Annotated in this window: 108 protein-coding genes and 1 tRNA gene (2 of these 109 cut by a window edge); 71 read left to right on the top strand and 38 right to left on the bottom strand. The window is 68.6% G+C overall.

Annotated elements, in window-relative coordinates; all coding sequences use genetic code 11:
- A protein-coding gene (locus ABZ382_RS17665) for an AraC family transcriptional regulator (protein ID WP_357089834.1) crosses the window boundary here: on the top strand, positions 1 to 685 show its 3' portion. Its footprint begins 230 nt before the window's first position; only the last 685 of its 915 coding nucleotides appear in the window; the start codon falls outside the window, past its left edge; it ends in the stop codon at positions 683 to 685.
- A 71-nt stretch (positions 686 to 756) separates the two neighbouring features.
- Entirely contained in the window at positions 757 to 1491 is a 735-nt protein-coding gene (locus ABZ382_RS17660) for a Sir2 family NAD-dependent protein deacetylase (protein ID WP_357089831.1), read from the top strand.
- Positions 1492 to 1496: 5 nt separating this feature from the next.
- Here ABZ382_RS17660 and ABZ382_RS17655 read toward each other — a convergent pair whose 3' ends face one another.
- Complete coding sequence (locus ABZ382_RS17655; RefSeq protein WP_357089829.1) at positions 1497 to 2249, bottom strand: DUF427 domain-containing protein; 753 nt, start codon at positions 2247 to 2249, stop codon at positions 1497 to 1499.
- 164 nt (positions 2250 to 2413) lie between these two features.
- On the opposite strand from ABZ382_RS17655, the gene ABZ382_RS17650 reads away from it, so the two are divergent.
- Positions 2414 to 3865 (top strand): amino acid permease, encoded by a 1452-nt coding sequence (locus tag ABZ382_RS17650; protein WP_357089826.1) that lies wholly within the window; start codon positions 2414 to 2416, stop codon positions 3863 to 3865.
- An 8-nt stretch (positions 3866 to 3873) separates the two neighbouring features.
- Here ABZ382_RS17650 and ABZ382_RS17645 read toward each other — a convergent pair whose 3' ends face one another.
- The 6 genes from ABZ382_RS17645 to ABZ382_RS17620 all read right to left on the bottom strand — a co-directional run bounded on the left by ABZ382_RS17645 (position 3874) and on the right by ABZ382_RS17620 (position 10165).
- Complete coding sequence (locus tag ABZ382_RS17645; RefSeq protein ID WP_357089971.1) at positions 3874 to 4200, bottom strand: heavy metal-binding domain-containing protein; 327 nt, start codon at positions 4198 to 4200, stop codon at positions 3874 to 3876.
- A 267-nt stretch (positions 4201 to 4467) separates the two neighbouring features.
- Positions 4468 to 5511, bottom strand: coding sequence for an acyl-CoA dehydrogenase family protein (locus ABZ382_RS17640; RefSeq protein WP_357089824.1), 1044 nt, complete (start codon positions 5509 to 5511; stop codon positions 4468 to 4470).
- A gap of 28 nt (positions 5512 to 5539) precedes the next feature.
- Entirely contained in the window at positions 5540 to 6583 is a 1044-nt protein-coding gene (locus tag ABZ382_RS17635; protein ID WP_357089821.1) for an acyl-CoA dehydrogenase family protein, read from the bottom strand.
- Positions 6584 to 6602: 19 nt separating this feature from the next.
- Positions 6603 to 7733 (bottom strand): acyl-CoA dehydrogenase family protein, encoded by a 1131-nt coding sequence (locus ABZ382_RS17630; RefSeq protein ID WP_357089818.1) that lies wholly within the window; start codon positions 7731 to 7733, stop codon positions 6603 to 6605.
- A complete protein-coding gene (locus ABZ382_RS17625) occupies positions 7734 to 8618 on the bottom strand; it encodes an enoyl-CoA hydratase (RefSeq protein ID WP_357089815.1) in 885 nt (294 codons plus the stop codon). It lies immediately after the preceding gene.
- Positions 8615 to 10165, bottom strand: a complete 1551-nt coding sequence (locus ABZ382_RS17620) for a FadD3 family acyl-CoA ligase (protein WP_357089812.1) — start codon at positions 10163 to 10165, stop codon at positions 8615 to 8617. The genes ABZ382_RS17625 and ABZ382_RS17620 overlap by 4 nt, the downstream gene beginning before the upstream one ends.
- Before the next feature lie 71 nt (positions 10166 to 10236).
- Here ABZ382_RS17620 and ABZ382_RS17615 point away from each other — a divergent pair, with 71 nt between their 5' ends.
- The 8 genes from ABZ382_RS17615 (at position 10237) to ABZ382_RS17580 (ending at position 19064) form a co-directional block, all read left to right on the top strand.
- Positions 10237 to 11457, top strand: a complete 1221-nt coding sequence (locus ABZ382_RS17615) for an acyl-CoA dehydrogenase family protein (RefSeq protein WP_357089968.1) — start codon at positions 10237 to 10239, stop codon at positions 11455 to 11457.
- On the top strand, positions 11454 to 12248 hold the full coding sequence (locus ABZ382_RS17610; protein WP_357089810.1) for an SDR family oxidoreductase: 795 nt from the start codon (positions 11454 to 11456) through the stop codon (positions 12246 to 12248). The genes ABZ382_RS17615 and ABZ382_RS17610 overlap by 4 nt, the downstream gene beginning before the upstream one ends.
- A 251-nt stretch (positions 12249 to 12499) precedes the next feature.
- Positions 12500 to 13204 carry a hypothetical protein gene (locus tag ABZ382_RS17605; RefSeq protein WP_357089807.1) on the top strand — a complete coding sequence of 235 codons (705 nt, stop codon included), beginning with the start codon at positions 12500 to 12502 and terminating at the stop codon, positions 13202 to 13204.
- 48 nt (positions 13205 to 13252) lie between these two features.
- A complete protein-coding gene (locus ABZ382_RS17600) occupies positions 13253 to 13861 on the top strand; it encodes a TetR/AcrR family transcriptional regulator (protein WP_357089804.1) in 609 nt (202 codons plus the stop codon).
- 49 nt (positions 13862 to 13910) lie between these two features.
- Complete coding sequence (locus tag ABZ382_RS17595; RefSeq protein ID WP_357089965.1) at positions 13911 to 15062, top strand: acetyl-CoA C-acetyltransferase; 1152 nt, start codon at positions 13911 to 13913, stop codon at positions 15060 to 15062.
- 130 nt (positions 15063 to 15192) lie between these two features.
- Entirely contained in the window at positions 15193 to 17028 is a 1836-nt protein-coding gene (locus ABZ382_RS17590; RefSeq protein WP_357089801.1) for a multicopper oxidase domain-containing protein, read from the top strand.
- A 64-nt stretch (positions 17029 to 17092) separates the two neighbouring features.
- Positions 17093 to 17509, top strand: a complete 417-nt coding sequence (locus ABZ382_RS17585; protein WP_357089799.1) for a hypothetical protein — start codon at positions 17093 to 17095, stop codon at positions 17507 to 17509.
- A gap of 175 nt (positions 17510 to 17684) precedes the next feature.
- A complete protein-coding gene (locus tag ABZ382_RS17580; RefSeq protein ID WP_357089797.1) occupies positions 17685 to 19064 on the top strand; it encodes a solute carrier family 23 protein in 1380 nt (459 codons plus the stop codon).
- Here ABZ382_RS17580 and ABZ382_RS17575 read toward each other — a convergent pair.
- On the bottom strand, positions 19053 to 19916 hold the full coding sequence (locus tag ABZ382_RS17575) for a metallophosphoesterase (RefSeq protein ID WP_357089794.1): 864 nt from the start codon (positions 19914 to 19916) through the stop codon (positions 19053 to 19055). The genes ABZ382_RS17580 and ABZ382_RS17575 overlap by 12 nt on opposite strands.
- Before the next feature lie 36 nt (positions 19917 to 19952).
- Between ABZ382_RS17575 and ABZ382_RS17570 the strand changes: the two genes are divergently transcribed.
- Complete coding sequence (locus tag ABZ382_RS17570; protein ID WP_357089792.1) at positions 19953 to 20789, top strand: SDR family NAD(P)-dependent oxidoreductase; 837 nt, start codon at positions 19953 to 19955, stop codon at positions 20787 to 20789.
- A 69-nt stretch (positions 20790 to 20858) separates the two neighbouring features.
- On the opposite strand, the gene ABZ382_RS17565 is transcribed toward ABZ382_RS17570, so the two are convergent.
- Together ABZ382_RS17565 and ABZ382_RS17560 are read right to left on the bottom strand one after the other, a co-directional pair.
- Positions 20859 to 21773 carry an SDR family oxidoreductase gene (locus tag ABZ382_RS17565; RefSeq protein WP_357089789.1) on the bottom strand — a complete coding sequence of 305 codons (915 nt, stop codon included), beginning with the start codon at positions 21771 to 21773 and terminating at the stop codon, positions 20859 to 20861.
- Between the two features lie 44 nt (positions 21774 to 21817).
- Positions 21818 to 22606, bottom strand: a complete 789-nt coding sequence (locus tag ABZ382_RS17560; protein ID WP_357089962.1) for an SDR family oxidoreductase — start codon at positions 22604 to 22606, stop codon at positions 21818 to 21820.
- 56 nt (positions 22607 to 22662) lie between these two features.
- On the opposite strand from ABZ382_RS17560, the gene ABZ382_RS17555 reads away from it, so the two are divergent.
- From ABZ382_RS17555 to ABZ382_RS17525, 7 genes are all read left to right on the top strand, one after another.
- Entirely contained in the window at positions 22663 to 23427 is a 765-nt protein-coding gene (locus ABZ382_RS17555) for an enoyl-CoA hydratase family protein (protein WP_357089788.1), read from the top strand.
- A 4-nt stretch (positions 23428 to 23431) separates the two neighbouring features.
- Positions 23432 to 24307 carry a CoA-transferase gene (locus ABZ382_RS17550; protein WP_357089785.1) on the top strand — a complete coding sequence of 292 codons (876 nt, stop codon included), beginning with the start codon at positions 23432 to 23434 and terminating at the stop codon, positions 24305 to 24307.
- Positions 24307 to 25065 carry a CoA-transferase gene (locus tag ABZ382_RS17545; protein WP_357089782.1) on the top strand — a complete coding sequence of 253 codons (759 nt, stop codon included), beginning with the start codon at positions 24307 to 24309 and terminating at the stop codon, positions 25063 to 25065. The genes ABZ382_RS17550 and ABZ382_RS17545 overlap by 1 nt, the downstream gene beginning before the upstream one ends.
- Positions 25062 to 26141 (top strand): nitronate monooxygenase, encoded by a 1080-nt coding sequence (locus ABZ382_RS17540; RefSeq protein WP_213558286.1) that lies wholly within the window; start codon positions 25062 to 25064, stop codon positions 26139 to 26141. The genes ABZ382_RS17545 and ABZ382_RS17540 overlap by 4 nt, the downstream gene beginning before the upstream one ends.
- A 559-nt stretch (positions 26142 to 26700) precedes the next feature.
- Positions 26701 to 27927 (top strand): hypothetical protein, encoded by a 1227-nt coding sequence (locus ABZ382_RS17535; RefSeq protein WP_357089779.1) that lies wholly within the window; start codon positions 26701 to 26703, stop codon positions 27925 to 27927.
- A gap of 10 nt (positions 27928 to 27937) precedes the next feature.
- Positions 27938 to 28450 carry an ImmA/IrrE family metallo-endopeptidase gene (locus ABZ382_RS17530; protein WP_357089776.1) on the top strand — a complete coding sequence of 171 codons (513 nt, stop codon included), beginning with the start codon at positions 27938 to 27940 and terminating at the stop codon, positions 28448 to 28450.
- Entirely contained in the window at positions 28447 to 29472 is a 1026-nt protein-coding gene (locus ABZ382_RS17525) for a hypothetical protein (protein ID WP_357089773.1), read from the top strand. The genes ABZ382_RS17530 and ABZ382_RS17525 overlap by 4 nt, the downstream gene beginning before the upstream one ends.
- Positions 29473 to 30059: 587 nt before the next feature.
- On the opposite strand, the gene ABZ382_RS17520 is transcribed toward ABZ382_RS17525, so the two are convergent.
- Together ABZ382_RS17520 and ABZ382_RS17515 are read right to left on the bottom strand one after the other, a co-directional pair.
- Entirely contained in the window at positions 30060 to 30476 is a 417-nt protein-coding gene (locus ABZ382_RS17520) for a helix-turn-helix domain-containing protein (RefSeq protein ID WP_011207048.1), read from the bottom strand.
- A 358-nt stretch (positions 30477 to 30834) separates the two neighbouring features.
- A complete protein-coding gene (locus tag ABZ382_RS17515) occupies positions 30835 to 32001 on the bottom strand; it encodes a steroid 3-ketoacyl-CoA thiolase (protein WP_357089770.1) in 1167 nt (388 codons plus the stop codon).
- A gap of 144 nt (positions 32002 to 32145) precedes the next feature.
- Between ABZ382_RS17515 and ABZ382_RS17510 the strand changes: the two genes are divergently transcribed.
- A complete protein-coding gene (locus ABZ382_RS17510; protein ID WP_357089959.1) occupies positions 32146 to 33408 on the top strand; it encodes a cytochrome P450 in 1263 nt (420 codons plus the stop codon).
- A gap of 157 nt (positions 33409 to 33565) precedes the next feature.
- Here ABZ382_RS17510 and ABZ382_RS17505 read toward each other — a convergent pair whose 3' ends face one another.
- Genes ABZ382_RS17505 through ABZ382_RS17490 form a run of 4 tightly spaced genes read right to left on the bottom strand, consistent with a single transcriptional unit; the run spans position 33566 to position 37120 of the window.
- Positions 33566 to 33982, bottom strand: a complete 417-nt coding sequence (locus ABZ382_RS17505; protein ID WP_357089768.1) for a nuclear transport factor 2 family protein — start codon at positions 33980 to 33982, stop codon at positions 33566 to 33568.
- Complete coding sequence (locus ABZ382_RS17500) at positions 33979 to 35145, bottom strand: thiolase domain-containing protein (RefSeq protein WP_357089766.1); 1167 nt, start codon at positions 35143 to 35145, stop codon at positions 33979 to 33981. The genes ABZ382_RS17505 and ABZ382_RS17500 overlap by 4 nt, the downstream gene beginning before the upstream one ends.
- Positions 35142 to 36179 carry a thiolase domain-containing protein gene (locus ABZ382_RS17495; protein ID WP_357089764.1) on the bottom strand — a complete coding sequence of 346 codons (1038 nt, stop codon included), beginning with the start codon at positions 36177 to 36179 and terminating at the stop codon, positions 35142 to 35144. Before ABZ382_RS17495 ends, ABZ382_RS17500 begins: the two co-directional genes overlap by 4 nt.
- A 17-nt stretch (positions 36180 to 36196) precedes the next feature.
- The gene (locus ABZ382_RS17490) at positions 36197 to 37120 is read right to left on the bottom strand and encodes an OB-fold domain-containing protein (protein ID WP_357089956.1); all 924 of its coding nucleotides are present in this window, start codon (positions 37118 to 37120) and stop codon (positions 36197 to 36199) included.
- Positions 37121 to 37255: 135 nt separating this feature from the next.
- On the opposite strand from ABZ382_RS17490, the gene ABZ382_RS17485 reads away from it, so the two are divergent.
- From ABZ382_RS17485 to ABZ382_RS17475, 3 genes are all read left to right on the top strand, one after another.
- A complete protein-coding gene (locus ABZ382_RS17485) occupies positions 37256 to 38293 on the top strand; it encodes an LLM class F420-dependent oxidoreductase (protein ID WP_357089761.1) in 1038 nt (345 codons plus the stop codon).
- Positions 38294 to 38465: 172 nt separating this feature from the next.
- The gene (locus ABZ382_RS17480) at positions 38466 to 40115 is read left to right on the top strand and encodes an acyl-CoA synthetase (RefSeq protein ID WP_357089758.1); all 1650 of its coding nucleotides are present in this window, start codon (positions 38466 to 38468) and stop codon (positions 40113 to 40115) included.
- Between the two features lie 112 nt (positions 40116 to 40227).
- Positions 40228 to 41223, top strand: a complete 996-nt coding sequence (locus ABZ382_RS17475) for a sigma-70 family RNA polymerase sigma factor (RefSeq protein ID WP_357089756.1) — start codon at positions 40228 to 40230, stop codon at positions 41221 to 41223.
- A gap of 275 nt (positions 41224 to 41498) precedes the next feature.
- On the opposite strand, the gene ABZ382_RS17470 is transcribed toward ABZ382_RS17475, so the two are convergent.
- The 3 genes from ABZ382_RS17470 to ABZ382_RS17460 form a co-directional block, all read right to left on the bottom strand.
- Entirely contained in the window at positions 41499 to 42440 is a 942-nt protein-coding gene (locus tag ABZ382_RS17470) for an AMP-binding protein (protein WP_357089753.1), read from the bottom strand.
- 215 nt (positions 42441 to 42655) lie between these two features.
- Positions 42656 to 43474, bottom strand: coding sequence for a helix-turn-helix domain-containing protein (locus ABZ382_RS17465; RefSeq protein ID WP_357089751.1), 819 nt, complete (start codon positions 43472 to 43474; stop codon positions 42656 to 42658).
- Between the two features lie 3 nt (positions 43475 to 43477).
- Positions 43478 to 43891 (bottom strand): VOC family protein, encoded by a 414-nt coding sequence (locus tag ABZ382_RS17460; protein WP_357089749.1) that lies wholly within the window; start codon positions 43889 to 43891, stop codon positions 43478 to 43480.
- A gap of 94 nt (positions 43892 to 43985) precedes the next feature.
- On the opposite strand from ABZ382_RS17460, the gene ABZ382_RS17455 reads away from it, so the two are divergent.
- Positions 43986 to 45182 carry a nucleotide disphospho-sugar-binding domain-containing protein gene (locus ABZ382_RS17455; RefSeq protein WP_357089747.1) on the top strand — a complete coding sequence of 399 codons (1197 nt, stop codon included), beginning with the start codon at positions 43986 to 43988 and terminating at the stop codon, positions 45180 to 45182.
- A 94-nt stretch (positions 45183 to 45276) separates the two neighbouring features.
- Complete coding sequence (locus tag ABZ382_RS17450) at positions 45277 to 45972, top strand: maleylpyruvate isomerase family mycothiol-dependent enzyme (protein ID WP_357089953.1); 696 nt, start codon at positions 45277 to 45279, stop codon at positions 45970 to 45972.
- Between the two features lie 154 nt (positions 45973 to 46126).
- Here ABZ382_RS17450 and ABZ382_RS17445 read toward each other — a convergent pair whose 3' ends face one another.
- Both ABZ382_RS17445 and ABZ382_RS17440 read right to left on the bottom strand, forming a co-directional pair.
- Complete coding sequence (locus ABZ382_RS17445) at positions 46127 to 47251, bottom strand: acyl-CoA dehydrogenase family protein (RefSeq protein WP_357089744.1); 1125 nt, start codon at positions 47249 to 47251, stop codon at positions 46127 to 46129.
- 20 nt (positions 47252 to 47271) lie between these two features.
- Complete coding sequence (locus tag ABZ382_RS17440; RefSeq protein ID WP_357089741.1) at positions 47272 to 48465, bottom strand: acyl-CoA dehydrogenase family protein; 1194 nt, start codon at positions 48463 to 48465, stop codon at positions 47272 to 47274.
- A 153-nt stretch (positions 48466 to 48618) separates the two neighbouring features.
- Here ABZ382_RS17440 and ABZ382_RS17435 point away from each other — a divergent pair, with 153 nt between their 5' ends.
- From ABZ382_RS17435 to ABZ382_RS17375, 13 genes are all read left to right on the top strand, one after another.
- Positions 48619 to 48807 carry a ferredoxin gene (locus ABZ382_RS17435; RefSeq protein WP_213558270.1) on the top strand — a complete coding sequence of 63 codons (189 nt, stop codon included), beginning with the start codon at positions 48619 to 48621 and terminating at the stop codon, positions 48805 to 48807.
- A gap of 65 nt (positions 48808 to 48872) precedes the next feature.
- On the top strand, positions 48873 to 49775 hold the full coding sequence (locus ABZ382_RS17430; protein WP_357089737.1) for a 3-oxoacyl-ACP reductase: 903 nt from the start codon (positions 48873 to 48875) through the stop codon (positions 49773 to 49775).
- Positions 49776 to 50097: 322 nt separating this feature from the next.
- On the top strand, positions 50098 to 50862 hold the full coding sequence (locus ABZ382_RS17425) for an ABC transporter permease (protein WP_357089734.1): 765 nt from the start codon (positions 50098 to 50100) through the stop codon (positions 50860 to 50862).
- 4 nt (positions 50863 to 50866) lie between these two features.
- Positions 50867 to 51718 (top strand): ABC transporter permease, encoded by an 852-nt coding sequence (locus tag ABZ382_RS17420; protein WP_357089732.1) that lies wholly within the window; start codon positions 50867 to 50869, stop codon positions 51716 to 51718.
- 34 nt (positions 51719 to 51752) lie between these two features.
- The gene (locus tag ABZ382_RS17415; protein WP_357089729.1) at positions 51753 to 52973 is read left to right on the top strand and encodes an MCE family protein; all 1221 of its coding nucleotides are present in this window, start codon (positions 51753 to 51755) and stop codon (positions 52971 to 52973) included.
- The gene (locus ABZ382_RS17410; RefSeq protein ID WP_357089726.1) at positions 52970 to 53995 is read left to right on the top strand and encodes an MCE family protein; all 1026 of its coding nucleotides are present in this window, start codon (positions 52970 to 52972) and stop codon (positions 53993 to 53995) included. Before ABZ382_RS17415 ends, ABZ382_RS17410 begins: the two co-directional genes overlap by 4 nt.
- A 3-nt stretch (positions 53996 to 53998) precedes the next feature.
- A complete protein-coding gene (locus tag ABZ382_RS17405) occupies positions 53999 to 55051 on the top strand; it encodes an MCE family protein (protein ID WP_357089724.1) in 1053 nt (350 codons plus the stop codon).
- Positions 55048 to 56307 (top strand): MCE family protein, encoded by a 1260-nt coding sequence (locus tag ABZ382_RS17400; RefSeq protein ID WP_357089723.1) that lies wholly within the window; start codon positions 55048 to 55050, stop codon positions 56305 to 56307. Before ABZ382_RS17405 ends, ABZ382_RS17400 begins: the two co-directional genes overlap by 4 nt.
- Complete coding sequence (locus ABZ382_RS17395; RefSeq protein ID WP_357089720.1) at positions 56307 to 57536, top strand: MCE family protein; 1230 nt, start codon at positions 56307 to 56309, stop codon at positions 57534 to 57536. The genes ABZ382_RS17400 and ABZ382_RS17395 overlap by 1 nt, the downstream gene beginning before the upstream one ends.
- On the top strand, positions 57533 to 58978 hold the full coding sequence (locus ABZ382_RS17390) for an MlaD family protein (protein ID WP_357089717.1): 1446 nt from the start codon (positions 57533 to 57535) through the stop codon (positions 58976 to 58978). The genes ABZ382_RS17395 and ABZ382_RS17390 overlap by 4 nt, the downstream gene beginning before the upstream one ends.
- Positions 58975 to 59829, top strand: a complete 855-nt coding sequence (locus ABZ382_RS17385; RefSeq protein WP_357089714.1) for a hypothetical protein — start codon at positions 58975 to 58977, stop codon at positions 59827 to 59829. Before ABZ382_RS17390 ends, ABZ382_RS17385 begins: the two co-directional genes overlap by 4 nt.
- The gene (locus tag ABZ382_RS17380; RefSeq protein ID WP_357089712.1) at positions 59826 to 60308 is read left to right on the top strand and encodes a h domain protein; all 483 of its coding nucleotides are present in this window, start codon (positions 59826 to 59828) and stop codon (positions 60306 to 60308) included. Before ABZ382_RS17385 ends, ABZ382_RS17380 begins: the two co-directional genes overlap by 4 nt.
- A gap of 218 nt (positions 60309 to 60526) precedes the next feature.
- The gene (locus tag ABZ382_RS17375) at positions 60527 to 61465 is read left to right on the top strand and encodes an oxidoreductase (protein ID WP_357089710.1); all 939 of its coding nucleotides are present in this window, start codon (positions 60527 to 60529) and stop codon (positions 61463 to 61465) included.
- Positions 61466 to 61513: 48 nt separating this feature from the next.
- Here ABZ382_RS17375 and ABZ382_RS17370 read toward each other — a convergent pair whose 3' ends face one another.
- Positions 61514 to 62995: a trehalose-6-phosphate synthase gene (locus ABZ382_RS17370; RefSeq protein WP_357089708.1), complete on the bottom strand. Its 1482-nt coding sequence runs from the start codon at positions 62993 to 62995 to the stop codon at positions 61514 to 61516.
- A gap of 3 nt (positions 62996 to 62998) precedes the next feature.
- A complete protein-coding gene (locus ABZ382_RS17365) occupies positions 62999 to 63166 on the bottom strand; it encodes a hypothetical protein (protein WP_167659823.1) in 168 nt (55 codons plus the stop codon).
- A gap of 191 nt (positions 63167 to 63357) precedes the next feature.
- On the opposite strand from ABZ382_RS17365, the gene ABZ382_RS17360 reads away from it, so the two are divergent.
- The 5 genes from ABZ382_RS17360 to ABZ382_RS17340 all read left to right on the top strand — a co-directional run bounded on the left by ABZ382_RS17360 (position 63358) and on the right by ABZ382_RS17340 (position 67130).
- The gene (locus ABZ382_RS17360; protein ID WP_357089706.1) at positions 63358 to 64191 is read left to right on the top strand and encodes an alpha/beta hydrolase; all 834 of its coding nucleotides are present in this window, start codon (positions 63358 to 63360) and stop codon (positions 64189 to 64191) included.
- A gap of 138 nt (positions 64192 to 64329) precedes the next feature.
- Complete coding sequence (locus ABZ382_RS17355) at positions 64330 to 64572, top strand: MbtH family protein (RefSeq protein ID WP_019931522.1); 243 nt, start codon at positions 64330 to 64332, stop codon at positions 64570 to 64572.
- Positions 64573 to 64737: 165 nt separating this feature from the next.
- Positions 64738 to 64809: transfer RNA gene (locus tag ABZ382_RS17350), tRNA-Thr, on the top strand.
- Between the two features lie 123 nt (positions 64810 to 64932).
- Complete coding sequence (locus tag ABZ382_RS17345) at positions 64933 to 65670, top strand: response regulator transcription factor (protein WP_357089703.1); 738 nt, start codon at positions 64933 to 64935, stop codon at positions 65668 to 65670.
- Positions 65667 to 67130 (top strand): HAMP domain-containing sensor histidine kinase, encoded by a 1464-nt coding sequence (locus ABZ382_RS17340; RefSeq protein ID WP_357089700.1) that lies wholly within the window; start codon positions 65667 to 65669, stop codon positions 67128 to 67130. Before ABZ382_RS17345 ends, ABZ382_RS17340 begins: the two co-directional genes overlap by 4 nt.
- A 45-nt stretch (positions 67131 to 67175) precedes the next feature.
- On the opposite strand, the gene ABZ382_RS17335 is transcribed toward ABZ382_RS17340, so the two are convergent.
- Positions 67176 to 67601: an HIT family protein gene (locus tag ABZ382_RS17335; RefSeq protein ID WP_357089697.1), complete on the bottom strand. Its 426-nt coding sequence runs from the start codon at positions 67599 to 67601 to the stop codon at positions 67176 to 67178.
- A 94-nt stretch (positions 67602 to 67695) separates the two neighbouring features.
- Between ABZ382_RS17335 and purD the strand changes: the two genes are divergently transcribed.
- Positions 67696 to 68979: a phosphoribosylamine--glycine ligase gene (gene purD / locus ABZ382_RS17330; RefSeq protein ID WP_357089695.1), complete on the top strand. Its 1284-nt coding sequence runs from the start codon at positions 67696 to 67698 to the stop codon at positions 68977 to 68979.
- Between the two features lie 123 nt (positions 68980 to 69102).
- Here purD and ABZ382_RS17325 read toward each other — a convergent pair whose 3' ends face one another.
- Positions 69103 to 69861 (bottom strand): M23 family metallopeptidase, encoded by a 759-nt coding sequence (locus ABZ382_RS17325; protein WP_357089950.1) that lies wholly within the window; start codon positions 69859 to 69861, stop codon positions 69103 to 69105.
- Positions 69862 to 70421: 560 nt separating this feature from the next.
- Here ABZ382_RS17325 and ABZ382_RS17320 point away from each other — a divergent pair.
- The 5 genes from ABZ382_RS17320 to ABZ382_RS17300 all read left to right on the top strand — a co-directional run bounded on the left by ABZ382_RS17320 (position 70422) and on the right by ABZ382_RS17300 (position 75368).
- Positions 70422 to 71579, top strand: a complete 1158-nt coding sequence (locus tag ABZ382_RS17320; RefSeq protein WP_357089692.1) for a pyridoxal phosphate-dependent aminotransferase — start codon at positions 70422 to 70424, stop codon at positions 71577 to 71579.
- 69 nt (positions 71580 to 71648) lie between these two features.
- Positions 71649 to 72254: a TetR family transcriptional regulator gene (locus ABZ382_RS17315; RefSeq protein ID WP_357089689.1), complete on the top strand. Its 606-nt coding sequence runs from the start codon at positions 71649 to 71651 to the stop codon at positions 72252 to 72254.
- Positions 72255 to 72286: 32 nt separating this feature from the next.
- On the top strand, positions 72287 to 73708 hold the full coding sequence (gene purB, locus ABZ382_RS17310; protein WP_357089686.1) for an adenylosuccinate lyase: 1422 nt from the start codon (positions 72287 to 72289) through the stop codon (positions 73706 to 73708).
- Positions 73709 to 73841: 133 nt separating this feature from the next.
- Positions 73842 to 74279 carry an HIT domain-containing protein gene (locus ABZ382_RS17305; RefSeq protein ID WP_357089684.1) on the top strand — a complete coding sequence of 146 codons (438 nt, stop codon included), beginning with the start codon at positions 73842 to 73844 and terminating at the stop codon, positions 74277 to 74279.
- A 129-nt stretch (positions 74280 to 74408) separates the two neighbouring features.
- Entirely contained in the window at positions 74409 to 75368 is a 960-nt protein-coding gene (locus ABZ382_RS17300) for an alpha/beta hydrolase family protein (protein WP_357089681.1), read from the top strand.
- Between the two features lie 65 nt (positions 75369 to 75433).
- Here ABZ382_RS17300 and ABZ382_RS17295 read toward each other — a convergent pair whose 3' ends face one another.
- Complete coding sequence (locus ABZ382_RS17295) at positions 75434 to 75649, bottom strand: DUF397 domain-containing protein (protein ID WP_357089680.1); 216 nt, start codon at positions 75647 to 75649, stop codon at positions 75434 to 75436.
- Between the two features lie 124 nt (positions 75650 to 75773).
- Between ABZ382_RS17295 and ABZ382_RS17290 the strand changes: the two genes are divergently transcribed.
- Together ABZ382_RS17290 and ABZ382_RS17285 are read left to right on the top strand one after the other, a co-directional pair.
- Entirely contained in the window at positions 75774 to 75983 is a 210-nt protein-coding gene (locus ABZ382_RS17290; RefSeq protein WP_357089678.1) for a hypothetical protein, read from the top strand.
- 34 nt (positions 75984 to 76017) lie between these two features.
- Positions 76018 to 78174 (top strand): S9 family peptidase, encoded by a 2157-nt coding sequence (locus ABZ382_RS17285; RefSeq protein ID WP_357089675.1) that lies wholly within the window; start codon positions 76018 to 76020, stop codon positions 78172 to 78174.
- A 1-nt stretch (position 78175) separates the two neighbouring features.
- Here ABZ382_RS17285 and ABZ382_RS17280 read toward each other — a convergent pair whose 3' ends face one another.
- Positions 78176 to 79603, bottom strand: a complete 1428-nt coding sequence (locus tag ABZ382_RS17280; protein WP_357089674.1) for a glutamate decarboxylase — start codon at positions 79601 to 79603, stop codon at positions 78176 to 78178.
- Between the two features lie 177 nt (positions 79604 to 79780).
- Between ABZ382_RS17280 and ABZ382_RS17275 the strand changes: the two genes are divergently transcribed.
- The 4 genes from ABZ382_RS17275 (at position 79781) to ABZ382_RS17260 (ending at position 83962) form a co-directional block, all read left to right on the top strand.
- A complete protein-coding gene (locus tag ABZ382_RS17275) occupies positions 79781 to 81205 on the top strand; it encodes an APC family permease (protein ID WP_357089671.1) in 1425 nt (474 codons plus the stop codon).
- Positions 81202 to 81672, top strand: coding sequence for a hypothetical protein (locus ABZ382_RS17270; protein ID WP_357089668.1), 471 nt, complete (start codon positions 81202 to 81204; stop codon positions 81670 to 81672). The genes ABZ382_RS17275 and ABZ382_RS17270 overlap by 4 nt, the downstream gene beginning before the upstream one ends.
- A gap of 16 nt (positions 81673 to 81688) precedes the next feature.
- A complete protein-coding gene (locus ABZ382_RS17265; protein WP_357089665.1) occupies positions 81689 to 83071 on the top strand; it encodes a dipeptidase in 1383 nt (460 codons plus the stop codon).
- 114 nt (positions 83072 to 83185) lie between these two features.
- Positions 83186 to 83962 (top strand): hypothetical protein, encoded by a 777-nt coding sequence (locus tag ABZ382_RS17260; protein ID WP_357089662.1) that lies wholly within the window; start codon positions 83186 to 83188, stop codon positions 83960 to 83962.
- Positions 83963 to 84016: 54 nt separating this feature from the next.
- Here ABZ382_RS17260 and ABZ382_RS17255 read toward each other — a convergent pair whose 3' ends face one another.
- Positions 84017 to 84661, bottom strand: a complete 645-nt coding sequence (locus tag ABZ382_RS17255) for an MBL fold metallo-hydrolase (RefSeq protein WP_357089660.1) — start codon at positions 84659 to 84661, stop codon at positions 84017 to 84019.
- Positions 84662 to 84862: 201 nt separating this feature from the next.
- On the opposite strand from ABZ382_RS17255, the gene purS reads away from it, so the two are divergent.
- Together purS and purQ are read left to right on the top strand one after the other, a co-directional pair.
- Positions 84863 to 85096 (top strand): phosphoribosylformylglycinamidine synthase subunit PurS, encoded by a 234-nt coding sequence (gene purS, locus ABZ382_RS17250; protein ID WP_357089657.1) that lies wholly within the window; start codon positions 84863 to 84865, stop codon positions 85094 to 85096.
- Complete coding sequence (purQ, locus tag ABZ382_RS17245) at positions 85093 to 85770, top strand: phosphoribosylformylglycinamidine synthase subunit PurQ (RefSeq protein ID WP_357089655.1); 678 nt, start codon at positions 85093 to 85095, stop codon at positions 85768 to 85770. Before purS ends, purQ begins: the two co-directional genes overlap by 4 nt.
- A gap of 20 nt (positions 85771 to 85790) precedes the next feature.
- Here the strand turns inward: purQ and ABZ382_RS17240 are convergent, their stop codons facing one another.
- Positions 85791 to 86864, bottom strand: coding sequence for a substrate-binding domain-containing protein (locus tag ABZ382_RS17240; RefSeq protein ID WP_357089653.1), 1074 nt, complete (start codon positions 86862 to 86864; stop codon positions 85791 to 85793).
- A 77-nt stretch (positions 86865 to 86941) separates the two neighbouring features.
- On the opposite strand from ABZ382_RS17240, the gene ABZ382_RS17235 reads away from it, so the two are divergent.
- Both ABZ382_RS17235 and ABZ382_RS17230 read left to right on the top strand, forming a co-directional pair.
- Positions 86942 to 87349: a MarR family transcriptional regulator gene (locus tag ABZ382_RS17235; protein ID WP_357089650.1), complete on the top strand. Its 408-nt coding sequence runs from the start codon at positions 86942 to 86944 to the stop codon at positions 87347 to 87349.
- A gap of 53 nt (positions 87350 to 87402) precedes the next feature.
- Complete coding sequence (locus tag ABZ382_RS17230; protein ID WP_357089648.1) at positions 87403 to 88710, top strand: M18 family aminopeptidase; 1308 nt, start codon at positions 87403 to 87405, stop codon at positions 88708 to 88710.
- Positions 88711 to 88774: 64 nt separating this feature from the next.
- On the opposite strand, the gene ABZ382_RS17225 is transcribed toward ABZ382_RS17230, so the two are convergent.
- Positions 88775 to 90034 carry a glycosyltransferase 87 family protein gene (locus tag ABZ382_RS17225; RefSeq protein WP_357089645.1) on the bottom strand — a complete coding sequence of 420 codons (1260 nt, stop codon included), beginning with the start codon at positions 90032 to 90034 and terminating at the stop codon, positions 88775 to 88777.
- Between the two features lie 350 nt (positions 90035 to 90384).
- Between ABZ382_RS17225 and purL the strand changes: the two genes are divergently transcribed.
- The gene (gene purL, locus ABZ382_RS17220) at positions 90385 to 92679 is read left to right on the top strand and encodes a phosphoribosylformylglycinamidine synthase subunit PurL (protein ID WP_357089642.1); all 2295 of its coding nucleotides are present in this window, start codon (positions 90385 to 90387) and stop codon (positions 92677 to 92679) included.
- Positions 92680 to 92907: 228 nt separating this feature from the next.
- A complete protein-coding gene (locus ABZ382_RS17215; RefSeq protein WP_357089639.1) occupies positions 92908 to 93558 on the top strand; it encodes a zinc ribbon domain-containing protein in 651 nt (216 codons plus the stop codon).
- A gap of 99 nt (positions 93559 to 93657) precedes the next feature.
- On the opposite strand, the gene ABZ382_RS17210 is transcribed toward ABZ382_RS17215, so the two are convergent.
- On the bottom strand, positions 93658 to 94203 hold the full coding sequence (locus ABZ382_RS17210; protein WP_357089638.1) for a hypothetical protein: 546 nt from the start codon (positions 94201 to 94203) through the stop codon (positions 93658 to 93660).
- A gap of 70 nt (positions 94204 to 94273) precedes the next feature.
- Positions 94274 to 94561 (bottom strand): YiaA/YiaB family inner membrane protein, encoded by a 288-nt coding sequence (locus ABZ382_RS17205; protein WP_357089635.1) that lies wholly within the window; start codon positions 94559 to 94561, stop codon positions 94274 to 94276.
- Between the two features lie 150 nt (positions 94562 to 94711).
- On the opposite strand from ABZ382_RS17205, the gene ABZ382_RS17200 reads away from it, so the two are divergent.
- Genes ABZ382_RS17200 through ABZ382_RS17190 form a run of 3 tightly spaced genes read left to right on the top strand, consistent with a single transcriptional unit; the run spans position 94712 to position 97484 of the window.
- The gene (locus ABZ382_RS17200) at positions 94712 to 96445 is read left to right on the top strand and encodes an alpha/beta hydrolase (RefSeq protein WP_357089632.1); all 1734 of its coding nucleotides are present in this window, start codon (positions 94712 to 94714) and stop codon (positions 96443 to 96445) included.
- Position 96446: 1 nt separating this feature from the next.
- A complete protein-coding gene (locus tag ABZ382_RS17195; protein WP_357089629.1) occupies positions 96447 to 97088 on the top strand; it encodes a CPBP family intramembrane glutamic endopeptidase in 642 nt (213 codons plus the stop codon).
- 9 nt (positions 97089 to 97097) lie between these two features.
- Positions 97098 to 97484, top strand: coding sequence for a sterol carrier family protein (locus ABZ382_RS17190; protein ID WP_357089627.1), 387 nt, complete (start codon positions 97098 to 97100; stop codon positions 97482 to 97484).
- Between the two features lies 1 nt (position 97485).
- Here ABZ382_RS17190 and ABZ382_RS17185 read toward each other — a convergent pair whose 3' ends face one another.
- On the bottom strand, positions 97486 to 98832 hold the full coding sequence (locus tag ABZ382_RS17185; protein ID WP_357089625.1) for a DUF3533 domain-containing protein: 1347 nt from the start codon (positions 98830 to 98832) through the stop codon (positions 97486 to 97488).
- Positions 98833 to 98945: 113 nt separating this feature from the next.
- On the opposite strand from ABZ382_RS17185, the gene purF reads away from it, so the two are divergent.
- Positions 98946 to 100511: an amidophosphoribosyltransferase gene (gene purF / locus ABZ382_RS17180; RefSeq protein WP_357089623.1), complete on the top strand. Its 1566-nt coding sequence runs from the start codon at positions 98946 to 98948 to the stop codon at positions 100509 to 100511.
- A gap of 206 nt (positions 100512 to 100717) precedes the next feature.
- Positions 100718 to 101797 (top strand): phosphoribosylformylglycinamidine cyclo-ligase, encoded by a 1080-nt coding sequence (gene purM, locus ABZ382_RS17175; protein WP_357089620.1) that lies wholly within the window; start codon positions 100718 to 100720, stop codon positions 101795 to 101797.
- Positions 101798 to 101985: 188 nt separating this feature from the next.
- Here the strand turns inward: purM and ABZ382_RS17170 are convergent, their stop codons facing one another.
- The 4 genes from ABZ382_RS17170 to ABZ382_RS17155 form a co-directional block, all read right to left on the bottom strand.
- Complete coding sequence (locus ABZ382_RS17170; protein WP_213558229.1) at positions 101986 to 102198, bottom strand: DUF3073 domain-containing protein; 213 nt, start codon at positions 102196 to 102198, stop codon at positions 101986 to 101988.
- A gap of 187 nt (positions 102199 to 102385) precedes the next feature.
- Positions 102386 to 103348, bottom strand: a complete 963-nt coding sequence (locus tag ABZ382_RS17165; RefSeq protein ID WP_357089618.1) for an asparaginase — start codon at positions 103346 to 103348, stop codon at positions 102386 to 102388.
- Between the two features lie 16 nt (positions 103349 to 103364).
- On the bottom strand, positions 103365 to 104030 hold the full coding sequence (locus ABZ382_RS17160) for an MOSC domain-containing protein (RefSeq protein WP_357089616.1): 666 nt from the start codon (positions 104028 to 104030) through the stop codon (positions 103365 to 103367).
- A complete protein-coding gene (locus ABZ382_RS17155) occupies positions 104027 to 105139 on the bottom strand; it encodes a folate-binding protein (RefSeq protein ID WP_357089614.1) in 1113 nt (370 codons plus the stop codon). The genes ABZ382_RS17160 and ABZ382_RS17155 overlap by 4 nt, the downstream gene beginning before the upstream one ends.
- Before the next feature lie 211 nt (positions 105140 to 105350).
- Between ABZ382_RS17155 and ABZ382_RS17150 the strand changes: the two genes are divergently transcribed.
- From ABZ382_RS17150 to ABZ382_RS17130, 5 genes are all read left to right on the top strand, one after another.
- The gene (locus tag ABZ382_RS17150) at positions 105351 to 106277 is read left to right on the top strand and encodes an aminodeoxychorismate lyase (RefSeq protein WP_357089611.1); all 927 of its coding nucleotides are present in this window, start codon (positions 105351 to 105353) and stop codon (positions 106275 to 106277) included.
- Between the two features lie 116 nt (positions 106278 to 106393).
- On the top strand, positions 106394 to 107866 hold the full coding sequence (locus ABZ382_RS17145) for a cytochrome ubiquinol oxidase subunit I (protein WP_357089609.1): 1473 nt from the start codon (positions 106394 to 106396) through the stop codon (positions 107864 to 107866).
- Between the two features lie 9 nt (positions 107867 to 107875).
- Complete coding sequence (gene cydB / locus ABZ382_RS17140; RefSeq protein WP_357089607.1) at positions 107876 to 108925, top strand: cytochrome d ubiquinol oxidase subunit II; 1050 nt, start codon at positions 107876 to 107878, stop codon at positions 108923 to 108925.
- 66 nt (positions 108926 to 108991) lie between these two features.
- On the top strand, positions 108992 to 110743 hold the full coding sequence (gene cydD / locus ABZ382_RS17135) for a thiol reductant ABC exporter subunit CydD (RefSeq protein ID WP_357089604.1): 1752 nt from the start codon (positions 108992 to 108994) through the stop codon (positions 110741 to 110743).
- Positions 110740 to 112467, top strand: a complete 1728-nt coding sequence (locus ABZ382_RS17130) for an ATP-binding cassette domain-containing protein (RefSeq protein WP_357089601.1) — start codon at positions 110740 to 110742, stop codon at positions 112465 to 112467. Before cydD ends, ABZ382_RS17130 begins: the two co-directional genes overlap by 4 nt.
- 418 nt (positions 112468 to 112885) lie before the next feature.
- Here ABZ382_RS17130 and ABZ382_RS17125 read toward each other — a convergent pair whose 3' ends face one another.
- Positions 112886 to 113445 carry the 3' portion of an FABP family protein gene (locus ABZ382_RS17125; RefSeq protein ID WP_357089948.1) on the bottom strand. It continues 100 nt past the right edge of the window, so only the last 560 of its 660 coding nucleotides appear in the window; its start codon lies off the right edge, out of view; its stop codon occupies positions 112886 to 112888.

The following is a 113445-nucleotide window of genomic DNA, read 5'->3' as shown; positions in this document are numbered from 1 at the left end:
CCGTCTCGACAGCGCCGTCACCGAGCAGGCGCGGCCGGGCGAGCCGCGGGAGATCGCCGGGCCGGGTGCGCGCTGCGTGCTGGTCTGCGGGGCCTACGAACTCGGGCGGCAGCGCAGCCACCCGCTGCTGGACGAGCTGCCCGAATTCATCCATCTCCCCGCCCGTCCCGGCCGCCACCCCGCCCTGCGCGGAGCGGTGGACCTGCTCGCCGCCGAGATCTCCGAACCGCGGGCGGGCACCGACGCCGCCATCCCGGCCCTGCTGGAGACCCTGCTGCTGTTCGCCCTGCGCGCCTGGTTCGACGATCGGGCCGACGCGCCGACGGGCTGGGCCGCGGCCTTCACCGATCCGGCCGTCGCGACCGCCCTGCGTGCCATGCACGAAGCGCCCGAGCGGGGCTGGGCGGTACCCGAACTCGCTGCCGTGGCGGGTGTTTCGCGGGCCACCCTGGCCCGGCGGTTCACGGCCACGGTCGGCGAGCCGCCGCTGTCCTACCTCACCCGGTGGCGCATGCTCACCGCGGCGCGGCTGCTCCGGGAGTCCGACACCCCGTTGTCGACCGTCGCCCGAAAGGTCGGCTACCAGAGCGAATTCGCGTTCGCCAAGGCGTTCAAACGCGAATACGGGCTGGCGCCGGGACAGTACCGGCGCGCGGAGGGTCAGCCCGCGGTCATCGCGGTGTGAGGTGGGCGGGCTGCTGAACGGCCGGTGAATCCGGAGGCGGAAGGGCGGCGCGGCGGCCTAGGCTGGCAGGCGTGACGGACTGGCGTGCACGCAAGGGACCGATCGGGGTACTGACGGGCGCGGGCATCTCCACCGATTCCGGGATTCCGGATTTCCGTGGGCCGCGCGGGGCCTGGACCAAGGATCCGATCGCGGAACTGCTCTCCACCTATCAGAACTATGTGGCCGATCCGGAATTGCGGGCGCGGGCCTGGCTGGCCCGCCGCGACAATCCGGCCTGGACGGCCACCCCGAACGACGCCCATCGCGCGCTGGCCAGGCTGGCGGCGGAGCGGCAGGTCGGGATCATCACGCAGAACATCGACCGGCTGCATCAACGGGCGGGCTCGGACACGGTCGTGGAGATCCACGGCAATATGTTCGAAGTCGTCTGCGTCGACTGCGAATTCACCGACTCCATGGCGGCCACCCTGGAGAAGGTCGCCGCCGGGGACCCGGATCCCGCCTGCCCGGAGTGCGGCGGAATCCTCAAGGCGGCCACCATCATGTTCGGGCAGCACCTGGATTCGGATGCGATCCGGGCGGCCGTGCAGATCGCCGAGACCGCGGAAATCTTTCTGGCCGTGGGCAGTACGCTCCAGGTCGAGCCCGCGGCCTCGATGTGCGCGGTGGCCGTGGACGCGGGCGCGGACCTGGTCGTGGTGAACGCCGAGCCGACCCCGTACGACGAGTACGCCGCCGAGATCGTGCGCGAACCGATCGGGGTCGCGCTACCCCGGTTGGTGTCGGAGATCCTGGGGGACTGAGAGGTTCAGCTGAACGGGGTCTTCGGGCGGGCCTGGAGTTCGCCGTCGATCCATAGGTCGATCTTCTCGTTGTAGAAACAGGCGAGCCCGGCGATCTTCTGGCTCTCCGGCAGCGGCGTGCGGTAGATCCAGACCAGGTCCGGGAACACCTCGTCGCCGAGCCGGACCGACCAGTATTCGGCGGTGCCCTTGTATGGACAGTGCGTCTCGGTGTCCGACGGTGTCAGCAGGTCCATCCGGACATCGGTGAGCGGCACGTAGTAGCGCGCCGGCAGGCCGGTCTCGAACAGGATGCGCGGGCCGTGCGAATCGGCCAGCACCTGGCCGTTCAGTTCCACCCGCACGTGCCGGGAACTGCCGAGGATGTCCACCCGGGTGTAGGGGTCGCGCGGGTGCACGTAGATCGGTTCGTCCTCCTCGAACCATTCCGTCATGGCGTGGAAATCCAGTTTCACCAGGTCACGCAGTTCCGGGAGTGGGGAATCGAGGTGCCGGACGGCCGCCCCGGCCGCCACCACGCCGTCGGTCACCACATCGAACTCGGTGCCGGTGCCGCGGCTGGGGGACGGGCGGGTCTTGCCATTGGGTTCCAGCTTGGCCCGCAGGTCGGCGACCGGCAGGTAGTAGGTGGGGTAGTGCGGGGACTCCCACACCAGCGTCGGAGTGACGGTGTCCGCGGCCAGGTGACCGCCGAGGTAGGCGCGTACCCGCTTGGCGCTCGGTTCGACGCGTACTCGGCCGCGCTGAGTCTCGGTCATACCTTCCGACGGTACGCCCGCCATGGAAGCGGCTGGCGGCGAAGCGGATTCGGGAAGCGGGCCGACGCGTGTCCAGTTCGGTGCGGGAGGCGATTTTCCCCGGCTGACCAGGCTCGATAGGGTGGGCTCGCAATTTATGGGCAACACAAGAAGGTGGCGGTCAGATGTCGGAACCGGTCGAGACGCTCGTGACGGGGCCGGACGGCACGCTGACGGCGGGCGCCGACGCCGCCCCACCCGAGCCTCAGGGGCTGCGCACCGGGCTCCGACGCCGCCACATGACCATGATCGGCATCGGCGGGGCGATCGGGGCGGGCCTGTTCGTGGGCAGCGGATCGGTCATCCAGACCGCCGGGCCCGCCGCCGTGCTGTCCTACGCGGCCGCCGGGCTGGTGGTGCTGGCCGTGCTGCGCGCCCTCGGTGAGATGGTGGTCGCCCGCCCGGTCGCCGGCTCGATGGGGGAGTACGCGCGCCTGGCCATGGGCCCGTTCGCCGGATTCACCGTCGGCTGGCTGTACTGGTACCTCTACGTCATCCTGGTCGGGGCCGAGGCGGTGGCCGGGGCGGCCATCCTCGGCACCTGGGTCGACCTGGACCAGTGGGTGCTCTCGGCCGGACTGCTGATCATCATGACCGCCGTCAACCTGCTGTCGGTGAAGTCGTTCGGCGAGTTCGAGTTCTGGTTCGCCTCCATCAAGGTGGTGGCCATCGTCGGCTTCCTGGCGGTCGGGCTGGCCTGGATCTTCGGGCTCTGGCCCGGGTCGCAGTCCGGATTCGGGAATCTCACCGGCCATGGCGGTTTCGCGCCCAACGGGGTCACCGGCATCTTCTCGGCAATCGTGGTGGTGATGTTCGCCTTCGGCGGCACCGAGATCGTCACCGTCGCGGCCGCCGAGACCAAGGAACCGGCCAAGGCCGTCACCCGGGCCACCAACAGTGTGCTGTGGCGGGTGGGCTTGTTCTACGTGGCCTCGATCTTCCTGGTGGTCACGATCCTGCCCTGGAACGACGCCAAGGTGCTGAAGAGCCCGTTCGTCAGCGCCCTCGAACACATCGGCATCCCCGCCGCGGGCACCATCATGCAGGTCGTCATCCTGACCGCGGTGCTGTCGGTGCTGAACTCGGCCATCTACGTCTCCTCCCGCATGCTCTACGTCCTCACCCGCGACGGTGACGCCCCCGCCGCCCTGGTGAAGCTCAACAAGCGCGGCGTCCCCGCCCGGGCCGTCCTGCTCGGCACCATCGCCGCCTGGGGCGCGGTCATCGCCTCCTATGTCTCCCCGGACAAGGTCTTCACCTTCCTGGTGAACTCCATCGGCGTGGTGCTGGCCTTCGTCTACGTGGCGATCATGTTCTCCCAGCTCCGCCTGCGCGCCCGTCTCCGCCGCGAGGACCCCTCCGCCCTCACCTACCGCATGTGGGGCTATCCCTACGTCAGCTGGGCCGTGATCATCGCCCTGTTCGCCGTCTTCGTCGCGATGGCCCGCAACCCCGACCAGCGCAACCAGCTCATCGCCTCCACCGTCAGCCTCCTGGCGGTCATGGCGATCTACCCCCTGCGCGCCAGATTCGGTCGCAAGAAGCCGGTCCGCGAGGTCGAGGTGCTCCACCACTGACCGCCCGATTACTCCCCGGCGGGTTTGACCACGACCGCGGTGCCGTAGGCGGCTACCTCGCTCATGGTGTTGGCAATCTCGTTGCAGTCGAAGCGCATTGCGATCACCGCATTCGCGCCGTAGGCCATCGCATGTTGGCACATTCGCATGATCGCCTCGTGCCGCGACTGGTACAGCAGCTGCGTGTACTCGTGAATCTCGCCGCCGCCCAAGGCCCGGAACCCGGCCGCGAAGTTCGCGCCGAGACCACGACTGCGCACGGTCAGCCCCGCGACCTCACCGATCACCCGGACGATCTCCTGCCCCGGCACATCGTTCATGGTGGACACCAGGATCGGGAACTGCGGAGCCGGCGGCTGCTGCGGCTGCGGCTGGCCCTGCTGCGGGTAGGGGGCCTGGCCCTGCGGGGGATAGGGCTGCTGGCCGGGACCCTGCTGCGGGTACTGCTGCTGATAGGGCTGCTGCGGCGGCATGGGTTGGTTCATGAGCGGGATGGTACGGGGCGGAATCGACCGCGGGCGGCATCCAGGTGAACGGGCCGGGGACGGCGAACGGCCCGTGCGCGGTGAATCGCGCACGGGCCGTTCGGGAAAGCGTCGCCGCTAGGCCGGGCGGGCCAGGGGGCGGGCGGGAGTGCCGAACAGCTGGGCGTCGGCGTGGGCGCGCTTGAAGAACAGGTGCGCGTCGTGTTCCCAGGTGATGGCGATGCCGCCGTGCATCTGGACGGTCTCCGAGACCACCGAGTTGAAGGTGTCGATGGCGTGCAGGCGAGCGGCCTGGATGTCGATCGGGTCGATCGCGCCCTCGGCGAGACCGGCGATCGCCAGGTAGCCCAGCGAGCGGGCCGACTCCACCAGCACGTACATGTCGGCCATGCGGTGCTTGAGGGCCTGGAAGCTGCCGATCGGGCGACCGAACTGCACACGCGACTTCGAGTACTCGACGGTCATGTCGAGGCACTGCTCGGCCGCGCCGATCTGCTCGGCAACCATGGCGGCCCAGGCGATCTCACGCAGGCGGGTGACGTCGAGCTGCCCCAGCGGGGTCGCCGCCACGGAGTCGAAGTCGACGCGCGCCAGCTTGCGGGTCGGGTCCTGGGTGACCACGGCGGTGCGGGTGACACCCGCCGCGTCGCCCGCGACCTCGAACAGGCCGTCGGCGGTGAGCACCAGCAGGGTGTCGGCGAACACGCCGTCGAGCACGTAATGCGCGGAGCCCGAGAGGGTTCCACCGGCCGACTGGACACCGAAGGCGTCCCAGCCGCTCGCCGCCGCCCAGCACAGGGCCAGCGTCCGCGCGCCCTCGGCGACCTCCGGCAGCAGCCGCTCGCCGGCCTCGGTGTTCCCGGCCAGCAGCAGCGCCTGCACGCCCAGCACGGTCGAACCGAGCATCGGGGGCGCGGACAGCGTGCGGCCGAGTTCCTCGACCACCAGCAGGGATTCGACCAGGCCGACCCCGATGCCGCCGAACTCCTCCGGAATGGCCAGGGCCGCCACGCCGACCTGCTCGCACAGCAGCTTCCACAGCTGTTCGTCGTAGCCGCGCTCGGTCTCCAGCCCGCGCCGCATGGCCGCGCTGTCACCGTGCTTGGTCAGCACCGCGCGCACGGTGGTGACGAGTTCCTGCTGTTCGGCAGTGAGGCTCATGCGTTCGCTCCCAACGGATTAAAGGTGCTCATGCCACATTGCCGGCGCGCAGGGCGGCGGCGATGCGGGCGCGGTGCTCGGCCGGGGTGCCCCAGGCCGAACGCAGGGCGGTGACCTTGGTCAGCCACAGCGACAGATCGCATTCGGCGGTGTAGCCGATCGCGCCGTGCACCTGCAGCGCGATGCGCGCGGTCTGGTACGCCGCCTCACCGCAGGCCAGCTTGGCCGCGGAGATGTCGCGACCGCGGGTCTCGGCGTCCGCGCCCGACTCCAGGGTCAGGGCGGCGCGGTAGAGCAGCGGCAGCGCCATCTCCAGGCCGATGTGGGCATTGGCCAGGTGGTGCTTGATGGCCTGGTTGCGGCCGATCGGGGTACCGAACTGCTGGCGCTGCTTCACGTACTCGACGCTGGTGTCCAACATGGCCCGGCCCGCGCCGAGCAGCTGCGCGGCGGCGGCCAGAGCGGCGGTGTCGAAGGCCAGATCGATGGCGGCGCTGACGCCTTCGCCCTCGGCCAGGGTCTCGCCCGCGGTCACGGTGAACAGGCGGCGCGCGGCGTCCACCGACGTCACCAGGTCACCGGCGGTGCCCACCGCGATGCGGTCGCCCTCGGCGATCAGCACCAGGTCGGCGATATCGGCGTCCAGCGCGGTGGCGGCGCCGGCGGAGCGGCCCGCGTTCGCGCCGGCCGACGCGGTCACCGCGAGGGTGCCCAGCTTCGCGCCCTCGGCCAGCTCCGGCAGCTTCTCGGCGGCGAGCGCCGAGTCCGGAAGCGCCTGCAGCAGTGCGGGAATCGCGGCGGCGGTCTCCACCAGCGGACCCGGCACGGCGGCCCGGCCGATCTCGGTGAAGGCCACGATCATCTCGACCGGACCGGCGCCGAAGCCGCCGTTGTCCTCGGAGACGGTCAGCCCCAGCGCGCCCGCCTCGGCCAGCTGGCCGATCAGCGCGCGCCCGGCGGCGGCCTCGCCCTCGCCCCACGCCCGGACCACGCCCGGCGTCTTGGCGGCCTCGCCCATCTTGCGCAGGCTGGCGGCGAAATCGTTCTGTTCTGCGGTCAATGCGAATCGCATGTCGTCGTCCTCCCTGTGGCTATCGCGGCAGGCCGAGCAGGCGTTCGGCGATGATGTTGCGCTGGATCTCGTTGGTGCCGGCGTAGATCGGGCCCGCCAGCGAGAACAGGTAGCCGTCGGTCCACGCCGACTCCTGCTCCGCGGCCGCGCCGTGCAGATCGAGCGCGGTCTCGTGCATGGCGATGTCCAGATCCGACCAGAACACCTTGTTCACCGAGGACTCCGCGCCCAGCTGGCCGCCGTCGGCCAGGCGGGTCACGGTGGCCCAGGTGTTGAGGCGGTACGCCTCCGCGCCCACCCACGCGTCGACCACGCGGTCGGCCGCGGCGGTGTCGGACTCGGCGGCAGAGTCCGTCCACAGCTCGATCAGCTTGCGGGCGGTGGCGTTGAACCGGCCCGGCGCGCGCAGCGACAGACCGCGCTCGTTGCTCGAGGTCGCCATGGCGACCTTCCAGCCGTTGTTCGCCTCGCCGATCACGTCCTGATCCGGCACGAACACGTTGTCCAGGAAGATCTCCGCGAAGCCCGGCTCGCCGTCCAGCTGCGGAATCGGCCGCACCGTGATGCCTTCCGCGGTGAGCGGGAACATCAGGTAGGTGAGGCCGCGGTGGCGCTCGGCCTCCGGGTCACTGCGGAACAGGCCGAAACCCCAGTCCGCGAACGAGGCCCGCGAGCTCCAGGTCTTCTGGCCGTTGAGCAGCCAGCCGCCCTCGGTGCGCTTGGCGGTGGAGCGGATACCGGCCAGGTCGGAACCGGCCTCCGGCTCGGACCAGGCCTGCGCCCAGATGTCGTCGGCGCGAGCCATTCTCGGCAGGATGCGGGCCAGCTGCTCGGGCGAACCGTGCTCGAACAGGGTGGGCGCCAGCAGGAAGATGCCGTTCTGCGAGACGCGACCCGGCGCGCCCGCGGCGTAGTACTCCTCCTCGAAGATGACCCATTCGGTCAGCGAGGCGTCGCGGCCGCCGTACTCGGCGGGCCAGGCCACACACGACAGGCGGGCGTCGGCCAGCTTGGCCTCCCACTCGCGGTGCAGTTCGAAACCGGCCTTGGTGTCCATGGACGGCAGGGGAGCGGCGGGCTTGTTGGCCGCCAGGAAGTCGCGCACCTCGGCGCGGAATTCCTCGGTCTTGCTGTCGAATTCGAGATCCACTTACTTTGCCCTGTCGTTGGTGGTAGCGGCAGCCTTCATGGACTTGGCGTCCATGCCGCCCAATGAGCCGGTGCCGACCTCGGCGTTGTGCGCGTGCGCGAAGTGATGCAGGCCGAACACGGAATCCATGCCCGCGCGCATCCCCATCAGGTCCTCGCACTGGTTGACGGCCTTCTTGGTGAGCGCCAGCCCGAACTGCGGCATCTCCGCGATCTTCTCGGCGAGCGCGAAGGTCTGCGCCTCCAGCTCCTCGCGCGGGACAACGCGATTCAGCATTCCCCACTCGTAAGCCTGTGCCGCGGTGAAGCGCTCACCGGTGAACAGCACCTCCTTGGCGCGCCGCGGACCCAGCACCCACGGGTGCGCGAAGTACTCGACGCCCGGAATGCCCATGCGCACCACCGGATCGGAGAAGAACGCGTCCTCGGAGGCCACGATCATGTCGCAGGCCCACGCCAGCATGAGCGCGCCCGCGATGCACGCGCCCTGCACCATGGCGATGGTCGGCTTGGGGATCTCCCGCCAGCGCCGGCACATGCCCAGGTACACCTCGGACTCGCGCGCGAACCGCTGATCGCCGCCCGGCCGGTCCACGTGGTCCCACCACATGACGGCCTGGTTCTCGTAGGAGATGTGGTGGTCGCGGCCCTGCGTGCCGATATCGTGCCCGGCGCTGAAATGCTTTCCGGCCCCGGCCAGGACGATCACCTTGACCTCGGCGTCCTCGACGGCCTTGGTGAAGGCGGCGTCGAGCGCGTAGGTCATGACCGAGTTCTGCGCGTTGCGGAAGTCCGGCCGGTTCAGCGTGACGACCGCGATCGGGCCGCGCTTCTCGTAGAGGACGACTTCGCCCTCATCGGGGATGGGCCCCAATTCCTGGCTCACGCCTTCTCCTCATCACGTAGGTTGCGCTTCAGGACCTTGCCCGCCGCGTTGTAGGGCAGCGCGTCACGGAATTCCACGAACCGCGGCACCTTGAAGTTGGCCAGCATGGTCTTGGCCTGCGCGATCACGTCCTCGGCGGTCAGTTCCGAGCCCGCCCGGCGCACCACGTACACCTTGCCGACCTCGCCCATGCGCTCGTCGGGCACGCCGATGACCGCGGTCTCGGCGACGCCGTCGATGCGGGCCATGGCCTGCTCCACCTCGGCGGGATACACATTGAAGCCGCCGGAGATGTACATGTCCTTGAGCCGGTCGGTGACCTTCATGTACCCGCGCTCGTCGATCACCGCCACATCGCCGGTGTGCAGCCAGCCGTCCGGATCGATGGTGGCGGCGGTGGCCTGCGGGTCTTCGAGGTAGCCACGCATCACCTGGTCGCTGCGCAGCAGCAGCTCGCCGTTGTCGGCCAGCTTCATCTCGAAGCCGTCGATGGGGCGGCCGCAGGTGTTGGCGATGGTCTCGCTGGAGTCCTCGGGGCGGCACATGGTGCCGAAGCCGCCCGACTCGGTCTGGCCGTAGGCGGTCAGCACCACGTCGAAAGTCAGCTCCGAGCGCAGTCTTTCGATGAGCACCACCGGCACGGTGGCCGCACCGGTCACCGCGACGCGCAGGCTGGACAGATCCGCGGCATCCCGCTGGGGGTGATCGAGGATGGTCTGGTGAATGGTCGGCGGGCCGGTGAGCACGGTGATGCGCTCGGCGGCGATCAAGCGCATGGTCTCGGGCACGTCGAACACGGCCTGCGGCACGATGGTCGCGCCGGTGGCCAGGCAGGTGATGATGCCCGCCTTGTAGCCGAAGCTGTGGAAGAACGGCGGCACCACCAGGTAGCGGTCGTCGCTGTTCAGGGTGGCGCAGTCGGCCCAGGCCCGGGCGCTGGTCAGCAGCTGGCGGTGCGCGATGAGCGCGCCCTTGCTGCGTCCGGTGGTGCCCGAGGTGAACAGGATGTCGGAAAGATCGTCCGGCGACACCGATTCCGCGCGCGCCACGACCTCGTCGAGGCTGACGGTCTCGGCCACCTTGCCCAGATCGGACCAGGCGATGGCGTTCTCGACGGGAGCCTCGCCCTCGACCGGAATCACGACGATCGTCTCGATGCCCAGTTCGGGTGCGTGCGCCCGCAATTCGGCCAGCCGGTCACGGCCGAGGAACTCACCGGCGATGAACAGCGCCTTGGCGTGCACCCGCGACAGCGTGTCCGCCGCCTCGTCGGCGACGTACCGCGTGTTCAGCGGCACGATGGTCGCGCCCACGTAGTGGGTGGCCAGCACCGCGGTCACCCAGTGATGGGTGTTGGGCGCCCAGATGCCGATGCGATCGCCGCGTTCGATGCCGCGGGCCATGAGCGCACGGGCGGTCTCACGGACCGAGTCCAGCAGTTGCGACCAGCTCAGTCGCACGGCACCGTCGGCGACGGCGGCCGCGTCACCGTAGGCGTCCGCCGCCGCGTGCAGAGCGAGCGGTGTGGTCTGCGGAGGAGATGTCACTGGGCTTCCTCGCTGTCCGGGAATGGGTCTAACAAAGCAAGTGCTTGGTAGGTTACTCTACCGACGTGAGCATGATCCAGACCCCCGAACCGGCCAGCGGGACTGAGCCCCGCGAGGATGCCGAATTCCGCACCGAGGTGCGGGAATGGCTGGCCGAGAACCTGAACGGCCAGTTCCGCGAGCTGCGCGGTCTGGGTGGTCCCGGGCGCGAGCACGAGGCTTTCGAGGAGCGGCTCGAATGGGACCGCGCCCTCGCCGCCGCCGGGCTGACCTGCCTGGGCTGGCCCAAGGAGTGGGGCGGTCGCGACGCCACCCTGCGCCAGCAGGTCATCTTCCACGAGGAATACGCCAAGGCCGACGCCCCGGCCCGGGTCTCGCACCTGGGTGAGGAACTGCTCGGCCCGACCGTTCTGGCCTTCGGCACCGAGGAGCAGAAGCAGCGCTTCCTGCCCGGCATCCGCAATGTCACCGAACTGTGGTGCCAGGGCTACTCGGAGCCGGGCGCGGGTTCGGACCTGGCCGCCGTCACCACCTCCGCCCAGCTCGAGGGCGACGAGTGGGTCATCAACGGTCAGAAGGTCTGGACCTCGCTGGCGCATCTGTCGGACTGGTGCTTCGTGGTCGCCCGCACCGAGAAGGGCTCGACCCGCCATCACGGCCTGTCCTATCTGCTCGTGCCCATGAAGCAGCCGGGCGTCGAGGTGCGGCCGATCATCCAGCTCACCGGGACCGCGGAATTCAACGAGGTCTTCTTCGAGAACGCCCGCACCGCCGCAGATCTGGTGGTCGGGCAGCCCGGCGACGGCTGGAAGGTCGCCATGGGCACGCTCACCTTCGAGCGCGGCATCTCCACGGTAGGCCAGCAGATCCGCTACGCGCGGGAGCTTGCCGATCTGGAGGCCGTGGCCAAGGAGAACGGCGCGATCGACAACCCGGTCATCGCCGATCGCCTGGACAAGGCGTGGGTCGGCCTGCGGGTGCTGCGCGCCCACGTGCTGCGCACCCTCGAGTCCGGCCACGACGGCGCGTCGGTGGACGCTCGCACCGCCGCGGGTCAGGCGTCGGTCACCAAGCTGCTGTGGGCCAACTGGCACCGCGACCTCGGTGAGCTGGCCATGGACGTGCTCGGCGCGCCCGGCCTGATCGCCGACGGCGAGGGCGATGACCTGAACGCCTGGCAGCGCATGTTCCTCTTCACTCGCGCGGACACCATCTACGGCGGTTCGAACGAAGTGCAGCGCAATATCATCTCCGAGCGCGTGCTCGGACTTCCCCGAGAGGCTCGACCGTGACGGATCTGTCCACCGCCCCCGAAATCACCCCCGGCCACAACCTGCTGGCGGGCAAGATCGCCGTGGTCACCGCCGCCGCGGGCACCGGCATCGGGTCGGCCACCGCGCGTCGCCTGCTCTCCGAGGGCGCGGACGTGGTGATCTCCGACTGGCACGAGCGTCGCCTGAAGGAGACCGAGGAGGCCCTGCAGGCCGAGTTCCCGGACCGCCGGGTCGCTTCGGTGCCGTGCGACGTCAGCTCCACCGAGCAGGTCGACGCCCTGATCGCCGGCGCCGTCGCCGCGTTCGGCCGCATCGACGTCATGGTCAACAACGCCGGTCTGGGCGGCGAGGTCCCGGTCGTCGACATGACCGACGAGCAGTGGGACAAGGTCCTCGACATCACCCTCAACGGCACCTTCCGCGCCACCCGCGCGGTGCTGAAGTACTTCCGCGAGGCGGGCCACGGCGGCGTCGTCGTGAACAACGCCTCGGTGCTCGGCTGGCGCGCCCAGCACGGCCAGGCCCACTACGCCGCCGCCAAGGCCGGCGTGATGGCGCTGACCCGTTGCTCGGCCGTCGAGGCCGCCGAGTACGGCGTGCGGATCAACGCAGTGGCCCCGTCCATCGCCCGCCACGCCTTCCTGGACAAGGTCACCTCGGGCGACCTGCTCGACCGCCTGGCCGCCGGTGAGGCCTTCGGCCGCGCCGCCGAGCCATGGGAGGTGGCCGCCACCATCGCCATGCTCGCCAGCGACTACACCACCTACCTGACCGGTGAGGTCGTCTCCATTTCGAGCCAGCGCGCGTAATTCGTTTCGGGCTCGGCCGAATTAGTGCGTTCGGCCGATACGAAATGCTGTGCCGTGCGGTCGCAGCTTTTCTCACTGCCGCGTTCCCTCCGGGGACGCGGCAGTGCCCGTTTTACCGAAGAAATAAATGGCTGGCGCGCCGACCCTCTGGTTGTGCAATCCTTGTTTAGGCCGGTACCGCTAGTCGAAGGGCACGACCCATGGGTCCGGATCGCCGACAACAAGCACGTCCAGAACACGCCCACGAGGAAATGGAACTCGAGCTCGTGCGCGAGGTCGTACTGGCGCGTCGCAGGCTCGACAATGGCGTTCTGGCCGCACTGACTTTGGGTGCGGAATTACTCGACCACGACTCCGAGTGCGCCACCGCCATGCGCGCGGCGCAGATCCTCGAACAACACGCGGTGGACGAATCCGATGTGACACGTGACCCGCGGGCCGCGTTGCGGCAGGACATGATTCGCGACCGCGATCGCGCCCGCCGACTCGGTCTGTCCCGGGCCGCCGGGCATCCGGACACCGAAGCCGAACAACGCCGCCGAAAACGAACGGCCCTGCTGTGCGAGGTGCGGTCCGACCTGCTCGAGGTGGTCCGGACCTGCCGCCGCCTGCGCTACGACCATGTGGCCTTCGCCGACGGGATCGCGCAGGGATTGTGCGCCGCCACCGACAAATTGGTGGTCGGCGCGGATATGGAGACCTATCGCGCGTGGCAGCGCGGCATGGTGTTGAAACTCATCGAGGAACCCGCGCGGGGCGACGCGCCACCTCGGGTCATGGCCACCGTGGACGCCGGGCCGGGCCGGGATCCGCTGACCGTCGAATGGGACAGTCCCGAGCGCAGATTGGCACTGGTGGCCCGGATGGCCCGCGCGGGCATCTCGCCGATCGTCATCTGCGACCGCCTGCTGGCCGACCTATCGGTGTCCTCTCCCTTGCGCTTCTCGATGCGATGAGTGGGAACACACCTGGACCAAGCAAATGCTTGGTTGTATATTGACGGAGTGACCCAACCAGACCCCTCCAAATCGGCACGTCGCACCGAGCTGCTCGGCCTCGCCGCGAACCTATTCGCGGAGCGTGGCCTGCGTGCCACCACGGTGCGCGACATTGCCGACGCGGCGGGGATTCTATCCGGGAGTCTGTACCACCACTTCGATTCCAAAGAAGCCATGGTGGACGAGATCCTGCGCGGGTTCCTCGACGACCTCTTCGGACGCTACCGCGAGATCGTGTCGGCGGGCGTGCCCGCGCGCGACACCCTCGAGGCCCTGGTCACCGCGTCCTACGAATCCTTCGACCGGTTCCACGCCGCCGTCGCCATCTACCAGGCCGAGGCCAAACGCCTCAGTGGCACTCCACGATTCGACTACATCGCCGAATACAACAAGGAGTTCCGCGAGCTCTGGCACCAGGTGCTGGCCAAGGGCGTCGCCGACGGCAGCTTCCGTCCGGAGATGGACATCGAGCTGGCCTACCGGTTCCTGCGCGACACCGTCTGGGTGTCGGTGCGCTGGTACCAGCCCGGCGGCCGGATCACCGTGGACAACCTCGCCAAGCAGTACCTGACCATCGTTCTCGACGGGCTCACCAGCCCCGACCAGCGCGCCTAGAGCAGTAGGAGTTTTCATGTCAGCACCGTCCCGCCGCCAGTACTCGCCGATGCGTGAGGCGTACGTGATCGACGCCGTGCGCACCCCGGTCGGCAAGCGGGGCGGCTCGCTGTCCGCCGTGCACCCGGCCGACCTGGGCGCGGCCGCCATCAAGGGCCTGCTCGAGCGCCACAACCTGGACCCGGCCGCCGTGGACGACGTGGTGTTCGGCTGCTGCGACACCATCGGCCCGCAGGCCGGCAATATCGCCCGCTCCTCGTGGCTGGCCGCCGGCTACCCGGAGTCCGTGCCGGGCGTGACCGTGGACCGCCAGTGCGGTTCCTCGCAGCAGGCCATCACCTTCGGCGCGCAGGCCATCATGTCCGGCACCGCCGAGGTGATCGTGGCGGGCGGCGTGCAGAACATGAGCGCCATCCCGATCTCCGCGGCCATGCTGGCCGGCCAGCAGTACGGCTTCGACTCGCCGTTCGTCGGCGCGCAGGGCTGGGACCACCGCTACGGCACCGGTGAAGTGTCGCAGTTCAATTCGGCCACCATGATCGCCGAGAAGTGGGACATCTCCCGCCAGGAGATGGAGGAGTGGGCGCTGCGCAGCCACGACCGCGCCCGCAAGGCCATCGTGGACGGCAAGTTCGACCGCGAGATCATCCCGGTCGGCGAGTTCTCGATCGACGAGTGCCCGCGCGAGACCACCCTGGAGAAGATGGCCGGCCTGCAGCCGCTCGCCGAGGGCAGCCGCATCACCGCCGCGCTGGCCAGCCAGATCTCCGACGGCTCCAGCGCCACCCTGCTCGCCTCGGAGTGGGCGGTGCAGGAGTACGGCCTGACCCCGCGCGCCCGCATCCACCACGTGAGCGCCCGCGGCGCGGACCCGATCTTCATGCTCACCGCGCCGATCCCGGCCACCCAGTGGGCGCTGGAGAAGACCGGCCTCACCATCCACGACATGGACGTCATCGAGATCAACGAGGCCTTCGCCTCGGTCGTCCTGGCCTGGATCAAGGAGACCGGCGCCGACCCGGACAAGGTGAACGTCAACGGTGGCGCCATCGCGCTCGGCCACCCGCTGGGCGCCACCGGCGCCAAGCTGTTCTCCACCCTGCTCAACGAGCTGGAGCGGGTGAACGGCCGCTACGGTCTGCTCACCATCTGTGAGGGTGGCGGCACCGCCAACGTCACCATCATCGAGCGCCTGGGCTAGTCCCGCCCGACCGTTTCGAAAGCCGCGCACCGGATTACGGTGTGCGGCTTTCGGCTTCGTGTGCCGGCCCGTCGGTTATCGTCGAAGGCGGACCCGTTGACAGTCGGGCATTGTCCAGGGGTTGAGCTGGATGAACGAGAACCTGCCGCGACGGGGGTTCCTCCTGGGGGCCTTCGGAATCGCGGGCATGGGCTACCTGGCCGCGGCCGCGGCCGAACCGTCGCCCCTGCCGCCACCGCCGGTGCCGCTGCCGGCCATTCCGGCGCTCCCGGTGACGCCGTTCAACTACCACTCGCCGCCGTTGCGGCCTTTCGTCGACGAGCTGCCCATTCCCGAAACACGCGTGGCGGCAGGCGAATTGGACGCGATATCGGGGACGCACCGCTACCACCGGGACCTCCCGGAAACCCGCAGCTGGGGCTTCGGGCGGCCGGTTCTCGGCCCGAACCTGGAGGCGGTGCGGGATCGCATGGCGCGCATCAGGTTTCGCAATCGGCTGGGCGAACACGTGCTGGCCGCGCATGTGGACACCACCATGCACGGGGTCACCGAGGCGGATCGCACCGATCCACGCTTCACCGTGCATCTGCACGGCGGCGCGAATTCCCCCGACGCCGACGGGCATCCGATGATCGGCTGGCGCAATGGCGGCGGCCCGACCTTCACCTACGGCAATCGGCAGGAGGCCGCCACCCTCTGGTACCACGACCACGCCATGGGGATCACCAGATTGAACATCCAGGCCGGGCTGGCCGGAATGTATTACCTGCGCGACGAATTCGACACCGGCCGCGACGGCAATCCGCTCGGCCTGCCCAGCGGTGAATTCGAGATCCCGCTCATCGTGCAGGACCGCACATTCAATGCCGACGGCAGCCTGCAACCCATGGTGGCCACCTATATTCCGCAGGGCTACAACCAATCCGGGCAGCTCGGCGACGTGTGCTGCGTGAACGGAGCGGTGTGGCCGCGGCTGGAGGTGCGGCGCACCGTCTACCGGTTCCGGCTGCTCAACGGATCCAATTCGCGGCCCTACGTCTTGGAGTTCTCCAATGCCCAGCCGTTCTTCGTCATCGGCGGTGATCTCGGGCTGCTCGACGCGCCGGTGATCGCGCCGTGGGTGCGGGTGAGTCCGGGGGAGCGGGTCGACCTGCTCGTCGACTTCCGCGGGATGCGCGACGGGGAGCAGGTGGACCTGATCAACACCGCCCTCAACGATTTCGGCAATACCGTGTTCATGGCCCCCGAGCTGCGGTCGATCATGCGGTTCACCGGCGCGGGCGACGGGCCCGCCGCCGACATCCCGCCCGTCCTGCGCGGCGGTCCGGGACTGCCCGATCCGCTGGAACCGATCCACCGGCCGGACTCGGTGCGCACCGTGACCCTGATGGGCCTCAACGACGATTCCCGGCCGGTGGTCTTCTCGACCATGATGGCGCTGAACAATCTGGCCTTCCTGAGCTCGGACATCGACCTGGCGCGGGCCGGGACCACCGAGCGGTGGGACATCGTCAACACCACGCCCTTCGATCACCCCGTCCACCTGCACCTGGCCCGGCTGCGGGTGATCGGCCGTCAGCCCATCCTGACCTCCGCCTACATCGCCGCCAACGCTCCGCCCCGATTCGGCACCCGCTGGGCGCCGTCCGCCGACGCTTTCGCCCTCGGGCCCGAACAAGGCCCGCCGCCTTGGGAAGTCGGCTGGAAGGACACCGTCGAGTGTCCGACCGACACCATCACCCGGGTGCTGGTGCGGTGGCCGTCGGTCGCGGAACTCGGATTCGATCCGGATGCCGTCATCGCGGCGCCGCCGGGCGCGGAGGTGGTGGCGCCGCACCCGGACACGGACATGACCATGCCCGACGGGATGGGCGAGGCCGCGGAGGTGCGCGGCTATGTCTGGCACTGCCACAATCTCGACCACGCCGATCACGACATGATGCAGCGAATTCGTGTGCTGCCCTGACCGGCGGGTGCGCGAAGTTCTCGATGCCGCACGGCATCTCGTCGATCCTTCCTAGGCTTTCCACATGCCGAATTCGGTGGATGCTCGGTTCGAGGAGGTGGCGCGCCTGGCCCGGCAGGTCCAGGACGCGGTCGAGCGGGTCCGCGCCCGCGCGGCGGTGGACGGCGTGCGCGTCGAGGTGGCGTTCGACGGCCGGATCGTCACCCTGGTGCTACCGGATTCCGGTATGGCACAGTCGGTTACGCGAGCCCACGAGTGCGCGTACGCGCGGGCGCGGGAGCGGGTCGCCGCCCTGCGCCGCGAGTTCACCGCCGATCCGACGGTGGCGGCTGCCCTGCGTCGATGGCTACCCACGGCCGTCGAGCCGTCGAATATCTGTGTCTCGCAGAATAGTTCCGGATCCGCCCCGGCGGAGACTCCGAATCCGTATGCGCTGCCGTTCGCCATCGGGCGGCGCTACGGCGTGGACCGGCGACGGTGAAGGTTGCGGGGCATTGTCTCCGTGGCGGGCCCGGACCGTGAATCCGGGCATTGGTGATCTTGAAGCCCCCGTGCCCGGCGTCGGGCCCGGCCGCGTGGGGTCGTGAGCTGTGAGTTTGCTCGGATTATGATGGCCGCGGACGCATTTCGGACCTTCGGGAGAAAGCGGGCAGTTCATGGATTTGGGTGTCCGCTGGACGGTGCACGGCGACGGTCGCACGCCCGCACCGGGAGCCGTGGTGCGGCCCGACGAGCGGCTGTCCTGGCCGCGCACCTTCGGCCTCGGCGCGCAACATGTGGTGGCGATGTTCGGCGCGAGCTTCGTCGCGCCCGTCCTGATGGGGCTGGATCCCAACCTCGCCATCATGATGTCCGGCGTCGCGACCGCCCTGTTCCTGCTGGCCACCCGCGGCCGGGTGCCCAGCTATCTGGGCTGCTCACTGTCGTTCGTCGGCGTGGCCGCGGCGATCCGGGCGCAGGGCGGCAGTAGCGCCACGGTTACCGGGGCCTGCCTGGTGGTCGGGGCCGCGCTGTTCCTGATCGGCCTGGCCGTGCAGCGCTTCGGCGCGCGCGTCATCCACGCCGCCATGCCGCCGGTGGTGACCGGCGCGGTGGTCATGCTGATCGGCTTCAACCTGGCCCCGGTCACCGCCACCACCTACTGGCCGCAGGACCAGTGGACCGCGCTGCTGGTCATGCTGTTCACCGGGCTGGCGGTGGTGGCGCTGCGCGGCTTCTTCGCGCGCATCGCCATCTTCCTGGGCCTGGTGTTCGGGTACGGGCTGTCCTGGCTGCTGGACCGGGTGTTCGGGCGGATCCACTCCGCCGACGGCAGCGGCAAGGTCACCGACCACTGGCGGCTCGACCTTTCCGGTGTGGCCCAGGCGGATTGGATCGGACTGCCCAGTTTCCATGCCCCGGCCTTCCAGTGGTCGGCCGTCCTGGTGGCCCTGCCCGTGGTGATCGCGCTGGTCGCCGAGAACGCCGGGCACGTGAAGGCGGTCGGCGAGATGACCGGCGGCGACCTCGACGACAAGCTCGGCACCGCCATCGCCGCGGACGGCGCGGCCTCCATGCTGTCCACCGCGGTCGGCGGCCCGCCCAACACCACCTACTCCGAGAACATCGGGGTCATGGCCGCCACCCGGGTGTACTCCACGGCCGCCTACTGGGCCGCCGCGTTCTTCGCCCTGTTGTTCGGCCTGTGTCCCAAGTTCGGGGCCATCGTCGCGGCCATCCCCGGCGGCGTGCTGGGCGGGATCACCGTCATCCTCTACGGCATGATCGGCCTGCTCGGTGCGCAGATCTGGACCAATGCCCGGGTCGATCTGCGCAATCCGCTGAACCTGGTCCCGGCCGCGGCGGGCCTGATCATCGGCATCGGCAATGTGAGCATGAAGTTCACCGACACCTTCACCCTGAGCGGCATCGCGCTGGGCACCCTGGTCGTCATCACCGGCTACCACGTGCTGCGCGTGCTCGCGCCCGCGCACTTCAAGGGGGAGGAGCCCCTGCTGGACGAGGGCACCTCCTCCTACGACGAATCAGGCGGGTAGCGAACGGGGTTCGGCCGTATCCGCCCCGGCATAGGGGAGTTGCAGGACATACCAGGTGTGGTCGGTCGAATACTCCAGGTACTGCGAGGCGTCCGGATCGCAGGCCAGGCCCTCGACCCGGGTCCAGTCGCCGTCACCGGCGGCGATGGTGTCGGTGTAGCGGACGTGCAGGTGGCCGTGGAAGAGCAGGTCCGGCCGCAGCGTGCGCACCACGGTCTGGATGCGGTCCTGGTTGGGATAGCACTCGGGCTTGTCCTTGCGATTCCACTTCGGTTGCGAGGCGCGGGGTTTGTCGTGGGTGAGCAGCACGTCCACCGGCGAGCTGTCGGCCGCGAGCAGCTCGGCCAGCTCGTCGTCGGTCATCTCCTCCTCCGGAAACCAGAGGGTGCCGGCGGTATCCGGGCGTTTCGAGGAACCGTAGCGGCGGCGCTTGTCGACCTGCGCGGCCTTGCGCGCCTCCCAGGCCAGGCGGCGGCCCTTGTCGGTGGAGCGGGCCCCGCCGAACGCGGCGAAGGTGGTGCCCTCCCAGGTCCAGCGGTGTCCGCGGGGCGCGTACCGCAGGTGCTTGCGGCAGATCAGGAAGCCCTCGTCGTCGCGCTGCTCGTCGTAGAGCTCGTGCAGCAACGAGGTCTTGTCGTGGTTGCCGTCGAGGAAGTACACGGTGATCCCGGCCTTCTTGGCCGCCTTGTTCACCACGTCGAAGTACCGCCGCCCGGCCGGCGTGTGCTCCCAGGCCCCGAAGTCGCCGACCGCGAACAGCCTCGCGCAGTCACGGTGTGCCGCGACCCGCACCAGCTTCAGCGCGTGCTCGGTGTTCCCGTGCAGGTCTCCGACAATCAGGACATTCCCCATCGCCACATGGTGGCATGACGGAATTAGGCTGACCACATGAATTCTGTGTTGGTCACCGGAGCGGCCCGCGGTATCGGAAAAGCCATCTGCCTGCGGATGGCGCAGCGCGGCTGGCAGGTCTACGCGGGCGTCCGCAAACTCTCCGACGGCGAGGCCCTGACCGCCGCGAATCCCGCCATCACCCCGGTCGTCCTGGACGTCACCGACCCCGACCAGATCGCGGCTCTCGACGCGGTGCTGCCCGCCGACCTCACCGCCGTGGTCAACAACGCGGGCGTCGTCGTCGACGGCCCCGTGGAGCTGCTCACCCAGGAGGAACTCCGAAACCAGTTCGAGGTCAATGTCTTCGGGGCGGTCGCCGTCACCCAGGCCGTCCTCCCGCGCCTGCGTGCCACCCAGGGCCGGGTGGTCTTCATCTCCTCGCTGTCCGGCCGCATCTCGACCCCCGGCACCGGCGCGTACAACGCGTCCAAGTTCGCGCTCGAGGGCCTGGTGGACGCCCTGCGAGTGGAGCTGCGCCCCTGGGGAATCCGCACCTCGTTGATCGAGCCCGGCCCGATCGCCACCGACCTCTGGTTCGGCGCGACCGACATGGTCGACTCCACCACCGCCCACCTCACCGATGACCAGCGCACCCTCTACGCCGCCCACCTCGCGGGCCTGCGCCGGATGTCCCAGCAGGTTCCCAAGATCGCCGCCCCGGTCGAGTCCGTGGTCAAGGAGGTCGACAAGGCGCTCACCGCAAAGCGACCGAGCGCTCGCTACATCCCCGGCCTCGCCGGAAAGGTCCAGGTGGTCGCCACCGCCCTGACCCCGACTCCGGTGCTGGACACCGTCTTCGCCCTGGTCACGGGCATCAGCAAGAAGAAATAGTCCGAAACGCGAACCGCCGGTACCCATCGAGACGGGTACCGGCGGTCGAAGCGCTTCGGGCGGTGCGGATTACGCGCCGTAGACCGGCTCGGGGGTGGTGGCCTTGGCCAGCAGATCGTTGACGGCCGGGCCCAGGTCGGCCGGGTTCCAGCGGGCGCCGCGATCGACGGAGGCGCCGTGGCGGTGGCCGTCCATGACGGTGACCTTGCCGGCCTCGACCTCGAACATGCGGCCGCTGACGGCGGCGGACTCGGTGCTACCCAGCCAAACCACCAGGGGGGAGACGTTTTCCGGGGCCATGGCGTCGAAGCTGCCGTCCTCGGGGGCCGCCATCGTCTCGGCGAAAACGGTTTCGGTCATGCGGGTGCGCGCGGCCGGGGCGATGGCGTTCACGGTGATGCCGTAGCGGCCCATTTCGGCAGCGGCGGTGATGGTCAGGCCCGCGATACCGGCCTTGGCGGCGGAGTAGTTGCCCTGGCCGACCGAACCGAGCAGACCCGCGCCCGAGCTGGTGTTGATGATGCGCGCCTGCGGCTGACGGCCCGCCTTGGACTCGTTGCGCCAGTATTCGGCGGCGTGGCGCATCGGGGCGAAGTGGCCCTTGAGGTGCACCTTGATGACCGCGTCCCACTCGTCCTCGCCGAGGTTGACCAGCATGCGGTCGCGGACGATACCGGCATTGTTCACCAGCACGTCCAGACCGCCGAAGGTCTCGATGGCGGTGGCGATCAGACGACGCGCGCCCTCCCAATCGGAGACGTCATCACCGTTCACCACGGCTTCGCCACCGGCGGCACGAATCTCCTCGACCACCTTCGCCGCACCGGAGTCCGGCTTGGGGGTGCCGTCGAGCTCGGCACCCAGGTCGTTCACCACGACCTTGGCGCCGGCGGCGGCGAAAGCCAGCGCGTGCGCGCGGCCGATGCCCTGACCCGCACCGGTGACGATGACGACGCGGCCGTCGCAGATCTTGTTGTCCGTCATATCGATTACCTCTGCTTGTGAATGTTTCAGCGTGTTCGATCGGTCTAGTGGCCCGTGACGGCCGGAACGTCTGCCGTGGATGCCTCGAGGAAGGCGGGCTTCTCGCCGCCGCCGTGTACCAGCAGCGCGCTGCCGGTCACGTAGGACGCGAGCGGCGAGGCCAGGAAGGCGGCGGTGCGGCCGATGTCCTCGGGGGTGGCCATGCGGCCCATGGGCACCGTGGCGCTGACCGAGGCGATGCCGTCCTCGTCGCCGTAGTGCAGGTGCGAGGACTCGGTGTTGACCAGGCCGCAGATGACGGAGTTCATCCGGACCTTGGGCGCCCATTCCACCGCGAGCGACGAAACCAGGCTGTCCACACCGGCTTTGGCGGCGCCGTAGGCCGCGGTGCCGGGGGAGGGCCGGTGTCCGGAGACGCTGGAGATCATCACGATCGAGCCGCCGGTGTCCTGCTTCTGCATGACCTCGTTGGCGATCTGCGAAACCAGCAGCGGCGCGAGCAGGTTGAGCTGCACGATCTTCGAGTGGAAGTTGGCGCTGGCGTCGGCGGCCAGGGCGAAGGGCGCGCCGCCGGCGTTGTTCACGACGGTATCCAGTCGCCCGTACTTCTCGACGATCGTCTCGACGAGCTCGCGCACCGAATCCGTATCGCGCACGTCGCACGGCAGGAAGTCGATGGTGCGGCCATTGCTTTCGACGGGGGTGTCGCCGGGGCGTCGCGCGCAGGCCACCACGGTCGCGCCCGCGTCCAGGAACACCCGGCTGATGCCGGCGCCGACGCCGCGCACGCCGCCGGTGACCAAGACGACCGAGCCGGACAGGTTTACTTCGATTCCCACCGTGCTAACCTACCAAGCACTTGCTTGTTTTGCCAACGATGGGACTCGCGATGGGGATCAACCGTCACACCGAAACCGAGGGCGTCGAAGTCGTCACTGTCGACTACGCCCCGGTCAACGCTCTGCCTTCCGACGGCTGGTTCGCCCTGGCCGACGCCGTCACCCAGGCCGGTAAGAACCCGGAGACCCGGGTCGTGGTGCTGCGCGCCGAGGGCCGCGGCTTCAATGCCGGCGTGGACATCAAGGAGATGAACGCCGACACCGGCCACACCGCCCTGATCCGCGCGAACCACGGCTGCTTCGCCGCGTTCGCCGCGATCTACGACTGTGAGGTCCCGGTCGTCACCGCCGTGAACGGCTTCTGCCTCGGCGGCGGCATCGGCCTGGTCGGCAACTCCGACGTCATCGTCGCCTCCGACGACGCGACCTTCGGCCTCCCCGAGGTCGACCGCGGCGCGCTCGGTGCGGCCACCCACCTGGCCCGACTGGTCCCCCAGCACCTGATGCGGACCATGTTCTACACCGCGGGCACCCTGACCGCGCAGCAGCTGCACCACTACGGCTCGGTCTTCAAGGTGGTGCCGCGCGCCGAACTGGACGCCGCCGCCATGGAGGTCGCCAAGAACATCGCCAACAAGGACGGCCGCGTGATCCGCGCCGCCAAGAAGGCGCTCAACGGCATCGACGTGCAGGACGTGCACCGCTCGTACCGCTTCGAGCAGGGCTTCACCATGGAGCTGAACCTCGCGGGTGTGGCCGACGAGATCCGGGCGCGCTTCGACGACGACCTGGCCGCGCAGAAGAAGGGGAAGTAAAACCATGCGCGACAAGCGAATGAACCTCGACGAGGTCGTCGGCGAGCTGCGCAGCGGCATGACCATCGGCATCGGCGGCTGGGGTTCCCGGCGCAAGCCGATGGCCTTCGTGCGCGCCCTGCTGCGTTCGGACGTCACCGATCTGACCGTCGTCACCTACGGCGGCCCGGACCTGGGTCTGCTGTGCTCGGCGGGCAAGGTGAAGAAGGCGTACTACGGCTTCGTGTCCCTGGACTCCGCGCCGTTCTACGACCCGTGGTTCGCCAAGGCCCGCACCGAGGGTGCGATCACCGTGCGCGAGATGGACGAGGGCATGGTCAAGTGCGGCTTGCAGGCCGCCGCGGCCCGCCTGCCGTTCCTGCCGATCCGCGCCGGCCTGGGTTCCGCCGTCGTCGATTTCTGGGAGGGCGAGCTGAAAACTGTTCAGTCGCCTTACGAGACCGACGGCAAGACCGAGACCCTGGTCGCCATGCCCGCGCTGAACCTGGATGCCGCCTTCGTGCACCTGGACCTGGGCGACAAGCACGGCAACGCCGCCTACACCGGCGTCGACCCGTACATGGACGACCTGTACATGCTCTCGGCCGAGAAGCGCTACCTGTCGGTGGACCGCCTGGTCGAGACCGAGGAACTGGTGAAAGCCGTTCCGACGCAGGCCCTCGTCCTCAACCGCATGATGGTCGACGGGGTCGTCGAGGCTCCCGGCGGCGCGCACTTCACCTTCTCCGGCAGCTACGGCCGCGACGAGAAGTTCCAGCGCCACTACGTCGAGGCCGCCAAGACGCCCGAGTCGTGGGCCGAGTTCAAGGCTCGCTACCTGGACGTGTCCGAGGCCGAATACCAGGCCGCCGTCAAGGCTTTCGCCGAGGAGCAGAAGTAATGAGCGACACCACCACGATCACTCGGGCCGAGATCTGCGTCGTCGCCGCCGCCGAGATCTTCCGGGGCGCGGGCGAGATCATGGCCTCCCCGATGTCCACCGTCACCACCATCGGCGCGCGCCTGGCGCGGCTCACCTTCGAGCCCGACCTGCTGCTGTCCGACGGTGAGGCGCTGTTCTTCGCCGAGGTCCCGCCGATCGGCGGCAAGGCTCCCATCGAGGGCTGGATCCCGTTCTCGAAGGTCTTCGACGTCGTGAACTCCGGTCGCCGCCACGTGGTCATGGGCGCCAACCAGATCGACCGCTTCGGCAACCAGAACCTGTCGGCGTTCGGCCCGCTGCAGCAGCCGACCCGCCAGATGTTCGGTGTGCGCGGCGCGCCGGGCAACACCATCAACCACGCCACCAGCTACTTCGTGCCCAAGCACAACAAGCGGGTGTTCGTGGACCAGGTCGACATCGTGTCCGGCATCGGCTACGACAAGATCGACCCGGAGAACCCGGCCTACCGGTTCCACCACCTGCACCGGGTGGTCTCGAACCTGGGCGTGTTCGACTTCAACGGCCCGGACCACACCCTGCGCGCGCTGTCGCTGCACCCCGGTGTGACCGCCGACGAGGTCGCGGAGAACACCTCGTTCGAGGTGGCGGGTCTGGCCGAGGCGGGCGAGACCCGGCTGCCGACCGAGGAAGAGCTCACCATCATCCGGACCGTGCTGGACCCCAAGGGTTTCCGCGAGAAGGAAGTGACAGCATGACCGCTCAGCGGCTCAAGACTCCGCTGACCGAACTGGTCGGCATCGAGCACCCGGTCGTCCAGACCGGCATGGGCTGGGTCGCCGGACCCGGCCTGGTCGCGGCCACCGCCAACGCGGGCGGCCTCGGCATCCTGGCCTCGGCGACCATGGACCTCGACGAGCTCGAGGTGGCCATCGCCAAGACCAAGGCCAAGACCGACAAGCCTTTCGGCGTGAACATCCGCGCCGACCTGTCGGACGCGCCGGACCGCATCGACATGATGATCCGCGACGGCGTGAAAGTGGCCTCCTTCGCGCTGGCTCCCAAGAAGGAGCTGATCGCGAAGCTGAAGGACAACGGCGTCGTGGTGATGCCGTCCATCGGCGCGGCCAAGCACGCGGTGAAGGTCGCCTCCTGGGGCGCCGACGCGGTGATCGTGCAGGGCGGCGAGGGCGGTGGCCACACCGGTTCGGTCGCGACCACGCTGCTGCTGCCGTCCGTCCTGGACGCCGTCGACATCCCGGTCGTGGCCGGTGGCGGCTTCTTCGACGGTCGCGGCCTGGCCGCCGCGCTGTCCTACGGCGCGGCCGGTGTCGCCATGGGCACCCGCTTCCTGCTGACCCAGGACTCCAGCGTCCCGGATTCGGTGAAGCAGGAGTACCTCAAGCGCGGACTGCAGGACACCGTGGTCTCGCTCAAGGTCGACGGCATGCCGCACCGGGTGCTGAAGACCGAGCTGGTCGAGAAGCTCGAGCACTCCGGCAACATCCGCGGCCTCTACGCCGCGCTGGTCAACGCCGCCAAGTTCAAGTCGATGACCGGCATGAAGTGGACGACCTTGGCCAAGGAAGGCCTCAACACCCGCAAGCACAAGGACCTCACCTGGTCCCAGGTCATCATGGGCGCGAACACCGCCATGTACCTGAAGGCCGGTCTGGTGGAGGGCAATACCGAAGCCGGTGTCCTCGCCTCGGGCCAGGTCGCGGGCATCATCGAGGACCTGCCGACCGTGCAGGACCTGATGGAGCACATCATCACCGAGGCGATCGAGCGCATCGACAGCCTCAACCAGTACCGCGTCACCACCTCGGCCTGACGCCCCGAACGTGCGCGGCCACCACAGCCCGGCCGCGCACCCCGGATCCGCACACCATCGGATCCATTGCGCGCCGCATGTCCGGCGCACCGAGCCGCTCCCGGAACCTCTCGCCCGGGGGCGGCTTCGCGCTTTCCGGGGTCGGGTGGGGCGGATACCCGGCCGCTAACCTGTCCGGTTTGTCCGAACTAACGGTCCCGCCAGGGGAGTCCGGAACCTCACAGCCCGCGGATTCGCCGGTGAGATCGGGCGAGAATGCCTGATCGCGGGCAAATCGCCTGCGCTGCTTGGTGATATTGGGGACGAGGGGGTAAGCGCGGGCGTACGGTTTGTGAGCACCCCTAATGCGATCGGGACTTGTGCGGAATCACGGAGCGACCGGTACGATGGCCGCGTTCCGCAACGGCCCGGCAATCGGGGCGACAGTGTGAGCTCGACACCTGTCCCGAACCGCCTGTCGCGGATCGGGATTCCGTACCCCTGGTGCGGAGCAAGCCAAAGCGCGCGGTATCGATGAGGGGATGGCTGTCGCATGATCGTCGATCGTGCAATGCGTCTGGTGGCAGTGATCGCAGCTGTCGCCGGTTCGGCATTGCTCGGACCCGCTGCCGCGGAGGCGCAGCCGGGCCTGCCGCTCGATCCCGCGCCCGCCGGCCAGGATCCGGCGGCCCTCGGTCAGACGCCCGCATCGGCGGCCCCCTCGCAGCCGGTCGCCGTGCCCGGCACCCCCGTGGCCGGACCTCAGGATCTGCTCTCCATTCTGCTCGGCCTCGGTACCGGCTCGGCCGGACTGGGCGTCGGCTCGGCCGCGGTCGGCTCCGCGGGCCTGGGCGCCGTGCTGGGCGGCACCGGTTCGGCGGCGCTCGGGAGCGGTTCGGCCGTAACCGGTTCCGCCGGCGCGGGATTGGGTTCCGCCGTGGCGGGCACCGGTTCCGCGGGCGCCGCCACCGGTTCGGCCGTGCTGGGCACCGGTTCCGCCGCCGTCGGTTCCGCCGGACTGGGCACCGGATCGGTGCTGGGCCTGGGCTCCGCGGGCGTCGGCTCGGCGGGGATCGGCACCGGCTCCGCGTTGCTGGGGCTACTGCTCGGCACCGGCTCGGCCGCAACGGGTTCCGCCGCGGTCGGTTCGGCCGCCGTCGGCTCGGCCGGACTGGCCGCGCTGTGCACCGGTTCGGCCGCGGTCGGCTCGGCCGGAATCGGTTCCGCCGGTGTGGGTTCCGCGGTCGGTGCGCTCACCGGTCTGGGTTCGGCGGGCTCCGGCGCGGGTTCGGCCGCCACCGGCTCGGGTGTCGGATCGGCCGGTGTGGGTTCCGCCGCGGGCTCGGCCGATCTGGGTTCGGCGGCGGTGGGCTCCGCGGCGCTCGGTTCGGCGGGACTCGGGTCCGCCGCCATCTGCGCCTCGCCGCTGCTGCTGTTGCTGATTCCGCCGCCGCCCGCGCCCGCGGCGCCGCCGGTGCCGCTGGAGATCCCGCAGCCCCCGGTCGTTCCGGCGCTCCCCGCGGTGGTGGCTCCGGTCGTCGCCGCGCCCGCGCCGGAGGCCGCGCCCGCCGCCCCGGCGCCGCCCGCACCCGCGCCCGCTCCTGTTCTGGCGCAACCGGATCCGGATGTGAAGCCGACCTCGCACAACTCACCGCTGCCGCCGTGGAAGCCGCTGTCGGTGCTCGGCGGCCTGATCGCCATGGCGCTGGCGGGCACCGGGTCGGGTGCGGTCAGTTTCCAGAGCGCGTCCGCGGCGCAGGGCCGGGTCGACGCCGCGCGCGCGGCATTCTTCGGACCGAGGGCATGAGGGGACCGCGATGACCGAGAGCAAGGCTCATAGCATCGGGTCCTACCGCCGGGTGGCCGCCGCGGTGGACGCGGTGTGCGCGGTGGCGGCCGACTTCGACGCCACCGACCTGGACGAGGTGGTGCTCGCCATCTCCGCGGAGCGGCGGCGGCCGATCGAGATCGCCAGCGCCACACTGGGTCCGGGCGTGTGCGGCCAGCGCCGCAGCTATCCGGACCGGGACGTGATCGTGCTGGCGCAGGCGCTGCCCAGCCGTGAGCACACCCTCGCGCACGAGCTCGGCCACATCGTCTTCGACCATCCGGGCGAGGCGGCGACCGAGGTGGTGCTGGAGGCCAGCGACGATCTGATCGCCTACATGCTCAGCCAGCGCGCGCATCAGAAGGCCATCGATCTGGGCGATGACGAGCAGTGCGAATGGGAGGCGGAGACTTTCGCGAGCATGCTGATGACCCGCCTGCGGGTGTTCAACAGCCGGGGCGCGGGCGTCTCGGTCCTTCGATTCGATGAGGCGCTGGGATGACCTTCTGGTTGGTGGCCATGCTGGTGTGGATGGCCTCGGGGGCACGCGTCGGGCGCGTGCTGGTGAAACCGGCGACCACGGCTCGAGTCGCGATCGTGATCGCGGTCGCGGCGGTGGCGTTGGCGGTGACGGTCGGAGTGCCGGAAATCGGTCTGGCCGTTGACCATCTGATACCGAACGGTGTGCACGGTCTGTGGCTGGGCGACCGGGTGGTGACGGCCGCGTGGATCATGTTCGCCACCGCCACCTCGGTGGTGGCCTCGGCCGCGTGGCCGGTGGTGTCGCGCCGCAATCTGCGCCAGATCGCCATGATGATCTACGGCGGCGGTGCGCTCGCCATGCTGCTGACCCTGCTCTGGTCGGTCACCTTCGGCTGGGCGATCGTGCTGGTGGAGTGCGTGTTCATCGTGATCACCGGTGTGCGCAACCTGGATTGGACCACCCTCGGCCGCGGCATCGCGCTGTACACGACCGGTACCGCGGTGGTCGGCTTGCTGGCGGCCCTGTCGATTCGCCGCGCGGTGAACGACGAGCCCATGCCGAATCCGGGTGACCAGGGCTGGTTCTGGCCGATCTGGCAGATCGCGGCGCTGCTCATCGCCATCGGCGCGGTGTGGATCGTGATCGAGCTGTGGTGGCGGGCGCGGGTGCTGCTCAAACAGATTCGCACCCTGCACCGGGTGCTGATCGCGCGGTTCCCGGAGGTGGTGGCGCACGAACAGACCGGTTCGGGCACCCAGCTCAAGGCCTCGGACCAGGTCGCGCAGATCATGGACGCGCTCTACCTGCAGTCCGGCGGCGGCGTGGAGCTGGCCGCGGCGGGTCAGCCGCCGGTCTCGGTGGCCGAGCGGGCGCGGCGGGTGGCCGAGTGGGCGCGGAATCCGTTCGGCGAGACGGTGATCGACGGCCGCTGGATCTCGCCGCCCGCGGGTGTCAGCCCGCGCGGTTGGGTGCAGGCCATCGCGCGCGCGTATGACGCGGCGCCGGCGCAGGCCACGGTCCCGGGGTCCGCCAAACGGTAGACATTTACTCTTCCATTACCTTCGGAGTCCGCCGGGCATTACCGTCCGGAAGGGCCTCGAACTTGATCACGCGGAGATCACCGACGCTTTTGTGATCTTGTCGCAAATGCGCAAGTCCCGTACCTCGCATGATTGCCATGGGCGCGGCATTCCGGCGGGCCTTCTCGATGAGACTTCGTATCCGAGGTTTCGTCTCACCGAACCTGCCGTGCGTGGTACGGGACTTTGCTTGTCACTTGAAGTTGTCACTCGTGCTTGTCGCGGTTGGTGCAATGGGGCGAAACACTCACAGTGCACAAAACGACATAGTGCACAAAACAACTGATTCGGCCATCCGGGTGCACCCGGACGGAGTTATGCCAGTTTTGTGCATAGTGCACCAGCGCAGGGGTCTGCGCCACATGGCCTCAGCGGGCTGAGACCGGTGCAACATCCTTCACGCGGACCGCATGGTCCGGCGGAGACGCCGGTACTGCCCTGCAAGCAGTACCGGCGCCCGCCTTATGTCCGGTCTGGAGCAAGCCCTGTAACAAACCAACACAGTGCGGCCTCCGAGCTAGCCGCACTGTGTTGCTCTGTGGCAGTGCTTATTCCGTGCCATCCGGAGGAATTTCGGGCAAACCTTCGCTTGCCCGCAACTTCTCCGCCATAGACGTGAGGAGATTCTGAGATTCTTCGGACAGGTCGAACGCCCTGCTCGACAGACGACGGAGTCCATAGCCCTGCAGCTGGGACAGCAGCTCGAGATCGTGATCGATCTTCGCCGCGTAGATGTCGTTGAAGAAGTAGTCCGGTTTGACCTTGAAGAACTTTGCCAGAGCAGCCACCGTCTCATCCGACGGGTTCGTGCGCTGTCCCGACCGCAACTGCGACAGATACGGTTTCGAGATCGGGTGGCCGGATGCCGTCAAGGCGGCCGCCACCTCTGCGTTCGTGTGCGGCTTACGCCCCGGGGGATGCACGGTTTCGAACAGCTTGTTCAGCCGCGCCGCGAAATCAGCCATTGTGAGCCGCCCAATTCCCTTCGCTGTACTAACAGTCGTTATCTCGGATACGTATCATTGATATTAGCGGCTCAGTAACTGAAAACCTACGCCTGATTCGCGATTTCCTTGAAGCTTCTAGGCGGTGATCCGGTTCACCCACTGTGGCTTGGGCGTTTGCGGGCCAACCCCACGGTTCTTGCCAAGGGCTTAAGAGCCCCGGTTCTGGCCCGTCGCGGGGGTCTTCCCGGACGGGCCTCGGGTAGCCATAAGATAGCTGACGGATCATCTTCTTGTCTGTACCGGATTTTGTGTGGCGTACGCCACGTCTCACGGCAAGACGGATGAACGTTCAACCTGGCCGAAAATCATTGAGAGACTAGATCCGTTCGATGATCGTGCCCGTCGCGAGGGCGCCGCCGCAGCACATCAGGATCATGGCGGTGCTCTTGTCGGTGCGCTCCAGCTCGTGCAAAGCCGTTGTGATCAAGCGGGATCCGGTGCTGCCGACCGGGTGGCCCAGCGCGATCGCACCGCCATTGACATTCACGCGATCGAAATCAGGCTTGTGCACCGAGGCCCAGGACAGCACCACGGAAGCGAAAGCCTCATTGATCTCGAACAAGTCGATATCGGAGATGCTCATGCCGGAACGCTCGAGCAGTCGCTCGCACGCCTGCACCGGGCCGTCGAGGTGGAATTCCGGCTCGCCACCGACCAGGCACTGCGAGACGATGCGGGCGCGCGGCCGCAAACCCTCACGCTGCGCGGCCTTTTCGTCCATCAGCAGCACGGCGGCGGCGCCGTCGGAGATCTGCGAGGACGTACCGGCGGTGTGAATTCCGCCCTCCAGCACCGGCTTCAGCTTCGCCAGGCCCTCGCGGTCGGTCGCGCGCAGACCCTGGTCCTTGCTGATGTCGGCGAACTCGCCGGTGAGGTTGCCCTCCTTGTCGACCTGCGGGGCGTTCTTGATGGTCAGCACCTCGCGGTCGAAGCGGCCCTCGGCCCACGCCTGCGCGGCCAGCCGCTGCGAACGCACGCCCAGCTCTTCGACGTCGTCGCGAGTGATGCCGCGCCGCTTGGCGATTCGCTCGGCGGCCTCGAACTGGTTGGGCATGTCGATGTCCCACGACGCGGGGCGGCGCGGCCCGGCGTGCGTTCCGACGTTGGCGCCCAAGGGAACATGGCTCATGGACTCGATGCCGCAGGCCATGCCGACCTCGATGGCGCCGGTGGCGATCAGGCCGGCCACCATGCCCGCGGCCTGCTGCGCGGAACCGCACTGGTTGTCGATGGTGACGGCGCCGGTCTGCCACGGCAGTCCGGCGTGCAGCCACGCGGTGCGGGTGACATTGTTGCCCTGCTCGCCCACCTGCATGACGCAGCCGCCGACGACCTGCTCGACCAGAGCCGGGTTCAGCTCCGCGCGCTGGAGCACGCCCTGCTGTGCGGCGCCGAGCAGCTCGGCGGCGTGCAGGCCGGCGAGCCAGCCATTGCGCTTGCCGATCGGGGTGCGCGCGGCCTCGACGATGACGGGAGTACCCATTGTCTTTCCTTCCGGATCAGAACTGCAACGAGTTCACGACCAGTAACGTAAGTCTGTTCCGGACTATTACCTAGTCCCTTCTCTTGTTCTACCCCCTGTGCTTCAATAGCGGTAGAACGTGTTTCAGTTGGTCAAAGGAGACTGCTGGTGGTTGACACTGCAGCCCGGCCCGGAGTGCCGGATGGATTCGACGTCACCGACCCCGAAATTTGGGCGAAGCGAGTGCCGGCCGAAGAGCTTGCCGAACTGCGCAAAACTGCGCCTATCTGGTGGAACCCGAAGTCGCCGGAGGTCGGTGGCTTCACCGACGACGGCTTCTGGGTCCTGTCCAAGCATGCCGATGTGAAGACTGTCTCGCGCCGCGATGACGTGTTCTCCACCTATGAGAACACCGCGATCCCGCGGTTCCAGGACGACATCACCCGCGAGCAGATCGATCTGCAGCGTTTCGTCCTGCTCAACAAGGACGCCCCGGAGCACACCAAGCTCCGCAAGATCATCTCCAAGGGCTTCACGCCGCGCGTCATCAACGGCCTGCGTGCCGAGCTGACCGCCCGCGCGGAGTCCATCGTGAAGGCCGCCGTCGAGTCCGGCAGCGGCGACTTCGTGGAGCAGGTGGCCGCCGAGCTGCCGCTGCAGGCCATCGCCGAGCTGATCGGCGTGCCGCAGGAAGACCGCATGAAGCTCTTCCAGTGGTCGAACGACATGACCAGCTACGACGATCCGGAATCGAACGCCGACCCGGTGGTCGCCTCCACCGAGATCCTCGGCTACTCGTACCAGATGGCCGAAGCTCGCCGCGCCTGCCCGGCCGACGACATCGTCACCCAGCTGATCAACGCCGACATGGACGGCGAGGCGCTGCTGCCCGAGGAATTCGGCTTCTTCGTCATGATGCTGGCCGTCGCGGGCAACGAGACCACCCGCAACGCCACCACCCACGGCATGATCGCCTTCATGGAGAACCCCGACCAGTGGGAGCTCTTCAAGAAGGAGCGGCCCAAGACCGCCGCCGACGAGATCATCCGCTGGGCCACCCCGGTCAGCTCCTTCCAGCGCACCGCGCTCGAGGACGTCGAGGTCGGCGGCGTGGAGATCAAGAAGGGCCAGCGGGTCATCCTGTCCTACCGCTCGGCCAACTTCGACGAAGAGGTGTTCGAGGACCCGTACACCTTCAACATCCTGCGTGACCCGAACCCGCACCTGTCCTTCGGCGGTACCGGCGCGCACTTCTGCATCGGCGCGAACCTGGCTCGACTCGAGATCGAGATCATCTTCAATGCCATCGCCGACCACATGCCCGACATCACCAAGCTGGGCGACCCCAAGCGCCTGCGCTCGGGCTGGCTGAACGGCATCAAGGAGATGCAGGTGGACTACAAGGGCGGCTGCCCTGTAAAGCACTGAGGCACTGATGGTTTGATCCGCCCTGTACCCCTCTCACTCCTCAGGGCGGAGACAAAAGAAGCGGGCGACTGGATCATCCAGTCGCCCGCTTTCGTTCGGTGGGCCTCGAACAGAGAACCGTGCCCCGCATGCGAAAGCATGCGGGGCACGGGAGATTTCAGCGAGGTGTGAGGGTCGCCATCGCGCGCTCGGTCTCCCAGAAAGCGCGCAACGCAAGGATCTTGCCGTCCGCGTCCACCTTGTAGGTGAACACGCCCTCGGCATCCACGATGTGCCCGCCCATGGTGGTGCGGATGCGGCCGGTGAAGGCCACCTCACGCCCGCAGGCGAAGGAGTCGTCGAAGAGGAACTCGATCGACTCGGTGGGCGCGATCGCCTTGTCCCAGAACGCCGCGATCGCCTCCGCGCCACGGTGTCCCACGCCCTCGGGATCGAAGAAGGACGGCCCGACGGGATCCTCCACGATGCCGTCGGCGGCGAACAGCGCCACCCAGGCGTCCTTGTCCTTGGCGCGCACCGCGGCCTGCGAGGCCGCGCCCGCCACCCGCGCGGGGTGCTCGGTGGTGGTGGTCATCGCTGCTCGCTCCCGACGACCCACATCGAGAAGTACTGCGAGCCACCGCCGTACGCGTGGCCGAAGGCCTTGCGGGCGTTCTCCACCTGGTAGTCGCCCGCGCGGCCCATGACCTGCTTGGCGGCCTCGGCGAAACGGATCATGCCGGACGCGCCGATCGGGTTGGAGGACAGCACGCCGCCCGACGGGTTGACCGGCAGCTTCCCGCCGATGGCGGTCTCGCCGGCGTCGGTGAGCTTCCAGCCCTCGCCCTCAGGCATGAAGCCCAGGTTCTCCAGCCACATCGGCTCGAACCACGAGAACGGGACGTAGATCTCGGCCGCGTCGATCTCCTCGAGCGGGTTGGTGATCCCGGCCTGCTTCCACAGCGCCGCCGCGGCGGCCTGACCGGCCTGCGGGTTCACCTGGTCGCGGCCAGCGTAGGCGAGCGGCTCGGTGCGCATGGCGGTGCCGTGCACCCACGCGACCTTCTTGCCCTGCGCCTCCACGGCCTTGGCCGATTCCTCGTCACCGATCACGATGGCGCAGGCGCCGTCCGAGGACGGGCAGGTCTCGTCGAAACGGATGGGGTCCCACAGCATCTGGGACGCCATCACCGATTCCACGCTGATGTCGGGCTGGTGCAGGTGCGCGAACGGGTTGCGCGCGCCGTTGCGGCGGTCCTTCACCGCGACCATGGCGCCCACGTGCAGCGGGGCGTTGGAGCGGCGGATGTAGGCGCGCACGTGCGGGGCGAAGTAGCCGCCCGCGCCCGCGCCGACCGGCATGGTGAACGGCACCGGGTTCGACAGCGCCCACATGGCGTTGGACTCGGACTGCTTCTCCCACGCCACGGCCAGCACCCGGCGGTGCACGCCGGCCTGGACCTGGTTGGCGGCGACCACGGCGGTGGAACCGCCGACGGAACCGGCGGTGTGCACGCGGAGCATCGGTTTTCCGGTGGCTCCGATGGCGTCCGCGAGGAACAGCTCCGGCATCATGGAGCCCTCGAAGAAGTCGGGGGCCTTGCCGATCACGACGGCGTCGATATCGGCCATGGTCAGGCCGGAGTCCGTGAGTGCCCGGTCGATGGCTTCCCGGATCATTCCGGCCATCGATACATCGGACCGTTTGGTCACGTGATGGGTCTGTCCGGTGCCGAGGACGGCAGCTGCGTAACTCATGAACGTGCCTCCAGGGTGGCCACCAGGTTCTGCTGCAGCGCGGGGCCGCTGGCGGCATGCGCCAGTGCGCGATTCGCGGTGCCATTGATGATTTCGCGGGCCGCGAAGCCGATGCGCTCCAGGCCGGCCGCGAACATGGGGTTGCCCGACAGCGCGCCGCCGGACGGGTTGATCCGGGTGTTCCCGTTCAGGCCGATGGCCTGCTTCAGGATCAGCTCCTCGTGGGTGAACTGCGCGTGCAGCTCGGCGACATCGAAACCGCTTGCGTCGCCGCCGGTCACGGCGTTGGCCGCCTTGGCCGCGGAGTCCGAGACGGTCAGGTCGCGGGCGCCCAGCACGGGGGTGTCGATGTAGTGTGCCATGCCGGTCAGCCAGGCCGGACGCTCGCACAGTTCGCGGGCCCGGTCGCCGACGGCCAGCACGATGGCGGCCGCGCCGTCGGTGATGGGGGCGACGTCGTGGGCGCGCAGCGGATCGTTGATCTTCGGCGCGGCCAGCAGCTTGTCGATGTCACCGCCGGTGGTGCGGGCGGCCACCGCGGCCATGTCGGCCTCGGTCCAGCGGCCCGCGTCCAGGCCCGCGCGGGCCTGCAGTCCGGCCATGGACAGCGAGTCCACGCCCAGCGGCGCGACCAGGTACGGGTCGGTCTGCAGACCCAGGATCTGGCGCAGGGTACCGGCCGAGGACTTGCCGAAGCCGTAGACCAGCGCGGTCTGCGCCTGTCCGGAGCGGAGTTTCACCCACGCCTCGTACAGCGCCCAGGCCGCGTCCATCTCCACGTGCGACTCGTTGATCGGCGGCACCGCGCCGATGGAGTCGATCGCCGAGATGAACGAGAACGCGCGTCCGGCAAGGTAATCCGAGGAACCCGAGCACCAGAAGTCGATATCGGACACGCCGATGCCGAGCTTGCTCTTGAGCTCCTGGAAGCACGGCGCGAGCATCTCCACGCCATTGGTGGTGCCGAAGGTCTCCGGCACGTGCGGTGCGTGGGCGAAGCCCACCACCGCGATGTCGGTTGCTGTGTTGCTCACAGTGTTTCAGCGCCTCTCTACAGGTGGTGCGCGAACGAGTCGTAGTCGGCGTCGGGCTCGCCGGTCGGCCGGAAGTGGTCGATATTGGCCATCGACAGGCCCCACTCCTCGCGCGGCTTCCAGACGGCCTCGACCCGCATGCCCATGCGCACTTCGTTCGCGTCGACGCCGAGCACCAGGTGCAGGAACGGGATGTCGGCGCCGTCGAGCAGCACGTAGGCGGCCACGTACGGCGGCTTCAGGCGCTGGCCCATGAACGGCACGTTCACGATGCAGAAGGTGGTCACGATGCCCTTGTCGGACACCTCGACGAAGTCGTCGGTCGGCGAGCCGTCACGCGGGTCGGCGCCGCGCGGCGGGAAGTACACCTTGCCGTCGAGGTTGGCGCGCGCGCCGAGCAGCTTGCCCTCCATCAGGCCCTTCAGGAAGACGGCTTCCTGCGGTGCGGCGGTGTGCTTGATCGAGAAGTCGACCGGGGTCACGATGCCGGTGACCGGCTCCGCGTCGGCGGTGGAAGCCGGTGCGGGAGCGGAGGTCTCGCCCGGTTCGAAGGCCACGATGTCGTGGATGTCGCCGGTGCGCTCGGCCGCCCAGCGGGCCCGCACGCGCATGCCGGTGCTGATGTCGGCGGGGCTCGCCACATCCACCGCGTGCAGGATGGCGGTGTCCGCGCCGTCCAGCTTGATCAGCGCGTAGGCGAAGGGCCGGTCGAACGGCTGGCTCGGGAGCGGCTCGGCCACCCAGGACCAGGTCTGCACGGTGCCGACGTCGGAGACGTCGACGAATTCCGTCAGCGGTTCGGCGGTCTTCGGATCGTATTCCGCGGGCGGCACGATCACGCGCCCATCGGAACCCCGCACCCCGATGACCTTGCCGGCGCGCAGTTCCGTGAGGAAGCGCCCGATGGTCGGACCGGTGGAGCGGGTGTAGTCGAATTGCATCCGCAGCGGTGCGGACAGTACTTCGGTGTTCCCCAGAGTCACGAGATCGAGTAGAACAGGTTCTAGTGACGGTGGCAAGAGTACGGGCTGCGGCCCTGACGACCGGTCCCGAATGTTCTAGGAAGGAACACGGAAATGCGCTTTGGCCTACAACTCGGATATTGGGGCGCGCAGCCGCCCGCCAATACGCGGGAGCTGATCGCGGCTGCTGAGGAGACCGGCTTCGACGCCGTCTTCACCGCCGAGTCGTGGGGCTCGGACGCCTTCACCCCACTGGCCTGGTACGGCTCCGACACCAGCCGGGTCCGGCTGGGCACCTCGGTCGTGCAGATGTCGGCCCGTACCCCCACCGCGACCGCCATGGCCGCGCTGACCATCGACCACCTCAGCGGTGGCCGGCACATCCTCGGGCTCGGCGTCTCCGGTCCGCAGGTGGTCGAGGGTTGGTACGGCCAGCCGTTCGGCAAGCCCCTCGCGCGCACCCGTGAATACGTCTCGATCGTGCGGCAGGTGCTCGCCCGCGAGGGCAAGGTGACCAGCGCGGGCCCGCACTACCCGCTGCCCTACAACGGCCCGGGCGCCACCGGATTCGGCAAGCCGCTCAAGCCGATCACCCACCCGCTGCGCTCGGACATCCCGATCTGGCTCGGCGCCGAGGGCCCGAAGAACGTCGCGATGACCGCGGAGATCGCGGACGGCTGGCTGGCCATCTACTACACGCCGCGGCTGGCCGACATGTACAACGAATGGCTCGACGAGGGCTTCTCCCGGCCGGGCGCGCGGCGCTCGCGCGAGGACTTCGAGATCGCGGCCACCGCGCAGGTCATCCTCACCGACGATCCCAAGGCCGAGCTGGATCGGCTGCGGCCGTTCATGGCGCTCTACATCGGCGGCATGGGCGCGGAGGAACTCAACTTCCACGCCGAGGTGTACCGGCGCATGGGCTACGGCGAGCAGGTCGACGAGATCACCCGGCTCTTCCGCACCGGCCGCAAGGAGGAGGCCGCGGCGGTGGTGCCCGACGAGCTGATCCTCGACACCACCATCATCGGCAACGAGGCGCAGGTGCGTGAGCAGCTGAAGGTGTGGGAGCAGGCGGGCGTCACCATGATGCTGGTCGGCGTCCGCGACGTGGCGCAGTTCGAACGGCTGAAGCCGCTCATCGAGTCGTAATCGGTCGTGATCCGGTGCGGAGCGCGCCTCGCTGAGCGGGGTGCGCTCTTCTCGTTTGTCCCCCGCGGGGCGTACGTCGCCGTACTGTGTGAGCGGGGGCACGTCCGCTCAGCGGGACGTGAGCGAAAACAGTGGCTTGTCACACACAAGAACACGTTCTATTTTGGTCCCTGTGAGCTACAACATTGCGGACCTTGTCGAGCACACCATCGACCTCATGCCGGAACGTGTCGCGCTGGTTGACGACGCCCGCTCGGTCACCTACGCCGAGCTGGAGGACCGTGCCAACCGGCTGGCGCACTACCTGCAGGAACAGGGAGTGCAGCCGGGTGACAAGGTCGGCGTCTACTCGCGCAACACCATCGAGGCCGTCGAGGCCATGGTGGCCATCTTCAAGGCGCGGGCAGTCATGATCAACGTGAACTACCGCTACGTTGAGAACGAGTTGCAGTACATCTTCGAGAACTCGGACATGGTCGCGCTGCTGCACGAGCGTCGCTATTCCGACAAGGTGGCCAACGTGCTGCCGAACACGCCGAAGATCAAGTCGGTCGTCACCGTCGAGGACGGCACCGACCTGCCGCTGCCCCCCGGCGCGGGCGAATACGAAGCGGTGCTGGCCGGCTCGCACGGCGAGCGCGACTTCGACGAGCGCTCCTCCGACGACATCATGATGATCTACACCGGCGGCACCACCGGCATGCCCAAGGGCGTCATGTGGCGCCAGGAGGACTGGTGGCGCGTCCTCGGCGGCGGCATCAACTTCTACACCGGCGTCTTCATCGAGGACGAGTGGGAGCAGGCCAAGGGCGGCGCCAGCGGCAACGCGCCCATGGTGCGCTACCCGATCCCGCCGCTGATCCACGGCGGCGCGTTCACCGCCACCCTGCACAGCCTGTTCGACGGCGGCACCGCCGTCATGCTGCCCGAGTTCAGCGGGCACGGCGTGTGGCGGGCCGTGGAGCGCCACGGCGTCAACATGATCTTCATCGTCGGCGACGCCATGGCTCGCCCGCTGCTCGACGCGCTGGCCCAGGGCAACCAGGAAACCGGTGAGCCGTACCAGCATTCGAGCATGTGGGTGCTGGCCAGCAGCGCCGCGCTGTTCTCGCCGGCGCTGAAGGACCAGTTCATCGAGAAGTTCCCGAACGCGCTGATCACCGACTCCATCGGCGCCTCCGAGACCGGCTTCGGCGGTCTGGCCGTGGCCACCAAGGGCGCGACCCACACCGGCGGCCCGCGGGTGAAGATCGACGGGTCCACCAAGGTCATCGACGAGGAAGGCAACGAGGTCGTCGCCGGCACCGGCCAGGTCGGCCTGCTCGCGCGCACCGGCAACATCCCGCTGGGTTACTACAACGACCCGGTGAAGACCGCCGAGACCTTCAAGACCTTCAACGGCGTCCGCTACTCCATCCCCGGCGACTTCGCCCGGGTGGAGGAGGACGGCACCGTCACCATGCTCGGCCGTGGTTCGGTGTCCATCAACTCCGGCGGCGAGAAGATCTTCCCCGAAGAGGTCGAGGGCGCGCTCAAGGCGCACCCGGACGTCTTCGACGCGCTGGTCGTGGGCGTGCCCGACGAGCGCTGGGGCCACCGCGTCGTCGCGGTCGTGCAGTGCACCGAAGGCGCCCGCCCGACCCTCGAGGAACTGCGTCCCACCCTGGTCAAGGAGATCTCCTCCTACAAGATGCCGCGCAGCCTGTGGTACGTGGACGAGATCAAGCGCTCGCCCGCCGGCAAGCCGGACTACAAGTGGGCCAAGGCGCAGACCGAGGCCCGCGAGGCCGACAACCACGCCCAGGCGCCCAGCACCAAGTAGCTCGGCCTCGAAGTTTGTTGTGGGTTCACTGTGCCCGCCCGCATTCTGCGGGCGGGCACAGGTTGTTTCCGATGGGTGTTTGTTGTCGGTGGGCTGTGTCAGGCTGTCTGGCATGAGCGAGCAGGTGGGCGGCACCGTATCGGATGATGTACTGCGGTCTTTCGAGGGCCATCGGCGCGAACTGTGCGCCTACGCCTATCGAATGCTCGGATCCTCGTTCGAGGCCGAGGACGCGGTGCAGGAGACCTTCACGCGGGCCTGGAAGTCCTACGACTCGTTCGAGGGCCGGGCCAGCGTTCGCTCCTGGCTGTACAAGATCGCCACCAATGTCTGTCTGGACATGCTGGACGGCCCGCAGCGCCGGGCCCGGCCCATGGACCTCAACGGACCCTCCACACCCGATTCGCAGTTGCCCGCGCCGGAGCCGGATTACGTGTGGGTGGAACCGATTCCGAACGCGCTCGCCTTCGGCGCCGACCCCGCCGAGGCCGCCAGCACCAAGGACACCCTGCGCCTGGCCTTCGTCGCCGCCGTGCAGCACCTGCCCGCCAGTCAGCGCGCCATCCTCATCATGCGTGAGGTGCTCCGCTTCTCCGCCGGTGAGACCGCGGACATGCTGAACGTCTCGCCCGCCTCGGTGAACAGCGCCCTGCAGCGCGCCCGCGCCACCATGTCGAAGGTGCAGGAGACCGCCACCGTCTCCGATCCCTTCGACGAGCGCAACGAGCAGCAGCGCAAACTGGTCGACGACTTCGTGAAGGCCTTCGAGGCCTACGACATGAGCGCCCTGACCGAGCTGCTGAAAGCCGATGTGGCCCTGTCCATGCCGCCGTTCTCGCTGTGGGTGTCCGGCCCCGAGAACGTGGCCGCCTTCATGCTCGGCACCGGCCAGGCCTGCCGCGATTCCCGCATGGTGCCGCTGGAGGGCGCGAACGGCCTGCCCGCCTTCGGCCACTACAAGCCCGGCGACGAGCCCGGCGTCTGGATCCCGTGGTCCATCACCACGCTGGAACTCTCCGGCGACCGCATCTCCGGCCTCACCTTCTTCCTCGACACCGAGAAGCTGTTCCCCCTCTTCGGCCTCCCCATGGAGCTACGCCCGAACTAGGCTCTCCGCCACGGGAGTCCGGGGAGGGGCGCATGACGGTCGAGTTGCACGCGGACGAGCGGTGGGCGCAGAACCTGCGCCGCATGCTGGTGGGGGCACGGCGCGAGGCGGTCATGGCCATCGCCCGCCCGGTGCGGCCGGAGACCGAATACCGCTCGGAGGACACGGTTTTCCGGCAGTTGCACGAGGCCGGCAAACAGGTGCGGGTGCTGCTGTCGGCCGCGTACGTGAGCAGCCGGGGACGGCAGTCGGTGCTGCGGCAGTTCACCCTCGGCTCACGGATCCGGGTCACCGATACCGAGTTCTGTAATGCGCTGTTTGAGCGAGTGCGAGAACAGTGCGGCGTGGCTGCTGAACGCCCACAGGGACGGAACCTCGTACCGTCCCGCGTGATACGCCTCGAGTAGCGGCTTGGCCATGGCGTCGCCGACCACGGTCAGCACATTGACCCGGTGCTTCTCCACCACCCGCCAGACCTCGTCGGCGTCGAACCGCGGCACGAAAACCACGGTGCCGCCCGAGTTCAGGGCGAGGAACGTCGCCCACTGGGCCGCGCCGTGGATGAGCGGAGACAGTGGGGCCATCACGATGCCCTCGGGCGCGGACCGGGCATCGGCTGCCAATGCCCATTCGTCCGGGACGTATTCGCCGGTGACATGGTTGATGCCGCCGCCGAGCGCCCGCCAGACGTCCTCGTGCCGCCACATGACGCCCTTGGGCAGGCCGGTGGTGCCGCCCGTGTAGAGGATGTACAGATCGTCGCCGCTGCGGGGACCGAAATCCCGGTCGGGGGAGTGGGCGGCCAGGGCGTCGTCGTAATCGGGTCCGATGGCGAGGGTTTCGGTGGGGCCGGGCGCGGATTCCCGAACCTCGGAAATGATCTCCCCGAATTTCGCTTCGTGGACAATTGCTTTCAAATCCGCGTTGCCGACGAGGTAGCGCACCTCGTCGGCAACGTACCGATAATTCACGCTCACCGATACGGCGCGCAGTTTGTAGGTCGCGAGCATCGTTTCCAGAGCTTCGATGGAATTGCGTGAGTAGACGCCGACGTGGTCGCCGGAGCCGATGCCGCGGGCGGACAGGTGGTGGGCGAGCCGGTTGGCGCGGTCGTCGAGTTCGCGATAGGTGAGTCGCCGGTCCTCGCAGATGAGGGCGGTCCGCTCCGGGACCGCGTCGACCGCGTGCTCGAACAGGTCTGCAACAGTGAAAGCCATGGGCTCACCCTGGTTTTCGCGAGGGTGGAGCGCCGGTTCATCGGTTGGCAGGAAGCTGTCAGGCCCGGGCGCGCGGGGGTGTTCCGCGGGCCGATCCCCTCCTGTCCAGATGTGTAGACATGAACCCGGCCCGCGGCTCTCCTACCCTCGCCGCCCGGCCGTTCCATATCAAGATCAAGAAGTCACCCGCATTGGGTGGCTCGCGGATTTGCGGATCACCAGAGGATGATGTCCGAGGTGTCCGGATCCGCGGTGGCGGGGTCGATGCCGCGCGGAGACAGCGTGAACAGCTCCGCGTCGCGGTGCGGGAAAGCCCAGCGCAGACAGTCGATCTGATACTCGGTGACGGCGCCGGTGTCGGGGTCGCGGAGCAGGACGGTGTCGTCGGCGAGTACGGCGGGCGGGCACGGGGTGTTCCAGATCCGGTCGAACTCGGGGCTGGCCCGGCAGGCTTCGCGGATCTCGCGGACCCGGTCGGCGGGGGTGTTGGCGAGCGAGTACTCGGTCAGGCCGAAGACCAGGCGGTGGACGAAATCGACCCAGTTGACCAGGTATCGGCCGGCGCGCGGGTCGTTCATCGTGGCGATGATGACATTGAGCGGCCGGTCCCGGGACCCGAGCCGCGGGTCCAACCACGGGAACAGCCGGACCGCAACGGCATTGGCGGCGAGGATGTTGCTCTCGGGCACCTGGTGCAGCGAGGCCGGGCCGCGCAGATTGCGCATGAAGGTCAGCATGCCGTCGGTCACCGAGCCCCCGGCGGCGGCCGATACCGACAGGTCGTCGCCGGTGGCGATGGACCACAGCACCCGCCGCCGGTTCACCGGGATCTCGAAGAGCGCGGCCAGCGCGTTGAGCATGCTGGGATGCGGGAGGCGCTGGCCGTTCTCGATCTTCTCGTAGCCGCTGCGGGACATGTGCAGCGCCTCGGCGACCGCGCGCTGAGTCATGCCGCGGCGGAGTCGTTCCCGTTTGAGGTACGCGCCCAGTGATATCCCGTGGGGACCTTCGGACTCGGGACTATCGGCGCGCATCGATCAGACAGGATATGCCATGTAGAACGGCTCCCACTGATGGCCGTCGGGGTCGAGGAAGGTGCGGCCGTACATGCCGACCTCGGCTTCCTGGGCCCGCCGGTCCGCGCTGACCTCCTCCTGGCCGCCCGCGGCGAGGGCGGCCTCCACCAGCGCGTCGACCTCCTGGTTGCTGCCCAGGGCGAGCGCGTAGACACTGCCGACGGTGCCGCGGGTGTCGCCCAGTGGGCGGCGGCCGAAGGTGGTGAAGAACTCGTGGGTCAGCAGCATGACGCAGATGTTGTCGTCGACCACGATGCAGGCGGCATTGCCGTCGGTGAAATCCTGATTCACCTTCCAGCCGATGGACTCGTAGAAGCGCTTGGACCGGTCCAGGTCGGCGACGGGCAGATTGATGAAGATCATCTTGCTCGGCATGGTGGCGCGTTCCCTCTCATTCGATGTACTGATGAGGACGAAGCGGGTGCGGGAAACTCATCGGTCGTGCGAGAGTTGCCGGTGGAGGTGCCCGATGAGCTACAGCTATCTGATCGCCCTCACCGGCAGCGGGGGAACGGTTCCGCCGGAGCTGGGGGTGGTGCGGCGGCTGGTGCGCCGGGGCCATCGGGTGACGGTGCTGGCGGAGGAGTCGCTGGCCGAGGCGGTGGCCGCGACGGGCGCGCGGCTGCGTCCCCGGGCCGGTGCCGGGTTCGCGCGCGACACCGCCGACGAGATCGACGCGAATCGGCCCGACCTGGTGCTGGCCTCCTTCTTCGCCTTCGGTGCCATGGTCGCCGCGCAGGCCTGTGAGACGCCGTTCTCGGTGTTGATCCCGGGTGTCTATCCGCTACCCGTGGAGGGTGGTCCGCCGCCCGGCACCGGCTTCACGCCCGCGCACGGACCGGTCGGACGGCTACGTGACCGCTTGGTCGGTTCGCTGGTGCAGCGGCGGTGGGACGAGGAACTGCTACCCAGGCTCAACGCCTTGCGGTCGGATTTCGGGCTGGAACGTCTGGCGCACTACCAGGATCAGGCGCGACTGGCCCGCCGCCAGCTCGTCTTGTCCAGTGCCGCTTTCGATTTCCCGGGTCAGGGACCCGACGGGGTGCGCTGGGTCGGCCCCATCCTCGACGAACCCGACTGGGTCGCCGACACCACCTGGACCCAGACCGACGGCGGCGATCCGCTGGTCCTGGTCGCGCTGTCGACCACGTTCCAGCATCAAACCGACTGCCTGCAAAGGATTTCCGAGGCCCTGGGTCAGCTACCCGTGCGCGGCGTCATCACCACGGGACCGGCGATCGATCCCGCCGAACTCCGTGTGCCCCGCAATGTGTCGGTCCTGCGCGACGCCCCGCACCGCGACCTCATGCGCCACGCCAGCCTGGTCGTCACCCACGGCGGTCACGGCACACTGATGAAATCCTTCGCCGCCGACCTACCGGTCGTGGTCCTCCCGCACGGCCGCGACAATGCCGACAACGCCGCCCGCGTCCGCGGTCACGACGCCGGAATCGTCCTGCCGCGCACCGCCACTCCGCAGCGTATCGCCCGGGCTGTCCGCCATACCCTGCGTACCCCGGCCCACTATCGCGCGGCCGCCGAGCTGGGCCGCGCCATCCGCCGCGACGCGCGCGGCGATGCGCTGCTGCGTGAGCTGGAACCGTCGCCCGAACACCCCGAACAGGTGGGGGAGCGGGTCTTCTCGGTGCGCGAACTCGAGTCCTGAGCATCCGCGCGACACCGGAGGTTTGGCCGAATTTCGCGTGCCACCGGCCGGATATGGCTGGCACGCTGCGGTTTCTCTGTTTAGCGTGAGCCGCATGGATTTCCTGGCCGTTGTGCGCGAGAAGTTGTACGAGTTCGGCGAACTGATCACGCCGGAGGTCGAGCTGTCCGCGCCCGTCCCGTCCTGCGGCGACTGGACCTTCTACGACCTGGTCGACCATGTCGGTCAGGGGAATCTGTGGGTGACCGCGGCGGTCCTGGAGCAGCGGGGGGACTTCCAGGGCGAGCCCGCGCCCAAGGACGTGGTGGGGCTGCGGACCTGGTACGACGGCACGGCGAAGGCGATGATCGACGCGCTGTCGGTCGATCCCGAGACTCCGGCCTGGACCTTCACCTCGCAGATGCCGCGCAAGGTCGGCTTCTGGCAGCGCCGCCGCGCGCAGGAAACCCTCATGCACCTGTGGGACGGCCAGGACGCGCTGGGCACGGCCGAGGCGTTCGATCCGGCGCTCGCCTCCGACGGCGTGACCGAGGTGTTCGAACTGTTCGCGCCCCGCATGATCAAGCGCGGCCTGGCGAGCGAGCCGACCGCGGCGATCAGCGTGCGCGCCACCGACACCGGCGACAGCTGGACCTACGGCCCGGGCGCGCCGGCGGCCGAACTGTCCGGCACCGCGTCGGATCTGCTGCTGGCGCTGTGGGCGCGCAAGGAGCTCGACGACGCCGCGCTGAGCTGGCAGGGGAACTGGGCGGCGGGCAAGCAGGTCCTGGCGGGTCCGCTGGTGCCGTGACCGCGTCCATCGTTCCCGGCACGTGGAACGGCCAGGTGGTGACACGAAAACGGCGAGGCAGTGGCCGGTATGGGAGCCACCGCCTCGCCGTCGGCCGCGTTTGCAGGGTCGGCCGAGTCTCCAGGCCCAACCGGGCCGTGGGAGTTGTGCGTTCCTACTGCGCGTCGGCGAGCAGGGAGCCCAGGGCGCGCAGGTGATCGGTCGCGCCGCCGAGTGCGAACTCGTTGTGCTTGGCCGCCGTGAAGTACTGGTTCACGATGTGGTCGCGGTCGATGCCGACGCCGCCGTGCACGTGCACCACGGTGTGGGCGACGCGGTGTCCGGCGTCGGCGGCCCAGAACTTGGCGGTGTGCACCTCGGCGGTGGCGGGCAGGCCCTCGGCGATCCGCCAGGCCGCCTGCTGCACGGCCAGGCGCACGCCCTGCACGTCGATGTAGCCGTCGGCGAGGCGCTGGGCCACGGCCTGGAAGCTACCGATCTTGCGGTTGAACTGCTCGCGCTCGCGGGCGTAGTCGGCGACCAGTTCCAGGCCCTTCTCGACCACACCGAGCTGGGTGGCGGCCAGGCCGAGCCAGGCCCGCTCCAGCAGCCAGGTCAGGATCTCGCCGCCCTGTTCGAGGGTGCCCACCAGTTCGGCGGGGGTGCCGGCGAATTCGACCTCGGCCTCGGGGGAGCGGTCGGTGACGATCTGGTCCTCGATGCGCACCGAGGCGTGCGCCGGGTCGACCAGGAAGACGGCGGGCGCGCCGTCGACGCTGGCGGACACCAGGATTCGTGCCGCCTGGCGGGCGAAGGGCACGGTGGTCTTGAGGCCGGTGAGCTGCCAGCCGTCGCCCGCGATGGCGGTGGTGACGGGCTTGGCCGGCTCCCAGTTGCGCTCCTCGCTCAGCGCGGCGGTGAGGATGATCTCGCCGGTCGCGGCCTGGGCGGCCAGCTCGCGCTGGGCGGCGGAACCGAACTGCGCCAGCGCGCCCGCGCCGAGCACGATCGACCACAGGTAGGGCACGGGGGCAACGGACTTGCCGATCTCGCGCAGGATGGCGGTCTGCTCGAGCACGCCGAAGTCGCTGCCGCCCACGCTCTCCGGCAGGGCCGCGGCCAGCACGCCGGTCTCGGCGAGCGAGCCCCACAGGCCGGCGTCGAAGCGCACGGTGCGGTTGCCGTCGGCGTCGGTGTTCTTGTCGAGCTCACGCAGCCGGTCGGCGGTGACCAGCTTGCCGGTGACCTCGGCGGTGAGGCGGGCCAGATCCTGCTGCGCCTCGGTGAGGGTGAAATCCATGATGGGTACCTTGGTTTCGGTTAGCGCGCGGCGGCGGGCTGCTTGAGGGCGGTCATGGCGATGATGTCGCGCTGCACCTCGTTGGTGCCGCCGCCGAAGGTGAGGATCAGGCAGGCGCGGTGCATGCGCTCGAGGCGGCCGCGCAGCTGCGAGCCGGCCGAGTCCTGGCGCAGGTAGGCCTGCGGGCCGAGGATCTCCATCAGCGCCCGGTAGGCCTCGGTGGCCAGTTCGGTGCCGTACACCTTGGTGGCGGAGGCGTCCCACGGCCGCGGCGCGGCGTCGCCGCCCTGGTCGGCGCGCGAGGCGATCTCCCAGTTGGTCAGCTTCAGGTATTCGACCTTGGCGTGGATGCGGGCCAGCGAGATCTGCACCCATTCCTGGTCGATGACGCGCTGGCCGTTGGCGGTCTTGGTGTTGCGCGCCCACTCGCTGACCTGGGCGACGGCCAGCGCCAGCGGCGCGGAGGAGGTCAGCGCGACGCGCTCGTGGTTGAGCTGGTTGGTGACCAGCGCCCAGCCGCCGTTCTCCGGGCCCACCATGTCGGAGTGCTTGACCCGCACGTCCTGGTAGTAGGTGGCGGAGGTGTCCGGACCGGCCATGGTGTGCACGGGCGTCCAGGAGAAGCCCTCGGCGTCGGTCGGCATGATGAACATCGAGATGCCCTTGTGCTTCTTGGCATTCGGGTCGGTGCGCGCGGCCAGCCACACGTAGTCGGCGTAGGCGATGAGGGAGGTCCACATCTTCTGGCCGTTGATGATCCAGTCGTCGCCGTCGCGGACCGCGGAGGTGCGCAGCGAGGCCAGGTCGGTACCGGCGCCGGGCTCCGAATAGCCGATGGCGAAGTGCAGCTGACCGGCGGCGATCTTGGGCAGGAAGAACTTCTTCTGCTCTTCGGTGCCGTAGTGCATGATGGTCGGCGCGACCGAGTTGATGGTCAGGAACGGCACCGGGGCGCCGGCGATGGCGGCCTCGTCGGTGAAGATCAGCTGATCCATGGTGGACCGGTCCTGGCCGCCGTACTCCTTGGGCCAGCCCAGGGCGAGCCAGCCGTCGCGGCCCATCTCCTCGACGACCTCGCGGTAGACATTGCCCTCGCCGTACTCTCCGGTCTGGGCCGAAAGCGCTTGCCGCCGTTCGGGAGTGATGAGCTTGGTGAAATAGTCACGCAGCTCGGCACGCAGCTGTTCCTGTTGCGGCGTGTAGGCGATACGCATAGCAGTACCTCTAGCCTTCGTTTCTCGGTTCTGCCGATCATCGCACGCGAGTGAAACATGTTCCAGTATTGGTTCCGGTTAGGGCTACTTTGCTGTTCTGGGCGGGGGTCTGCTTGTTAGGCTCGAACAGAACCTGTGTTGAAGGAGAGAACTATGAAGGTCATCGTCGATTTCGATCAGTGCGAAGCGAACGGGATCTGCGTTGGAATCGCCCCTGACGTGTTCGATCTCGATGACGACGACAACTTGCACGTCAACGAGGTCGCGGTCACCGAGGACAACCGCAAGGACATCGAGTCGTCCGTGGCGCAGTGCCCCAAGGCTGCGCTGAAGCTGGTCTGAGGCCAGCCCCGCCCGCCGGGGCCGGTCCTTGCCCGGCGGGTGGAACACGTTCTAGAGTCGCCGTCGTGAGCGAATCTGATGTGAGTCTTTCCGGCCGGGTTGCCGTCGTTACCGGTGCCGGCGCCGGGCTCGGCCGGGCCGAAGCCCTCGAGCTGGCCCGCGCGGGCGCGTCGATCATTGTCAACGACCTTGCCGAGAACGACGCGGTCAGCGCAACCCTCGCCGATATCCGGGCGCTGGGTGTGAAGGCGGAGTTCGTCGGCGGCAGCATTGCCGAGCGGTCCACCGCCGATGCCATCATCCGTACCGCCGAGGAGTCCCTCGGTGGCCTGGACATCGTGGTCAACAATGCCGGGATCACCCGGGACAAGATGTTGTTCAACATGTCCGACGAGGACTTCGACGCGGTCGTCGCCGTGCACCTGCGCGGGCACTTCCTGCTGACCCGCAACGCGGCCGCCTACTGGCGTGCCAAGTTCAAGGAGACCGGTGCCCCCGTCTACGGGCGCATCATCAACACCTCCTCCGAGGCCGGTCTGCTCGGCCCCGCCGGTCAGGCGAACTACGGTGCGGCCAAGGCCGGTATCACCGCGCTGACCCTGTCCGCGGCCCGTGCCCTGGAGCAGGTCGGCGTGCGCGCCAACGCGATCGCGCCGCGCGCGCGGACCGCCATGACCGAGAACGTCTTCTCCGCGGCTCCCGAGCAGGGCCCGGACCCGCTGTCGCCCGATCACGTCGCGCGCCTGGTGGCCTTCCTGGCCTCCCCGGCGGCCGAGAAGATCACCGGCCAGCTGTTCGTCGTCTACGGCCCGATGGTGGCCCTGATGGCGGCCCCCGTCGTCGAGCAGCGCTTCGACGCCGAGGGCGAGTTCACCCGTGAGGGCCTGGCCGCGACCCTCGGCGGCTACTTCGCCGACCGCGCTTCGGGCGCCACTTTCTCGGCCTCTTCTTTGAAGGATCTGGGCTGAGGTTTTCACCTCGATTCCCCCGCTCGGGGGCCGCGTGTCCGCTTGACAGACCCGGCCCCCGACCCCGCGGTTGATCGCGAGATCGATCATTGGTAGGAATGGGGATCAACTATGTGTGTCGCCTCACAATGCGGCATACCTCTGACGGTTAGGCTCACCTGAACATGTTCTTGAAACTGGACACCAGTTCAGAAAGAGGGCCTGTTCAAAGCATTGGAAACCTTCCCGAACCGTATGAGAACGTGTTCTAATCTTCGGCGGGACCGAGATCACATTCAGATTTCGGTGCTATCGCTAGGCAGGGGCAGGAGGAATAGCGGGAATGAATGAAGTCCTTGCCGTACCGCTGCGGGCGGTCGGAGGGTTCTTCGAACTCGCCGGCGCGGTCGCTCGCGCTGCAGTACGGCCCCCGTTCCAGCGACGGGAATTCATCGATCAGTCCTGGTTCATCGCCAGGGTCTCCATGTTTCCCACGCTGATGGTGGCGATTCCGTTCACCGTGCTCGTGGTCTTCACGCTCAACATTCTTTTGCGCGAGATCGGCGCGGCCGACCTTTCGGGCGCGGGTGCGGCCTTCGGCGCGATCACCCAGATCGGCCCGATGGTCACCGTGCTCATCGTGGCCGGCGCGGGCGCGACGGCCATCTGCGCCGACCTCGGCGCTCGCACCATCCGCGAAGAGATCGACGCGATGAAGGTGCTCGGCATCGATCCCATTCAGCGCCTGGTGGTTCCGCGCGTGCTGGCCTCGATGTTCGTGGCCTTCCTGCTCAACGGCCTGGTGTCGGCGATCGGCATCCTGGGCGGCTTCGTGTTCTCGGTCTATCTGCAGGGCGTGAACCCGGGCGCCTTCGTCAACGGCATCACGCTGCTGACCCACCTCCCGGAGCTCGTGATCTCCGAGGTGAAGGCCATGCTGTTCGGTCTCGTCGCCGGACTGGTCGCCTGTTACCTGGGCCTGAACGTCAAGGGTGGACCCAAGAGTGTCGGCGACGCCGTCAACCAGACGGTGGTGTTCGCCTTCATGGCGCTGTTCGTCATCAATGTCGTGATGACCGCCATCAGCATCAAGTTCGCGGCTCGGTGATCAAGTGGCTTTCGTAATCCAGTCTCGTTTTCCCAAGGTGACCCGGCGCTTTCAGCGCTTCACCGAGGCGCTCGACTCGGTCGGCAAGCACGCGGTGTTCTACGCGCGCTCGATCGCGTCGGTGCCCAAGGCGCTGGTGCACTACCGCACCGAGACCATCCGGCTGATCGCCGAGATCTCCATGGGCACCGGCGCTCTCGCGGTCATCGGCGGCACCGTCGTGATCGTCGGCTTCCTGACCCTGGCGGCCGGTGGCACCATCGCCGTGCAGGGCTACAGCTCGCTCGGCAATATCGGCGTCGAGGCCCTGACCGGCTTCTTCGCGGCGTTCATCAACGTTCGCATTGCGGCGCCGGTTATTTCGGGCATCGGCCTGGCGGCGACGCTGGGCGCGGGTACCACGGCACAATTGGGGGCCATGCGCGTCTCCGAAGAGATCGACGCCCTCGAGGTGATGGCCATCCGGCCGGTGCCCTTCCTGGTGGGCACCCGCATGCTGGCGGGCATCCTCGCCATCATCCCGTTGTACTCACTGGCGGTCATCGCCTCGTTCCTCGCCTCGCGCTTCGCGACCGTGGTGATCTACGGCCAGTCGGCCGGTGTGTACGACCACTACTTCTCGACCTTCCTGATCCCCAGCGACATCCTCTGGTCCTTCGCCCAGGCGATCCTCATGGCCATGGCGGTCATGCTGATCCACACCTACTACGGCTATCACGCCGCGGGCGGACCGGTCGGCGTCGGCGTGGCGGTAGGTAATGCGGTGCGGGCCTCGCTGATCGCAGTCGTCATGGTGACGCTGATGATGTCGCTGGCCATCTACGGCACCTCCGGCAATTTCCATCTCTCCGGGTAGGGGCGAGACGAATATGGTTCAACAACAAGGCGGAATGGCGAGTCCGATCGGCTCACCGTTCGTCCAGAAGCCGGCGCCGAAGCGCTACCTCGAACAGGGGTGGGTGATCCGGCTGGCCGGCGCCGGCCTCGTGCTCGCGCTCGTCGCCGTCGTCGTGCTCTGCCTGGTGAGCTTTTCCGGCGGATTCACCGAAACCGCGAAGGTGACGGTCAATTCGCCGCGCGCGGGTCTGGTCATGGATCGCGACGCCAAGGTGAAGATCCGCGGCGTCGAGATCGGCCGCGTCAGCTCGATCAGCGAGACGCCCGAGGGCGCTCGCATCGAACTCGCCATGGATCCGGACAAGCTGAAGCTGGTGCCGGCCAACGCGACCGTGGACATCAACTCCACCACCGTGTTCGGCGCGAAGTACATCAACTTCGTAGAGCCGCAGAGCCCGTCGGGTTCGCTGCACGCCGGTTCGGTCGTGCAGGCCGAGGGCGTGACCGTCGAATTCAACACGCTCTTCCAGCATTTGAGCGATGTGCTCAACAAGGTGCAGCCGGAGAAGCTGAACGCCACGCTGACCGCGCTGGGCACCGCCCTGCAGGGTCGCGGCGAGAAGCTCGGCCTGCTGCTGTCGGACAGCGACGAGTTCCTCAAGCAGATCAACCCCTCGCTGCCCACGCTGCAGCAGGACCTGCGCAAGACCGCCTCGGTGACCGGCACCTACTCCGACACCGTCGGGGACCTGCTGCGTGTCACCGACAACATGCAGGTGACCGGGAAGACCATCACCGACGAGCAGGCTCGCGTGGATGACCTGCTGACCAACCTCATCGGGCTGGCCGACACCTCGAACTCGGTGCTGAAGCCGAGCGAGAACGATCTGATCAAGTCGCTGAACCTGTTGCGGCCCACCACGGATCTGCTCTTCGAGTACCGGTCGGCGCTGTACTGCACGATCATGACCTTCGGTCAGAACCTGCCGCTCATGGACGAGCTCATCGGCGGCCGGTATCCGGCCTTCGCCATGGACGCCAGCTTCATGCCCAGCGGTACGCCGTACCAGTACCCGGAGGACCTGCCGAAGGTGAACGCCACCGGCGGCCCGCACTGTGAGAACACCGTCGACCTGACGGGCGGGCAGAAGGCCAACTACCTGATGACCGATACCTCGGAGGGACACATCTGGGCGCCGGATACGAAGCCGCACGCGTCCAAGTCCGTCTTCGAGATCCTTTTCGACCAGCTGCCTGGGGTGGGTAAGAAGTGAAATTCAAACCACATGCCACCACGGTCAAACTCAGCGTCTTCGGCGTCGCCATGCTGCTGATCCTGGCGCTGCTGGTGGTCGTCTTCAGCCAGATGCGGTTCGCCCGCGAGACCAGTTATCACGGGGTGTTCACCTCGTCCTCGGGCATGCTGCCCGGGGCGAAGGTGCGCATCGCCGGCGTACCGGTGGGTTCGGTGAGCCGCGTCTACGTGGGCAAGGACCACAAGGCGCACATCGACTTCGATGTGGACCGCAAGTACCGGCTCTACGCCAGCACCAAGGCCGCGATCCGCTACGAGAACCTCACCGGCGATCGCTATCTGGAGTTGCTGGACGGCCCCGGCACGGCGACCCCGCTCCGTTCCGGCGGCACCATCGGCCTGGACCAATCCCAGCCCGCGCTGGATCTGGACATGCTGCTGGGCGGGTTCAAACCGTTGCTGCGCGGCCTGGATCCGACCCAGGTCAACAATCTGACCGAGGCCCTGCTGCAGGTCTTCCAGGGCCAGGGCGGCACCCTGGTCTCGCTGCTGAACAGCGGCGGCGACTTCGGCAAGACGCTCGCCTCGCGGGATGCCCTGATCGGCAGCGTGATCGAGAACCTCAAGACCGTGCTGTCCACCATCGACCAGCGGGATCAGGCCTTCGGCGCCACCCTGGACGAATTGCAGCGCCTGGTCAGCGGATTGGCCGCCGACAAGGATCCGATCGGCGCGGCCCTGCCCCGGATCGCCGGAGCCACCGGTGATCTCACCGAGCTGCTCAAGGCCGTCCGGCCGGACCTGAAGAACACGGTGGACCAATTGGGCCGTGCGGCCGGGGTCCTCGACGACAGTCGCGATCAGTTCCAGACGGTGCTCTCGGCGCTGCCCGACACCTACAAGAAGCTGACTCGCATCGGCGCGTACGGATCGTTCTTGAATATCTATGCCTGCAGCACGGACATCATGTTCACCGGGGCCGACGGCAAGGACGTGCGTATCGCCCTGCCCGGCAGCCAGTTCGACGGGAGGTGTGGATAAGTCATGGGACAGCGTGTGATCAATATCGGTGTCATCGGCATCGTTGTGGTCGTGAGCATCTGCCTCACCGCCCTGCAGTTCGACCGGCTGCCGTTCGTCCGCTCGGGTGCGCACTTCAGCGCGTACTTCGCCGACGCGGGCGGGCTGCTGCCCGGTGACCAGGTCCAGGTGGCCGGGGTCAAGTCCGGCCGGGTGGACAAGGTCGCGCTGGACGGCGCGAAGGTGAAGGTGTCCTTCACCCTGGACGAAGCGATCGTGCTGGGCACCAAGACCAGCGCGGCGATCAAGACCAACACCGTGCTCGGCCGCAAGTCGCTCGAGGTGGCCCCGGACGGTGACGGCGCGCTGCGCGCCGACCAGCCGATCCCCCTGGACCGCACCACTTCTCCGTACTCGCTCAACGACGCGCTGCAGGATCTCTCCGGCACCGTGAAGGATCTCGACATGGACCGGGTCAACCAGACCCTGGACGCGCTGTCGAGCACCTTCAAGGACACCCCGGCCCCGCTGCGCTCGGCACTGGACGGAATCACCCAGCTGTCCAAGAGCATCAATACCCGTGACAAGGCGCTGACGGACCTGCTGTCCAAGGCGCAGGGCGTCACCAAGGTGCTCTCGGATCGGGCGCAGAAGATCAATTCGCTGATCGTGGACGGCAACAGTCTGCTCGGTGAGCTGGATGCCCGCCGCGGTGCGATCCAGCAGCTGATCACCTACATCAACGGCCTGGCCAAGCAGCTCAGCGGCTTCGTCAACGACAACGAGGCGGCGCTGAAACCGGCTCTGGACAAGCTGAATTCGGTGCTGGCGCTGCTGCAGAAGAACAAGCAGAACATCTCCGACGCGCTCGACGCGCTCGGTCCCTACGCCGGTGCGCTGGGCGAGCAGGTCGGCAGCGGTCCGTACTTCCAGGCGTACATCGTGAACTGGAACAGCCCGGCGTTGCAGCTCCTGTCCGATGCCCTGGTCTGGCCGCAGAACCTGCCCGAGGCGTTCCAGAACACGCAACGCGGCGGTTTTCAGCAAAAGCCGATCATCACGGAGCTGCCGAAATGACGAATTTCCTCGGTAAGGTCCGCGGCTTGCCGCGGTGGACCCGGGTCGCGGCGATCGTGGCCTTGGTCGCGATCGCGGCCGGCGGCATCTACACCGGCGTCACCCGGATCGGCAAGCCGCAGATCACCGCCTACTTCCCGTCCACGGTCGGCCTGTACAAAGGCGACGAGGTGCGGATTCTCGGTGTCCGGGTGGGCACCGTCGATTCCGTGGATCCGGGCAAGGACAAGGCCGCGGTGAAGATGACTATCGACCGTGGCATCGACATTCCCGCCGACGCCAAGGCCGTGCTGGTCTCCCCGTCGGTGGTGTCGGCCCGCTTCATCCAGTTGGCTCCGGCCTACACCGGCGGCGCCAAGATGCACGACGGCTCGGTCATTCCGCTCGAGCGCACCGCCATCCCGGTCGAATGGGATGACATCAAGGTCGAATTGAACAAGCTGGCAACGTCTCTCGGCCCGGTCGGCGAGGACAAGCAGGGCACCTTCGGGCGTTTCGTCAACACCGCCGCCGACAACCTCGACGGCAACGGCCAGGCGTTCCGCGACACCCTCAGGGAGCTGTCGGCCACGCTGACCACGCTCTCGGACGGGCGCACCGACCTGTTCGGCACCATCAAGAACCTGCAGCAGTTCGTGGACGTGCTCTCCAAGAGCAACGACCAGATCGTGCAGTTCGGCGGCCGGCTCGCGTCGGTGTCGCAGGTGCTGGCGGGCGTATCCGGTGATCTCGGAGCGGGTTTGGACAGTCTGGACTCCGCGGTCTCCGACGTGAAGCGGTTCCTCGACGCGCGCGGTGGGGCGCTGAGCACCGACCTGGCGCAGCTCGCCGACGTCACCAGCACGCTGGTGGAGAAGAAGCCGCAGATCGAACAGGTGCTGCACACCGCGCCGACCGCTCTCGTGAACTTCTATCAGCTGTACAACCCCGCCCAGGGCACCGTCGCCGGCTACCCGGTATTCGCCGGCTTCAATTCACCATTGAGCTTCATCTGCGGCTCCATCGAAACACTCTCCACCGGCAACGGTGAGCAGAGCGCCAAGATGTGCGCGCAGTACCTGGCCCCGGTGATCCAGAACCTGGCGATGAACTACCCACCGCTGCTGTTCAACGACGGCACCGGCGCGACGGCGTTCCCGCACCAGCTGATTCCCAGCACGCCCGACGTCGCCGCGCGGTACGCCGCACAGGGTGAGCGGGCGCCGGTCGGGATTCCGAACGGGCTGTCGGGTCTCGCCATTCCGGGAGGAAACTGATGAATACTCGTCACCGCCGGGTGGCGGGCCTGGCGATCGGTGTAGCGGTCGCCCTGAGCGCCACCGGATGTGATTGGGACGGTCTCAACACCGTCTCCATGCCGGGTTCCGTCGGAACCGGTTCCGATGCTTGGCACATCAAGGTGCAGATGCCGAATGTCACCACCCTGACCCGTAATTCGCCGGTCCTGGTGAACGACGTGACCGTCGGCACCGTCACCGGCATCGACGTGGAGAACTGGCACGCGCTGGTCACCATCGGGCTCGACAAGAATGTGAAGCTGCCCGCCAACGCTGTCGCGAAGATCGGGCAGACCTCGCTGCTGGGTTCCAATCACGTCGAATTGGCCTCGCCGACCGACGTTCCCGCCACCGGCGAACTGCACGACGGCGACACCATCACGCTGGACCGGGCGGGCGTGTTCCCGACCACCGAGCAGACGCTGTCCTCGCTGTCGGTGGTGCTCAACGGCGGTGGCATCAGCCAGCTGGAGAACATCACCCACGAGCTGAACACGGCCTTCACCGGCCGCACCGACGCCATCCGCGACCTGCTGCCGCAGCTCAACCAGATGGTCGGGACGCTCAACGCCCAGACCACCGACATCATCAATGCCATGAGCGGGCTGGACCGACTCTCGGGAACGCTGGCGCAGGAGAAGGATCGGGTGGCCGGCGCCATCGACAACATCCATCCCGCGCTGACCGTGCTCGCGAACAAGCGGGAGAACATCACCAACGCGCTGACCGCGGTGGGCGACCTCAGTGATGTGGTGAAGCGGATCATCGACAACACCGGTGACGATCTGAAGGCCGAGATCGCCGATCTGGGACCGACTCTCGAACAGATCGCCAACACCAGTGACAACTTCAGCAAGTCGCTGAACATGATGCTGACCTTCCCGTTCCCCTTCAAGTACATCGACCGGTACATCCGCGGTGACTACATGAACGTGAAGATCACCTTCGACATCACCGCGGCTCGGCTCGACTCCAACTTCCTGACCGGAACCCCGCTGGGCGGCCGGTTCGGCGGTGTCGAGGGCGCGCTCGGCCAGGCGGCCGGGGTGGCCGGCGATCAGGGTGATCCCGGCAAGACCCCGCTGCAGCAGACGCAACCGTCCTCGACCCAGCCGTCGCCGACCGTGCCCGGCCTGCCGGGCCTCAACATTCCGGGCCTGCCCTCCATTCCCGGAATCACCGTGCCGCAAGGGGATCCGGGCAAATGAAACTGAGTCGCTTCGTCAAGATTCAGCTCGCCATCTTCACCGTGCTGACCGTCATCGGCATCACGGTGATGGGTGGGGAGTACGTGAAGCTGCCCGCCATGTTCGGCATCGGCCGCTACGACGTGACGGTGAAGCTGGCTGCCACCGGCGGTCTGTACGAGCACGCGAATGTCGCCTACCGCGGAACCAATGTGGGCAAGGTGAATTCGGTGGTGCTGACGCCGCAGGGCGTCGACGCCAAGCTGTCCATCGACTCCGATTTCAAGATCCCGTCCGATGTGGACGCCTGGGTCAAGTCGGTGTCGGCCATCGGTGAGCAGTACGTGGATCTGGTGCCCAAGGACAATCCGCAGGGCGGCAATCTGCACGACGGCTCGGTCATTCCGGTCGACCGCACCAAGCTGCCCATGGATATCGGCGGCATTCTGGATCGCACCGACCGGTTGCTCTCCAGCGTCGCCGACACTCGCCTGCAGCAGGTGATCGAGGAGGCGTTCGTCGCCTTCAACGGCGCGGGCCCGGATCTGGAACGGCTGCTCGACTCCGCGTCGCTGCTGGTCCAGGAGGCCAAGACCAACACCGACGCCACCAAGGATCTGATCGAGAAGATCGGCCCGCTGCTCGACACCCAGATCGAGTCCGACTCCGCCATCCGCGGGTGGACCAAGGACCTGGCCACCGTCACCGATCAACTGCGCGAGCACGATCCGGCGCTGCGCAATGTGATCGACAACGGCCCGGGCGCGCTCAACAAGGCCACCAAGCTGTTCGAGGACTTGAAGCCGACCGTGCCGCTGCTGGCGCAGAACCTGGTCAGCCTCGGTCAGGTCGGCGTCACCTACCACGCCAGCGTGGAGCAGTTGCTGGTCATTTTCCCGCCGCTGATCGGTGCGCTGATGACCCTCGCCAAGGGCACCCCGACCGAATACGGCGGCAAGGTCGACTTCAAGATCGGTCTCAATGATCCGAAGGGCTGCACCACGGGCTTCCTGGCGCCGGAGGACCGCCGCTCCGCCAATGACTACAAGGGTCCGGTTCCGTCGACCCCGAAGGGGCTGTACTGCAAGATTCCGCAGAACTCCCCCGACGTGGTCCGTGGTGTCCGCAACAACCCCTGTATGGACGTGCCGGGCAAGCGTGCGGCCACCGTGGAACAGTGCCACGACCCCGAGGGCTACCAGCCGCTCGGCGACAACCCGGCGTTCGGTAAGCCGAATCCGGTGGACAACAATGGCAAGCCCACGTTTGCTCCGAGTTCGCAGCAGTCGGACGGGCAACCAGGAGTCGCGCCTGCGAGCGTGACGACGAGAACGTACGATCCGAAGAGTGGCACGTATCTCTCGCCGGACGGTGTACCCACCCGCCAGGCCGATATCGGGCCCGATGGTTCCGGCATCGTGCCGGCCAATTGGCAAACAATGCTTCAGGAGCAACAACGATGAGTGATCCCACGGTGGTGAACAGCAAGAACCGGCGAAAGGCGGTGCGGTCAGAAGGACCGCCCGTCCACGACGGGGACGCGCCCTCAGTGGAGGTCACCACCGTGAAGGCCACGGGCGCCGAGGCGGTCGCCGCGACACCCGAGGCCGTCACTCCCGAAGTCGCCGACGACGACGCCGCGACCGTGAAGACGGTCGTGGCGCCGGAAGCCGGTGACGATGCGGGGGACGCCGCGGACGTTCCGGCCGTGGCGGAATCGGATGAGCCGGAGGACGAATCGCCCGAGGTGGTCGAGGGCGCTCCGGCGGTCGCGTCCGATGCCGAGGACTCCGAGTCCGATGCCGAGGACGACTCGTCGCGGGGCGGCCGCCAGTGGCCGGTCCTGCTGTTCGGCGCGGCCGCGGCGCTGTGCCTGGTCGCGCTGGTGGCCAGCCTGATCTTCTGGATCCCGGCGCACAACACCGCGAGCAAGAACGAGCAGCTGCGCGCGGACTACACCCAGACCGCCAAGCAGGCCGTCCTGAACATCACCACCATCAAGGTGGACAGTGTCAAGGACGACATCAACCGAGTGCTCTCGGTAGCGTCGGGCCAGCTCAAGGACGAGTACTCCTCGCGCAGCGACGCTTACGCCGACGTCATCAAGCAGGCGAACGTGAAGGCCACCGGCCAGGTCGTCGAGACCGCTGTCGAGTCCTACGACGACAGATCCGCGCAGATTCTCGTCGCCGCCAAGCAGAACCTCACCAATGCCGGCTCGGATCAGCCGCAGCAGCGCGTCTATCGGTTCCGTGTGACGATCGTCCACGACGGCGACAATTTCACCGCCGAGAAGCTGGAGTTCGTCTCGTGAACAAGAATCGCATCCGGATCTCGGCCATCGCGGCCGTCATGGTGGCCATGCTGGCGGCAGCCGGCTGGTTCGGCTACGACGCGTACCACATGAAGCAGCTCGACCACGCCCGCACCGATTCGGTCGCGGCCGCCCGCAAGACGGTCGAATCCATGTTCAGCTACGACTTCAACAGCGTCGACAAGGCCCTGCCCAAGGTGGCCGACGACCTCTCGGGCGGCTTCAAGGACGACTACCTCAAGCTCGTCAACGAATCCATCGCCCCCGGAGCGAAGGAAAAGCAGCTCACCGTCATCGCCTCCACCCAGGCCGCCGGTGTCATCGACTCCGACACCAAGCACGCCAAGGTGTTGCTGTTCCTCAACCAGATGACCACCAGCAAGGAGCAGCCGCAGGCCACCGCCAGCGGCAGCCGAGTCCGGGTCGACCTGAACAAGAGCGGCGACCGCTGGCTCGTCTCCGAGGTCACCCCGATCTGAGGCCGGGAAGCCTTCGGCCCCCGAGCAATCGAAGAAACCCGCGTGGCTCTCGCCACGCGGGTTTCTTCGTCGGTCGACCCGCACTCGAATGGCCGCCGGCTCGGCGCGTCTCACAGCGTGGGATGCCCCCGCTGTGAAAGATGCCGGACCGCAAGGGATTTGCGTGAAGGCCTCATCGGGCGAGGCTAAGTGGAAGCGGACCGTTCAGGATGTAACGCATGGGTACCAAGAACACGCGCTGGACCGCCGCCGATATTCCGGATCTCCACGGGCGCACCGCGATCGTCACCGGGGCCAGTGCCGGTCTGGGGCTGGAGACCGCGCTGCGGCTGGCCGAGCACGGCGCTCGGGTGGTCTTGGCCTGCCGCAACGCCGAGAAGGCCGGGGCGGCCGCGGATCTCATCCGGGCGCAGGCGCCGGACGCCGAATTGTCGTTCGTGGAAATCGATCTGGCTTCGCTGGAGTCGGTCGGGAAGGCCGCGGTGCGGCTACACGACGAGGTCGATCGGATTGATCTGCTGGTCAACAATGCCGGGATGCTGAGTCGGACACGGAGTCTCACCGAGGACGGGTTCGAGACGACGTTCGCGACCAATCATCTCGGGGCGTTCGCGTTCACCGGGCAGGTGCTGGATCTGCTGCGGGCGGCGCCGGCGGGGCGGGTGGTGGCGGTGACCACGGGGCTCGCCTCGAAGAAGGAGGCGGTGATCGAGCTGGATGATCTGTTCTTCGAGCGGCGGCGGTACAAGGGGCTTCAGGCGTACGCGCAGTCGAAGCTGGCGAATGTGTTGTGCGCGTTCGAGTTGCAGCGGCGGCTCAATGGGACCGAGGCTCGGGTGATGTCGATCGCGGCGCATCCGGGGGCGGCCGAATCGGATTTCGCGCAGAACCTCGGGCCCGTCGCCCGGGTCCTGTCGCGGCCGTCGCTGCGCTGGGCGTTCCGGTTCGCCATGCAGACCGTCGAGATGGGTGCGCTGCCGATTCTGCGGGCGGCCACCGACTCCGAGGCCGGGCCGGGAGATCTCTTCGGGCCGACGGGGTTCACCAAGGGGTACCCGGTGTTGAACGAACCCAGTGCGCAGGCCCTCGATCCGGAACTGGCGGCGCGGGTGTGGGAAGCGTCGGAACGGCTCACGGGAGTCACCTACGCGCTGTAGGACGGCGAACGCCCCCTGGAAAGCTCCAGGGGGCGTTCGGGTTCCGTGTCAGCGGCTCAGGTCCGGGTCCACGTCGTCGTCGGTGAGCAGCGCGCTGCCCGCGACCCGGTCGGTGGCCAGGGCGTCGAGGAAGGCGCGGGCCCACCGGTCGACGTCGTGGGTCAGGACCTGGCGTCGCATGGAGCGCATGCGCCGGCGGCGGGTGTCACGGTCGTCGTCGATCGCGCCGATCAACGCGTCCTTGACGCTGTCCAGGTCGTGCGGGTTGCACAGGTAGGCCTGCCGCAATTCGGCTGCCGCGCCGGTGAACTCGCTCAGCACGAGTGCGCCGTTGAGGCTGCCCTGGCAGGCCACGTACTCCTTGGCGACCAGGTTCATGCCGTCGCGCAGCGGGGTCACCACCATGACGTCGGCGGCCACGAAGAACGCGATCAGCTCCTCGCGCGGGATGGGGCGGTGCAGGTAGTGCACCACCGGATAACCCACCCGGGCGAACTCGCCGTTGATGCGGCCGACCTGGCGTTCGATATCGCCACGCATCTGCTTGTAGGACTCGACGCGTTCGCGGGACGGCGTGGCCAGCTGCACCATCACCGTGTCCGTGGGGTCGATGCGGCCGTCGTGCAGCAGCTCCTCGAGCGCGGCGAGCCGGATGTCGATGCCCTTGGTGTAGTCGAGGCGGTCGACACCCAGCAGGATCGTCTTCGGATTGCCCAGTTCCGCACGGATCTTCGCGGCCCGCTCCCGCACATCGCGGCGGCGCGAATACTCGTCCAGCTCCGCGGAGGTGATGGAGATCGGGAACGCGCCCACCCGCACGGTGCGGAAACCCACCTGCACCACACCGAGTTTCGAACGCACGCCCACATTGCCGCGCGACGTCGGCTGCCCGGCCAGCCTCCTGGCCAGATACAGGAAGTTCTGCGCGCCGCCCGGGAGATGGAAGCCGATCAGGTCGGCGCCGAGCAGGCCCTCGACGATCTCGGTGCGCCACGGCATCTGCATGAACAGTTCCACCGGCGGGAACGGAATGTGCAAGAAGAAACCGATGGTCAGGTCGGGGCGCAGCATGCGGAGCATCTTCGGCACCAGCTGTAGCTGGTAGTCCTGGACCCACACGGTCGCGCCCTCGGCGGCCACCTTCGCGGTGTACTCGGCGAAACGCCGATTCACCTGCACGTACGCCTGCCACCACTGGCGGTCGTAGACGGGCCGCACGATCACATCGTGATACAGCGGCCACAGCGTCGCGTTGGAGAAGCCCTCGTAGTAATCGGCGACCTCGTCGCCCGACAACGGGACGGGATGGAGTTCCAGACCGTCCTCGACGATCGGATCGAGCTCCACGTCCGGGACGCCGGCCCAGCCGACCCAGGCGCCCTTGTTATTGCGCAGTACCGGTTCCAGTGCCGTCACCAGGCCGCCGGGGCTGCGCTTCCAGCGAGTGGTTCCGTCGGGCAGGCGCTCCAGGTCCACCGGGAGCCGGTTGGCGACGACGACGAAACCGGAGCCGGAGCTATCCGGGTGCACGGGTCATTCGCCTCGCGTCGGAGCGATGCCCAGCATCGACAGCAGCATGCGGCATTCGTCGGCGTCCGTGGCGTACGCCGCCACCACGCGCTGCGCCTGGCGAGCGGTTTCGTCGGCGAGCGGCTCCAGATCGTCGTCCGCGATGTCGTTTGCGCCGGTCTTCGCGGCCATCTCATGTCCTCTCGGAGAAGTCTGCTCGGTGCGAGGAGTCCATCGTATCTGCCAGGCAAGTCGGGCCTCGCCGCTGCGTGCATTGCGAGCCCTAACCGCAATGCGACCGGGGACGAAACAATCCGTCGCCCCGGACCTATACGGTGGACGCAAAGAGAGTGGCAACACCTGATGTGTGAGGGGTCGCAAGCATGCCGTTGGCGACGGTGAACGGAATCTCGCTGAACTACCAGGTCAAGGGAGACCGGTCCAAGGGCACCGACGTCAAGGGGTCGGCGCCGCTGATCGTCATGATCATGGGCACCGGCAGCGGCGGCCGGGTCTGGGAACTGCACCAGGTCCCCGCGCTGGTCGCGGCCGGATACCGGGTCTGCACCTTCGACAACCGCGGCATCGCGCCCTCCTTCGAATCGCCCGCCGGGATCACCATCGAGGACCTGGTCCGCGACACCGTCGCCCTGATCGAATTCCTCGGTGAGGGGCCGGTCTTCCTGGTCGGCCAGTCGATGGGCTCGCGAGTCGCGCAGGAAGTGGCGCTCGCTCGCCCCGACCTGGTTCGCAAGGCCGTGTTCATGGCCGGACACGCCCGGCTCGACCAGTTCCAGAAGACGCTCGGCGTCGGCGAGCACGACCTCGACGACGCCGGCGTGCGGCTGCCCGCCAAATACGAGGCCGCCATGACCGCCCTGATGAACCTGTCCCCGGCCTCGCTGGCCGACCAGCACGCCGCCCGCGACTGGCTCGACCTGTTCGAATTCACCGGCGGCCCGGTCACCCCGGGCGTGCGGGCGCAGCGCCGCATGGACCACGATTTCGACCGCACCGCGGCCTATCGGGGCATCACCGTGCCCTGCCTGGCGCTGGGCTTCGCCGACGACCGGATGATCCCGCCCTACCTCGCACGAGAGGTCGCCGATATCATTCCGGGTGCCCGCTACCAGGAGGTTCCCGACGCCGGGCACTTCGGCTACCTGGAACAACCGGAGGTCGTCAATAAGATCCTTGTCGAATTCTTCGTGGCCTGAACGAAGTGTAGGTAACCGCCCAGCGGTAACGCCTGCCTTGCTAGGGTCGAATCAACGTCGGGGGCTCGTTCCAACACTGCGGTGGCTGGACGATCCGTCTACGTACCCGTACACAGCGCCAGTATCCAGTGAGGTGAAATGAGCACCAATCCCTTCGATGACGAAGACGGCCGGTTCTTCGTCCTGGTCAACGATGAGGAACAGCACTCCCTCTGGCCGGCCTTCGCCGAGGTTCCGGCGGGTTGGCGAGTCGTGTTCGGCGAGGACTCCCGCGCCGCATGCGTCGAGTACGTCGAGAAGAACTGGACCGACATGCGGCCCAAGAGCCTGCGTGACGCCATGGCGGCGGACGACGCGGCTCGTCAGGCGGCCCAGTCCTGACACTCAGCGGTTAGTCCGATACTGCGCGAACGACTTCCGAACGCGGCCGTCGATGCCACGAGCGTCGACAGGCCGCGTCCCGGTGTTCGCAGCCAGCATCGTTCCGACCGGGAAGCCGGCTTTTCCGCGCAGCCGGCCACCCCGGTTATGATGGCTCCGCTTTCCGCCTCCTTAGCTCAGTGGTAGAGCACCGCTCTTGTAAAGCGAAGGTCGTCAGTTCAATCCTGACAGGGGGCTCGTGAACGAACGCCGGTCGAGACATCGACCGGCGTTCGTCGTATCCGGGGGTCCCGGCGCGTTCGCAGGAAACTCCCAGGGAAGGACCAGCGTTCTCGCGGGCGCGGCGCAGAATATGAGGCCATGACAGGTGTGCCTGCGCAAGGACGCGAACCCGAGGCCAAAGTGCTCGTCGTCGACGACGAGCCGATGATCGTCGAGTTGCTGTCCGTGAGCCTGCGGTATCAGGGCTTCGAGGTCGCCAGCGCCGCCAGCGGGACCGAAGGGCTGGACCGGGCCAAGACCTTCCGGCCCGACGCCATGATCATCGACGTGATGATGCCCGGCATGGACGGATTCGGGCTGCTGCGGCGGCTGCGGGCCGACGGGATCGACGCGCCGGTGCTGTTCCTGACCGCCCGCGACGATGTGGACGACAAGATCACCGGGCTGACGCTCGGAGCCGACGACTACGTCACCAAACCGTTCAGCCTCGAGGAAGTGGTGGCCCGGCTGCGAGTGATCCTGCGCCGCGCCGGACGCTCCGCGCCGGAGACCAAGTCCTCGCGGCTGCGGTTCGCCGATATCGAGCTCGACGACGACACCCACGAGGTGTGGAAGGCGGGCGAACCGGTCGCCCTGTCGCCCACCGAGTTCACGCTGCTGCGGTACTTCCTGGTCAACGCGGGCACAGTGCTGAGCAAGCCACGGATCCTGGACCACGTGTGGCGCTACGACTTCGGCGGCGAGGTCGGCGTGGTCGAGACCTACGTGTCGTACCTGCGCAAGAAGGTCGACACCGGGCCCGATCGGCTCATCCACACGCTGCGCGGGGTCGGATACGTGATGCGGGAGCCGCGCGGTCGCACGGCGGCACAGTGAACGCGGCCGAGGCGGCTCGCGGACTGCGCGGCAAGATCGCCGACCGGCTCGCCGCGGTGCCGCTGCGCACGACCCTGGTGCTGGCGCTGGTGTCGCTGGTCGGGTTCGGGCTGCTGGTCTCCGGGATCGCGGTCACCTCGCTCATGCGCAACGTGCTGGTCGAGCGCATCGACCGGCAGCTGTCCGACGCCGCCCACAGCTGGGCCGCGCCCGGCGCGCAACGACCCGAACCGCTGCCCACCGTGCGCGGGCGGGAACGGCCGCCGCACCTGTACTGGGTGCAGGTGCGTGACACCGCCGGACAGCCGACGCTGACCCTGACAGCAGGGGTGCAGGAACCCGACGTGCCCGCCGATCTCGGCGGCAAGCCGCGCACGGTCGGGTCGATCGGGGCCTCCGGTGAGGAATGGCGGGTGCTGCGGACCGTCAACGATCAAGGCACCAGCACCATCGCGCTGCGCATGGACGAGACGAACTCGCTGCTGGACAAGCTGATCGTGCTGCAACTGGTGATCGGCGCGCTGGTGCTGGCGGCCCTGGCCGCGGTGGCGCGCATGGTGATCCGGCGCAGTCTGCGGCCGTTGCGGGAAGTCGAGGGCACGGCCGCCGCCATCGCGGGCGGCGACCTGCATCGGCGAGTTCCGGTGCGCGGCACCGACACCGAGGTCGATCACCTCTCGCAGTCGCTGAACACCATGCTGACCCAGATCCAGCAGGCCTTCGCCGCCACCGAGGCGTCGGAGGAGGCGGCCCGCCGCTCCGAGGCCAAGATGCGGCAGTTCGTCGCCGACGCCAGCCACGAACTGCGCACCCCGCTCACCACCATCAAAGGGTTCTCCGAGCTGTACCGGCAGGGCGCGATCACCGAGCCCGACCTGCTCATGGACCGCATCGAACGCGAATCCAACCGGATGGGCTTGCTGGTCGAGGATCTGCTCATGCTGGCCCGGCTGGACGCGCAGCGGCCCGTCGAACGGCGGTCGGTGGATCTGCTCATGCTGGCCAGCGACGCCGTGCACGGGGCGCGCGCCCTGGCGGCGGCGCAGCATCCGGAAGGGCCGGAACGCAAGATCGACCTCGAGATCCGGCCCGGCCCCGGCACTTTGGAGATCCTCGGCGACGAGACGCGGCTGCGGCAGGTGCTCGCCAACCTGATCAACAACGCGCTCGTGCACACCCCGCCGGACGCGGAGGTGGCCGTGCGGCTCACACCCGCCGCGAGCGAGGTGCTGATCGAAGTGGCCGACACCGGGCCGGGATTGGCGGCCGAGCAGGCCGAGCGCGTGTTCGAGCGGTTCTATCGCACCGATGTGTCGCGCAGCCGGGTCAGCGGCGGGACCGGGCTGGGACTGTCGATCGTGCAGGCGCTGGTGGCGGCCCACGGGGGAGCGGTGTCGGTGACGAGTGCGCCGGGGGAGGGCACGACGTTCACCGTGCGGCTGCCGCGCGCGAAGGAGTGAGCCGGCTACCGGCGGGTGCGCGCTGTGGGCGCGCACCCGGTCGGGTCACTCCGGGACGTTCGCGCCGTAGCCGAGGTCGCGCAGGGCCTGCTTGATCATGGCCTGGGCCTCGTCCAGGGATTCGGGGCTGGGCTTCGGGTCGGCGCCGGAGATGTCGAAGTTGCCCATCGAGAAGGCCGGGAACACGTGCACGTGCAGGTGCGGCACCTCGAGTCCGGCGATGAGCAGGCCCGCGCGCGGGGCATCCCAGGCGGTGCGCACGGCCTGACCGATCTTCTGGGCGACGCCGGTGAGACGGGCCATGGTGCCCGGATCGACGTCCTGCCACTGGTCGATCTCCTTGCGCGGCACCACCAGGGTGTGTCCCTGCGTCACCGGGGCGATCGTGAGGAAGCCGACGAATTCGTCGTCCTCCCAGACGAACCGGCCGGGCAGCTGACCGTCGATGATTGCGGAGAAAACAGAAGCCATAGACCCGGACCTTACGCGCGGGCGCGCGAGCCCGTGCGCACGCACGAACAGACCGCTACCCGCGGCGTCAACCCAGCCCTCTAAGCTGTTCGCCGTGCGCGTACTCGTCATCGGTTCCGGAGCCCGTGAACATGCCCTCGTCCTGGCACTGCGCAAGGACCCGGCGGTGACCGCGGTCTACGCGGCGCCCGGCAATGCCGGCATCGCCCAGCATGCCGAGGTGCGGGCCGTCGACGCCTCCTCCGGCGACGAGGTGGTGGCGCTGGCTCAGGAGCTGGCCGCCGACCTCGTGGTGGTCGGACCCGAGGTGCCGCTGGTGCTCGGTGTGGCCGACGCGGTGCGTGCGGCCGGGATCCCGGTGTTCGGCCCGTCGGCCGCCGCCGCGCGGATCGAAGGCTCGAAGGCGTTCGCCAAGGACGTGATGAACGCGGCCGGCGTGCGGACCGCGCACAGCGAGATCGTGGATCACCCGGGCGAATTGGATGCGGCGCTGGACCGTTTCGGCCCGACCTGGGTGGTCAAGGACGACGGGCTGGCCGCGGGCAAGGGTGTCGTGGTGACCCCGGACCGGTCGGTCGCCCGTGAGCATGGGGCCGAACTGCTCGAGCAGGGCCACCCGGTGCTGCTGGAGTCGTTCCTCGACGGCCCCGAGGTGTCGCTGTTCTGCCTGGTCGACGGTGAGACCGTGGTGCCGCTGCTGCCCGCCCAGGACCACAAGCGGGTCGGCGACGGCGACACCGGCCCGAACACCGGCGGCATGGGCGCGTACACGCCGCTGCCGTGGCTGCCCGAGGCCACCCTGCAGGCCATCGTCGACGACGTGGTCAAGCCCGTCGCCGCCGAGATGGTGAAGCGCGGAGTGCCGTTCAGCGGCCTGCTCTACGCCGGCCTCGCCATCGGCCAGAACGGCCCCGCCGTGGTCGAATTCAACTGCCGCTTCGGCGATCCCGAGACCCAGGCCGTGCTGGCCATGCTGGACAGCCCCCTCGGGGAACTCCTGCACGCCACCGCCACCGGCACCCTCGACCAGGTCGCCGCGCCGCGCTGGAAGGACGGCGCGGCCGTCACCGTGGTGCTGGCCGCCGAGAACTACCCGGCCCGCCCGCGCAGCGGCGACGTCATCACCGGCGCCGAATCCACCGGCACCGGAGTCGAATCCGAGGTGCTGCACGCCGGTACCGCGCAGCGTGAGGACGGCGCGCTGGTGTCCGCGGGCGGCCGCGTCCTCGCCATCGTCGGCCAGGGCGCCGACCTGGTCGAGGCCCGCAAGAACGCCTACGAGCGCCTCGCCGGAATCAAGCTGCCGGGCGGCCACTTCCGCACCGACATCGCCCTGGCCGCCACCGAGGGCCGCATCACGGTGCCGACCGCGAACTGAATCCCGCTCGCCGCGGCCGACTCCGGCACCGCGACCGACGAAAGAATGCCCGCCCGAACCTGGTTCGGGCGGGCATTCTCGTATTCGTCCGAAGCCCAGCCGTATCCCGTACCGGGGCCGGGATCAGCCGAGGACGATGCCGCGTTGGGCGAGCCAGGGTTGGGGGTCGACGTGCTGGCCGTTGATGACTATCTCGAAGTGGAGGTGGGGGCCGGTGGAGTCGCCGCGGTTGCCGATGCGGGCGATCTGCATGCCCGCCGGGACGCGTTCGCCGACGGAGACCGAGAAGTCGTACATGTGGCCGTAGACCGAGATGGCGCCGTCGTCGTGGCGGATGCGCACCCAGAGGCCGAAGCCCTGGGCCGGGCCCGCGTCGATGACCGTGCCGGCCGCGACCGCGTAGATCGGTGATCCCAGCGGGGCGGCGATGTCGATGCCCGCGTGGAAAGTGCCCCAGCGCGCGCCGAATCCGGAGGTGAACAGGCCCTTCGCGGGCAGCGCGAAACCGCCGACGCCCGGGAGCACGAATCCCGGCGGCAGCGTCGCGTCCGGGGACGGGGTCAGCCACGGCTGCGGCTGACCGGCCACGGCCGCTGCCGCCTCGGCCTTGGCACGTTCCAGGGTCGCCGCCGCGGCAGCCGAGACCACGGCCTGCTCGCGCAGGTGTTCACCATTGTTGATGGCGTCCATGTACCGCTTCGACGATTCCCGCGTGGCCTGGATCTGCAACGGGTACTGCACCGGAATGCGCACCGCCACACCGGGACTCACCGCGGCGTCGGTGGGGATCAACCCCAGCGCCCCGTCCGCGCTCGCGAACACGAGTACCGCCGTCATCCCCCCGATCAGCACCCGATGCTGAATGCTCCACGCTCGCACCACCGGCCACTGCCGCCGCGCCTCCGCCCGCCCCCGCCGCCCTAGCTCGACAGCTTCGCCCCACGAGCGCGGCCGCCGCGACCACAACTCGACGGCCCGTGCTCGCGCGATCGGCGCATATACCCGCAGATACGCGATCACCCGCCCGACGAGCTGAACCACCCACCGCCCGGCCCGCTTCGAAGCCTTACGGACCGGCGACGGTCTTTCATCGCCCGGCAGTGACCGCAGCCCGGGTGTGTATGTCTCGGTGGCCGGAAAGCGGCCACGCTGCCCACCCCGGTCCACGTCCGTGTTCGGTGGCTCGCCGCTCTCGGTTGCAGGCCGAAGGTCGGTGGTGGCCTCGGCGCGCCGGAGCATGCGGCGCATCGCGGCCCCCGCCCGGAGTGGCTGACGGCCGCGGCCCTCCGAGGATTCGTCCGGTGCGGGTGAGGTGGGCTGGGGTGGGGTGGTGTCCGGGGTGTTCCCGGTGGTTGCTGGTCCCCCCTGCACAGCGGCCTCCTCAGGCATTCGCACGACCGTTCCCGGACAGCCGGGGGAGCGGGTGCTCTACCGTCTGTCGGGTGCGTATCGAATCTCGCCGGTCGACCATTCCACCTTTTTACGTGATGGACGTCTGGAAAGCAGCAGCTGAACGGGCTCGGACCCACGGCGACGTGCTGGTGCTGGCCGCGGGGCAGCCTTCCACGCCCGCTCCGGAGGCGGTTTTGCGGGCCACCAAACAGGCCATGGATACCGAATTGCTGGGTTATACCGAGACATTCGGGGTTCTGGCGTTGCGGGAGGCCATCGCCGAGCACCATCGGAGCACCTACGGGGTGCGGGTGGAGGCGGACGATGTCGTGGTCACGACCGGGTCGTCCGGTGCGTTCACACTGCTGTTCCTGGCCGCGTTCGACGCCGGGGACACCGTGGTGGTGGCGCGGCCCGGGTATCCGGCCTACCGGAACACGCTGACCGCGCTGGGCTGTGACGTGGTGGAGCTGGACTGCGGTCCGGAGACTCGGTTCCAGCCGACCGTGGCCATGCTGGAGGCGCTGCCCGAGCCGCCCGCGGGGTTGATCGTGGCCAGCCCGGCCAATCCGACCGGCACCATGATCGCGCCGGAGGAGCTGGCGGCGCTGGCCCGCTGGTGCGACGCGCACGGGACGCTGCTCATCTCGGACGAGATCTATCACGGCATCGTCTATGACGACACGGAACCGACGTCCTCCGCGTGGGAGACCTCGCGGGAGTCCGTCGTGATCGGCTCGGTGTCGAAGTACTTCTCGATGACGGGTTGGCGGCTGGGCTGGATGCTGGTGCCGCAGTCGCTGCGTCCGGCGCTGCAACGGCTCGCGTCGAACATGACCGTGTGCCCTCCAGCTATTTCTCAGTTTGCGGCGGTGCACGCGTTCGGTCCGGAAGCCAAAGCCGAACTGGACGGTCATGTGAAACGCTATGCGGCAAATCGCCAGCTGCTGCTGTCGGGCCTGCCGAAGCTTGGAATCGCCGACCTCGCCCCCGCCGACGGCGCGTTCTACGTTTACGCGGATATCGCGCACCTGACCGATGATTCGATGCGCTGGTGCACCGAGGTGCTCGACGCGACCGGTGTGGCACTCGCCCCCGGCATCGACTTCGACACCCGCCACGGCCATCACACCGTTCGCTTCTCGTTCGCCGGAGCCGCCGCCGACATCGAAGCGGCACTGGACCGGTTGGAACGGTATTTGGCCTGATCTGCCAAGAGGATTGAGCGCGGTGGGCAAAATGAACACAGCGCCGCTGATGACTGGCACGATTGCACCGTGACCACTGCGACGACTCCGAAAGGCGAACGGCGTCGCCATGCACTGGTTTGTGCCGCCGCCGAGCTACTGCTCGAGGGTGGCTTCGAGGCGGTCCGGCACCGCTCGGTGGCGACCCGGGCGGATCTGCCGCTCGCGTCGACCACCTACTACTTCGAATCGCTGGAGGACCTGATCGCGCGCGCGGTCGAATTCTCCGGCACCGCCGAACTCGAGGCCATGCGCCGCCGGGTCGGCGAGGTGACGCACCGCCGCCGCGGCGCGGAGGCGACGGTCGAACTGGTGCTGGACCTGTTGGTGGGCCCCGAGATTCAGGACGAGGACGCGCGCGGCCAGTTGATCGCCCGCTACGAACGCTCCGTCGCCTCGGCCCGCCACCCCGAACTACGAGAGGTCCAGCTGCGACTACGCGCCCAGCTGGACGAACTGCTGACCGATGTCCTGCGTCGGTCCGACCGGGTGGTCCGCCCGGAACAGACCCGCCGTCTGGTGGCGGTAGTCGATGGGGCGGTGGTGACCGCGCTCGGTGAGTTCGACCCCCAGCCCCGCCGCATGGCGCGCGGGGCGCTCCTGGAGATCATCGACATCGTCGCCCCACCGGCTTAACCCGCAGCACACAGCCGGTAAACTGGCACAACGTGAGTCTTGTGCCGAACGTCCTCGCCACCCGTTACGCCAGCCCCGAGCTGGTTCACCTCTGGTCGCCCGAGAACAAGATCGTGCTCGAGCGGCGGCTGTGGCTCGAGGTTCTCCGGGCGCAGGCCGAGCTGGGGATCGATGTTCCGGCCGGTGTCGTCGAGGACTACGAGCGGGTCATCGATCAGGTCGATCTGAAGTCCATCGCCGAGCGTGAGCGGGTCACCCGCCACGACGTGAAGGCGCGAATCGAGGAGTTCAACGCGCTCGCGGGCCACGAGCACGTGCACAAGGGCATGACCTCCCGCGACCTCACCGAGAATGTGGAACAGCTGCAGATCCGGCTGTCGCTGCAGCACGTGTACGGCCACGGCGTGGCCATCGCGGCGCGGCTGGCCGAGCGCGCGGCCCAGTACCAGACCCTGGTGATGGCGGGACGCTCGCACAACGTGGCCGCGCAGGCCACCACCCTCGGCAAGCGATTCGCTTCCGCCGCAGACGAATTGCTCATCGCGCTGACCCGGCTGCGGGAGCTCATCGACCGCTACCCGCTGCGCGGCATCAAGGGCCCGATGGGCACCGCCCAGGACATGCTGGACCTGCTCGGCGGCGACGCGGCCAAGCTGGCGCAGCTGGAGCAGAAGGTGTCCAAGCACCTGGGCTTCGCGAACGTCTTCACCAGCGTCGGCCAGATCTACCCGCGCTCGCTGGACCACGACGTGATCTCCGCGCTGGTGCAGGTGGGCGCCGGCCCGTCCTCGTTCGCGCACACCATTCGCCTGATGGCGGGCCACGAGCTGGTCACCGAGGGCTTCCAGCCCGGCCAGGTCGGCTCCTCGGCCATGCCGCACAAGATGAACACCCGCTCCTGCGAGCGCGTCAACGGCCTGCAGGTGGTGCTGCGCGGCTACGGCTCGATGGCCGCCGAGCTGGCGGGCGCCCAGTGGAACGAGGGCGACGTGTTCTGCTCGGTGGTGCGCCGCGTCGCGCTGCCGGACGCCTTCTTCGCCATCGACGGCATGATGGAGACCTTCCTGACCGTGCTGGCCGAGTTCGGCGCCTACCCGGCCGTGGTGGACCGCGAGCTCAACCGCTACCTGCCGTTCCTGGCCACCACTCGCATCCTGATGGCGGCGGTGCGTGCGGGCGTGGGCCGCGAGACCGCGCACGAGGTCATCAAGGAGCACGCGGTGGCGGTGGCGCTGGCCATGCGTGAGCAGGGCCGCGAGCCCGATCTGCTGGACCGGCTGGCCGCCGACGACCGGATGCCGCTGGACCGGGCCGCCCTGGACGCGGCGCTGGCCGACCGGTCCGCCTTCATCGGCGCGGCCGAGGCGCAGACCGCCGAGGTGATCGCCCAGGTGCAGAAGCTGGTGGACGCCGACCCGGCGGCGGCCCGCTACACCCCGTCGCCGATTCTGTAGGGGTACAACGACTCTCGCCCCCTGTTCCGGTACGGAGCCGGGGGCGAGCGCATGTCCGGGGTGTGCCGTGGGTCGTTGGCCCGGTGGTCGGGGGAGCCGTGGCGGGTGGTGGCGCGCTCTCTAGGCTGCGGGCATGAATCCTTACACCATCTTCGCCGATATCGTCGCCGGTCGGGCCCCGTCCTCGCGGGTGTACGAGGACGAGGATTGCCTGGCGTTCATGGACATTCGGCCGGTGACGCCGGGCCATGTGCTGGTGATTCCCAAGGTGCCGGCGCGGAGTCTGGCGGAGCTGGATCCGGCGATGGGCGGCAAGCTGTTCCAGGTGGGGCAGCGGATCGCGGCGGGTCTGCGGGAGTCCGAGGTGGGCTGCGACGGCGTGAACTTCTTCCTGGCCGACGGGGTGACGGCGGGTCAGGAGGTGTTCCATGTGCATCTGCATGTGATTCCGCGCACTCCGGGGGACGGTTTCGGGTTGCGGGCGCGCCCGACGTCCCCGGCGCGCGCGGACCTGGATTATCTGGCTGGATCTATCAAGGGGGCATTGGCCCGAATTGCCGCAAATTCATAGCGGCAGTGCATTACCATATCCGAACCGTCTGGTTTGCCAAGGACACGCCATAACCGCATTCCCCGACATCGCGCGAGTTTCTCGAGTTACGTTGGATTTGCGATTGTGGTGGGCTGATGGAGGTGGGGAATGCGCAGAAAAGCCGTTGCCGCAGCTGTTTTGGCAATTGCCGCAGGTTTGCTTTATCCGGCTGCCGCGCCACCGACCATCGCCCGCGCCGCCGAGGTGGTCCGGGTCGACGAGCTCAGCGCCACCCGCTCGGCGCTGTTCATCGACTCCGTGGCCATGGGCCGCACGATCCAGGTGCAGGTGCTGCATCCGGCCGGCGGCGGCGAGCGCCCCACCTACTACCTGCTCGACGGCCTCGATCCCGGCGCCGTCCAGAGCACCTGGACCAATGCCACCGACGCGGAGCCGTTCTTCCAGGGCAAGAACGTGAACGTGGTGCTGCCGATGGGCGGCCAGGCCAGCTACTACACCGACTGGGTGTCCGACGATCCGCGCTTCGGCCGCTACAAGTGGGAAACCTTTCTGACGCAGGAACTTCCGCCGATCATCGACGGGTATTTCGCCGGTAACGGCGTGAATGCCATCGGCGGCCTGTCCATGGGCGGGATCGCGGCGTTCGTGCTGGCGGTGCGGCATCCGGAGATGTACCGGGCGGTGGCGGGCTACAGCGCCTGCCCGGACACCACCATCGCGCAGGGCGCCATGATGTTCTCGGTGGCCAATCGCGGCGGAAATCCGCTGAACATGTGGGGCGCGCCGGGCGGTCCGGCCTGGACCGACCACAATCCGGCGGTGCTGACCGAGGCGTTGCGCGGCAAGACCATCTTCCTGTCCACCGGCACCGGCCTGCCCGGTCCGCACGAGCTGGAGATCAAGCCGCAGTTGCCGGAGAACATCTTCTTCGGCGGTCCGATCGAATTCGGGGTGGACGCCTGTGTCACCGCGTTCGAACAGCGGTTGCGTTCGTTGAACATTCCGGCGCGGGTGGAACATTCACCGGTGGGCACGCATTCGTGGTCGTACTGGCAGGACACGCTGCACAATTCCTGGCCGACGATCGGCGGGGCGATAGGGGCCTGAACATGTTCCCGGCCCGGGATCGAACGGCGTTGTGCCCGGCTCGCTTCGAGCCGGGCACGGTCGAATCAGGCTCCGGGCCGGTTGAATTCGCCGTCCTTGGCGCCGGCGACGAAGGCCTCCCACTCGCCGGGAGTGAAGATCAGCACCGGGCCGTCCGGATTCCGGGAATCCCGTAATCCGATGTTTCCGCTGGCCAGGAAGGCGATCTCGACGCCGTCGGCGCTGTCGTCCCCGCGCCGCCACACCACGTCGGCTTCGATCACGCGGTTCTTCGCTTCCACTGTCGCCTCCCCTGTGCGCAGACCAGCAGGACTGGTCGGTGATGTAGATCGCACTCATCATGCCAGTGTTTGTGAAGGGTTCGGATCGGATATTCCATCTTCTGTCAGCGGAAGGAGGTATGTGGTGCGCACGCCATGGTCCCCGCAACGCGCCGCCCCGGTCTCCGACAGCTGTGCGGTGGTTCCCGAGCGGTTCTCGGTGGAATTGGCCCACAGCATCCTGCGGATCCACCGCAGTTGCCCCACCGATCAATGCGCTCGCCGGAAGGCGGCCGTTTTCTACCTGTACGAGCAGCGCGTGACGGCCCTGCCGAGGCAGCGCCGCGCCCGTTGACCCCCACCGCGGGGTTCCCCACTAAGTTGGTCCCATGGCTTTGGACAGTGGGAGCACGACGTCAGTCAGCGGCGCGGTGGTGGCGCCGATCGCCAAGCGGGTGCCGACGGAGCGCGTGCACCACGGGGACGTCGTCATCGAAGAGTACGAGTGGCTCCGGGACAAGGAGAACCCCGAGGTCATCGCGTATCTGGAGGCGGAGAACGCCTACACCGAGGCGCAGACCGCGAAGCTGGGCCCGCTCCGGGAGAAGATCTTCGAGGAGATCAAGGGGCGGACCCAGGAAACCGACCTGTCGCTGCCCACCCGCATGGGCGACTACTGGTACTACTCGCGCACCTTCGAGGGCAAGCAGCACGGTGTGCACTGCCGCTGCCCGATCGCCGACCCGGACGACTGGACCCCGCCCAAGCTGGAGGCCGACGTCGAGATCCCGGGCGAGGAGATCGTGCTCGACTCCAACGAGCTGGCCGAGGGTCACGACTTCTTCGCGCTCGGCGCGTACTCGCTGAGCCACGCCGGCGACATGCTCGCCTACTCGGCCGACACCCTCGGCAACGAGCGGTACACGCTGCGCGTCAAGAACCTGCGCACCGGTGAACTGCTGGCCGACGAGATCCCGAACATCGCGCCGGGCGCGACCTGGTCGCTGGACGGCACCCACGTCTTCTATCAGACCCTCGACGACTCCTGGCGGCCCGACAGCGTGTGGCGGCACCGGCTGGGCACCGAGCAGTCCGCCGACGTCCGGGTCTTCCACGAGCCGGACGAGAGCTTCTGGGTCAGCATCGGCGCCACCCGCTCGGAGCAGTTCCTGGTCATCATGACCGGTTCCAAGATCACCACCGAGAACTGGATCCTGGAGGCGGACAACCCCGAGGGCGAGTTCCGGGTGCTCATCCCGCGCCGCGAGGGCGTGGAGTACTCGGCCGAGCACGCCGTCATCGGCGGCGAGGACAAGCTGCTCATCCTGCACAACGACGTGGTGGACGGCGAGAAGGCCGTCAACTTCGTGCTGGCCGAGGCTCCGCTGACCGAGCCGGCCGCCATGAAGATCCTGATCCCGCACCGCGACGACGTGCGGCTCGAGGACATCGACGCCTTCGCCGACAAGCTGGTGCTGAGCTACCGCCGCGAGGCGCTGCCCCGGGTCGCGGTGTGGCCGCTGACCGCCGAGGGCTACGGCGAGCTGAAGGACATCGACTTCGACCTGGCGCTGTTCTCGGCCGGGCTGAGCGCGAACCCGGAGTGGGAGCAGCCCATGCTGCGCATCGGGCTCACCTCCTTCATCACCCCGACCCAGGTGTTCGACTACGTGCCCGAGACCGGTGAGCTGCTGCTGCGCAAGGAGCAGGTGGTGCTCGGCGGCTACGACGCCGACGAGTATGTGCAGCACCGGGATTGGGCGGTGGCCGCGGACGGCACCCGGGTGCCGATCTCGCTGGTGATGCGGAAGGACGCGGTGGCGGAGCCGAAGCCGTTGCTGCTCTACGGGTACGGCTCCTACGAGGCCGCCATCGACCCGTACTTCTCGGTGGCGCGGCTGTCGCTGCTGGACCGCGGCATGGTGTTCGCGGTGGCGCACGTGCGCGGCGGCGGTGAGATGGGGCGGCTCTGGTACGAGCACGGCAAGACCCTCACCAAGAAGAACACCTTCACCGACTTCGTCTCCGTCGCACGGCATCTGGTGGATTCCGGGGTGACCGCGCCGGACCGCATGGTGGCCGACGGCGGCAGCGCGGGCGGCCTGCTCATGGGCGCGGTGGCGAACATCGCCCCCGAACTGTTCGCGGGCATCCTGTCCAACGTGCCGTTCGTGGACCCGCTGACCTCCATCCTCGACCCCTCGTTGCCGCTCACCGTCACCGAGTGGGACGAGTGGGGAAACCCGTTGGAGGACAAGGAAGTCTACGAGTACATGAAGTCCTACTCGCCGTACGAGAACGTCACGGCCCAGGACTACCCGGCGATCCTCGCCATCACCGGCCTCAACGACACCCGCGTGCTCTACGTCGAGCCCGCCAAGTGGGTGGCCAAGCTGCGCGCCACCAAGACCGGTGACGCCCAGCTGCTGCTGAAGACCGAGATGAGCGCCGGGCACGGCGGCGTCAGTGGCCGCTACGAGAAGTGGAAGGAAGTCGCCTTCGAGTTCGCCTGGGTGCTGGACACCGCGGGCGCGAGCGGCGCCTAGCTCACTTCTTCTTTTTCTTTCGCTTGGTCCTCACGGCGGCCATCAGGTCCGCCGTGGGGACGACGGGCTCGGCGTCGTGGGTGAAGCCGCCGGCCTCCTCGCGCGTGAGCGAGGTCCGCATCGGGTGCTTGTCCAGCACCTTCAGACTGCGGGTCAGGTCCGCGAGCAACAGGTCGGCCATGTCGCGGGTGAAGCCGTGACGCAGCACCGCGCGCAGGATGGTCTCGTCCTGGCGGTCGGCGGGCAGGGGGTAGGCGGCGATCAGCCAGCCGCGGGTGCGCAGGCGATCGGACAGGTCGTAGAGGTTGAGTGTCGAATCGCCCGCGACCTTCCAGGAGACGGCGGTGATGCCCCGGCGCGGGTCGGAGTCGTGGATCAGTTCGAACGGCCCGATCTCGGTGAGCCCCTTGGCCAGATGCTGTCCGGCGTTGTAGATGGCGGTCTGCACATTGTGGTAGCCGATGCGGCCGAGCCGGATGAAGTCGTAGTACTGGGTGACGGCCTGACCGCCGGGGCGGGAGAAGTTCAGGTTGAAGGTGGGCATATTGCCGCCGAGGTAGTCGACGTTGAAGATGAGTTCCTCGGGCAGGTCCTCCTGGGTCCGCCAGATGGCCCAGCCCGCGCCCAGCGGCGCGAGTCCGGTCTTGTGGCCGGAGGCGTTGATGGACTTGACCCGGGGAAGCCGGAAATCCCAGCTGATCTCGGGCGCGCAGAAGGGGGCGAGGAAGCCGCCGCTGGCCGCGTCGACGTGGATCGGGATGTCGAGGCCGGTCTTCTCCTGTAGTGCGTCGAGGGCGGCGCTGATGCCCTCGACGTCCTCGAACAGGCCGGTGAAGGTCTGGCCGAAGGTCGGCACCACCATGATGGTGTTCTCGTCGCAGTGGGCGGCGATGTCGTCGGGGTGCAGGGTGTAGCGGTCGCCGCGCAGCGGGACCTGCCGGATCTCCACGTCGAAGTAGCGGGCGAACTTCTCCCAGCACACCTGCACCGGCCCGCACACGAAGTTGGGGAGGCCGGTGCCGCCGCGTTTGCGCCAGCGGAACTTCGCGGCCAGCCCGCCCAGCATGGCGGCCTCGCTGGACCCGGTGGTGGAGGTGCCGAGGGTGCCCATCGCGTCGGGGGAGTTCCACAGATCGGCCAGCATGTGCACGCAGCGCTGCTCGAGTTCGGCGGTCTGGGGGTACTCGTCCTTGTCGACGATGTTCTTGTCGAGGCATTCGTTCATCAGCCGCCGGGCCTGGTCGTCGACCCAGGTGGTGCAGAAGGTGGCCAGGTTCATCCGGGCGACGCCGTCGAGCAGCAGCTCGTCGTGCACGATCTGGTAGGCGACCTGGGGGAACGTCTCGTGTTCGGGGAAGCCCCGGTGGGGTGCGGCGCGTTTGAGTCCGGGCATCGCGTAGACGTCGTCCGGTTCGAGAATGCCGGTCATGAGGGGCTCCGATCTCGCGCACGCAGAGGTTTGCCGCATCGATGGTAGCCAGCTCGTTCCATCGAAACTGGTTCTGCAAGCTTCCGTTTCGTAATCAAGAGATAGTTGCTGAAAGGTTACTATTCAGCGCAGTGGCCTGTGGGGCAGCTTCGGCGGAATGACTGGAAAGGACCAGTGATGACCGGCACGGTGACCAAGGGGGCTACGGCCACCAAGTACATGTCATGGGTGACATTGGCGCTCATGACGACCAGTTCGGTAGCCAGTCTGCGGTCCTCTCCGACCATGGCGGTGTATGGGCTGGCCTGCGTGTTCCTGTACCTGGTGCCCGCGCTGCTGTTCCTGCTGCCGACCGCGTTCGTAGCCGCGGAGCTGGCGTCCGGATGGACCGGCGGCGTCTACAAATGGGTGGGGGAGGGGCTCTCGCAACCGCTCGGATTCCTGGCGGTGTGGTGCCAGTTCGCCATGACGATCTTCTACTACCCGAGCCTGTTGGCCTATGTGGCAAGCACTTTCGCGTACATCATCAATCCGTCGCTGGCCTCCAACGGGGTGTACGTGGCCATCGTCATCATCACCATCTACTGGGTCGCGGTGTACGTGTCCTCGCAGGGCACCAAAACCGTTGCGGGACTGTCGAGTATGGGCCTGATCATCGGCACCCTGATTCCCGGCGCGCTGCTGGTGGTGCTCGGGTTCGTCTTCCTCGGGCAGGGCAATCCGTCGGCCGCGCCGATGGACGCCGGGCACCTGTTCCCGGCCTGGACCGGCCTGGCCAGTCTGGTGCTCATCGTCAACAACTTCCTGTCCTACGCGGGCATGGAGATGAACGCGGTGCACGTGTCCGCGCTGAAGGATCCGGGCAAGGAGTACCCGAGGGCGATGGCGCTGGCGGTGGGCCTGGTGCTGACCATCTTCATCGTGCCCGCCGTGGTGATCAGCTGGGTGGTGCCGTCGCAGAACCTGAGTCTCACCGCGGGCGTCATGCAGGCGTTCGACGGGTTCTTCAATCACTTCGGCATCGGGTTCCTGACGCCGATCCTGGGGATCATGCTGGTGGCGGCGGCGCTGGGCGGCATGCTCACCTGGCTGGCCGGGCCGTCCAAGGGGCTGCTGCTGATCGGGCGCAAGGAGGGGTACCTGCCACCCATCCTCACCCGGGTGAACAAGCATGGCGTGCAACAGAACATGCTGGTCGCCCAGGGCATCGTGACCACGCTGCTGGCCTTGCTCTACGCGTTCATCCCCAACGTGTCGAGCGCCTACTGGATTCTGTCGGTGATCACGACGCAGGTCTATCTGATCATGTACGTGCTCATGTTCGCGGCCGCGATTCGCCTGCGCCGCAATCAGCCCGACCACCCGCGCGGTTACCGGGCTCCGGCCCTGATCGCCCTGTGCGGCCTGGGCACCGCGGCCTCGGTCGCCGCGTTCCTGATCGGTTTCGTGCCGCCGTCGCAGTACGGCAGCGGCAATGCCCTGGGCTACGTGCTGCTCATCGGCGCCGGCATGGGCGTGGTCGGACTGCTCGTCCCGTATCTGTTCCTTCGATTCCGCAAGCCCGAATGGAAGATCGACGTGCCGCAGGAGGCGCTGGCATGACCGAGGAATTGGGCGGCTTCGAGGGCGCACCCGAGCCGGTGCGCCGCATGGTGTACCTCGCGGTGGGAGTGTCGCTGGCGGCCATCGCCGTCGCCGGGGTCATCGTCTTCCAGCAGACCCGCAGCCACGACGACGACTCGATGTCCAAGGCCCGCGAACTGAGTTCGCGGCTCGAGGCCGCGGGGCTGGCCGCACCGGACCCGACGACCATCGCCGACACCCTCGGCAAGGACGGCGGGCTGGTCTGCCAGGATCCGTCCTCGCCATTGATCAAGGCCCGCTACCGGGCGTCGATCAGCAATGGCGCGTCCGGGCCCGGCGCGCGCCCGGTCATCGCCGACGACGATGTGCTGAAGGCGACCGCGCTCGCCATCACCACCTATTGCCCCGACGAACTCGCTTCCTACCTGAAGAGCGTCGGCGACCTGAAGACTGGTGACACGGTCGAACCCGACAACCACAACTGACCCTGGGAGGACGCGCATGACCAGTACCGTTGAAACCGAGGATGATTCGACCACCGCGGCCCTGCGCGCCGCGGTGCGGGAACTCATGCCCCGGGCGAAAAGCGATCTCGCCCAGCTCGTCTCGTTCAAGTCGGTGTACGACGCCCGGCAGTTCCCGATCGAGGAATGCGAGAAGACCGCGCGCTGGGTGGCCGACGCCTTCAAGACAGAGGGCCTCACCGAGGTGGGCTTGCACAAGACGCCCGACGGCAGCCAGGCCGTGGTGGCGCGCAGCGAGGCCCCGGCCGGTGCGCCGACCATCATGCTGTACTGCCACTACGATGTGCAGCCGCCGCTCGACGACGCCGCCTGGCAGACCCCGGTCTGGCAGCTCACCGAGAAGAACGGCCGCTGGTACGGGCGCGGCGCGGCCGACTGCAAGGGCAATATCGTCATGCATCTGACCGCGCTGCGCGCGCTGCGCAAGGTGTACGGCGACGACTTCCCGGTCGGGCTGGTGCTGGTGTCGGAGGGCTCCGAGGAGCAGGGCACCGGCGGCCTGGAGGAGTTCGTGCCCGGCAATGCCGACCTGCTGCGCGCCGACACCCTGCTGATCTGCGACTGCGGCAACTTCGCGGTCGGCGTCCCCACCTTCACCCAGACCCTGCGCGGCAATGTGAACGTGGTCGTCACCGTCGAAACCCTGTCCGGCCCCATGCATTCCGGCATGTTCGGCGGTCCGGCCCCCGACGCGCTCGCGGCGATGATCCACCTGCTGGGCACGCTGCGCGACGCCGACGGCAACACCACCGTCGACGGCCTGCGCAACGATCAGGTGTGGGAGGGGCACGACTACCCGGAGGGCCAATTCCGTTCCGACGCCGATGTTCTCGACGGTGTCGACCTGCTCGGCAGCGGCAAGGTGGCTGACATGCTGTGGGCGCGACCGGCGCTGACCGTGCTCGGCATGGACGTCCCGGCCGTGGTCGGCTCCTCGGCGGCCATCCAGCCCAGGACCCGAGCGCGGCTCAACCTGCGGATCCCGCCGGGCACCAAGCCGGACGAGGCGCTGAAAGCTCTGACCGCGCACCTGAAGTCGCACGCGCCGTGGCACGCGAAGGTGACCGTCGAGACCGAGGGCACCGGCTCGCCGTTCGTCGGCAGCACCGACGGCCCGGCGCGGCGGGCCATGTCGTCGGCCCTGGAGGCCGCCTACGGCCGGCCCGCCACCACCGAGGGGCAGGGCGGCTCGATCCCGCTGTGCAATGTCTTCGCCGACACCTATCCGGAGGCCGAGATCATGCTCATGGGCGTCGAGGAACCCAAGTGCCTGATCCACGCGCCGAACGAGAGCGTCGATCCGACCGAGATCGAGAACATGGCCCTCGCCGAGGCGCTCTTCCTGGCTTCCTACCGTTAGCGCGGGTCAGCGGTAGTTTTTTCGCGTTCCGCCGTGCGGGTGCTCGAGTCGGTGAACACTGAACTGGTCATTTCGGTCAGAGAAGGGAAGGTTCGCCGACTCGAGGGAGCCAGCATGAAGCACGGCAGAACCCCGGCCACCGCGGCCGCGTTCCTCACCACCGTCACACTGTCATCGCTGTTCATCACCTCCGGCACCACCACGGCCGCCCCGGAAGACGTCACCGTCACCGCGAGCCTGGCCGACAGAACTGCCTCGATCACACTCGACAACGGCAGCTTCGCCGTCGAGAACGGCACTCTCGTCATCCGAGAGCCGGGCGGGCAGGTCGTCCGCACCCTGGCGCTGTACTACAAGATCGACGACCTCCGGTACCCGATCCGGGCCCTGGTCTCCGACCAGTCGGTCGAGCTGACCCCGGAATCCGATCCCGGCCAGGCCATTCTCGACCCCGCCCCCGGCGCTCTGCCGCTGCCCGACACCCAGCAGCAGCAAAAGGACCGGTTCGACACCACCGTCGCGCAGGGCGCGGCTATCGGCGCGCTCGCCGGCGGCATCCCCGGGGCGGCGGCGGGCTGTGTCCTCGGCGCGGGACCGGGCGCGGGCGTCGGCGCGATCGCGGGCGGCGTGCTCGGATTCATCGCGGGCATCATCGCGGCCGCGCTGCTGGCGCCGGTCATCGTCTCCGGTGAGATGGCGCTGGTGCCCGGATTCGCGGCGGCCGGCGCGGCGCTCGGCGTCACGGGCGGTGCGATCACCGGCACCATCGGCGGCTGCACCCTGGGCGCGGCCATCATCGGCGGCGCGAGCGCCCTGGTCGGCGCTCTGGTGGGCGCCGGGGTCGGGGCGGCGGTCGCGCAGTTCACAACGAATCCGCCTCCGCCACAGTAGTTTCCACGAACTCGCGCCGCCGGGCGGTGGCCGCTCCCGCCCGGTGGCGCGGAATCAGAATTCGGCGTTGTCCTCGGGTTCCACGACCCGGAATTCGGTATTGGCCGGACCCATTTCGGCCAGCCGACCGAAATAGATGCCCTGTGCCGCGGGCTCGATGATCCCGTAGTGGATGGGGAAGGCGATGCGGGGATTTACCGCCCGCAGGTAATCCACGGCCTCGCTGATACGCATCCACGGTGCGACGGCGGGAATGGCGAGAACGCCGACCGGTGTCGGCGGAACCCACAGTGAATCACCGGGGTGGACGAGTTGGGACGGATCTTCCGCGGTGCCGAGTTGGAAGACAGTGTTGTCTATTACCGGTATCTCGGGGTGGATGACCGCGTGCCGGCCACCGCCGCCGGTAATTTGGACGTCACCGACTTTCAGTACATTTCCGGCATGAACCGCCTCCCAGGGCTCACCCCGCTGCAGCGCGGTCTGCGGGTCCGACAGGAGTCTGGCCTGCGGATTCGCCTCGATCAGAGCCCCGATCCGGTTCGAGTCGATGTGGTCGGGGTGCTGATGGGTGACGGCGATCGCGTCCAATCCGGTGATGCCCTCGAATCCGTGCGAGAAATTGCCCGGATCGAATAGGATCTTCGCGCCGTTCAGTTCCACCAGAATGCAGGAATGTCCGAAATGGGCTATGCGCATGGGACAACGGTAGCCCCGCACCGGCCTGGCACGCTCCGTCAGTCGCCCCGGGTCGCGGCCGACCCGGCTGTGGCGCAGGCCACGGACGGTCAGCCCCGGCGCGGCCCGCGCCGCCCACGCCAACTACGCTGATCAGCGATACCCCCCGCTCGGCCTGGCATGCATGGACCGAGCGCCGCCCCACCAGCTGAGGAGCAACGCGTGGCACGTGTCGTGGTCGAGGTGATGCCGAAGGCCGAGATCCTGGATCCGCAGGGACAGGCCATCGTCGGAGCGCTGGGGCGTCTCGGGCACCCCGGGATCTCGGATGTGCGGCAGGGCAAGCGATTCGAGCTGGACGTCGCCGACGACGTCAGCGACGCCGATCTCGAGCAGATCGCCGAAACGCTGCTGGCCAACGTCGTGATCGAGGACTGGAAGGTCGTCCGGCTGTGAGCGCCCGCATCGGTGTCATCACCTTCCCGGGCACGCTCGACGACGTCGACGCCGCCCGGGCCGTGAAACTGGCCGGATCCGAGCCCGTTTCGCTGTGGCACGCCGATGCCGACCTCAAGCAGGTCGACGCGGTCGTCGTGCCCGGCGGGTTCTCCTACGGCGACTACCTGCGCGCGGGCGCCATCGCCTCGATGGCCCCGGTCATGGGCGAGGTCATCAAGGCCGCCGAGCAGGGCATGCCGATCCTGGGCATCTGCAACGGCTTCCAGATCCTGTGCGAGGCGGGCCTGCTGCCGGGCGCGCTGACCCGCAACGAGGGCCTGCACTTCGTCTGCCGCGACCAGTGGCTGACCGTCGAGCAGACCGACACCGCCTGGACCACCCGCTACGAGACGGGCGCCCAGATCCTCATCCCCGTGAAGAACGCCGAGGGCCGCTTCCAGGCGTCCGCCGAGGTGCTCGACGAGCTCGAGGGTGAGGGCCGCGTGGTCTTCCGCTACGCGGGCGGCAACCCCAACGGGTCGCAGCGCGACATCGCGGGCATCACCTCCGCGAACCGTCGCATCGTCGGTCTGATGCCGCACCCCGAGCACGCCACCGAGCCGCTCACCGGCCCCAGCGACGACGGCCTGGGCCTGTTCCTGTCCGTGCTGGACAGCCTGGTCTCCGCGTAATCACGCGAAAGTACGAATAACTAGATCCCGTCGAGGATCTCGAAGTCGATGCCGCCCGCCCTGGCCAGCCAGGTCGGGCGGATCGCTTGGCGGCCCTCGAATCCGAGCTCGCCCCACGGGGTTTCGATGACCGGACGGTCCGCGATCGCGGACTGGATCCGCCGCACGTCCAGGGAACCGGCCAGCTCCGCCATGCCGCGCAGGGTGTGGATGGCCTCGTAACTGGTGTTGCTGAAGTTCGTCAGGGAGGGCGCGAAGCCCCCGTGTAGTCGGCGGTAGCGGTTCTGCCGCTCCCGGTCGTGCGGGCCGTTCACGAAGAATCCGGACGGCACGAACAAATTGTGGTTCGCGCCGCCGCCCGCGGCCAGCAGCACGTTCTCGTCCACCGCCGGGCTCACCCGGACCTGCTGCGCGGTCCGGCCGGTGCGGGTGAACTGCACATTGAAGCGGGCCACGTCCGCGCCGACCAGCAGCACGATCACCCCGTCCGCCTCGTCCAGGCGCGGATCGTCGAGGAAACATCGGAAATCGTGGGTGTTCATGGGCACGAACACCTCCAGCGGGATCAGCTCCGGATCGGTGAGCGCGGCCCGCACCGCCGCCGCCGTGCGCCGCGGCCATACGTAGTCGTTGCCGACGATCGCCCAGCGGCGCGCGTCGCAGGAGCGGCGCAGCCAGTCCAGGGCGGGCAGGATCTGATGCTGCGGATCCGCGCCGATCATGAACAGGCCCGCGGGGGCCGCCGCCGAGTCCAGACCCTCGTGATCGGTGGCGAACAGATACGGCACCCGCCCCGCGGTCACCCGCTCCACCGCCCGCCGCACCGCCGAGGTGTGCCATCCCGTGACAGCCCGCACCAGGCCGGTGGCCAGCAGCGCGGACACCTCCGCCGCCACCACGGCCGGTTCCCGGCCCCCGTCTATGTGGGTGACGCGCAATTCTCTTCCCAGAATTCCGGTGCCCGAGTTGATTTCTTCCAACGCCAGAGAAATGGCCGCCTCACAGGACGGTCCGAAGATACCGCCGGGACCCTGCTGCGGAACTATGTTGATGATCTCGAAGACGTTCTCGGGATTCCCGTCGAACGGGGACATCGGTTACCCTTCCCCTCGTTCAAGCGGTTTTCTGACGGGCGGGAAATATGGCGACAATTCTAGGTGGATTTTCTACCTTGCATGGAGCCCTCCGGGCGGCCGAGCGGAGTTGGCTTCGTCACCTGGATGCCGCGCTGTGCGCGCGACGGCTGACCGCCGACCAGTGGTGCATGCTCACCAATCTCTCCGCCGACATCGGCATCACCATGAGTGAACTGGCGTCGCGGGCCCAGCTGGCCCCGTCCTCGGCCACCCGGCACGCCGATCACCTGGCCGAGCGCGGACTCATCTTCCGGGTCGCCGCCGCCGACGACCGCCGCCGCATCCTCATCGGATTGAGCCGCCGCGGCGAGGAACTCGTCGCCGAGGTGCGCGCCGAGGAAGCCCGCGCCGAGGCCGAGATGCGCCGCAGCCTCGGCAGCGACGACTACCTCGAGCTGGTCCGCCTGCTCGGCCGGGTCGCGGAAGCCCCGCTGCCGGAGTAGACCCCGGCCGAGTCCGGGAGCTGCTCCCGGCCGGGCATGCCTAGGATCGACGCATGCCCGTAGCCGAGACCACCGCGACCGCCGCCGGCCTGTGTGAATTCATCGATGCCTCCCCGTCGCCGTTCCACGTCTGCCGCACTGTCGCAGCGGAACTCGACGGTCTGGGTTTCACCCGGCTCTCCGAATCTGCGCCCTGGCCCTCCGGCAGCGCGGGCCGTTACTACGTGGTGCGCGGCGGCTCCCTGGTCGCGTGGGCGGACGGCGGACCCGGTGCCCCCACCGGGCAGGCCACACCCTTCCGCGTCGTCGGCGCGCACACCGACAGCCCCAACCTGCGGGTGAAGCAGCACCCGGACACCGCGGTGGCGGGCTGGCAGATGGTCGGACTGGAACCCTACGGCGGCGCCTGGCTCAACTCCTGGCTCGACCGCGACCTCGGCATCTCCGGACGGCTCTCGGTTCGCGACGGAAACCTGGTGCGGGAGCGGCTGATTCGCATCGACGAACCCATCCTGCGGGTGCCGCAACTGGCCATCCACCTCTCCGACGACCGGCGCGGGGTGCAGCTGGATCCGCAGCGGCACGTGAACGCGGTGTGGGGGATCGGCGGCGAACCGCGCTCCTTCCTGGCGTTCATCGCCGAACGCTCCGGCATCGAGCCCGGGGCGGTGCTCGGCTGGGAACTCATGACCCATGATCTGGTGCCGTCCACGCTGATCGGCCGCGACCGCGACCTGGTCAGCGCGCCCCGCCTCGACAATCAAGGCACCTGCTACGCCGGCCTGCGCGCCTTCCTGGCCGCCCTCGCCGAACCCGGTGCGGCCGTGCCGGTGCTGGCCATGTTCGACCACGAGGAGGTCGGCAGCCAGTCCGATCGCGGCGCGCAATCCGACCTGTTGCCCACCGTGCTGGAACGCATCGTGCTCACCCGCGGCGGCGGTCGCGCCGAATACCTGACGGCGCTGGCCGGTTCGATCTGCGCGTCCGGCGACATGGCGCACGCCACCCACCCCAACTACCCCGACCGGCACGAGCCCCTGCACCGCATCGAGGTGAACGGGGGACCGGTGCTCAAGGTCAACCAGAACCTGCGCTACGCCACCGACGCCACCGGCGCGGGCGCCTTCGCGCTGGCCTGCGCGCAGGCCGATGTCCCGCTGCAGCGCTACGTGCACCGGGCCGACCTGCCCTGCGGCTCCACCATCGGGCCGATGACCGCGGCCCGCACCGGCATGCCCACCGTGGATGTCGGCGCGGCCCAGCTGGCCATGCACTCGGCGCGGGAAATGATGGGCGCGGCCGATGTGGCCGCCTACGCGGCCGCGCTCGCGGCGTTCCTGACGCCGGAAGCCGTAGGCTGATCCACCGTCCGAAACGCAGGGCCGCCCGCACAATTCGTGCGGGCGGCCCTGTCGCTTCGGGGTACTAGGCCTTCGCCGGTTCGGCGTCGGCCGTCGCGGCCTTCGGGTGATAGGTCAGCGCCGCCACCACGAACACCGCCATCGTGAACAGCACGTAGCTGTTGCCCACGATCTGCTGCCACCAGTTCCAGGTGAGTTCGCGGTCGTGGTCGTGCGGGAGCAGCCACATCGGGCCGATCGCGAACATCACCACCGCCGCGCCCACCGCGCCCAGGAACCACGGATTGCGGCGGCCGCGCGAGATCGCGTCGGCGGCCACGATCAGCGCGGGCGCGATCCACACCCAGTGATGCGACCAGGAGACCGGCGAAACCAGCAGCACCGCCGCGGCATTCACCATCAGCGCGGCCACGTTCGAGCCCGCGTCCAGCAGCCGCTTCATCCACAGCGCGGCCAGGGCCACCGCGGCCACCGACAGCACCAGCCAGATCAGGGTGGACATCGAGGTCGAGTAGCCGAGCCGGAACACGAAGCCCTTGATCGACTGATTGCCCGCGTACCAGGGCGGGCCGATGCGGCCGGTGTCGGCCAGCGTGTGGAACCAGTACTCCGGCGAATCGTGCGGGAACAGCACGAAACCGACCGCCACCGCGCCGATGGCGGAGACGATGAGCGTGATCGCGCCCTTCCAGTCCTTGCGCAGCAGGAAGTAGAGGAGATAACCGCCGGGGGTCAGCTTCACCGACACCGCGATGCCGATCAGCATGCCGCGCGGCCAGAAGGTCTTGCGCGCCAGGCAGTCCAGCGCCACCGCGGCCATCAGCACCAGGTTGATCTGGCCGAATCCGTAGGTCTGGCGGATCGGCTCCAGCAGCTGCAGCAGGGAAACCGCGCCGACCACGATCGCCAGGCGGGTCTGCCAGGCCAGGGTCGGGCGGATCCGGTCCAGCACCACCCACAGGGTCACGCCCAGCGAGGCGATCGACACCGCCAGCACCGCCCATTCGGCGACGGCCAGCGGCATCAGGGCCAGCGGCGCGAAGAACAACGCGGCCAGCGGGGGATAGGTGAACGGCAGTCCGAGTCCGTAGACCGGCGGCATCGGGCCGTACAGATCCTTGCCGTCGAGCCAGGCCCGCGCACCGTTGCGGTACACCTGCAGGTCGATGTATCCGTGCCAGAGCTTGGCCTGATAGCTGATGAAAGCGGACACCGCGAACAGTGCGACCGCGACGAGGAGCAGCTCTCCCTGCCGCCGAGTCAGCCCAGCAGGCGTGGTCACGGGTTGTTCGGTCGGATCCGCGACCCCGGATCGATCGTTCACCGCCACAGAGTAACGGGTGACCGCCCTCGCCCCGGGCAGCGGTCCAGGGCCGGGAAGTGGCGGTCGTCACAGCGTGGCGGTGTTGTTCTCGTCCGCTGTAGTGACAACTGATTTCGCGCCGATGCGGGTAACTCCCTGGGCACGCCCAGAATCGGTTCGGAAATCGACCGCCGGTCCGCATGTGGGACCGGTTACGGCCCGTTCGCCGGGCGCTGAAGTCGCGGGGAGGCGGAGGAGGTGGCGTCAAGCGCGGAAAACTCAGGCAATAGACTCGGTGCGTATCTCGCCGACATCCAGCAACGCGGGCATTCGCTTCCGACCTGCCCGGCCGAAAGGACTCTGGTATTCCCGTGACCAGCCACGTCGATACCGTCAGCAACGCCGCGGCCACCTCGGACCACCCGCAGCCCTACAAGGAACTCGGCCTCAAGGACGACGAGTACGCCCGGATCAAGGAGATCCTCGGGCGCCGTCCCACCGACGCCGAGCTCGCCATGTACTCGGTGATGTGGTCGGAGCACTGCTCCTACAAGTCCTCCAAGGTGCACCTGCGCTACTTCGGTGAGACCACCACCGACGAGATGAAGAAGTCGATGCTCGCGGGCATCGGCGAGAACGCCGGCGTGGTCGACATCGGCGACGGCTGGGCGGTCACCTTCAAGGTCGAATCGCACAACCACCCCTCCTACGTGGAGCCCTACCAGGGCGCGGCCACCGGCGTCGGCGGCATCGTGCGCGACATCATGGCCATGGGCGCGCGCCCGATCGCGGTGATGGACCAGCTGCGCTTCGGCGCGGCCGACCACCCCGACACCCGCCGCGTGGTCGACGGCGTCGTCCGCGGCGTCGGCGGCTACGGCAACTCGCTGGGCCTGCCGAACGTGGGCGGCGAGACCGTGTTCGACTCGTCCTACCAGGGCAACCCGCTCGTCAACGCGCTGTGCGCGGGCGTCATGCGGGTCGAGGACCTGCACCTGGCCTTCGCCTCCGGCAAGGGCAACAAGATCATCCTGTTCGGCGCGCGCACCGGCCTCGACGGCATCGGCGGCGTGTCCGTGCTCGCCTCGGACACCTTCTCCGGCGACGAATCCGGCTCCGGCCGCAAGAAGCTCCCCAGCGTCCAGGTCGGCGACCCGTTCGCCGAGAAGGTCCTCATCGAGTGCTGTCTCGAGCTGTACCACGCCGGACTCGTGGTCGGCATCCAGGACCTCGGCGGCGCCGGCCTGTCCTGCGCCACCTCCGAACTGGCCGCGGCCGGTGACGGCGGCATGCTGGTCGACCTGGACCAGGTCCCGCTGCGCGCCGCCAACATGACCGCCGCCGAGATCCTGTCGAGCGAATCGCAGGAGCGCATGTGCGCGGTCGTCACCCCCGAGAACGTCGACGCCTTCATGGCCGTCTGCCAGAAGTGGGACGTCAACGCCAACGTCATCGGTGAGGTCACCGACGGCGACCGCCTGGTCATCACCTGGCACGGCGAGACCGTCGTCGACGTGCCGCCGCGCACCGTGGCCCACCAGGGCCCGGTCTACGAGCGCCCGGTGCAGCGGCCCGCGGATCAGGATGCGCTGAACGCGGATTCGGCCTCGCGCCTGAACCGCCCGCAGACCGGCGACGAACTGCGCGCCACCCTGATGAAGATGCTGGCCAGCCCGCAGCTGTGCTCACGCAAGTGGATCACCGAGCAGTACGACCGCTACGTGCGCGGCAACACCGTGCTCGCCGAGCACGCCGACGCCGGCGTGGTTCGCATCGACGAGGAGTCCGGCCGCGGCATCGCCCTGGCCACCGACGCCTCCGGCCGCTACACCAAGCTGGACCCGTACACCGGCGCGCAGCTGGCGCTGGCCGAGGCCTTCCGCAATGTCGCCGTCACCGGCGCCACCCCGAAGGCCGTCACCAACTGCCTCAACTTCGGTTCGCCGGAGGACCCGGGCGTCATGTGGCAGTTCCAGCAGGCCGTGCGCGGTCTCGCGGACGGCTGTGCGGCCCTGGGCATTCCGGTCACTGGCGGCAATGTGTCCTTCTACAACCAGACCGGCCAGACCGCCATCCTGCCGACCCCCGTGGTCGGCGTGCTCGGCGTCATCGACGATGTGCACCGCCGCATCCCGACCGGCCTGGGCACCGAGCCCGGCGAGACCCTGATCCTGCTCGGCGAGACCTGCGACGAGCTCGACGGCTCCATCTGGGCGCAGGTCGAGCACGACCACCTCGGCGGCCTGCCCCCGAAGGTCGACTTCGCCCGCGAGCAGCTGATCTCCGAGATCCTGGTCTCCGGCTCCCGCGACGGCATGGTCTCCGCCGCCCACGACGTCTCCGAAGGCGGCCTGATCCAGACCGTCGTCGAGGCCGCGCTGGCCGGCGAAACCGCCTGCCGCATCATCCTTCCCGAGGGCGCCGACCCGTTCGTCACCCTCTTCTCCGAGTCCGCCGGCCGCGTCCTGGTCGCCGTCCCCCGCTCGGAGGAGACCCGCTTCACCAAGATGTGCGACGCCCGCGGCCTCCCGTGGGCCCGCATCGGCGTCGTCGACGACGGCTCCGACTCCGTCGAGGTCCAGGGCCTGTTCAAGGCCACCCTCGATGAGCTCCGCGCCGCCCACGAGGGCACCCTCCCCGCCCTCTTCGGCAACGCCGACCACTGAGCGGTCGCGTGCGGCGCTGAACCGAAGCGCCACCCAGCCGTAGGAATGATCGAGAGCCCGCCCGGTTCGTCCGGGCGGGCTCTCGCGTCTCCGGCCGCGGCCTGTCGGCGTCGCGGGACGTATGTTGCGCTTTGTGATCTCGCGCCGATATCAGACCTGTTGGTGCCCGGGCGATTCCCGAGCGCCTTCGACGTATGTACATCGGCTGCAAAGGAACCGAACACCACCATGGCCGCGCCGGTCGTCTTCACCAGCAACTATTCCGATATGTCGAACGACGAGGGCTTCCAGTGGGACTTCCACTGCGACCGATGCAGAACCGTCTACCAGTCGGCGTTCCAGCAGAACTATCTCTCGCGAGGGCGGGGCCTGCTGCGGGTGCTGCGGGACCTGTTCGGTGACCGTTTCTCCCTGCTGTACAAGGCATCCTCGGCCGCCGACAGCTACTCCAACAGCTGGGGCAGCTCGTCCTCCAGCACCAAGGACAAGGCCTTCGCCGCCGCCATCCGGGAAGTGGAGCCGAACTTCCGCCAGTGTGGCGGCTGCGGTTCCTGGATGTGCGCGCGCAACTGCTGGAACGAGCAGGTGGGGCAGTGCACGAGTTGCTCACCCATGGTCCAGCACGAGATCGCGCGGGCACAGGCCGCCGCCCGCGGCGAACAGATCCAGGAAGCGGCGCGGCGTCAGGACTGGGTCCAGCAGCACGACATCTCGACCCCCGCCCGCGTGCTGTGTCCGACCTGCGGTTCCAACACCACCGGCGGCCGGTTCTGCGGAGCCTGCGGCAGCAGCTTGGACCTGCGTTCGGGCTGCCGCGGCTGTGGGCATCAGATCCCGGTCGGGTCGGCGTTCTGCTCGAATTGCGGGCAAGGTCAGTAGCGATCGAACCGGCACGCGAGCCCGCCGGTTCGATCCGGCGGGCTCGCGCTGTATCCCGCGCGGGACAGCTCGATCACGGTGTCGCCGCGCGCCGTGTACTCAGTGGAACAGGCTGCTCAGCAGCGGGCCGATCACCGGAATCGAACTCGCGCTACCGGTTCCGGTCGTCGGCGGCGTCGTGGTCGGCGGCGTCGTCGGTGTGCAGCTCGCTCCGGCGGGAGCGCTCTGGACCACGTGGACGTTGGGGATCATGGAATCGATGATCGCGTTGGGGCCCAGCACCGAGTCGTAGGCGAATGCCCCGAGGACGGTGTCGCCCGCGTAGGTGGGCGCCCAATTCACGGTCATGCCCTGGCCCGCGACATACGGCAGGGTGGCGATGGTGGTGGTCGTGCCCTGCGGGGCGGGAGACCAGACGAACGTGATGCTCGAGTAGCCGGCGGCCTGGGCCATCAATGCCGTGGCATCGGTGGCGGACAGGCTGATCGTGTAGGTGGTGCCGACGCAGTAGGCCTGCGAGGCCTGCAGCTGCAGGGTGTTCACCACGCCCGCCGACGCGGTCGTCGCTGTCGCGATCGCGGCCGCCCCCACCGCTGCCATGGCAGCGAATCCGGCGCTCGAGCGGCCCAGGATCGACTTCTTCATGCTTGTACTCCCCTAACCAAACCCCTTGGAAATCAAGGGGACGGCCAGCGTATCCGAGCGGGGGGACAATTTAGTTGATCTTGAAAGGATCGTGTTCGGCCATCAGTTTCTCCATCCTGGCCTCGTCGATGCGCTGGTGCACCTTCGACGATTCATGCTGGTCGCGAATGACTTTCGCGAGGGTGAAGCTGCTGCTGACCAGGAACAGCATGGCCATCAGGAGGAAGCCGCGCTGCCAGATGTCGAGGGGGAGGTAGGCGATGCCGATGATCAAGGCGCAGAAGCTGATTCCGAAGGCGATCGCGGCCTGCGCCAGAAACGCCGTGGTGGACTTGGTCTGTGCGCTGGGGTTGCTCATGAATCCGAGTGTGGCTGTCGCGCCGTCGAATCGACCGAGTACATCTACTCGAGCCGGGTCGGTAGAAGCCGTGTCCGACACGCCCGGGTGATGGCCCCTCTCACACGTGGGGCTCCCCGGATTCGCGCCGGTTGCGTCCATACTTGACGGGTGCTGGACTCCGCCCACGCCCTGACCCGGTTGCGCACCCGCGCCGCCGTGGTCGCGCGACGGACGGAGGACGTCATCGACCTCAATCACACGGGGTTGGTGGTGGCGACCATCTTCTTCGCCTGGTCGGTGACGCCCTCGCTGGTGCCGCGGGACTGGTTGTTCCAGGGCCTGATCTCCGGGCTCAACGCCGCCATCGGGTACGGCGTCGGATGTGTTCTGCAATGGGCGTTCCTGCGGTGGGTGCGGCCCCGGATCCCGATCGAGACCCCGCCCGAATGGGTGCGCTACCTGGTGAAGGTCGCGGTCGTCGTGGCGTGCGCGCTGGTCGCGGCCGCCATGCTGGTGCTGTCGGCGGACTGGCAGCGCGAGATCACCAGCCTCATGAACATGGAGGGCACCACCCGCGCCGCGTATCTGCGCACCGGCGGGCTGAGCGTGGCGGTCGGCGCGCTCGTCGTCGCCGTGTATCGGACGCTGCGGGAAGCGGTGCGGTTCCTGGCTCGGCTGCTCAGCCGGTGGGTGAAGGTGCCGCCCGCGCTGGCGCCCGCCATCGGGGCGCTGCTGCTGACCGTGCTGATCGTGACCCTGTTCAACGGTGTCGCCACCCGGGCCTTCTTCGCGGTCGCGAACTCGGCGTTCAGTGTGCGCAACGACAAGATGAGCGACTTCGCGGTGCAGCCGACGAAACCGGAGCGTTCCGGGAGCCCGGCCTCGCTGGCCAAGTGGGAGACGCTGGGGTCGGAGGGGCGGTGGTTCGTCTCGCACGGACCCGATCCGGTGTTGATCAGCGCTGTCACCGGAAAGCCCGCGCGCGAACCGATTCGGGTGTACGTGGGACTGAAATCGGCGACCCAGGACCTGCGCGAGGAGGACATGGCCGTCGCCGAACTCGAGCGCACCGGGGCCTTCGACCGCAAGGTGCTGGTGCTGGCCACCACCACCGGGACCGGCTGGGTGAACGGGGAGGCGGCCGCCGCGCTCGAATACATGTGGGGCGGCGACACCGCGATCGTCGCCTCCCAGTACTCGTATCTGCCGAGCGTGCTGTCGTTCCTGGCGGACCGCGAGAAGGTCGCGGCCAACGGGCGCACCATGTTCGACGCGGTGTACCGGGCCTGGTCGCAACGACCGGCCGACCATCGGCCCAAGCTGCTCGTCTACGGCGAGAGCCTCGGCTCGCAGGGCTCCGAATCCGCCTTCGACGGGCTGGCCGATCTGCGCTCCAAGGTCGACGGCGCGCTGTGGGTGGGGCCGCCCAACTCGAATCGACTGTGGCGGCAGTTCGTTCAACGCCGCGACCTGGGCACCCGCGAAGTGGATCCGATCTACGCCGACGGGCTGGTGGTCCGATTCGCCGCCACCGCCGAGGATTTGAACCGGCCCTCGCCGGAGTGGCGCAAGCCGCGCATCGCCTACCTGCAGCATCCGTCCGACCCCATCGTGTGGTGGTCGCCGGATCTCATCTTCTCCCAACCGGATTGGCTGTCCGAACCGCGGGGCGCGGACGTGTCCTCGCAGATGCGGTGGTGGCCGTTCGTCACCTTCTGGCAGGTCGTCGCCGACCTCACCAACGCCCAGGGCGTCAGCGACGGGCACGGCCACCGGTACGGCTCCCTGGTCCTCGACGGCTGGGCCGCCGTCGCCGCGCCGCCGGACTGGACGCCGGTCCTCGGGGAACGCATCCGCACCCAGATCGAGCTCGCCGAGGCGTACGAGCGGGCGGTCAAGTAGCGTGCGCGCCCGGGCCCGCGCGCTGCCGCATCCGAAAGCCCTGGCCGCCACGGCGATACCGCTGATCTGGAGCAATCGCCTGCTCCCCGCACTGCGCCTGGACCTGCGCGGCCGCACCGCCGCCAACACCGGCTACGCGCTCGCGTACACCCTCGCTTTTCGGGGAGACCCGAACTTCCTGTCCCGCCGCGGCATCCGGGCCGGCGCTGTCGCCGCGGCCACCGTGCTGTCCGGCTACGCTGCGGCTCTTGCCATTCCGGCGACCCGCCGCCACCTGGCCGGACTCGCCGATCGCGGCCCCGGCGTCTCCACCCTGGAATGGACGGCTCTGCACATTCCGGGCGGCACCGTCCTGACCGAGGAACTCGTCTATCGCTCCACCCTGACACCGCTGCTGGAACGCACGGCGGGCGAGATCGGAACCGGTGTGGGCGCACTGGTTTTCGGTCTCTCCCACATCCAGCCCGCCCGCGCCGCCGCCGACCCGATCGCCGGTACCGTCGCGCTCACCACGGGGGCGGGTCTGGTGTTCGACCTACTGCGCCGCCACACCGGCAGCGCCACCGCCCCGGCCCTGCTGCATCTGGCGCTGAACGCGGGCGGAGCCCTCGCCCCTCGGCTGGCCCGCCGCCTCGCGCAGTAGCCTCACGGCATGGCGCGACGAGGTGCGGTGGATCCGGCGGAGGTGCGGGCGGCGGTCGCCGCGGTGGGGGAGTGGCTGCGTGACGAGACGGTCCCGAAGCCCGCTCGGACCGAGCTCGCGGCGGCCGTGCGCGGGACCGCGCGGGCCCTCGCCGCCGACGCCCCGGGCCATTCGGTGGAGGTGCGGGTGCCGCCGTTCGTGGCGGTGCAGTGCATCGAGGGGCCGCGGCACACCCGGGGCAATCCGCCCAATGTTGTCGAGACCGATGCTCGGACGTGGCTGTTGCTCGCCACCGGGCTGCTGGACTTCGCCGATGCGGTGGAGTCGGCGGCGCTCACCGCGTCCGGCAGTCGCGCGGGCGAGGTGGCGCGCTGGCTGCCGGTGGTGCCGCTCTGAACTACTCGGCCGCCGATTCCGGCAGCGCCACCGGCTTGCGCTCCAAACCCTTGTGGTCGTAGTAGCGAGTGATGACCAGGCCGAACACCACGCCGATGGCCAAACCCAGCAGGGCCATCCACACACCCCGGGTCAGGCCCGCCTGGCCGTTGCCGAAGAAGTAGAGAATCGAGCGGGTGCCCAGGAAGACCTGATGCATGGGCTCGAACTTGGCCAGCCAGCCGAAGTACTTCGGGGTGGCCTCGATCGGGATGGTGCCGCCCGAGGACGGCAGCCCCAGGATGATGAACACGATCAGGTTGATGATCAGGCCCGCAGTGCCGACCGCGGCCAGCGTCGACGCGCAGGTGAAGCCGACCGCGATGATCACCAGCGCGCCGTAGACGAACAGCAGCAGCGGTTTGTCGATCGGCATGCCGATCGCCGCGGCGATGCCCTCCAGCGTGGCCGACACCAGCACCGCCATCACCGCGATCGCCGACCACTTGAGCAGCAGGGTGCGCGTCCGGGAGATGGGCGCGCGCGGGAAGTGCACATACCAGGGACCCCACTCGGTCGGCAGGAAACCGAGGGCGGAGTCGATGAGCTGGTGGATGATCATCGCGCCGACCATGCCGACCAGGAGGAGCAGCAGGCTGTAGAAGAACGCGGTCAGGCCCTCGCCGGAACCACTCGGCAGCGGCCGGAACTGTTCGGTCACGATGTCCAGCGGCTGCGCCAGCACCAGCCGGGTCGCCCCGGACAGCTCGGTCGGGGGTGCGCCGGGCGGCGGCGTCAGCTGTTTGGTCACCTGATCGGTGAGCTGCTTGCCGACCTCGGCGTTCACCTGGGTGAGAGCTTGCTCACCGAACTTCTGCACCACGGCGGTCGCGAACGCGCCGGTGCGCGGATTGGTCTGGAGTGTCAGCACCGGTTTGGAGATCTCGCCCGGCACGACGCTGCCGACCCCGAGAATGCCGAGCCGCTTGGAGAAGTCGCTGGGGATGATGATGGTGCCGTACACCCGGGCCGACTGCATCTGGAGCTGCGCCTCGTTGATGCCGAGCACCCGCAGATCGATCTTGTCCGCCGGGACGGCCTTCGTCAGTCCGTCCGCGACCTGATCGCCGAAGTTGACGTGCTGCACCCGATCGCCGGTCTTCAGATCGTCGCCGACGTCCTGGTTCACCAGAGCGATCGGGAAATCGTGCAGATTCTTCTCCGGGTCCACGACGTAGTCGAGATACATGACGCCCAGGAGCGAGGCCAGCAGCGTGACCACCACGATCGGGAGCGCCCACCGCAGAGGGCTCAGATGCCTGCGTCGTGGACCGGTTTCCGCGCGGCCGGTGCTGTCGGTGCTCGCCACCGTCGCACGCTAACAGCAAACCGCCTGCCATCTCCGTTATCCCAACGGCGGGTTGCCTTGCGGTTACCCGTAGAATGGCTCTCGCCCCCAGCCCGCCGAACAGGGAGCAAACGGTGAATCTCCCCGCCTCCGCCACGACCGTTGATCAGGACGAGAACGAACCGCGCGAAGAGTGTGGTGTGTTCGGTGTCTGGGCACCGGGCGAAGATGTGGCAAAGCTCACGTATTACGGACTATACGCATTGCAGCATCGCGGGCAGGAGGCGGCGGGCATCGCGGTCGCCGACGGCTCGCAGGTGCTGGTATTCAAGGATCTCGGCCTGGTCAGTCAGGTCTTCGACGAACAAACCCTGGCCGCCATGCCCGGCCACGTGGCCGTCGGCCACTGTCGTTACTCCACAACCGGTTCCACCACCTGGGAGAACGCGCAGCCGATCTTCCGCACCACCGCGGTCGGTACCGGAATCGCGTTGGGCCACAACGGAAACCTGGTCAACACCGCTGAATTGAGTGCCCGCGCACGGGAACTCGGGCTGGTCACCGGTCGTCTGGCGGGCGGTATGGCCGCCACCTCCGACTCCGACGTGATGACCGCGCTGCTCGCGCACGCCGCCGCCGACAAGAGCATCGAGCAGGCCGCCATGGAGCTGCTGCCGACCTTGAAGGGCGCGTTCTGCCTCACCTTCATGGACGAGCACACCCTCTACGCCGCCCGCGACCCGCACGGGGTGCGCCCGCTGTGCCTGGGCCGCCTCGACCGCGGCTGGGTGGTCGCCAGTGAGACCGCGGCCCTCGACATCGTGGGCGCCTCGTTCGTCCGCGAGATCGAACCGGGCGAACTGCTCGCCATCGACGCCGACGGCGTGCGCTCCCTGCGCTTCGCCAACCCCACCCCCAAGGGCTGCGTCTTCGAATTCGTGTACCTGGCCCGCCCCGACTCCACCATCTCGGGCCGCTCGGTGCACGCCACCCGCGTCGACATCGGCCGCCGCCTGGCCGCCGAACACCCCGTCGAGGCAGACCTGGTCATCCCGGTCCCGGAATCCGGCACCCCGGCCGCCGTCGGCTACGCGCAGGGCTCCGGCGTTCCCTACGGCCAGGGCCTGATGAAGAACGCCTATGTGGGCCGCACCTTCATCCAGCCCAGCCAGACCATCCGCCAGCTCGGAATCCGCTTGAAGCTCAACCCGCTTCGCGAGGTGATCCGCGGCAAGCGGCTCATCGTGGTCGACGACTCCATCGTGCGCGGCAACACCCAGCGGGCGTTGATCCGCATGCTGCGGGAGGCGGGCGCCTTGGAGATCCACGTCCGGATCGCCTCCCCGCCGGTCAAGTGGCCCTGCTTCTACGGCATCGACTTCGCCTCGCGCGCGGAGCTGATCGCCAACGGCGCGGGCCCCGACGGCATCGAGGGCGAGAGCCTCGACGACATGGTGGAGGGCGTGCGCCGCTCCATCGGCGCGGACAGCCTCGGCTACATCTCCCTCGACAGCATGGTCGCCGCCACCGAACAGCCACGCTCGCGGCTGTGCTGCGCCTGCTTCGACGGCGACTACCCGATCGCGCTGCCGGTGGAGACCGCCATCGGCAAGAACGTGCTCGAGGGCATGCTGTCCGGCACCACCGAAACCGAGCTGCTGGCCGACAACGCCAACGCCTCGGCGCTGAGTCGCCCCTAGCGCTGAGCGCTGAGTGGCCACCGCGCAAGCGGTCTCGGCGCCCGCTCGCGCAATCGCGAACGGGCGCCGTGGCTTTCCCGTGACTACCCGCCCGCACGCATAACGGGTGGACGGTCGCAACGCCGTGCGCCTCCGGTGCGCAACGGCGCTCCTGCTAGCGTGAGCAGGCATCTATCCGACGATTCGGCTTGGAGCTCTCCCCGACAATGACTGAACAGACCCCCAGTGGTGCCGGTGCCTCGTATGCGGCGGCCGGCGTCGATATCGAAGCCGGTGACCGCGCAGTCGAGCTGTTCGCGCCCCTGGCCAAGAAGGCCTCCCGCCCCGAAGTGCAGGGCGGTCTCGGCGGCTTCGCAGGACTGTTCGCACTGAAGGGCGGCTACAAGGAGCCCCTGCTCGCCGCCTCCACCGACGGCGTCGGCACCAAGATCGCGGTCGCGCAGGCGCTCGACAAGCACGACACCGTCGGCCTCGACCTGGTCGCCATGGTCGTCGACGACCTGGTGGTCTGCGGCGCCGAACCGCTGTTCCTGCAGGACTACATCGCCGTCGGCAAGGTGGTCCCGGAACGCGTCGCGCAGATCGTCTCCGGCATCGCCGAGGGCTGCGTCATCGCCGGCTGCGCCCTGCTCGGCGGCGAGACCGCCGAACACCCAGGCCTGATGGGCGTGGACGACTACGACCTGTCCGCCACCGGCGTGGGCGTCGTCGAAGCCGACGCCGTGCTCGGCCCGGACCGCGTCCGCCCCGGCGACGTCGTCATCGGCATGGGCTCCTCCGGCCTGCACTCCAACGGCTACTCGCTGGCTCGCAAGGTGCTGCTCGACATCGACCGCATGTCCCTCACCGGGCACGTCGAGGAATTCGGCCGCACCCTCGGCGAGGAACTGCTCGAGCCGACCAAGATCTACGCCAAGGACTGCCTGGCCCTGATCGCCGAGACCGACGTGCGCACCTTCTGCCACGTGACGGGCGGCGGCCTGGCCCAGAACCTGGCCCGCGTGCTCCCCGCCGGACTCGTCGCCGAGCTCGACCGCGGTACCTGGAACCCGGCCCCCGTCTTCAAGATGATCGCCCAGCGCGGCCGCGTCGAGCGCCTGGAGATGGAGAAGACCTTCAACATGGGCGTCGGCATGGTCGCCGTCGTCGCGCCCGAGGACGCCGACCGCGCGCTGGCCGTCCTCACCGCCCGCCACATCGACTGCTGGACCCTCGGCACGGTGAAGAAGGCCAAGGACGCCGACGCCGCCCGCGTCGCACTGGTGGGCGACCACCCGCGCTTCTGAGCAGACAGAGAACGGCCCCGGCACTCGCGAGAGTGCCGGGGCCGTTTGTCTTTTCGCCGGTAGGAAGGGGGACCGGCAGTAGTTGTTCGCCGCGGATGCTCAGCGAATGGCCCTGACCTCGGGGCATATCGACGTGCTAAAGGGGAAGGCCATAGTGGGCCTCCCCCTTACACGGCGAAAATCCGAGGTCAGCGACGCCAGTCGTCGTAGTCGTCTTCGTCCCAGCCCGCACGCGAGTCCTTCGCGTCGTGCTCGTCGGAAAGCACAGCACCACTCAGCTGCGTGTCGGAGGGACTCCCCGACAGTTCGCGCTGAAGGCTCGTGAAGTCGGTCGATGGTGAGCTGTACTTGAGCTCACGTGCAACCTTGGTCTGCTTTGCCTTAGCCCGGCCACGGCCCATGGCTGACCCCCTCGCGTCACTGCGGGGCGGCCTGGGGTGGGTTTGGCGGCCCCGTTCGAATTAATACTCTTCCTGACGAACACTTTAGCGTGTGTCAGGCGGTCGCGCTTCCAGGAGTGGGGGATAAACGTCCCGGGGCCGGGACCGGCGACGACCGGGCGATCCTGAAAACCCTGCCGACCGGCGACTACAGGACGCCGGGAATCGCTCGAATGATGCCGACGCGAGCTCCGCCGCCCAGCACCGCGGGCGTTGCCAGCTCAGCGTGCGCATCGGTCCACTCGACCCCCATACGCTGGAGAATGGCCAGCGTCAGCGGAAGCCGCGCGCGATCGGCGCCGTCATCGATCTTGTACGCGAAGGCCGAACCGTCCGGCAGCGCACCCGCGTGCACCCCGTCCGCGCCGATCTTGCACACCAGTCCCGGCGTCGCGGACATAACGCGGAAATCGGGGCCGTCCGTGCCGGAAATCACTCGCGGATGGGCGCGGATCGCGTCCGCGACGCGGCGTTCGGGCGCACCCTCGGGCGCGGTGGCGAAACCGGCGTAGGCGCGGGCCAGATTCACCAGCGACACCGGCACGATGGGCAGGCCGCACCCGTCGATGCCGAGATCGGTCTCCGGCTCACCGGTCACCTCGGCCACGGTGTCCAGCACCGCCCGCTGCAACGGGTGCCCGACCTCGAGATAGCCGCGGGTCGGCCAGTCGTTGACCGCGCAGGTGGCGAGCATGGCGGCATGTTTGCCGGAGCAGTTCATGAAGATCCGTCGAGCCGCCTTGTCGCGGTCGGCGCCGGCCAGCACCCGGGCCCGGGCCTGCTCCTCGAACGGCAGATCCGGCGGGCACTCCAGATCGTCCTCGGTGAAACCGAAGCGGTCCAGCAACCGCCGCACCAGCTCCACATGATCCGGCTCGCCGAAATGCGAGGCGGTGGCGATGGCCAGCTCGGCGTCGTCCACCGGTTCGAAACCGTTGCGCAGCAAGGTGAGCGCCTGCAGCGGCTTGTTGGTGGAGCGCGGGAAGATCGGGCCGTGCACCGCACCCACCTCGACCAGCGGCTCACCGTCGGGGCGCAGCACCACCGCGGAACCGCGGTGCACGCACTCGCGGAAACCGGACCGCACCACCTCGACCAGATCGACGCTCATCGGTGCCCCTTCGCTGTCATCGGGCCGCCGCGGCGTGGCGGCGGCGGTGACGGTCGATCTGCATGCGGACATCGTCGGAGATGGTGGGCTCGGCGGATTCCAGCAACTCCAGGCGCCCGGGGTCCGCGCCGGTGAACAGATCGCGGACGGTGACCCCGTGCTCGGGCACGTGCACCACCCGCACCTCGTCGCCCGCGCTGATCCCGCCCTCGGTCAGAACCCGCAGGTAAGCGCCCGTATTCGCCTGTGCCGTAAAGCGTTTCACCCACTGCGGCTCACCGGCACGCCACTGGAAGGTGGCGCACGGGACCCGCGGCGCGGACACCTCGAGCAGGGTGTCGCCGATGGCCCAGCGCTCGCCGATCACCGCGTCACTGACGGGGAGCCCGGCGATGCGCAGGTTCTCGCCGAACCAGCCCGCCGCGAGCTCGCGGCCCAGTTCGGCGGACCAGCGCCGCGCGTCCTCCTCGGCGTAGGCGTAGACGGCCTGGTGGACGCCGCCGTGATGCTTGGTGTCGCACACGTGGTCGCCGTCCAGGCCGAGGGCCCGGACCGGAACCCGGTGCGGCACCGGACGTTTGTCGATGGCGGTGCGGCCCACCTTCGAGGACTTGGCGGGCAGCTCGAGTTCGGCGTGCACGACGCAGACGGCCAGCACCCGGCCGACGGGGGTGGCGGTCATCGGCCGCGCAGCTTCTCGACGGCGAGCCGCCCGGCCTGCGGTTCGTCGTGCGCGGGCACCGAATCCGGGTCGATGGCCGCCGCGCACGGGCCGGCCACCAGTTCGGTGTCCGCCGGGATGGTGCGTTTGATCAGGGCCAGCGCGATCGGGCCGAGCTCGTAGTGGTCGATCACCGTGCCGAGCGTGCCGACCGCACGGCCGCCCGCGGTCACCGGATCACCGGGCGCCGGACGGGAATCCGCCGAGCCGTCCAGGTGCAGCAGCACCAGGTGCCGGGGCGGCTTGCCCAGATTGTGCACCCGCGCGACCGTCTCCTGGCCGCGGTAGCAGCCCTTGTTCAGATGCACGGCGCCGTGTTCGGCGGGGCCGCCGATCCAGTTCACCTCGTGCGGGATGGTGCGGTCGTCGGTGTCCAGGCCCAGGCGGGGGCGCAGGGCGGCCACTCGCAGCGCCTCGAACGCCCACAGGCCCGCGGCCGCCGCGCCCGCGTCGCGCAGCCTGGTCCACCAGGCGGCGAGCTGGTCGCGGGGGACCAGCAGGTCGAAGGAGTCGGCGGTGGGCCAGGGCATGCGGCGCAGGAAACCGCCGCCGGGCAGCGGGACCGCGCGGTAGGTGTCGGGCAGGGCGGGCACGCCCAGGGCGTCGACCAGGTCGGCCGCGGCCGGGCCCAGCAGGCTCAGGACGGCGTGGTCGTTGGCGTCGACGGGCTTGGCGTCGGCCCAGAACACCATCTTCTGCAGGAAGCTCAGCAGGTCGGGTCCGCGCGCGCCCTCCGTGTCGATCCACACCGTGCCGTCGAGTTCGGTGAGCACGAAGTGATTCAACACGCGGCCGTTGAGGTCGAGGTCCAGGTTCTCCGCGGACTCCCCGTCACCGAGACCGGCGACGGCCTGGCTGGAGATGGTGTGCAGCCAGCTCAGACGTTCCTTGCCGGTGATCGAGAGCACGAACCGGTGGGAGCGATCCACCACCGCGACCCGCTCCGCCGCCGCGCGCTGCTCCCCGAAGGGATCGCCGTAATGCCACGCGACCGCGGCATCCGGTGACTCCGGCAGCCCCGCGACAGCCCCTGGAACCTGCAAGATCGGACTGGCAACCGAGGAGGACACGACTCCACCCTAGCGGCTCGCGGCGACAGGCCTCGGGCGCACGGCTCGGGAGCGGGACCCCGGACCGATGTCGCCCCCGGGACGCGCCGGTGGCGCATTTGGGCAGGTTTGAAACGCGAGCACCGCTTCCAGCAGGTCGTGGCAGGTGGCTTGACGGGTCGGGTGGCACAGTATGGCACCCAGGACCCGTCGACTCCCCTAGGCTCGTCGCATGGTGGAACGGGTTTTGGTGACACTCGACGGCGCGATCCGGGATCCGGACGCGCCGTTGTTGTATGCGGACGATATCGGTGCGTTGCGGGGCGACGGCATCTTCGAGACGGTGCTGGTGCGCGACGGTGTGCCGTGCGCGCTGGAAATGCATCTGGCGCGGCTACGGCGTTCGGCGGAGGCGCTGGATCTGCCCGCGCCGGACCTCGAGGCGTGGCGGTTCGCGATCGAGTTGGCCGCCGAGGAATGGGGCAAGGACCGCGAGGGCACCCTGCGGATGGTCCTGACCCGCGGACGTGACAGCGATCACGGCAGTGCTGGCGAACGTCCGGCGAACAAGACCGGCGATCTGGCCGGAGCCGAACCCGCCACCACCGGTTACGTTTTCGTGGTCGGGGTCCCCGCACGGGTGGAAAAGGCGCGCACCGAAGGCGTTTCGGTGATCACCCTCTCCAAGGGCATCTCCATCGACCTGGCGCAGAACGCGCCGTGGCTGCTGATGGGCGCGAAAACCCTGTCGTACGCGACGAATATGTCCGCGCTGCGCTTCGCCCAGCGGATGGGCGCCGACGACGTCATCTTCACCAGCACCGAGCACCGTGTCCTCGAGGGTCCGCGCTCGACCGTGGTCGTGCAGCGCGACAACCAGCTCATCACCCCGCCCGCCCGCAACGGCGTCCTGCCCGGCACCACCCAGCGGGCGCTGTTCACGCAGGCGGAGAAGGCCGGCTGGGAGTGCCGCTACGAACCGCTGTTCACGGCCGACCTGATCACCGCCGACGCCGTGTGGATGCTGTCCTCGATCACCCTGGCCGCGCGGGTCAATTCGCTGGACGGACTGCGCATGTCGCCGCCGGAGAACGCGGCCGAGATCGTCGAGATGGTGAACCGCGGCATCGCGCTCTCCGGGAGCCTCGCCGACTGGTAGTCCCGATCACGTTCCAGCAAATATCGGGCTGACTGTGGCGAGGCATACGTTGATCCGCGCCTCCCGACGCGTAGTCTCAGGTACTACGTCATGTCGTAGATCGGCAGGGAGGTCGGATGAGCGTCGTAGATCTGGCGCGCTGGCAGTTCGGAATTACCACCGTCTATCACTTCATCCTGGTGCCGCTCACCATCGGCCTCGCACCGCTCGTCGCGGGAATGCAGACCGCGTGGGTGATCACCGGTAAGGAGCACTGGCTCAGGCTCACAAAGTTTTTCGGCAAACTGTTTCTGATCAACTTCGCCCTCGGCGTCGCCACGGGCATCGTGCAGGAATTCCAGTTCGGCATGGGCTGGAGCGAATACTCCCGCTTCGTCGGCGACGTGTTCGGCGCCCCGCTGGCCATGGAGGCGCTGGTCGCCTTCTTCATGGAATCGACCTTCCTGGGCCTGTGGATCTTCGGCTGGACCCGGCTGCCGAAAAAGGTGCACCTGGCGTGCATCTGGCTGGTCGCCATCGGCACCAACGCCTCCGCCTACTTCATCATCGCCGCCAACTCGTTCATGCAGCACCCGGTCGGCGCGGAGTACAACCCGGAGACCGGCCGCGCCGAACTGCACAGCATCTGGGCGGTGCTCACCAACAACACCACCCTCGCAGCCTTCCCGCACGTCATCGCCGGAGCCTTCCTCACCGCGGGCACCTTCGTGGCGGGCATCGCCGGCTGGTGGATGGTGCGCAATGCCCGAAAGGCCAAGGCGGAAGGCGACGACGCGCTCCTCGAGGACGCCCGCACCATGTGGCGGCCGAGCGCGCGCATGGGCCTGTACGTCGTGCTCATCGCCGCGGTGGCGCTGATCTTCACCGGTGACATCCAGGGCAAGCTGATGTTCAAACAGCAGCCCATGAAGATGGCCTCGGCCGAATCGCTCTGCCACACCGAGACCGATCCGGACTTCTCGGTGCTGACCGTCGGCACCCACAACAACTGCGACAGCGTGGATCACCTCATCGAGGTGCCCTACGTGCTGCCGTGGCTGGCCACCGGCGAATTCACCGGCGTCACCCTGCAGGGCGTCAAGGACCTCCAGGTCGAGTACAACCAGAAGTACGGCGTCGGCGACTACCGGCCCAACCTGTTCGTCACCTACTGGTCCTTCCGCGCCATGATCACCTGGATGGCCGGCTCGATCCTGTTGGCGCTGGCCGGATTCTGGGTCACCCGCCGCGGCCGGGTCCCCGACCAGACCTGGTTCAGCTGGCTGTCGCTGATCGCGATCGCCACCCCGTTCCTGGGCAATATCTCCGGCTGGATCTTCACCGAGATGGGCCGCCAGCCCTGGGTCGTCGCACCCAACCCGACCGGCGACCAGCACATCCGGATGACGGTGCAGCAGGGCGTCTCCGGGGTCTCGGCGGGCACGATCCTCACCTCGCTGATCGTGTTCACCGCGCTCTACGGGCTGCTGGCCATCGGATGGTTCTATCTGATGCGCCGCTACGTGATCGCCGGACCCGAACAGGCATCCACCCCGGACACCCCGAAGCTGACCGGGGAGCCCGTCGAGAAGCTTTCCTTCGCCTACTAGGAGCCGAGGATGAGTCTCCCTGAATTCTGGTTTCTGCTGATCGCGGTGCTGTTCACCGGCTACTTCGTGCTGGAGGGCTTCGACTTCGGCGTCGGCATGCTGATGCCGATCATCGGGCGCGGCGACGAGAAGAAGAAGCGCACCGTGCTCAACACCATCGGACCGGTGTGGGACGGCAACGAGGTGTGGCTGCTCACCGGCGGCGGCGCCATGTTCGCCGCCTTCCCGGAGTGGTACGCCAGCCTGTTCTCCGGGTTCTACCTGGCGCTGCTGCTGATCCTGGTCGGGCTGATCGCGCGGGCCTGCGCCATCGAATGGCGCGGCAAGATCAACGACCCGCGCTGGCGCACCTGGTGCGACATCGGCATCGGCCTGGGCTCCTGGATCCCCGCGCTGGCCTGGGGTCTGGCCTTCGCCAACATCGTGCACGGGGTGAAGCTCAACGAGCGCAAGCAGATCGAGGGCAACTTCCTCGACCTGCTCAACCCGTACGCGCTGCTCGGCGGGCTCACCACGCTGCTGCTGTTCATGCTGCACGGCGCGCTGTTCATCGCCCTCAAGACCGGCAACGAGGTCCGCGACGACGCGCAACGCATCATCCGCGTGCTGTTCGTGCCCACCGCCGTCGTGGTGGCCGCCTTCGGCGTCTGGACCCAGCTCGCCCACGGGCACGGCTGGACCTGGATTCCGCTGGCGCTGGCCGTGATCGGACTGCTGATCGCGGGCTTCGCCGCGAGCCAGGGCCGCGACGGCTGGGCGTTCACCGGCACCGCGATCACCATCGCGGCCGCCACCGTGCTGCTGTTCGGGTCGCTGTTCCCGAATGTGCTGCCGTCCACCATCAACGACGCGTTCAGCCTCACCGTCGACGGCCGCGACGGCACCGTCGCCGCCTCCTCCACCCACTACACGCTGGTGGTGATGAGCTGGGTCGCGGTGGCCCTGGTCCCGGTCGTGCTGGTCTACCAGGCCTGGACGTACTGGGTGTTCCGCAAGCGGCTCACCATGGAACAGATCCCGGCCCCGATCGGGCTGCCCATGGAACCCGCGAAGAGCTGAACCCGGGGCGCGCCGCCCCCGCCGGAAGGGCTTGGGCGGCGCGTCTTTTCGCAGAGGAGATCGACCATGGCACGACCGGTGGACCCGCGGTTGTGGCGGTACGCCCGCTCCGCGCGCCGGTATCTCGGACTCAGCGTGGGACTCTCGCTGGTCACCACCGGATGCATCGTGATCGGGCCGCTCGCCCTGGCCCGGGTGCTCGCGGGGGTCGTCACCGAACCGGAACACCGCCGGATCGGGTCGTGGACGGTCGAATTGGCGGTGTTCGCGGCCGCCGTGCTGTGCCGGGTGGCCGCCACCTGGTGGCAGTCCCGGCTCGCGCACCGGGCCGGGGCGCAGGTCGTGGCCGAACTCGAGACCGCCGCCCTGGCGGCCGGGGCCCAGCTCCCGCCGCGCGAATTGGAGAGCCGCCGTACCGAACTCGCGGTCGTGGTCGGCTCCGGGCTCAGCGGGCTGCGCGCCTACCTCGCGGGATATCTGCCCGCTCTGATCCTGGCGGCCCTCGTGCCCCCGGTGGTGCTGGCCGTCATCGCCGTCCACGACTGGGTGTCCGGCGCGATCATCGCCGTCACGCTGCCGCTGATCCCGATCTTCATGATCCTCATCGGGCTGCTCACCCAGGGGAAGTCCGCGGACACCCTGGCCGCGACCACCCGGCTGTCGGATCAACTGCTGGACCTGTTCGCGGGCATGCCCACCCTGCGCGCCCTCGGGCGTGAGACCGCCGCTGCGCCGGCGTCGCAGGATGATCCGGCCCGCAGCATGGCCGGCCGCGTCCGCGAACTCGGCGACGCCCTGCACCGGCGCACCATGTCCGCGCTGCGCCTGGCCTTCCTGTCCTCGATGGTGCTGGAGATGCTCGCCACCCTGTGCGTGGCCCTGGTCGCCGTGTCCATCGGCATGCGGCTGGTCTTCGGCCATATGGGTCTCTACGCCGGGCTGCTCGCCCTGATCCTCGCCCCCGAGGTGTACCTTCCGCTGCGCGCCGTCGGCGAACGCTTCCACGCCGCCCAGGACGGAATGGCCGCGGCCGAACGGGCTTTCGCCGTGCTGGAACCCGACACCGACGCCGCGCCCGCCGCACCCGCCGGAACCGTGCATCGAAACCCGCTCGGCCACATCGAGATCCGGGACCTCGGCATCACCGCCCGTGACGGCAACGCGCCCGACGGCCTCACCGCCACCCTCCGGCCCGGCGAGGTCACCGTCCTCACCGGCCCCAACGGCTGCGGCAAATCGACCGCCCTGCAAGCCGTCCTGGGCCTCCTCGCCCCCGACACGGGCACGGTGACCGTCGACGGCACCCCCGTCCCCGAGCTGGACCCCGACGAATACTGGTCCGCCATCGCCTGGCTCCCGCAACGCCCGGTCCTGCTCCCCGGCACCCTGCGCGCCAACCTCGAACTCCTCGGGCCCCCGTCCGGGGACGACCGGATCGATGCCGCCTGCGCCGCCACCGGTTTCGACGCCGTCCTCGACACCCTCCCGGACCGCTGGGACACCGTCGTCGGCGCGGGCGGCGTCGGCCTGTCCCTCGGCCAGCGGCAGCGCCTGGCCCTGACCCGCACCCTCGCGGCGCCCCGCTCGATCCTGCTCCTCGACGAACCCACCGCCCACCTCGACGACGCCGCCGAGACCACGGTGCTCGCGGCCCTCACCGCGCGCGCCCGCGCCGGAGCCACCGTTGTCGTGGTCGCCCACCGGCCCTCGGTCCTCGCGGTCGCCGATCGCATCGTCGAAGTCCGCTCCACGGGAACGACACTCGACGACCCGGAGGCGAACGTCACCGGATCCGACCGGGAGGTGTCGACACGATGAGAGCGGTCATGGCCGACTTCCGGCGGATCCGGGAACTCCTCGAACTGTCGCGGGCGCGCATGGCGCTCTCGGTCGGCTGGGGCGTGCTCGCGCTCGGCAGCGGGCTCGGCCTGGCCGCGCTCGCGGCCTGGCTGATCGCCCGGGCCTGGCAGATGCCACCGGTCCTGGACCTGAGCCTCGCCGTGGTGACCGTTCGGGCCCTGGGCATCTCGCGAGGGCTGTGCCGGTACCTCGAGCGGCTCGCCACCCACGACGTCGCGCTGCGCGCCATGAGCACCGCACGAACCACCACCTATCGCACGCTGGCCGGCGCGAATATCTGGCGGCCGCGACGAACCGGCACGACCGGTGCCGCGAGCTCCGGAGCAGTGGATGTCGCGGGTCGCTCCGCCTCCATCGGTTCGCCCCGGACCGAAACCGAAGCCCGGCACGGGGATCCGACCCAGCTGCGCCGGGGCGAACTGCTCGGGCGAGTGATGAGCGATATCGACGACCTCGGAGCCGTGGTGGTGCGGGCGTTCGTGCCGATCGCGGTGGCGGTGATCCTGTCCCTGCTCGCGGTCGGACTGCTGGCGAGCATCTCGGTGCCCGCGGCGGTGATCCTGGCGGCGGCGCTGGCGGTGTCGGGAATCGTCGCGCCCTGGCTGTCGGCGCGGGCGGCCGCGGAAGCCGAACTGGCGGTGCGGGCCGACCGCACCGAGTTCACCGCCGAGGCGCTCACCGTGCTGGATCACGCACCCGAATTGCGGGTCGCGGGACGGCTTCCCGAAGCGGTCGGCGCGGCCACCGCGGCGGGGCGGCGCGCGGTCGCGGCGGAGGACCGGGCGGCGGTGCACGGCGCGTGGGCGGCGGCGGTGCTCCCGCTGTCCATCGGGGCCAGCGTGCTGGGGGCGCTGCTCATCGGGATCGTGTTGTACGGCGGCGGATCTCCGGTGCCGACCGCCGGATTCCAGACCGTCGCGCCCGGCGGCATCACGCCGATGGCGTTCACGGTGCTCGTGCTGGTGCCGCTGTCGGCCTTCGAGGCGGTCGCGGTGCTGCCCGCCGCCGCGCAGGCGCTCACCACCGGCCGCGCCGCCCTGCGCCGCCTCGACGAGCTGGAAGCCGGAGACCCGGCTCCTCGCGAATCCGGGACCGCCACACCGAAATTCCCGGCCCTGCCGCAGGGCCGCCGGATCGCGGTGATCGGGCCCAGTGGTGCGGGGAAGACGACCCTGCTCATGGCATGGGCGGGCCTGTTCGGCACACCAGAGCCCGGCGTCACCTTCTTCGCCGAGGACGCGCACCTCTTCGGCACCACCGTGCTGGAGAACCTGCGCGTGGCCCGCGGCGACATCACCGCCGCCGAGGCCGACGCCGCCCTGCGCGCGGTCGGGGCGGGGGAGTGGCTGGACGCACTGCCCGACGGAGTCGAGACCGATCTCGTCGGCGGGGCCGCCGCGGTCTCGGGCGGCCAGCGCCGCCGGATCCTGCTGGCCCGCGCCCTGCTCGCACCCGCGCGGGTCCTGCTGCTCGACGAGCCCACCGAACATCTGGAGGCGGAGGCCGGGGCCGACCTGCTGCGCCGCCTCCTGGACGAATCGAGCGGTCTGGTGGATCGCGACCGCACGGTGGTGGTCGTCACCCATCAGCTGCCCCCGGACGCCAAGGCCGACACCATCGTTCGCGTCGAACCCGGAGGGGCGATCGACAGCGGTCCCCGTATTCCCGAAACCGCCGTCTGACCTGCCTTTTCGCAGTCCGCGAAAATACGTTGCCGTGGGTGCCGGATCCGACTAATTTCGTCGGTACACAGGAAGGAGGTGGTTCGAGAATGATTTCTAGGACGCGTGAGGTGGCTGCCAGCTAGGCGCTACCGCTGCAATCGGATTCCGATCGCGCGAGCCCTCGCGAATCCACGGCAGTCACCCGGCCCCCGAGTTACGGTCCGTCCGACCGGACTTGCGTGAAGAACGTTGCATCCTTCCGCGAGTACAACTCGGGGGCCGTACCTATTCCGCCTCCCCGAGACTTCAGCGGGCGGCTGAGAGCCGTTGGCCCCGGCATTCCGTGCCTGCGCTGGGTGCCGAAACAATTTTTGGGGGTACCCCAGGAGGTACCCCCATCGCAACGAAATCAGTTGTCTCGCGCCGAACGGCAGTTTCAGCCGATGTAGCGCTTGAGGCGGGCCGAGAGCCGCGGCTCCAGTGCGCCGTCGGCCGCGATGCGCTCCTCGACGTAGCCCAGGTCGCCGCCCTCGACGATGCCGTAGAGCCGCTTCGCGCCGCCCACCACGATGCCGGACTGGCTGCGGATCACCACGTCGGTGGCCAGCTCCCAGGACGACTGGGTCAGGGCCTGGCCGTAGAACAGCTCGACGATGCCGGTCGAGTGCGTGAGCAGCAGCTCCAGCACCTCGTCGTCGCCGTCGATGCCGACCCGCCAGAAACCGCTCTCACGCAGGTCCGGGCCGTCGTACTCGCCCTCCGCGGTCAGCTTCCAGGACCGGGCTTCCCAGGTCAGGTAGTCGCCGCCGTCGTGGGCGACGATGATCTGCTGACCGAAGCGGTAGTCGCCGGTCTCGGGATCGTTGCCCTCGCCCTCACCGCGCCACACGCCGACCAATGGCAGCAGCGCGAGCATGGACGAGCTCAGATCGGGGCCCAGCCGCAGATTCGCGGTGTCCACGGGCAGCGGCAGATCGGGGAGCGCCGGAACGTTCA

The organism is Nocardia sp. NPDC005825, from assembly GCF_040630175.1.
GTDB lineage: Bacteria > Actinomycetota > Actinomycetes > Mycobacteriales > Mycobacteriaceae > Nocardia.
This window is presented reverse-complemented; position numbering and strand designations above follow the sequence as displayed.

What these genes read in the sequence shown, in the direction of transcription:
- ABZ382_RS17520 (WP_011207048.1), bottom strand. Translation starts at nt 30,476, where the DNA reads ATGGCTGATTTCGCGGCGCGGCTGAACAAGCTGTTCGAAACCGTGCAT.
- cydD (WP_357089604.1), top strand. Translation starts at nt 108,992, where the DNA reads ATGGCACGACCGGTGGACCCGCGGTTGTGGCGGTACGCCCGCTCCGCG.
- ABZ382_RS17375 (WP_357089710.1), top strand. Translation starts at nt 60,527, where the DNA reads ATGGGTACCAAGAACACGCGCTGGACCGCCGCCGATATTCCGGATCTC.
- ABZ382_RS17165 (WP_357089618.1), bottom strand. Translation starts at nt 103,348, where the DNA reads ATGAGCGTCGATCTGGTCGAGGTGGTGCGGTCCGGTTTCCGCGAGTGC.
- ABZ382_RS17485 (WP_357089761.1), top strand. Translation starts at nt 37,256, where the DNA reads ATGCGCTTTGGCCTACAACTCGGATATTGGGGCGCGCAGCCGCCCGCC.
- ABZ382_RS17460 (WP_357089749.1), bottom strand. Translation starts at nt 43,891, where the DNA reads ATGCCGAGCAAGATGATCTTCATCAATCTGCCCGTCGCCGACCTGGAC.
- ABZ382_RS17415 (WP_357089729.1), top strand. Translation starts at nt 51,753, where the DNA reads ATGGCGAGTCCGATCGGCTCACCGTTCGTCCAGAAGCCGGCGCCGAAG.
- ABZ382_RS17440 (WP_357089741.1), bottom strand. Translation starts at nt 48,465, where the DNA reads ATGCGTATCGCCTACACGCCGCAACAGGAACAGCTGCGTGCCGAGCTG.
- cydB (WP_357089607.1), top strand. Translation starts at nt 107,876, where the DNA reads ATGAGTCTCCCTGAATTCTGGTTTCTGCTGATCGCGGTGCTGTTCACC.
- ABZ382_RS17300 (WP_357089681.1), top strand. Translation starts at nt 74,409, where the DNA reads ATGCGCAGAAAAGCCGTTGCCGCAGCTGTTTTGGCAATTGCCGCAGGT.
- ABZ382_RS17150 (WP_357089611.1), top strand. Translation starts at nt 105,351, where the DNA reads ATGGTGGAACGGGTTTTGGTGACACTCGACGGCGCGATCCGGGATCCG.
- ABZ382_RS17260 (WP_357089662.1), top strand. Translation starts at nt 83,186, where the DNA reads ATGAAGCACGGCAGAACCCCGGCCACCGCGGCCGCGTTCCTCACCACC.
- ABZ382_RS17345 (WP_357089703.1), top strand. Translation starts at nt 64,933, where the DNA reads ATGACAGGTGTGCCTGCGCAAGGACGCGAACCCGAGGCCAAAGTGCTC.
- ABZ382_RS17555 (WP_357089788.1), top strand. Translation starts at nt 22,663, where the DNA reads ATGGGGATCAACCGTCACACCGAAACCGAGGGCGTCGAAGTCGTCACT.
- ABZ382_RS17390 (WP_357089717.1), top strand. Translation starts at nt 57,533, where the DNA reads ATGAAACTGAGTCGCTTCGTCAAGATTCAGCTCGCCATCTTCACCGTG.
- ABZ382_RS17515 (WP_357089770.1), bottom strand. Translation starts at nt 32,001, where the DNA reads ATGGGTACTCCCGTCATCGTCGAGGCCGCGCGCACCCCGATCGGCAAG.
- ABZ382_RS17170 (WP_213558229.1), bottom strand. Translation starts at nt 102,198, where the DNA reads ATGGGCCGTGGCCGGGCTAAGGCAAAGCAGACCAAGGTTGCACGTGAG.
- ABZ382_RS17425 (WP_357089734.1), top strand. Translation starts at nt 50,098, where the DNA reads ATGAATGAAGTCCTTGCCGTACCGCTGCGGGCGGTCGGAGGGTTCTTC.
- ABZ382_RS17190 (WP_357089627.1), top strand. Translation starts at nt 97,098, where the DNA reads ATGGCGCGACGAGGTGCGGTGGATCCGGCGGAGGTGCGGGCGGCGGTC.
- ABZ382_RS17505 (WP_357089768.1), bottom strand. Translation starts at nt 33,982, where the DNA reads ATGACCACCACCACCGAGCACCCCGCGCGGGTGGCGGGCGCGGCCTCG.
- ABZ382_RS17275 (WP_357089671.1), top strand. Translation starts at nt 79,781, where the DNA reads ATGACCGGCACGGTGACCAAGGGGGCTACGGCCACCAAGTACATGTCA.
- ABZ382_RS17255 (WP_357089660.1), bottom strand. Translation starts at nt 84,661, where the DNA reads ATGCGCATAGCCCATTTCGGACATTCCTGCATTCTGGTGGAACTGAAC.
- ABZ382_RS17360 (WP_357089706.1), top strand. Translation starts at nt 63,358, where the DNA reads ATGCCGTTGGCGACGGTGAACGGAATCTCGCTGAACTACCAGGTCAAG.
- ABZ382_RS17550 (WP_357089785.1), top strand. Translation starts at nt 23,432, where the DNA reads ATGCGCGACAAGCGAATGAACCTCGACGAGGTCGTCGGCGAGCTGCGC.
- ABZ382_RS17405 (WP_357089724.1), top strand. Translation starts at nt 53,999, where the DNA reads ATGGGACAGCGTGTGATCAATATCGGTGTCATCGGCATCGTTGTGGTC.
- ABZ382_RS17470 (WP_357089753.1), bottom strand. Translation starts at nt 42,440, where the DNA reads ATGGCTTTCACTGTTGCAGACCTGTTCGAGCACGCGGTCGACGCGGTC.
- ABZ382_RS17215 (WP_357089639.1), top strand. Translation starts at nt 92,908, where the DNA reads ATGGCCGCGCCGGTCGTCTTCACCAGCAACTATTCCGATATGTCGAAC.
- ABZ382_RS17285 (WP_357089675.1), top strand. Translation starts at nt 76,018, where the DNA reads ATGGCTTTGGACAGTGGGAGCACGACGTCAGTCAGCGGCGCGGTGGTG.
- ABZ382_RS17335 (WP_357089697.1), bottom strand. Translation starts at nt 67,601, where the DNA reads ATGGCTTCTGTTTTCTCCGCAATCATCGACGGTCAGCTGCCCGGCCGG.
- ABZ382_RS17490 (WP_357089956.1), bottom strand. Translation starts at nt 37,120, where the DNA reads ATGCAATTCGACTACACCCGCTCCACCGGTCCGACCATCGGGCGCTTC.
- ABZ382_RS17445 (WP_357089744.1), bottom strand. Translation starts at nt 47,251, where the DNA reads ATGGATTTCACCCTCACCGAGGCGCAGCAGGATCTGGCCCGCCTCACC.
- ABZ382_RS17500 (WP_357089766.1), bottom strand. Translation starts at nt 35,145, where the DNA reads ATGAGTTACGCAGCTGCCGTCCTCGGCACCGGACAGACCCATCACGTG.
- ABZ382_RS17455 (WP_357089747.1), top strand. Translation starts at nt 43,986, where the DNA reads ATGAGCTACAGCTATCTGATCGCCCTCACCGGCAGCGGGGGAACGGTT.
- ABZ382_RS17545 (WP_357089782.1), top strand. Translation starts at nt 24,307, where the DNA reads ATGAGCGACACCACCACGATCACTCGGGCCGAGATCTGCGTCGTCGCC.
- ABZ382_RS17130 (WP_357089601.1), top strand. Translation starts at nt 110,740, where the DNA reads ATGAGAGCGGTCATGGCCGACTTCCGGCGGATCCGGGAACTCCTCGAA.
- ABZ382_RS17565 (WP_357089789.1), bottom strand. Translation starts at nt 21,773, where the DNA reads ATGACGGACAACAAGATCTGCGACGGCCGCGTCGTCATCGTCACCGGT.
- ABZ382_RS17450 (WP_357089953.1), top strand. Translation starts at nt 45,277, where the DNA reads ATGGATTTCCTGGCCGTTGTGCGCGAGAAGTTGTACGAGTTCGGCGAA.
- ABZ382_RS17305 (WP_357089684.1), top strand. Translation starts at nt 73,842, where the DNA reads ATGAATCCTTACACCATCTTCGCCGATATCGTCGCCGGTCGGGCCCCG.
- ABZ382_RS17230 (WP_357089648.1), top strand. Translation starts at nt 87,403, where the DNA reads ATGCCCGTAGCCGAGACCACCGCGACCGCCGCCGGCCTGTGTGAATTC.
- ABZ382_RS17570 (WP_357089792.1), top strand. Translation starts at nt 19,953, where the DNA reads ATGAATTCTGTGTTGGTCACCGGAGCGGCCCGCGGTATCGGAAAAGCC.
- ABZ382_RS17465 (WP_357089751.1), bottom strand. Translation starts at nt 43,474, where the DNA reads ATGCGCGCCGATAGTCCCGAGTCCGAAGGTCCCCACGGGATATCACTG.
- ABZ382_RS17365 (WP_167659823.1), bottom strand. Translation starts at nt 63,166, where the DNA reads ATGGCCGCGAAGACCGGCGCAAACGACATCGCGGACGACGATCTGGAG.
- ABZ382_RS17475 (WP_357089756.1), top strand. Translation starts at nt 40,228, where the DNA reads ATGAGCGAGCAGGTGGGCGGCACCGTATCGGATGATGTACTGCGGTCT.
- ABZ382_RS17655 (WP_357089829.1), bottom strand. Translation starts at nt 2,249, where the DNA reads ATGACCGAGACTCAGCGCGGCCGAGTACGCGTCGAACCGAGCGCCAAG.
- ABZ382_RS17205 (WP_357089635.1), bottom strand. Translation starts at nt 94,561, where the DNA reads ATGAGCAACCCCAGCGCACAGACCAAGTCCACCACGGCGTTTCTGGCG.
- ABZ382_RS17590 (WP_357089801.1), top strand. Translation starts at nt 15,193, where the DNA reads ATGAACGAGAACCTGCCGCGACGGGGGTTCCTCCTGGGGGCCTTCGGA.
- ABZ382_RS17385 (WP_357089714.1), top strand. Translation starts at nt 58,975, where the DNA reads ATGAGTGATCCCACGGTGGTGAACAGCAAGAACCGGCGAAAGGCGGTG.
- ABZ382_RS17160 (WP_357089616.1), bottom strand. Translation starts at nt 104,030, where the DNA reads ATGACCGCCACCCCCGTCGGCCGGGTGCTGGCCGTCTGCGTCGTGCAC.
- ABZ382_RS17395 (WP_357089720.1), top strand. Translation starts at nt 56,307, where the DNA reads ATGAATACTCGTCACCGCCGGGTGGCGGGCCTGGCGATCGGTGTAGCG.
- ABZ382_RS17605 (WP_357089807.1), top strand. Translation starts at nt 12,500, where the DNA reads ATGGAACTCGAGCTCGTGCGCGAGGTCGTACTGGCGCGTCGCAGGCTC.
- ABZ382_RS17145 (WP_357089609.1), top strand. Translation starts at nt 106,394, where the DNA reads ATGAGCGTCGTAGATCTGGCGCGCTGGCAGTTCGGAATTACCACCGTC.
- ABZ382_RS17615 (WP_357089968.1), top strand. Translation starts at nt 10,237, where the DNA reads ATGATCCAGACCCCCGAACCGGCCAGCGGGACTGAGCCCCGCGAGGAT.
- ABZ382_RS17280 (WP_357089674.1), bottom strand. Translation starts at nt 79,603, where the DNA reads ATGACCGGCATTCTCGAACCGGACGACGTCTACGCGATGCCCGGACTC.
- ABZ382_RS17525 (WP_357089773.1), top strand. Translation starts at nt 28,447, where the DNA reads ATGACCTTCTGGTTGGTGGCCATGCTGGTGTGGATGGCCTCGGGGGCA.
- ABZ382_RS17355 (WP_019931522.1), top strand. Translation starts at nt 64,330, where the DNA reads ATGAGCACCAATCCCTTCGATGACGAAGACGGCCGGTTCTTCGTCCTG.
- ABZ382_RS17435 (WP_213558270.1), top strand. Translation starts at nt 48,619, where the DNA reads ATGAAGGTCATCGTCGATTTCGATCAGTGCGAAGCGAACGGGATCTGC.
- ABZ382_RS17240 (WP_357089653.1), bottom strand. Translation starts at nt 86,864, where the DNA reads ATGTCCCCGTTCGACGGGAATCCCGAGAACGTCTTCGAGATCATCAAC.
- ABZ382_RS17640 (WP_357089824.1), bottom strand. Translation starts at nt 5,511, where the DNA reads ATGAGCCTCACTGCCGAACAGCAGGAACTCGTCACCACCGTGCGCGCG.
- ABZ382_RS17540 (WP_213558286.1), top strand. Translation starts at nt 25,062, where the DNA reads ATGACCGCTCAGCGGCTCAAGACTCCGCTGACCGAACTGGTCGGCATC.
- ABZ382_RS17265 (WP_357089665.1), top strand. Translation starts at nt 81,689, where the DNA reads ATGACCAGTACCGTTGAAACCGAGGATGATTCGACCACCGCGGCCCTG.
- ABZ382_RS17580 (WP_357089797.1), top strand. Translation starts at nt 17,685, where the DNA reads ATGGATTTGGGTGTCCGCTGGACGGTGCACGGCGACGGTCGCACGCCC.
- ABZ382_RS17530 (WP_357089776.1), top strand. Translation starts at nt 27,938, where the DNA reads ATGACCGAGAGCAAGGCTCATAGCATCGGGTCCTACCGCCGGGTGGCC.
- purM (WP_357089620.1), top strand. Translation starts at nt 100,718, where the DNA reads ATGACTGAACAGACCCCCAGTGGTGCCGGTGCCTCGTATGCGGCGGCC.
- ABZ382_RS17575 (WP_357089794.1), bottom strand. Translation starts at nt 19,916, where the DNA reads ATGGGGAATGTCCTGATTGTCGGAGACCTGCACGGGAACACCGAGCAC.
- ABZ382_RS17210 (WP_357089638.1), bottom strand. Translation starts at nt 94,203, where the DNA reads ATGAAGAAGTCGATCCTGGGCCGCTCGAGCGCCGGATTCGCTGCCATG.
- ABZ382_RS17635 (WP_357089821.1), bottom strand. Translation starts at nt 6,583, where the DNA reads ATGCGATTCGCATTGACCGCAGAACAGAACGATTTCGCCGCCAGCCTG.
- ABZ382_RS17650 (WP_357089826.1), top strand. Translation starts at nt 2,414, where the DNA reads ATGTCGGAACCGGTCGAGACGCTCGTGACGGGGCCGGACGGCACGCTG.
- ABZ382_RS17400 (WP_357089723.1), top strand. Translation starts at nt 55,048, where the DNA reads ATGACGAATTTCCTCGGTAAGGTCCGCGGCTTGCCGCGGTGGACCCGG.
- ABZ382_RS17585 (WP_357089799.1), top strand. Translation starts at nt 17,093, where the DNA reads ATGCCGAATTCGGTGGATGCTCGGTTCGAGGAGGTGGCGCGCCTGGCC.
- ABZ382_RS17270 (WP_357089668.1), top strand. Translation starts at nt 81,202, where the DNA reads ATGACCGAGGAATTGGGCGGCTTCGAGGGCGCACCCGAGCCGGTGCGC.
- ABZ382_RS17595 (WP_357089965.1), top strand. Translation starts at nt 13,911, where the DNA reads ATGCGTGAGGCGTACGTGATCGACGCCGTGCGCACCCCGGTCGGCAAG.